We start from the raw sequence: 115,343 nt of genomic DNA on the forward strand, positions 1-115,343 counted from the left end.
CTTTAAGTTCTCTACTTATTTAAAATCAATTGTTTTTCATTTTCTAAAAACTCTTCTACAAGTTCTTTCATTGTTTTTTGTGAATCATGGGGATAATAAAATGCGTCTGATACTTCTCTAAAAAAATCATACATATTTTCGGGCGTGTGAAAGACTGAGAAAATATGTTCAATTTCTTCAAAGATGGTATCATCAGTTGAGTGAGTATACGCTTCTTTCATAATACTATATAGCCACTTATGATATTCTCTCGTCATGTCTTCCGAAGAATTATCAGAGATTATGCTTTCAAGTATATCATCTACCTTTACTTCTTCTTGTTCCCACGCTAATTCAAGAATGAGCTCGTTATCATCATGAGGGTTATTTTCTAGATATTCCACTGCATAGTTTGTTACTTCTAAGGCAGGAATTAAATTATACTGTCTACCAACAAACAACGTAGCCCAATTACATTCAAATCCACTTTTCTTGATTATTTCAATTTTATACAATTTTTTATTTCCCCCATTGATTTATTTTTCCTGTAACTTTGCCGTCAGGTATAAAAGTTCTATGGGTTACTTTGTTAGTTGTTGGATCTACAACCCATTCAAACACGCCATTTCTTATCTCTTTCGACTGTATCATTTCAGGTGCATTATTCTTAATTTTTACAAACTTTGTCTCATACTTAACCATTGATCCCTCAATTTGATACAACGAATCCATATGTCCTCTTCTATTCGGCAAATCAAATCTTTTTGAATGAACTGCATAGTTGTCAATAATATCATTAAATCTATGATAAAAATCATCTTTTAATGCACTACCTACTCTTGGATTATCTAAAACCGGATGCTTAAGTTCACTCGTACTCTTAATCCCCATCTTCCCACGAAACCCTTTCGCCCCAAATGGCAAAAGCATCCCCAGCGCCGCATTCATACTAGCTTCTTGTTGTTCTTTCGAGACTTTATTTCCAAACATATCTCGACCCGTAATCGCTTCGCTGAAGCCGTTGGTCGCGGTGAGTCCATATAAGCCTTTTTGTGATGTTTTCAACGCATCGAAAGACTTCTGTGATGTCTTGTAAATGTCGACTGCTCTGACTGCGGCAGACGTGGCTTGAGTCGTTTTATAGACGGCTTTTCCGCCTTTGAAAATACGTCCTGCCCATCCGACGATCGGGATATATCCTGCGGCTGCCATGCCGCCTGCGGCGACTCGCTGGCCTGCGGTGAGTTCTTCACCTGTGATCGGATCGACACCTGTTGCGGCACGTTTTGCATCGTTCACGCCTGTCAGTTCATTGACGATATTTCCTCCGTAATCAAGAGCTTTTTCATACCACGGACGGTTGGCTAGCGCTTCTTGTTCCTTTGCAATCTTGCGGGCTTCTTCTTGATCTTTTTTGATTTTTAGATATTCAGAAGTTTGCTTCTCAATATCGCTTTTTGCCTTGTAGATTTCGCTATTTTGATACGCTTTCTTGTCAAAATTCATAGGCGAAATGGATTTTCCGTCATTTGTGGCATTGATCATTTCTGCGTACAATGCCATTGTAGCCTTCTCCTCAGTCTCTGACAAAGCATATTCATCTTTTAGATTTTGATCAAGTTCTATTAAATCTTTAACCGTTTTCTTCCGTTCATCTTCCGCATCTGCAATCTTTTCGTCAAAGGTTTTACTATCAAATACTTCCAGAGAAATGAGGTCATCAATATCTTGAAAAATCGTTTTGAGTGCCTTTTTTTGATCCTTCACGATGCTTTTGGCATTCTTGATTCCCATATGTACAGCGTTGTCTAAAAAGTGTTCTTCTACAAAGGTGTCGCCGCCAAAGTTTGTATCATCAAGTGTTCCAGAAACACCTTCATGAAAGGCTTTTTGTTTATCAATGAAGCTAATAAACATGTCCACATTTCCGGCGAGTTCTTTGTAGAAGCTTTTAATGTTATCGGCACCTTTTCCAGTGAAGTCGTCACCGAGATTGGCAACACCTTGTAATGCCTTTTTTAAATCTATCATTTGTTCGCGGAGTTCCTGATAGTGTTTTGCCCTTGTATCCATGGCACTGGTTAGTGCTTTTGCATCAAGTATCTTGCCCAGATTAAGCCACTCCCTCCATTATTGATCATAAAGTCTATTTTACCTTTCTCACCGAATTGGAAAAATAGGCTTTAAGTTGCAAAAAATCCAGTCTGTATATTTTTATACAGAAGAAAACAAGTGACAATTGAAATGATTTTACCTATTCAACAAAAAAAGTCAGTCTTCTAATTAGAAGACCGACTACCTGCTGTTTAGAAAAAGCGTTTAAGGCTTTTCTTGAGTGGAGGGATATCCAGCTCACCTTTTTCAAAGAATTTTTTCAATAAATATTTACTAAAGCCTGCTGCTTGTGTGTACGTGATTTTACCAGGTAACGGTGGTTCATTGGTCACCGCAACATCAATGATCACAGGTTTCTCAGCTTGAAGTGCTTGATCAAAGGCTGGTGCTAGTTCTTCATGTGATGACACCGAGATTCCTTTACCACCGCACGCTTCTGCAAATTTTGCAAAATCAATATCTTCCAGCTCTATACCATAGTTGATGTTGCCTTTTACCTGTTGTTCATATTCAATCATACCAAGGTTGTTGTTGTTTAAGATCACAACGACAATTGGCAGTTTATATTTTACCGCCGTCACAAAATCTTGCATCACCATTGTGAAGCCTCCGTCACCACAGACAGCAATGGCTTGGCGGTTTGGTTCGTTTAATTTAGCTGATATTGCGCCAGGTAACCCACAGCCCATTGTGGCAAGCCAGCTGGAAATAATGAAATCCTGCTGCTTCATTTCGAAATGACGTGCCATCCATACCGTCACATTACCGACATCAACTGAAAGAATGGCATCATCATCTACCGCTTCTTCTAATCTAGCGATGACTTGCTGCGGTTTAAGCGGTGATGTGGCAATAGATTTTTCCTTATCCATTTCTTCTCGCCACTTCATCATATGCTCTGTGCAAGCTTCAAGGAAACCGCGCTGCTCTTTATATTCAATATAAGAGGTTAGTTCATGAAGACCAGTCTTACTGTCACTTACAATCCCCACTTCTACTGGATATCTTTTACCGATCTGATCCGGTTTAATATCCAATTGAATGGCAGGTGTGTCTTCCGGTAAGTAATCCCTATATGGGAAGGAGGTTCCAAGCATGATTAATAAATCGCACTCTTCCATCGCTTCATATGCAGGCTTCGTCCCGATCTGACCTAGGTTCCCTAAAAAGTATGGATGCCTGTCTGGAACAACACCTTTTGCAGGAAGTGTAATGACGATCGGTGCAGCTGCCTTTTCTGCAAACGAAAGAAGTTCTTCTTTAGCATTTCTTAATCCTTTTCCTGCTAAGATGACTGGCTTCTTCGCATTGTTAATGAGTTGAGCAGCCTTTAGCAGTTGATCTTTCTTCGGCCGCACATCTCCCTCTACATAAAGAGGTGATGTATAAACGGGACTCCGCTTAATTTTCTGAGAAAATAAATCATCTGAGACAGCGAGAACCGCCACCCCTTTATGGGTATAGGCAGCTTTGATGGCTTGATTCAATAAGTCAGGCAGAGCTTCTGCTGTTTGTACTTGCTGATTAAAGACAGCAACATCGTCAAACATCCGCTCTAATTTGATTTCTTGAAATGCATCTCTGCCTACTTCAGTTGAGGCAACCTGCCCTGCTATCGCTAATACAGGTGCACCGTCCGCTTTTGCATCGTATAGTCCATTTAATAAGTGGACAGCACCTGGCCCAGCAATTGATAAACAAACACCAAGTTTGCCTGTTAGTTTCGCATCAGCTGCTGCTGAAAGTGCTGCCACTTCTTCATGTCTTGTTTGTATAAATTGAATTTTGCTTGATTCATGCCTTAGTTCTTCGATTAATTCGTTAATACTGTCGCCGGGCATTCCATAAATATGTTTCACGCCCCACTCTTCCAGTAGCGCTGTTACTTCTTTTCCTGCGGTTCTTTGCGGCATGTGAGAAAACTCCTTTTTTCTTACTCCATACCACCGCACCCTTTTGATCAAACGTTTCAACTTGCTCTTGTTACTTTTTAAAGTGATATGGAAGAGTGGCGACAACAATATCCCGTTTCCATAATAAACGGAACCTTAATAAGAAAGCAGATTGATTATGCAAAATGGTGTGCCATCTTTTTTTCGGAATAAATTGAGGGACGAGTACCATCACTCTATATTGATGCGCATTTGCTTTCGCTTCAATCGTTTCAAGAAACTTATCAAGCGGGTGAATGAGACTTCGATAAGACGAATGTAAAATCACAAGACGCACATCACTATTCAGCTTTTCCCAATCAGCTTCAATTTTCTTGTCTTTCTCTTTATCAAACGATACATGAACCGCTATGACCTGGTCTGATAAGGATTTTGCATATTGCACAGATTGTTCGACGACACGTGTGACACCTGCTATTGGGACGATGACCACATTTCCTTTGATTTCGACAGGCTCGGTTTCATTCAATAAACGTAATTGTTCTCCAACAGACAGATAATGTTTCTTAATAGAATGAAAAATAAATAGAACAATTGGCATGAAAACAAATACTGGCCATACAAGATGGAACTTGGTCAAAATGAGAATCATGAAAACCGTAAATGAAATAAGTGCTCCCACGATATTGATAGGCATTTTCACTTTCCATCCCTGTGGTTTTTCACGAATCCACTTTACACACATACCTGTCTGAGACAAGGTAAATGGAATAAACACACCGACAGCATAAAGTGGAATGAGGTGTTCCGTTTTCCCATCAAATAACCAAATAAGCAGCATAGAAGCTACACCTAAAAAGATAATACCATTGGAATAACCGAGCCGATCTCCTCTCACTGTAAACATGCGTGGCATATATTTATCCTTTGCTAAGTTGACAGCCAATAATGGAAAAGCTGAAAAACCTGTGTTTGCCGCTAATATTAAAATTAAAGCTGTGACAGCTTGAATGACATAGTAGAAAAATGTCCGTCCAAATGTGTCTGATGCAATCTGTGACACAACCGTTTCTTCTGGCTTTGGCGAGATGCCAAAACCAAACGCAAGCAATGTCACTCCTACAAATAGAACGGCCAGTAATCCCCCCATCATCAATAAAGTTCTCGCTGCATTTTGTGCAGCTGGTTTTTTAAAGGATGGAATTGTATTAGAAATCGCTTCAACACCAGTTAAAGCAGAACAGCCAGACGAAAATGCCTTTAATAAAAGAAATAACGTGATGCCTGATACATGTGTGCCAAATGCTGTATGTTCAGGTGCTGGCGGCACTTGCCCAGTTAATAGTTTAAACCCGCCCACTCCAATTAAAATGAGCAATGAAAAGACAAATAAGTACACAGGATAAGCCAAAATAGATGCCGACTCTGTCAGTCCACGAAGGTTTAACACCATAATCACTAGGACTAATACGATTGAGATCATGACATGATATGGATATAGAGCTGGAAAAGCCGATGTAATCGCATCGGTCCCAGCAGAAATACTCACTGCTACGGTTAAAATGTAATCGACGAGTAATGATCCACCAGCAACCAGCCCTGGTTTTTCACCTAAGTTTCTGCTGGAGACGACATACGCCCCGCCGCCTTCTGGATAAGCATAAATAATCTGGCGGTAAGATAGAATTAACGCCATTAAAAGGATTAATACACAACCTGCAATCGGGAGTGAGTACCAAAACGCTGCCGCACTGACAACTGATAGAACAATTAAGATTTGTTCTGTACCGTATGCGACTGAAGACAATGCGTCTGATGACAATAATGCCAAAGCTTTGATCTTTGATAGTTTTTGTTCTCCTGCTGCCTGTGATTTTAATGGTTTACCAATTAAAATACGCTTCATCAAACTGTACATGTGATGCCCGCTCCTTTAGTGTCAAACGATTTGAGTTACAAAATTTGGATCGCCAAAAAGACACAGAGGCAATAGAATGCCCCTGTGCCTATTGTTTAGATCACAGGTTGGTCTTTGCTCTCTTTAACGCTTACGAGGTTAGCTGACGGATTCGGGCGCATGAGATTTTGCCCTACCTTAAAAGGATTCACCCCACGTGGTGTTTTATACCACCACAATTGGTTCCCCCGCTCATCGAAATGATTCAGCGATTGGTCTTTTATAAAAGAGATCATACTCCCGTTTGACACCAAAGTAAAGAGATTTTTTCAAGGTCTTTTGATCGTTTAGAACTCAGTCTTTTTACGATTTTTTCGTACGAAATAGACAATCATTAAAAGCACAAAAAGGATGAGTGCAGCGATACACACAAAGTAAATCCAAGACTCGCTACTGCTTTGTTTTTCACTTGTTTTCAGACTGCTCGATGTGCTACTGACGGATTGATGATTAGTAAACACACCTTTGTTTTTACTCTCTATTGCAACTGTTGCTTTTTCTGTATTTGTTTGAAGAAATTGCATTACTTCATTTGACACGTTAGCTTCAGCTGCAGTCATTCCTGAAAAGACTGTCATTGTCTGTTCTTTATTCCAAACAGATGGCTGCGTCCATACAATTCGAGCCGTTGTTTCGTTGATCATGCCGAAAGAAGATACATCATACTGATCCTTTTTCACCGGAACAACGAGATCGGCTGCTTTTTCTTTCAGAAGAGAGAATGTTTGAATGCCTCCGATGAAAATGAGAGGGTGATTTTTCAATTGTTCATTTGTCACTTGAGAAGCTTTTATTAAATGATATTGAGCTACTTCTGGCTGACTAAAGGATTCCGTCAACATGGCCATTTGATTGATTGTTTCACGTTTGATTTGATCTGGTATGATGATCAATGTATTTTTCGAAGTGAACGGGAGCGGCCATGCGGCTAAATCTGGCTTTTCACTCGTTGTTCCTTCTGGTATTTGTAAAGAGCTATTTTTGTCAATGAATATCCAGCCTTCTTCATCCGTATGTCTGCAAGATTCCATGTTTTTAAAACCACTTGTGACAAATTGCAAATCAATATATTCATTTTTTTGAAGTATGTTTGAATCTACTGGAATCGAGACATGATAGAATCCATTCGCATCTTTGCTGCCTAGTTTTGTTAATGGTACGTCGTGCGGTTCGTCATTGATCATAACAGTTAACCGTTCTGTTTTGCTTGCCGCTGTATCAGATTTTTTGAATGAAAGATTGAGCTTTGCACCTGATTTTTGGTTAGCCAGTAGCGCTTTCGGATAATAGTAGTGGTCGGATGCTGTCTTGTTGGTCCCAACCGTGACATCATCTCCGCCAAAATCTTTCAAACGAATCTTGTGAGATGGTTTAGACGTTTGAGCTGCAGCCTTTTGAAGCACTAGGTCTGTTCCAGTCAGTTGATCCGTTAATTCTGACTGAGTCAGAACATTGATTTTATCAGCGATTGTCACAGGCTTTTCCGCTGTCACAAATAAAATGGGCTGTCTTGTTTTCTTTGCTGTCAAAGTTCTCATCGCTAACGTAAGATGACTGCTTTTCGTTTTAATTCCTGCAGCTTGTTCAATCGTTTTCATCCGTCCATCCCAGCTTCCTTTAGCTCCCACAGCAATCGTTGGGTGCGCCACTTGCTTGATGTCCTTTTCTTGGATCAGTTTGATCTCTTTTTGGCGATCTTTGTTTTTCAACGTACGGTATACTTTGATGGCTGCTTCTAATTCAGTTGCATCCGGTGAATTAGGAATGACAATGTCTGTCTGTTCTTTCTGATCACCTGTTTGAATAAAAGGTGATGGAAAGCTATCTAATGTGAAATCTTTTGTCTGGATTCCTTTGAATGTAAGTTCACTTTCAGGATACACTTTTAGCCAATTAGCAGGTGTCTCTTGGTTGATACACACGCCTTCTTTTAAAACACCATAAAATGTGACCTGAATGCGGTGAGTACCTTTTTTCAATTGTGCTTTGTTCAACTTGATTTGAATCGACTTTTTCTGGTTTTTCCCTGATACAGGGATGGTCTTTTCGATCTCTCCATCAATCATAACAGTGAATGAGGAAGGTGAAATCAATAATGGTGAAGCCTCTATATTGAACGTCAATGTGCTTGACTCTGTTTTTTCCTGATCCACTTGATAGGTAAATTCAGTGCGGTCTTCTTGCCCATATAAGGTCACTACGTCTTCTGATAGATGCTGCGTTTTTGTTTTGCTTTCTTTTGAAGATTGAACCCAATCATCTTTGACTTGAACTCGGTTGGATTGCGCCATTGCTTGACCTGCCATGAAAAAAGGCTGGATCGCTAAGGATAATCCTAATATATAAATCAACCATTTTAACGATTTCAATATGTCACCCGCTTTTCTTTTGTTGTTGATTGTAACGCTCGGTTTTGTACCATTTCACTTCTTGTTTCAATAATCGGCTTTTCGCCTCTACACATAAGGAGTACACAACAAGCGCAATCCATACTTGGGAATAGGTAAAGTACATGAGAACGACAATGAGAATATTTTGTTTGGTCAGCTCTGTTTTCTCTATGCTTAACGTAATCATCACTTCTGTTAAAAAGAGGAAGAAGGCTAATCCCCATAGGATGAGTGCCACAGCTCCCACAGATAAGTGAAGATCAACGAATAAGTTTACGATAAAAATGCCGTTGGAGAGCAGTACACCAAAGAAAAATAGGAAATACGTAAAGAAAAAATAAAATAAATCGAAAATCATTCGTTTTCGTTTTAATTTCATAAACTGCCTTAAAAATTTGAGCACAACATATTGGTTGCCTCTAGCCCAGCGTGTTCGTTGCCGCCACCAGACTTTCCATGTTTCAGGCTCTTGTTCCCATGTAATCGCAGCAGGAAAGAACCGAATCACATAGCCCAGATTATACACACGAATCGTTAGTTCAGTGTCTTCAGCTAGTGCATGGACATCCCAGCCGCCAAGCTCTTCTAAAATGTGCCGACGGATCGCAAAGTTGGTGCCTGGTATTGTCGCAATGCCAAACCATTTCCATCTCCCGCCTTGCGCCATCCACTGGAAGCAGATCGTTTCTATGTTAATGAATTTTGTCAGGAGGTTTTTGGCTGCATTGATGACCCTGAATTTCCCGACAACAGCACCTGCTTTAGGATCATTCAATAATCCAAGAACCAAATGGTAGACGGCTTTCTTTTCAGGCATATTATCTGCATCGTATACACAAATAACGTCTCCTGTCGAAGCCTTCAAGCCTTCATTCAGTGCAGTAGATTTCCCCTTCCCTGCAAATGGCGGCTTTGTTTCAATCATATGAACATGATCGTATTGCTCACTAAATGATTGCACAATCTCCCCTGTACGATCAGAGGAATTGTCATTAATCACAATGACTTCAAGAAGGTGTTTGGGATAGGATAACTGGACCATGGCTTTTAGCGTCTGCCGAATGACCACTTCTTCATTATGTGCTGGAATGAGAATGCTGACGGTCGGCAGATCTTTCCCTTGTTTCGTCCATTTAGGCAGCACTTTTTCGTAAGTTAAATAGTGCTGAAAGCCTCCCTGCATCAGAAACATATGATATAGGAGCATGATCCAAATCAGTATTAATGATAGGTAAAATAAGATATCAGCCACCTGATTTTCTCTCCTTAAAGATCCGTTTTTTCATCGTCAGCCTTAAATACAATGTGTAAAAAGCAAATGCCACAATAAAGAGCAGCACCACCATTGTGAGTATTCGAAGCATATTTTCCATCCCGCTTCGTTTGTTTGTTTTTGGTTCAGCTATATTGGATTGCTCTATTTGAATCTGTCCATTTCCTGTTGTTTTGATCTGGACATTCTGAGTTTGAACAGTCTGTTTTGTTTTCTTTAAATCTAGCCATTCACTAGAAGGGATCGCATCCATTTGTGTGATTACATCTTGCAGCCCATCTTTCCCCGCTTCCACATCATAGGACAGCCCAATGGCGGCGGATTGGATATGCTGCAAGGATTGAATTGTTTGCTCAGTCAGTATGTTTGCACCTTCTTGGTCAGACGCTGTATCTATAGACTGTTCAGGATATAAAGTCATGCCATGAAGCATGGCGGGTGTCGACAAAAACGGTGATGCACTTCTTGTTTTCCATGTACGGTCTGAGAGCTGCACCTGCCCAAATAGACTGGACATATGGCGGGAAATCACTTCATAGCCTTGCAGGGAAATGGCGTCATTTGGCACTTCAAATGCAAGCGGATATAACCCCTGCTGCGCCAGCAGTTCAATGCCTTTTGTCAGCTTTTCTTCTGTATAGATGGCTTCTTGATGTTGATTGGATGTGATATACGCATTAAAATCTTTTTCATTCGGAAAAAAGCTTTTGTTCAGCTGCTGATTAGCTTTCTCTGGTTCATTTGACGTAACGGGCTGATCGTACTTTACATCCCAGAATTCAAAGCCTTTACCCGACTCCTCCGTTCGATACGTACGGCTAAACCCGTGAAGAACGACACTAGCTCCATTGCTTTGCAATTGTGTTAACACGCGGACAAGTTTAGGCCGGTCACTGAGCGTCACTTCATCCCCTGTTGCTGGATCAATCCATATAGGGGTCACCGCCAGCAGAAAAGGGATATGGCGAGCTGTTACGTATCGTCCAAGTTCAAGTAACTGCTTCTCATCCGTGACGGGGTTAATCTTCCCAATCTGTAAGTACTTTGTCGTCGTTTGATTAGAAGCCGGCAGGAGACTTTCCAGCACCTCTGCAAGTAGCTTGTCGTGCTGAAGGATATTTAGCATTCCGACATATGCCGCACCTTCTTTTGTTTGAATCACAAATGGCTGTTCAGCTTTATTTTTCTTCAATAAGAATTTACGTTGCAGATCTGTCCCTTGAACCGTCTGAGCTGTGATTCCTCTCTCTAGCTGACGGTATTCTTGATCATCAGTATTTTTGATTTGACTGATGTGATCTTGTTTGTGAAAAGTAAGCGTGGAGAATGGACGAAGCTGTTCCGCATTGTATCCTATTGCGATTAAGCGTTTTGATTCGTTTATGAGACGAATGGTTTGTGCTTTCAACGTTCTCTTTTCTTCACCTATATAGATAACTTGCTGAAAGTCATTGAGGTTCTTTTCAGTGATTTGTTCATCAGATAAAATGGTCGTTCGTGTGGAAAAATGACCCACAAGTACATCAAGCATATGAACAGTTGGCGTTGTCTCACCTGATTGTGTGGAATAGACGATGAGGGTCCTGGACTCTTTCTCAAGTGCACCGGCTGATGTACTGTCTTTGATCGAAAGCATAGAGAAAAGAACGATTAACAAACAACATTTCGTCAAAACATTAAAGTTCATTCATCATCATCTCGTTTTCTAGTTCTTCTAAAAATTGCTCTGGTGTCCGATAATCCGAGCTGCTTGTTAAATGACAGACATGAAAAGTTAAAGTCACTTCACGACCATTTAGCAGGACATGCGTTTGCAGTTTATCCTTTAGCTTTTCAAGAACGATCGAGACGTTTTCTGCAGGTGTGTGAGTGAGCAGCAGCCCGATTCGTTCTTCGGATAATCGAAATTTCTTATCGGTTTCTCTCACACTTTCGCGAATCTTCATACTGAGTTGCTGGAAAAGATGCTGCATTTCTTTTTCTCCATATAATGTTTTGAATTCCGCTGAGTAGTGCATATGAAGAAGGATAAAGACGAATGGCTGTTTGTATCGTTCTGCTCGTTTCATTTCCTCAGACAATTCGAGCCTCATCCGCTCTGCATTGTCAAAGCCTGTGGTTGAGTCAATCGCTACAAATTGTTTGATGGCCCTCTTTTGTTGGTCAATGGTGTGACGCATCGTTTTTATTTGCTCATGCACGTTTCCAGCAGAAATAGCAAAAAAGAGAAGCGCCACGCCCCATATCACGACATCTTGCAACGTTTGATGAGAAAAGAGTGAATTTGTGTGACCAAGCTCTGTAAAGAACATCCCGCTTCCTATAAAGAACAAAATCAACAAAGTAAAAACCAATGCTGGCAAAATACCAAATAAAATGCCGCATCCTATCACGACAAATGTGAGTGTGATGATCATGACACTCTCCGCATCACGTCCATTCAAGTAGCCCATAAATAAAATGAGTCCCGCAAACGTGAGGAGCACCGTATAATACGTGCGATAGGTGTTACTGAATAACCTTTTCATTTAGAAGCTCCCTTTCTGCAATTAGAGGCAATAAATTATCAAATGAGTGTGTATCTTTTTCGTTCATGTAGCCTCCGTAATAAGGCTTGAGAGGATCTTGGATTTGCAGCTCTTTCATTCGGTGATAGACGTCTTTTGCAAAATCATCTTCTCCCTGTTTGAGTGCATATAAGATCACCAGTGCATAGACTGAAGGCGATTCATACGTCACTGCTGGCTGTAATGTGCTCAGTTTATATCGTCCATACAGTTTTCCTTCCTTTTGGAAGTTGGTTTTCAGCCATTTCATGATGACTGTTGTATCAACCTGTGCACGTTCGGCATAAAGAGCCGTATAAAGCTGGTCGATCAAGTTGATTTCCTGATCAAATGAGTAGACTTTCTTCGCTATGTCATAGGATTTTGGAAAAAATCCTTTTTGTCTCGGTGCATTTTTTAGAATGGCCAATTGGTTGTTCATCATTTGTTCTGTGAATAGGTGGAGGGATACTAGTTCTTTGATTGCTTTTGGGTCAAGATATGAAAGTGTGATTGTATGTGAAGTTTGCTTTGTCGATGCATCATAATAGTCGGTCAACATACCCTTGAACATGTTTTTGTCTTTTAACGCTTTTGCGATTTTTTTGGCTGTGGTTTGATATACTGACTTCTGCCACAATTGATCTGCTTTTTGAAGTGCTGTTACTACACGTAAGTCATCAACTAAAGCATTGACTTTGCTTTTTTGATGAGATTCGATTTGCCAGCTAAGAAGATTATGTTCCAGTAAAAATTGAGTGCGCAGGACGTCTACCTGTTGATCAAAAGATGTTTGATCTTTTTTTCTAACAAGATAATCCATCCAAAGTCCGAGCGATTCTGATAAGTAGGTAGGCTGCTCCGCAAGCGAGGTCCGGATCATGCCTTGATCTGTCATTAAGTGGTGAGTCATAAAGTACTCTCCTGACAATACTGGCTTTGCAGGTTCTGGTTGAGCTGAATGTTGCTGCTGTTTCCAGGTACATCCGCCTAGTAGAATGACAATGAGTATAGCGATAGACGTACGATATATGGGCGTGTCCATTCGTGTCCCCTTTCAATCCTTGTTCTCTCTAAGCATCTAACGATTTATTATAGAGCGTTTCTGTTTAAATGAAAATAAATATTTTATACCAAATTACGAGTCTTTTCGCTTACATATTCCCATTTACAGAAAAACAACATGTCAAAATACTCGAACAAACAAAAAACCCATGCGAATTCACATGGGTTTTTACACAACTATTGATCTAATTTTAGTTTCTTCAATTGTTCTGCAAGTGCGTTATTGATTGGTTCTTCCACTTTCTTTTGTTTCTTCATATATTTGGACACATCGTGCTTACTGGCTCGTTTTTGATTGGATTGTGATTTGCGTTTTTCGAAAACAGACAGTTTCTCTCTATGACCACAAACACAGGCAAATATTTTGCCATCGCCTTCTCCGCGCAGCTCAAGCTTTTTATGACAGTTCGGGCAGCGTGCATTTGTTTTCTTTGCCACATTTTTTCGATGTCCGCATTCTCTATCCTGACAAACAAGCATGGTGCCGTTTTTCCCGTTCACTTTTAACATGAGTTTTCCGCAGTCAGGGCAATGTGTGCCTGTCATGTTGTCATGCTTAAAGGTTTGGTTCGTTTGTTTGATTTCAGATACGGCTTGTTTTGCATATGACTTCATTTCACTCATGAATTGAGAAGCTTTCAATTGGCCTTTCGCAATTTTAGAAAGCTTTTGTTCCCATTCCGCTGTTAACGCAGGTGACTTTAAATCTTCAGGTACTAAAGAAAGTAGCTGCTTCCCTTTCGATGTGATGAAGATGTCTTTTCCCTTTTTTTCAATTAAGAAGCTGTTAAATAGTTTCTCAATGATATCGGCTCTTGTTGCCACTGTCCCCAATCCACCTGTTTCACCAAGGGTTTTCACTAAGTCTTTTTCCTTGTTCTCCATAAATGCAGACGGGTTCTCCATGGCAGATAAAAGGGTCGCTTCGTTAAAACGAGCAGGAGGTTTCGTTTCGCCTTTTGTCTCTTTTAATTGGCGTACTTCAAGTGACTGCCCCTCTGTTAATGCCGGCAAGTGCTGATCTGCTTCGGCTGATTCCTCGTCTTCATAGGAATCATCGTACACGGCTTTCCAGCCGGCTGATTGCACAATTTTTCCTTTCGCTGTGAATGTCTCACTGCCGATCTTGGCGATCACTGTTGTTTCCTCATATTCAAAAGGGGTCATCAGTACAGCGAGGAATCGCTTGGCAATCAGGTCATATAATTTACGCTCTTTATCGCTTAAAGCACCTGGATACAGCTCTTCCTCGGTTGGAATGATCGCATGGTGATCTGACACTTTGGCATCGTTGACAAAACCTTTATTTGCTTTAATGCCTGATTGTAGAATGCGATTCACATGCTGAGCGTAAGGTCTAACGTTCATTCCTTTGAGTCGATCTTTTAATGTAGGCACGATATCTGCCGAAATGAAACGTGAATCCGTACGTGGGTACGTGACGAGCTTATGCTGCTCATACAGACGCTGAAGTGTAGACAGTGTTTCTTTTGCTGAAAAACCGTAGCGTTTATGGGCATCACGCTGCAATTCTGTCAGGTCATACAACCCTGGAGCAAAGGATTTTTTCGCTGTTTTTTTCAGTGCATCAATCACTGCAGATTTTCCTTTACAGGCTGCCAAGCGCTCCTTCACTACATCCTCTTGGAATGTACGGTTTTGTTTTGTCTTTGCATCCTGCCAAGTCAGCGTCAGTCCGTCTACTTGTGCAGTCAGCCCAAAGAACGGCTTCGGCTGGAATTGCTGAATGTCTTCCTCTCGCTTGGCGATCATAGCAATCGTTGGCGTTTGCACACGTCCACAGGATAACTGCGCATTGAACTTCGTTGTCAGCGCTCTTGTTGCGTTGATCCCTACAATCCAGTCTGCCTCTGCACGCGCCACCGCAGAGCGGTACAAGTTGTCATACTCTCTGCCGTCTTTTAATCGCTTGAACCCTTCTTGAATGGCTTTGTCTGTAACAGACGAAATCCATAAACGTTTTAGAGGCTTTTTCACATGTGCTTTTTCAAGAATCCACCTTGCCACAAGCTCCCCTTCACGTCCAGCATCTGTTGCGATGACAATGTCTTTTACATCTTTTCTCGCCAGCTGCGCTTTGACCGCTTGGAACTGCTTCCCTGTCTTTTTCATCACGACAAGCTTGAGTGGTTCTGGAATAATGGGTAAATCCTCTAGGCGCCAGGATTGAAATTCTTTCCCGTAGCCTTCTGGATCAGCCAGTGTCACCAAGTGGCCCAGCGCCCACGTGACAATGTATTGATCTCCTTCTAAGAAACCATTTCCTTTTTTATGACACTTCAGCACACGCGCTAAGTCACGTCCTACTGAAGGTTTCTCTGCTAATACAACTGTTTTTGACACGAAATTTCACATCTCTTTCTTCTATCCATCCTTTTATTATAGCAGACGTGGAGATGCGGTTCTAATGACTGAAAAATTCAATGATCTTCTAGAGAATAAATTCGGATAATGTTATATTTAATTAAATTATTTTACAAATTAGGGGGAATTTATGAAAACATTTAATAATTACATCCACAACGTATCTTTTTTTGATCTCTGCTCGACATCTCTTCTTTATTTTATTACTACTATAATATTATTTTCTGAAAATGAATATTTATTACTTATCTCTATACTACTAATCCCTTTTACATGGATATTAAAAATAGTTAGTATAATTAATTCATTCAAGAATTTCAAAAATATAGACATTAGTGAATCAGGGTTTAAATCAGATCGTGTAGCTAGAGGGAACACCTATATATACATTTCTATATTGACTTTGATTTTAGGATTTATAACATTTAGATATCTCGGATATCATTATTTTAGCAATTTTCATACAATTTCTTTCTTATGCTTTATTATATGTTTATTTTTTAGTGGACTTGCAATAAGTAAAAATAGTTATATTTTCAGATTCTGTTGTATTATTAGTGTAACATTTTTAGGATTATTCACATTGTTTTTAATTATTGTATCTTTTATATCTATGATATCTTTACTTTTGAGTTTTTTACCAATAGAAGCTAGTAATATTAGACAAGAATTTTTTGTACAACTTTATAACGTATTTTCGCTAAAAACTTTAATTAGTCTTTCCTATGTAATTGAAAGCCACTCATACGAGTTTATAACACTATCTATCTACTCAACTGTATTTTTATGCATAACTGTAATTATCCATCCAGCATATCAACTTGAGCAATTAAGTACTGCTTTTAAAATAAGCAATATCACTTTAACATTAAGCTCATTAGCCATATTTTTCTTTGTAAGTACAAGTTTTACATCAATTTCTTTAAATGAACTTAAAAATTGGGAATACTACAAGGATATTGATATCGCAGAGATTCAGAATAATTTCTCTAACTTTAAAACATATTTAAGTAATTTCTCCAAAGCAAATATTATAAGTGTTGGTACTATTTTTTTTGCACCTTATGTAGTGGGAATTTTAATTACATCTTTTTTACTCGACCTTAGGTTAAAACAAACAAAAAAAGTTTCTGCAGATATCTTAGAAAAATCCATGTTATTAAATCTTTCTTATAAAAACGAACACTTCATATCAAAAAAATATTTTTACTACAATGGCGATAAAAATCTATGGAAAATGCATAATGACTTAAACACTTTAAAGAAGAAAAATTCTGAATAAATTAAGTATAAAAAAGACATTTTTTAAAAATAACATGAACATATTTTGAATTTTTCGTAGATTTCCGCATGTCCAGACGATCTTTCGTTTATATTAGAAGATGAGAAACTAGCTTTTATACAGGAGGATTTGTATATGCATACAAGTATTAGCCGTCTTCGACAGGCGGGTTTTATTGAGGGTATGTCTCTTTTAACCCTTCTTTTAATTGCCATGCCTCTAAAATATTTTGCGGATATTCCGATGGCGGTCACCATTGTGGGCTCTCTTCATGGCGCATTGTTTGTGATCTATATGCTCATTTTGGCATATGTGACATTTAAAGTTCGCTGGCATTTGAAATGGTCCATCGCCGGATTCTTTGCGGCATTCATTCCTTTCGGCAACTTCGCCTATGATAAGGTGCTTCGCCAGTATGATACAAAAGCTTAATCAAAAGGGCTAAAACGAAATTCGTTTTAGCCCTTTTTCTACACGCTGACGTATTTTTTAAATCGATGCATATTTCACAATGGCTGCTTGACGTGTCATTTCGTGATATGCCACCCATAATTCATCACCTGGCAGTACGCTAGTGATCGGATCGATTGGCTGTTTCACTTCATACATCACGCCATCTCTCTCAATCTGAATGATCGCTAACGGCTGGTTGCCGATGACACCGGAAAATGTGACATGGGTCACTTTTGCACTTCCTTGTTTCTCTTGCATAAGACTGATTTCTTTATCCAGCTCTTCTTGTTTTGTCTGCATCGTGATTTGAGTTCCTGGCGCGACCTCCATATGGTCAGGGATGAATTGACTGACCGTTTTTGCGATGGATTGACCTCCGCTAGAAACCGTCACATCCAGCATAGTAGGCTTCTGATCATGAATTGTGACTGGATATTGCTTCACCCGTTGGATCGTTCCTGTTAATGTCACGTCTTTCCCCGCACGATTCCGCACTTCATGCCCATAGGCTGCCATTTTCAACTGACCGCTGATGTCAACGAGATCAGCTTTTTCTCCTGTTCTAAACTCAAAACCAGCGGCTTGAATCATCGGAATGGTATACCTTTTCTGATCTGCTTCAAATGTAAGCGATAAGACGGTGCCTCGTCCTACGGTTCCATATGATTCTATGTTTCTTAAAATAGCGCCTTTGATGAACTTTGGCTCGCTCGGCTGCGAGAAGTCACCCTCTTTTAAGAGCATCGCTTTTTTCTTTTTCGGATTGTAGAGAATGGCGATACGCTGACCCGGTTGCGGTATCTGAGTATAGGATACAACCGTTTTAACCGCCTTCTCGATATTTTCCCCATCATATTGAAATTGAAGCTGCATGTTGACCAGCGGCTGTTCATTGATGTAGGTACCCGTTTCTTTGACAGATACAATATTGGCTTCTAATGTGACACTGTCTTTTATCTTGTTCTTTCTCACCAGTCTCAAAATCGGCGGCAGGAAGATCGCTAGCACAAATAACAGCAGTGGGATAAAGAGCCATATCGCCCAGTTGAGAATGAGTGGTCCGCCCTTCATGACATATTGTATAAAGGTGTCAACAGACGTTTGGTGGGCTGGACTGGCATTTTCGATTGAGATGACCTTTTGCAAAGGGAATTCCTTTAGCTTTTTGCTTTTCGCCTCAAATGCCCCCGTTAATTGGTTGCCAAGTGAATAATAGAGCCAATCGCTCTTCACATTTTTATGAAAAGAGAGATCTTCTTTTTGTAAAGATTCATATGACAACGACTGAAAAAGCTTGCTGGCAGACGTCGCCTTATTTGTGCGATGATTATAAATATAACCAGTCAGCTTGCCTTTTGCTTCGTCCTTTGCTGTAGAGCCTGCAAGAAGAACTTCTTCTTCATTCAGCTGGTAGATAAAGGTTTGGTAAATCGGTTTTGGTGTTGGGACGACTTCCCCAAGCCTTCCCTCTGCATCCACTTTCCTTGGTCTTTTTGGATAGGTGGATTCGACAGCGACAGCAACGTTTTGTGATGATCCGATCGTTTTTTGCAGCTGCTGCACGACTTTATCTTCAATGAGGCTAAACGGTTCAGCACTTTTGGAGACATAGACCCCAAGCTGATGTTTCTCGTTTGAGATTCCGCTGACATATGCCTTCTGGTCATTTTTCAAAGTCAATTCAAACATGGGGAATGGGGTCTGCCCTCTAAAAGAATTCATGACGACATCGATGGAAACAGGTCTTGCTGGCAGTTTTAGCTCGTTGAGATTGTGCACATGAAACTGACCATTCTTTAGCTCACCGAGGACCGCAGCAGCGCCTTCCTTTTCTCCTGTAAACAAGAGTCGTCCATTCCATTGATATGTATTCGTTTTTAAAAACGAGGGTATCTGTAGATTTTGCTTAACGAGCTCTTTCTTTTCCCCGCTCGGCGTTAGTTTCTCGATCAACAGCTGCCCCTCTTTATTTTTTAAAGCAAGTAAGAGGTTGTTACCTTGAGTGGATGGCAGCATTTCATTAAACGTATCGCTTTCCGTGGTCCATTCACTGATTCTTTTTCCTGATTGAGGATCATACATTGCAAAATGGAGCTGCTGGTTTTTTGATACAGCACTCACCACTCGTTTTCCTTCATCGAATGTAAATATTTGTTTGACGTCATATTGCGTCGCTTTCCCTGCTGACAAATCATCTTGGTAATGGTTCCACACCAAGACACTAAGAATGATTGCTGGAATAAAGAAGACAATATACCTGAGGAAAATCACTGGTATTCTTTTCACTTGATCGCTTCCTTTCATGGAGTTCCTTTTTCTTATACGTCAGTGCAGCGAGAATGTTTCATGCTAGAAGAATACCATTCCAACTTTCTAAATCCATATTTTACATATTTGATTGTTTACGATAAAATCCAATCAGATTCAAAAAAAGGATGTTATCTCAATGGATAAGCTATCATCGATCATTCTAGCGGCTTGGCTGCGTGTTCCCCGTTGGTTCAAGCAAGGGGTGCTCGTATCTATTACCATTTTCTTTTTTTATATGTGCTTTGTAAAGGGGCTGACTAGCTGGCACACCTTGCCGCCTGTCACTTTGCTCGCATGCGCCATTTGTTCCTTCTTCATCTGGTTGGTGTGGCTAAACAGTCAAAAAAATAAGTAAAAAGGAGAATTTCATGAAAGAATCCATCTTTTATTTTGCTATCTCTTTTGTTCTTCAATGGGTTTGGTTTGGGGTTGTGCATCCAGATAGAGGCGTGACACTGCTGGACATGTTGATCTTCTCTATTTTGTTTACGGTGATGTTCTTTTTTATTGGCCGGATTTGGAGGTATCAGAAGAAAGGGCGAAGGGAGTGATAATGAAGCATTTCCTCTTTCTGTCGATGAGTGTTCGTTGTTCTATTGTTAGCGGCGAATCTTTTTGAAGGGGATGTCATGCGGATGGTGTCCGCTTTTTTTCTTCCTTTTTCCTATTTTATTGTTTAAAACGTAAAAAGGCTGCCAAATAGATGGCAGCCCGTTTCTTACTCTTTTCATGCAAATAAATAATCAATGTTTAATCTCCGTCACGGAGTGTATGAATTAAGATTCGATCATATCAGTGTGTCATATGTGTTCCGAGTGAACCTACGTTTGAAAGTAAACGCCATGGAAGTTCTGGATAACAAGACAACGAAAGCCCTACCTCTCATTCGTCCTTACGGCTCCGAAGCCGTGCCAGTGTGAATTGTAAATCAAAACGTCTTTTTTCCATTCTTCCGCTTTTATAGGGGGCGGTTGCAGAAGGAAAAGAATAAGTTTGTTCGCTTTGACAGCGTCTCGTTCTTATCAAGTAGAAGCTCTATTGCTTCTCATTATGTCATAGAAAAAAGAAAGTTTACTTTCTTTATTTATTTGCTATTTCAACACTTAATATAAAACTATAACACATTCCCCCAACTTACGCAAGTGTTAAAGTGATAATTCTGCTGGTGTCCGGTTTCCTTCGTTCATATAACGAATGGAGGTTGGGTCAATCTTAAGGATCACTAGGTTTGGATCATCTTTTCCTTTAAACCATTTCTCCATCTCATCAGACCAAAGGCGGTCGATCAGTTCTGGATCATCAGTTAATGTGGCTTTACCTGCGATTTCTGCATATGTGTCCCCAAATCCTTCACCTGAATAACCAATGAGAATATGAACATTCGGATTTTTTTCAATCTCATCAGCTTTATGTGTTTCTTTGCTTGTTGGTGTATATAATGTCAGCCCTTCATGAAAAAAAGTCATATAGCGGGTATGCGGCTTATCTTGTTCAACAGTCGCCAATGTTCCCACTTTTTGTTCGTCTAATAAGTTCATTACCTTTTGCTTTAACTCTTCTTGTGACATGTATCTTCACTCCTTCAAAATGTCATCCGTACTCTTAGGTTTCCACGACAATCCATTCATTAAACAAAGAAATGTGTTTTTCATAAAAAGACATCTTCTAGCTGATGCTATAAAAAACGGATACATTGAAGGGGGAAGTTGAATATGCATCATGAAACGATGTTCCATTTGAGTTCACTTGTTATTGCAGCGGTTGTTGTGGGCATTATCATATGGTCTGTCTCATCTGTACAGAAGAACCGGAAGAAATACTAAACACACCGCCCAATCAAATCTGGGCGGCGTGCTATTGATCATGTATTCATAAAGGAACCGCCGTTGACATGAAGTGTCTGTCCCGTCATATAAGACGATTCGTCCGAAGCAAGCAGTACATAGCAGCCTACATGCTCCACAGGCTGTCCTGGTCTTCCCATTGGCGTCTCGGCACCGAAACTTTCGACACTGTCTTCATCAAATGTAGATGGAATGAGCGGCGTCCAAATTGGACCGGGTGCTACACCGTTTACCCGAATTCCATCTTTCACAAGCGACTGTGCCATAGAACGAGTAAAGCCGTTAATGGCCCCTTTTGTCGCTGTATAATCAATCAGTACCTTGTTGCCTCGATACGGGTTAATAGATGTTGTATTAATAATGGAACTTCCCGGTTTTAAGTAATCGAGTGCCTTCTTCGTAAAATAAAAATAAGAATAGAAATTGGTTCTAAAGGTTTGGTGAAGCTGTTCACTAGAAATATCTTGAATACGTTCTTTCGGATGCTGTTCGGCCGCATTATTGACTAAGATGTCCAGCTGTCCAAAGGCTTCAACTGTCTTTTCTACCGCTTTCTCACAAAAGGCTTCGTCCCCGACATCCCCTGCAATTGTTAAACATTTGACGCCTTCCTGTTCTACACGTTTTTGCGTATCCTCTGCATCCTCATGTTCATTTAAGTATACGATCGCGACATGAGCTCCTTCTTTGGCATACGCAACAGAAACGGCACGTCCAATTCCGCTGTCTCCCCCTGTAATCAGCGCTACTTTTCCTTTTAGCTTACCAGACCCTTTATACGATTCATCCTCATAGATCGGCGCAGGATTCATTTCTCTTTCACTGCCTGGCTGCTGATCCTGCGTTTGGCGCGGAATGCCATTTGTTAAGTATTCACGTAAATCCATGTGTAAGCTCCTCCTTGATTTGTTGATGTATCCTTTCATTACCACTTCATTTTTTCACTCAAACATCCCTATGCGTCATCGATGCGTTTTGAAAACTGACAGGTTTCAGGATGGGAAAAATCGGTTACATAAACATAAAAAAGGAGCGTTCTCACATGCTGTCAACCATTTCTAAAACCTTTAGCAGACCAAAAGGCTGGCTCGGAAGCATCGCAGGTTTTATTATGGCAAATGAAAATAAGGCACTGAATCAATGGGCGATCCAGCATTTAGATTTATCAGATGGTGAAAACATATTGGAAATAGGCTATGGCCCTGGCTATAGCATCAAACATATGCTCAAGCATTTTGACGATCTTCACATTGATGGACTAGATGCTTCTTCAACTATGAAGGAACAGGCGCATTCGCGTATAAAGAAACGATCCAAAGAGAAGCATGTCCGGCTGTATGTCGGGAAAATTGAAAAAACGCGCCTGCCGGCGGATCAGTATGACAAAGTACTTTCTGTTAACAATTATACGATTTGGGATGACCCAAAGGCTGGCGCACTCAACCTTTATCACACCTTGAAGCCGGGCGGAACACTCGTCATTGTGATGCAACCAAGAGAAAAAGGAGCGGACGCCAATCGAACAAAAGAAATGAGCGAAAGCATCCTCAATGATTTAGAATTTGCTGGATTTGATCAGTTTTCTGTTGAATATGAGGAGATTCGTCCCACCCTCGCTGTCTGTGTCACAGCAAAAAAGCCGAGAAGCGAATAAGCTCTCGGCTTTTTTCTTACCATTTTGCCTCTTTGACAAATTGATAAAAAAGTTGATGTAATTTCTGTTCAATCTCTTCCTTTGTTCCTTGTCCATAAAGCGCCATGCTTTCTTCGCTTTCAATGATGGATGAACTGATCAGGCTAAACATTTCAGACCCTTCTTTGCCAAGCTCTAGCGGCGCTAGCATGAGGAGCATTCTGGACATAAGCTGCTGCCCGCCATCCATGCTTTTGATCTCGTATGCCTCATCAAGATCATAGATATGAAAGACCGGTTTTTTAATGAGATCATGCTTTAAGTGAAAAAGAGCAAACTCGGTTCCTGGAATGCCTAAACCACCTTGCTGCTCACGCTCAAGCAAACCGGCTGTCACTTCGTCTGCACGTTCTAAATAGCCTTGACTTTCAACCTGACGCATCAGCTCTCTCATTGTTGACTCATGCTGCTCCGTCGTCTTCTTTTTTTCGATTGTAAAATGGGACAAGATGCTGCGAATCACTGACATATAATTCGTGATTTGCTCTGCCATCCCTATCATATCAACCGTTTCCTCCACCGATTCTTTTGCAGATTCCTGCGCTCTTTTTTTCTCAATCAGATAAGGAATTTTTCGTTTAATATGAGACTTGACCCGCACCGCGTCATCCTCGTTTAAGAGCGGGCTGACCATAATGTAATCAATATGCTCGTAGGGGATCGGCACGGTTGATACGATCATGTCATAGCTTGTAGCGTCGATTTCCTTTAGCTCCATTAAGGAAGATAGATCGAATTTGGCGATCTCAGGCAATTCTTTTTTTAATCGTGATGCGAGCATTTTTGACGAACCGATACCGCTTGAGCAAACGACCAATGCATGAATCTTGGTTTCTTCTTTTTTAATTTCAAGCACCGAACCAAAATGAAGCACGATAAAGGCAATTTCATCCTCAGGAAATTCGATCTCAGGAAAGAAGCGTTCCACACCTTCTTCAATCGCCATGAACAGCAAGAAGTAGTCTTTTTTTATTTGTTGTGTGAGCGGATTGTAAATCCGCATCTTTTCTTTTAATCGGTTCATAGCTGGTTCAAGATGAGACACGAGTCCCTCATACAATGAATCGTTTTCATTTAAATGATAGCCTGTTTTATGAGAAATAAAGTCAATGAGTTTCTTCGTTCTCAGCGCGATATCTAACTCAATCTCATCAATGCGGTATTCTGCCGTAAAGCTTCGATTTGCACTGCGCAAATGGATGGTCATGTAGCCAACTTCAGCTTCAGGAATCTCTACATTAAACATGCGTTCTAATGCTCGTGCGATTCTGAGTGAAGATTCAAATTCCTTCGTCCGCTTTAATTCAAGCAATTCTTCCTCTTCCATCCGAATGGTTTCACCGATTTGAATGCGTTCAATGGCATAGGTTAAGTGAACGACAAGTGCAATATAGGCACTATCTGACAACGAGAGAGAGAGTCTGTTTTTCAAATGAAAGAGCAGCCTTTCTACCTTGAGCAGCTGTCCTCGACTGACTACCCCAAACACCTTTTCAGTCGCTTTCGTTCGATGTTTAATATTCATCTCAATCGTTTCGAGAAATAATTGAATGTCGAGACGGTCAACGATCAGGTTCCCGACAATTTTTCGTTTGGCTTCCTCCGGCCCTTTTAATTCAATGCCGTACCCACGCTTGCGGATAAGCAGTAAACCGTAAGGAGCGATCCAGTCCGTCAGTTCATCTAAGTCGTAGCTGATGGTCGCATTTGTGACCTGCAAGTCGGCTGCAAGTGTATATAATTTCACCGGTTCTTTTGCTTCAAGCAGGGCACACAGGATTAAGAGCTTCCGTTCATCAGAACTATATTCAATTTGATCTTCATTTGAAATATGAGACAGAAGCCGCTGTTTGTCTTCCTGTTCACCGACCGCCTTCAAGCCCTTCCCCGGCTGTTTATCAAGTGATAGGTTGTAATTCTTTAAAATAGGTTTAATGGATTTAAGTTCTCTATGAATCGTTCTTGTACTTACCTGAACAGAATCGGCGATCTCACGAATGGTGACATAACGATTTTGCTGAATCATATATTTGATCACTTTCTGTTCTCGTGCCGTTATGTACATGAAATGCCTCCTTCTGCTTAAATAGGTCTATTGTCACACCTTAATATAAAACGCTTTCACTGATCGATGCAACCTGAAGTTGATCTAAATTTGGCGCACAGGCTGTGACAAAATGAAAGACTCACACGTTTCTCCAAAAGGAAGGTCCATAATCCTTTTGATGAAATTGAATCGTTTGTTCATGAAATGGCAGTGTGCCCCCGACTTTTAATGAATAGGTAGGATTATAGACGGGAGAGCCAAAGCAATACTCCATCGTCCCTTCCTCCGGCCGAAACATGACGGTTCGCATCGTCCCAAACAGCTCTTCATAATTGTGCACAGTCAGACCAGCAGGGTATTCTGTCTGAAATAGTTCCGTAAGAGACTCGCTTGACGGCTGTTCTTCTAAAGCTTGAATTAACATGTCGTACCTGACAACAGAATGATGTTTCGTCAACCCTTTTGCCGTGTGATCAGCGAGCGGATGGTTCGTAGCCGCAATAAATCCACGCTCCGGCCTTCTCACCTTTTTTTGCCCATCAATCATTTCAATCACAGCCGCCTCTCCCTTCCGGTCAGCAAGCATGAGGTGAACATTAGACGCGACGGGCATTTCCTGTACCAAACGGAGGGCATCCTCCACCGTTTTACAGGACTCTAGCACAGCACGAATGACATGATATACTTGCAAGCCAGCAACAGCCGGCGGCTTTAAGCCTGGTTCGTTGCCAACAGGCGGACCGCATGCAGAAAATGTTACCGATAGACCATGCTCATTCATCCCATCCGATCGACCAAATAAGATTAATGATGAGCCTGTATGGACTGCTGAGCCCTTCACATGCGTAGATACAAGACGCATATCATCAAACAGCGGAGAAAAATCATAGTTGCGCAGCATCACCGTCTGTTGATTGGCAGCCTCATTCCCCTGCATCACACAATGGGAACAGCCTGGCTGAAGATGCGAAGAATAGAAAAAGGTCAAATCGCTTTCATCTATTTGCATTTCATCACAAAATCCCGAGAGCTCTTCTTCTAACTGAGGAAGAAACGGTCGAATCAGCTGCTTTGTTTCCTTCACAGCCTCTTTTGATAACGGTTCTGATTGAATGTATTGTTTCTTAAGCAAAGGGCGTTCCTTCAGCCAAATAGCCTGCTGCTTTCCTACCTCATAAGCTGTTCCTTTCAATTCATGAAAATACGCACTCATCTCCTGCATGCATCCACCTCTTTTGTCTTTGTTTCTTTTATCATATCGAAACAGCCCTTCATTTAAAAGAATGAAAAAAACTGTAATCCCGCGGGATCACAGTTGCTTAGCGGATTTTTGAAACAGCGCTTCTGCCATTGCTTCATATCCTTTGTGGTTCGGATGAAATTGATCAATCGATAAGTATGCGCTTTGATGACCTTCAAATACACCGTAAATATCCACCACTTCTACATGTGGATTCGTAGCAAGCTGGCGAAGGTGATGGTTGTATTGCTTCAGCCATCTCTCGGCGATCGGAATCTCAGGAAAAGGATTATATAAATTCAATAAATATACGCAGTATGGTTGATGCTGCCCTCTTTTTATCAGAGCGATTTCTTGAACCATTTTGCTAAAATTCGCCTGACAATGCATAGACGCTTGCAGCAGTTTCTTTTCATCTTCACCTTTTTCATACTGCAGAACAGCTTGAACAAGATCATTCCCGCAGCCTGTGATGGTGATGATGTCAGCATGAGCAATCGCCCGTCTTACATCAGACCGCTGAAAAAGCTGCAAGATCTCTTCCGTTGTTAACCCTGATTTCGCAAATACGGACAGTTTCACCGGTATATGCAGCTTCTTTTCAAGCTTCGCCGCATATCGCTCCGTAAAACCGCCGCCAAATAAACGTGCCCCCACCCCAACCGTTAAAGAATCTCCAATCGCAACATAGGATCGTCCCACTCTTATCCCTCACTCTCTCCTGCCTTCTCTTATATATACGAAAAAGAAGAAGAAATGCTTGTAGCAGATGGCTTAAAGGCATCCACCTTTTTTTTCAAAGACGCAGGATGAGCGCATTTACAAACACTTTACTTGCGATATCGATCCATTTTTTGTTCAATGGAAGTAGGGTTTTTTGCTTAAATCGCGGACTTGAAGCGTTTCAGAAAAATTTACAAACTTTTTATCTTGATTTCAAGACTTTATACCTTGACTTCAAACTATATAGTGATTACAATGAAAATATCAGTTTTTATGTAACTGTGCTTGTTACATCTTTTTCATAGCATTCCAATATGATTAAAGATGCCACATATTCAGTGTATCTTTGGGATACGCTAAAAAAATCATTGAAACAGGAAGGATTGAATGAACATGGCAAAAGTTTTATACATCACTGCACATCCGCATGATGAAACAGTTTCTTACAGTATGGCTACTGCTAAAGCATTTATCGAATCTTATAAGGAAGCAAATCCAAGTGACGAGGTTGTACATATCGATTTGTACAAAGAAAACATTCCTCACATTGATGCAGATGTATTCGCTGGATGGGGCAAGCTTCAATCTGGTGCTGGCTTCGATACACTTTCAGCTGAAGAGCAAGCGAAAGTTGCTCGCCTAAACGAATTAAGCGATCAATTCGTTTCTGCTGACAAATACGTATTTGTTTCACCACTTTGGAACTTCTCATTCCCACCAGTTCTTAAAGCATACATCGACTCTGTTGCTGTAGCTGGTAAAACATTCAAATACACTGAGCAAGGTCCTGTTGGATTACTAACAGACAAAAAAGCGCTACACATCCAAGCACGTGGCGGATACTACACTGAAGGTCCTGCTGCTGAACTAGAAGCAGGTCACCGTTACCTTGGAACAATTGCAAACTTCTTCGGTATTCCTTCTTTCGAAGGTCTTATTGTTGAAGGTCACAATGCTGAGCCTGCAAAAGCAGAACAAATTAAAGCAGATGCGATCGAACGTGCAAAAGCTTTAGGTAAAACTTTCTAATCATGAACACGCAAAAAGCCAATGATCTTAACGATCATTGGCTTTTTATTTGTTCAGTTGTAAAACCTAATTCTTTTGAAATGCCGCTGGCCGCTTTTTTGACCTGCTCAATTAAATAAGGAAGCCGTTCCTTTTGATAGCCAGCTTCAAACCCTGCAATACTAATGCCTGCTGCCACTTCTCCGTGATGATTGAAAATGGGCGCTCCAATAGCCGCAGTATAGTTTTCAAGCTCTGAATAGCTTAACGTATATCCACGCCTGTTTGATTCTTCGATCATGTTTCGCAGGACATCTTTATCGGTAATAGTTCCGATCCCGATTTTCCCGAGCTCTACCGAATCAATATAGGCAAGTCTCTCTTCCTCTGGCAAAAAGGAGAGAATACTTCTCGCACAAGCTCCCGCATATAATGGGGATCTTCTTCCGACAGCGGTATAGAGCCGGACGGGCTGCGTTCCTTCCATTTTCTCCACATAAATGGCTTCATCTCCTTCACGAATAATGAGCTGAACAGCCTCACCTACCTCATCACGCAAGTTTTCCATAAAGGGCCTTGCAATTCTACGGATATCGAGGCGGTCTGCGACAAGCTGACCGTATTCAAGGAACATCAATCCTAATCGGTAAACACCTGAAGGATGCTTTTCTAATAACCCCATATCGGCTAACGAGTTGGCCATTCGGTGTACAGATGTTTTGGGCATGCTCGAGAGCTCAATCATGTCATTTAACGTTAATTGTTCGTGTGTGATAAAAAGCCGTAATATCTCCATTGATTTCACAACGGTTTTATTTGTGTTCTGCATGTTCCTCACCTTTTCTAAAACGAAAATGCTTCGAGTTTTAATCTTGCCGTCAGGTCCTTCATCTCTGCTTCTTGTGTGAATAAGGCTTGCTCTGCTTCTTGGCGGCCAATTTGTTGAAACGTGAGATTCGCTCCAGGCATCGCCTGCGCAATGAGCGGCAAATCGACTGTTGCCACCTCACCAATACGGGGATATCCACCTGTCGTTTGACGATCTGCGAGCAGAATAATCGGCTGGCCGTCAGGAGGAATTTGAATAGAGCCAAAAGCAACCGCTTCTGAAATCAATTCAAGTTTTTGCTTTAAACGAATCGGTTCCCCTTTCAATCTGCATCCCATACGATCAGATTGGGGAGTGACCTGATAAGACCGTTCGAAAAAAGCTTGCTGCGATTCTTCCTGAAAATGAGCTAAATGTCTGCCTGCCAGCACCCGAATGACTGGTGATTTCCCGAGAGGCAAAAAATGCGCATGATTGACTGTCCAGTCTGGCGCAATTTCCCCTTTGCTTTTTAACATGTGAACGAGGCGCTCCGCCAGTGGTGACGGTTCTCCCATTGGCAGGACGTCTCCTTTTTCTAGCGGACGCCCTTCTATCCCGCCTATCTTCGCTCTGACATACGTACTTTTACTTTTCATCACCGGCTCAACATCAAATCCACCGGCTACAGCGAGGTAGGAGCGGCATCCCCTCTTACAAGGGCCAAAGGTGATCGTGCTTCCTGCTCGAATGAAGAGTGGTTTCCATAGAGGCGCTCGTTCCCCGTCAATCTCAATCTCCACATCAGCACCGGTCAAGGCAATCAGCTGATCCTTCTGACATGTCAACACTGGGCCGGGCCCCATTAAAGTGATTTCCAGTACCGCTTCGTTTTCTTGATTCCCGGTGAGGATGTTGGCGATTCGGAGCGAGAGCGGGTCCATGCCGCCGCTCGTTAACACACCGTACTTCTGATAGCCTATTCTCCCTTTATCTTGAATGGTGGTGAACATTCCTGGTTTGATGACATGCATACTCAACGATCTTCCTCCTTCATGCTGAAAAATTCCTTTTCAGACAGTTGAACAAATCGAACCTCGTCCCCTGCCTTTAGTAGACTAGGTCTCTCAGCATTCGGCCGAAATAAGGACAAAGGGGTTTGTCCAATGAGCTGCCAGCCTCCGGGTGTAGATATCGGATAAACCCCTGTCTGCTTCCCCGCAATACCCACAGATCCTTTTGGAATCGACATTCTTGGTGTTTGTCTGCGCGGAGCTGCAATTTTTTCAGAAAGTCCGCCTAAAAACGGGAACCCAGGAGCAAACCCAATCATATAGACAAGATACGTCCCGGATGTGTGAATGCGTACAACTTCTTCAGGCGTCAAATCATTGATATGGGCGACTTCTTCTAAGTCAGGACCGAGCTCTCCTCCATAACATACAGGAATGTCGACGATCCGGCGCTTTGCCTGATTCCCCTCCTGCCAGTTGTCTTCAAGGAGGTTTTCAATATAGTCTTTGACCCATTCATACGGAGAGATCGCACGTTGCTTAAGCTGAGCAGATTGATACACCTTATAGGGCTCATAAAAGACGGTCACGTTTGTAAAAGCTTGAACAGCTTCCACATATCCTTCAAATGGATGCTGTTCAATACATGAAAACAGCTGCTTCACACGCTCATGAATGTCTTCACTTATATCAGTCCCGGCTTGGATGACAATGGCTGCGTCTCCTAGCGGGTGGAACGTGATCGTATCTTTTATCGTTGAAAATGCCACTCTTATGACACCTCTCTTTCTACAGGACACCGAGCTTTTGATCTCTTACATCTGTTATAAACATATGACCGGGTGCATGGGTGATCGCAATGTCTGGCTTAGTGTGCATGACGATGGCTTGCGGCGTCACACCACATGCCCAAAACACCGGAACTTCCCCTTCTTTGATCACAGATGGTTCTCCAAAGTCTGGTTGATCTACATGTTCAATGCCAATCACAGCTGGATCACCTATATGGATAGGACCGCCATGTACCGATGGGAATCTAGACGTCACCTGAACACTTCTTGTGACTTGATGCGCTGGGATCGGCCTCATGCTGACAACCATCGGACCATGGAATACACCTGCCCTTTCACAGGGAATGTTCGTTTGATACATTGGGACATTATGTCCATCTTCAATATGGCGGACAGGAATGTCATTCAGCATGAGTGCATGCTCAAACGTAAAGCTGCATCCGATGAGAAAGGCGACCATATCATCCTCCCAATAGGAAGAAATATCTGTTACCTCTTCTTGAAGAACCCCTTTTTTGTAAACACGGTATTTAGGGAAATCCGTTCGAATATCGGCATCAGGTGCTGAACGCCTTGGCACTGGATCACCTGGGTCGAGCACATCAAGCAAAGGACACGAAGCCGGATTCCGCTGACAAAATAAAAGAAAATCGAAGGCCAGCTCTTTTTTGACGATCATTAAGTTGGCTTGAGCAAATCCCTCAGCAAAGCCAGCCGTTGGTCCTGTGATCTTCTGCTTACGAATCAATTCCCTTATTTGTGACGGCTTATAGGTTTGATATGCTTTCATGTGATCAGCTCCATAGTTTTGGAATTTCATTCATGATGGTATATCCGCCCATGATTGCCATGATGACAACAACAAACGCACCTGTTGCGGTCAAAAAGAATGGATGGCGATAATCACCGACAATTTCTTTTTTATAGGCAGCAATCAGCAATGTTCCGAGTGCAAGCGGCAAGATCAATGCATTGATGGCCCCAACCAAAATCAATATGTTCACAGGTCTCCCAATCGTTATAAAACAAATGGTCGAGAGCGCAATGAATCCAACGATAATGCCTCGTTGATTTTTCTCGATTTTTGGTGAGAAGGTTTTAAAGAAGGAAACGGAGGTGTATGCCGCTCCAATGACTGAGGTAATGGCAGCAGCCCACATAATAATCCCGAACATTTTATATCCAACATTTCCAGATGCTAATTGAAAAACAGACGCAGGCGGGTTCGACGGATCAATCTGTAAGCCTTTTGAGACAACTCCTAGAACGGCTAAAAATAAAGCCACACGCATTACGGATGTGATCAAAATACCGAAAATGGAACTTTTCGTCACTTGCGGCAATGCTTCCTTCCCCTTAATGCCAGCATCCAGCAGACGATGACCACCAGCAAAAACGATATAGCCACCAACTGTCCCGCCGACAAGTGTGACAATCGATAACATGTCAATTTTCTCTGGCACAAAAGTTCTCATGACCGCTTCTCCAACTGGCGGTGCTGTGGAAATAGCCACATACAGCATCAGACCAATCATGACAAAACCAGCGATTTGTGTGAATCGGTCCATCGCTTTTCCTGCCTCTTTGATGACAAAAATGAGAATGGCAATGACTGCACTGACCCCAGCCCCTATGCGGGGATCGACGCCGAATATGACCTGAAAACCGAGACCCGCACCAGCGATATTTCCAATATTAAAGGCAAGACCCCCAATGACAATCAAACAGGCTAACACATATCCGAGCCCCGGCAGAACCATATTGGCAATGTCCTGTCCTCTTTTTTCCGAGACGGCAATGATACGCCATACATTTGTTTGCGCAAAAATGTCTAGCAAAATGGAAATCAAGATGACAAACCCAAAGCTAGCTGCGAGCTGCTGTGTGAACACCGTTGTTTGTGTTAAAAATCCCGGTCCAATGGCGGACGTTGCCATTAAAAAGGCTGCGCCCATCAGCATAGAACGGTTCCCTTTTGGAGCTTTCATCTGTTTGGCTTTCTCTCTTTTCATGCTGTTTCCCCCTTTGATGACGATTTATCGAAAGGCCTTGAGTTGAATAGTGGCTTCTTTTAGCTTCGCTGTAATGGTTTTTGCAAATTGAAGCGCGTGACTGCCATCCCCGTGGATGCATACCGTATCTGCTTTGAGCTGAACATCTTCCCCTTGCACTGTCTTCACTTTTCCCTCTCTTACCATACGGATGACCTGCTGAACCGCCCTTTCATCCTCTTCAATAAGTGCATGAGGTTCACGGCGGGATGTCAGTGTCCCGTCTGGTTGATACGTGCGATCAGAAAAAACTTCATGTGCCACTTGAAGACCGATTCTTTCCCCTGCTGACGCAAGTTCACTGCCTGACAGCGCAAATAACACAAGGTTAGGATCAATATCATACACAGCCTTCGCGATCGATTCAGATAATTCAGTATTTTTAGCCGCCATGTTGTAAAGGGCGCCATGTGGTTTGACGTGCTGCATCATGCCGCCTTCTGCTTTCAGAAAAGCTGATAGTGCACCAATTTGATAGATCACAAGATCATAGGCTTCCTCTGCTGAAATAGCGATTGGACGTCTGCCAAAACCGACTAAATCTTGCAGACCTGGATGTGCACCAATTTGAACCCCTTTATCCAGTGCCATTTTAACCGTCTTTCTCATCACAGTTGGATCTCCCGCATGAAAACCGCATGCAATATTGGCTGAGGTAACATATTCAAGAATTTGTTCATCTGAACCGATGGTGTATTGACCAAAACTTTCTCCCAAATCACAGTTAATATCCACTTGATACATAGGACCCCTCCTTGTCGTTCCGAATTGCGGAATAGAAAGTCCGAATATTCGAATTTATATTGATTATACCAACTTTGAATAGACTGCACATGAAATTGTCAGAAAATATAACAATAGAACTAGGAGAAAACAAAAAAAGTGAGAGGTCATGTCCTCTCACTTTTTCTACTCATTTATTTAGACAGCACCCAATGTTGGATGGCTTTTGCTACCCCGTGCTCTGTATTAGGAGCCGTAATCCAATCAGCCGCTTCTTTCACAACTTCTTGTGCATTGCCCATTGCAATGCCTAATCCGGCTTCTTGAATCATCGCCATATCATTCAGACTGTCGCCAAGTGACATGACGTTGTCCATTGTGCAGCCAATGCGTTCTGCTACTTTTGCAAGAGCTGCCGCTTTGTTAATGCCTGCTGCATTGACTTCAATATTGGTTGGACTGGAATTCGTGATTTCTAGCTGTCCATTTGTTTTCAATGTATGGAGGACTTCCTCACGAACAGCATCGTCATGAATATCAAAACCAAATTTCAACCATTCGTGGTCATGAATGCGTTCTGGGAATTCTCCTCTCCACACTTTATCCACAGTAGATGCCCAGTAATCGGTTTCGTATCTGTTTTTTAGATCCCACATCATCTGAACGTGATCGGGATGCAGCAGTTCCCGTTCAATCAACTGGAAGTTTGAATCCCAAATTTCACTTCCGTTCGCTGTGACAAGATAAGAAGAGAGTTTCAGCGGCTCGACCAGCTCTCGGCATGTCATCAGCGTACGTCCTGTACTAATCACCACATGGACCCCTTTGGCTTCTGCTTCTTTAATGGCTTGTTTATTTTCCTCAGGAATGACGTGCTCACTGTTTAACAGCGTGCCATCCATATCAATGGCAATCAATCGGATGTCTTTCTTATCAGCTTGTGTTGACAAATTGAGTACCCCACTTTGTATCATTTTTTGAATCTATCTTTATTTTAATATAAAGATGAAGATGGCACAAAGGGACGAGTTTGATCCCAAAGAAAAAAGACCTTGTGACAGGTCTTTTTTCTTCTTCTTAACGTTCACATGCGATGCCGTCTTTATCACGGTCAAGGTGTGTATTTTTTAAGTAGAGTGCTTTTGATACATAAGGCTTGTACTTCGTTTTTCCACCTTTGTTTTTCGTATTTTTGCTTTTTGCCACGCCGCCTTTATACACTTTGTTGAGTGCTTTGCAGTTTTTGTACTTGACTGTCTTTGCATCCGCTGTGTGAGTGTCAACTTGTGTAAAACTAAGTAAAAGACCGAAAGATATGACAGCCACCATGATTTTTTTCAACATGTAAGTTCCCTCCTATTTTTTCTCATTTTACATTTTTATCATATGTCACCACATTTTGTTTTTCAAGACGATTGAGGTAGGAATATTGGTTTTTTTGGAATTAAATGAATCTTATTGCCTATGTGGTAAAATGAGTGGGAAACCTTTCCGGTTTTGACACGTATATGAAGAGAGGAGCTTTCCACATGAAAATGAAATATACCATTCTATATGTAAACGATGTTGAAGCAAGTATTCAGTTCTACCATCATATCCTCGGTTTCCCGATTAAATTAAGAGTTGAATCCTATGTTGAGTTTGATACAGGAGAAGTGACTTTATCGATTAATTCACGCCAAGATGTGAAAGAGTCACTTGGTCTGCCTGTTCCAGAGGCAGTTAGCTCGTCACAAACGTTTGAGATTGGCTTTGTTGTGGATGATGTGAATGAAACAATTTCATCCTTGAAGGAAAAAGGAGTACCTGTCATCAAGGAACCTGCCAAGAAGCCGTGGGGACAAACGGTCAGTTATGTGTCTGATCCTGATGGACATTTCATTGAAATATGTGATGCGGTCTCCTACTAGCTGTCTGAAGGAGTGAAGCATAATGAGAAAGAAACATGCTTTTTTTGCTGGTGTTTGCTCCATGCTGTTGATTTGCAGTGCGGCGCTCATATTACAGCACCATGAATGGATTGGATTCGTCAGTGGTGGAATCTCTATTATTGCGTTCGTTGCATCTGGATTTCTTATGGGTGCATGGACCAACGGGGAAGAGGCACGAGCGGCCTATCACTCTGAAACAAAAGAACACCGGATGTTTCGTCTTGATACGGCTTTTCTTTTCATCATCTTTGCCCTTCCGCATATGGGTGCAGCACTGTTATATGTTTTTATGTAAATAGTTAATTTGGTTCAAAGGAGTAATTAACATGGCTGTTTTTGTCTTATTCGTTGTATTTGGTTTCCCTATGATCTCTGTGCTGATTGGTATTTTCGGCACATTGTTTTTAAAGAACATTTGGTTTCCTACCTTGATTGTGCTGGTTGCGAGTGTGATTCTGATGTTCACCTCTATTGGTGGAAATGAATCTTTTCTCATTTGGGTCATCGTCTACACAGTCTGTGCATTTCTCGGTGCATTCATTACAAAGCGATTCCAAGCTGTTTCATAAATACTCATCAAAAAAAAAGAACAGTTTGCACTGTTCTCAGGCTGTCGAGAAAATCTCGACAGCTTTATTTTTTTCCTTAAAATTTACATCTCCTCATTTTATAATAGAGAAAAGCCCACTAAAGGAAGGTGTTTTTCTCATGTTCCACACTAGAAATTCTTCTCAGCACGAAGCTGAATTTGTATTGCTAGATCAACTGGTCGAAGAGGATCACCTGCTTCGTAAAATTGATCAGTACATTGATTTTTCATTTATCGTAGATAAAGTAAGACCGTATTATAGCGAGAATAAAGGTCGTCCTTCTCTTGATCCACTTATTTTGTTCAAAATGATGTTTATCGGATACCTGTACGGTATCCGTTCTGAAAGACAACTTGAAAAAGAAATTTACTATAACATGGCGTATAGATGGTTTTTAGGTTTGAACATCAATGACCCCGTTCCTCATCACTCGACCATTAGCTGGAATCGTCGTACTCGATTCAAAGATACAACGATTTTTCAAGACATTTTCGACGAGATCGTGCTTCAAGCTATCAATCATGATATGGTAGGAGGCCGCGTTCTTTTTACTGACTCCACTCATCTTAAAGCCAATGCCAATAAACATAAATATATGAGAAAAACGATTGAGCAGGATACCCAGAACTATATAAATGATTTAGAAGAAGCGATCCAAGAAGATCGGGTGGCACACGGAAAAAAGCCCTTAAAGGTAAAAGAGGAGGTGAAAACGGAAAAAGACATTCGTCAAAGTACGACTGATCCTGAAAGTGGCTATCTTTATCGTGAAAACAAGCCAGAAGGCTTTTTCTACCTAGACCACCGTACAACGGATATGAAGTACAATATCATCACGGATGCCCACATCACGCCCGGTAATGTCCATGATTCTGTTCCGTATCTTGATCGGTTGGATCACCAAATCGCACGATTTGGTTTTCAAGTAGAAGCTGTTGCCCTTGATTCTGGTTATTTGACAACCCCAATCTGTAAAGGTTTATCAGATCGCCGTATTTTTGGTGTCATCGCACATAGACGCTTTCATCCAACAAGAGGTTTATTTGAGAAGTGGAAATTCAAGTATGACTCTGAACATGATCATTACATATGCCCAAATGGTGAGAAGCTATTATATACAACAACTGATCGAAAAGGTTATAGGTTCTACAAATCAGATCCTAAAAAATGTACATCGTGTCCTTTCCTTGAAAGATGCACAAGGTCGAAAAATCATCAAAAAGTCATCTCAAGACACATATGGGAAGAACATAAAGAAAGGATCAGACAAAATCGTCTATCTGTCTCTGGAAAAGAGCTATATAAAAAAAGAAAAGAAAAAATAGAGCGAAGCTTTGCAGATTCAAAACAACTGCACGGGCTTCGCTACTGCCGGTTGAGGGGAAAACAAAATGTGAGTGAGCAAGTTCTTCTCACAGCTGCCTGTCAGAACATGAAGAAGATTGCCACACATCTAGCGAAGCTAGGTTAGGTGTGTGGGAGGCCTTTTTCAATCAATCTCATCCATCATCATTACGATGAAAATAAAAAAGATTGTAGAAAAACATGAGTTTCTCTACAATCTGAGAACAGTTTGCACTGTTCTTTTTTTGATTAAATATCGGCACACCATAGCTCTATTTCGATTTTCAGCTCTGGCCACCCTAATGCAGTCACATAGGCAACGGTCATTGATGGATATGCCGTTTTGAAGATTGCATCCCACTGTGGATATAGATGATCCCAATCAATTTCTTCTGTTGCCCAAATATTGACTTTGATGACGTGTTCTTCATTTAACCCTTCTGATGCAAGGATTCTCTTTATATTTTCAAACGTATTGGTGACTTGGTCGTTTAAGCTTGATGGGATCTGTCCATCCGCTCCTGTCCCTACTTGACCTGATGTCACAAATAACCCTGCACCCTTTGGCACCCTTGTGATATGACTGTAGTTGCCAACGGGTTTCGGCATACTTTCTGGATTTTTTCTCGTAATTTTCTCCATGTAAATCCCTCACTCACTATGATTTTTCTGCGTGTTTTTCTTCCTGTAGACAGACTTCACCAATTTTTGTCTATCCTAAAAGAAAACAGCAGTGGAGTATCCGTAGCCACAAGGTAAGAACATCAATATTTTCTTTTTCATGGACGAAACACTCCTTTTTGATTGCGTGAGCAAGGTTTAGATTCATTTCATCCTACCTGATAAATGAACCACAGTCAAAAATAAATGATAAACGATAACGTGCAATATCTTGATTCTTATTGCCTATTATCTAAAATCGTTCTTTTCTTGTTCATGGTTTGTTCAAATTTCTTCTATATAGTAGATCGTAATAGGAGGTAGGATACATCATGGCAAAAATAAATAAGAAAATGATTAGTCTTTGCACCGCAGCTATCAGCAGCTTATACATCACTGGTTATGCAACTACCCATCATGCGCAAGCCGTTCAGACAGCACAATCAAATACACAAACAGACGCTTCTAATCATACATCTGTCACATCAGATACTACCGCCACTCAAACAGAAGATACCACTTCAGAAACTGAACTCAAGGATGGTACTTTCTCTGGTACTGGATCAAATGAGATTGGCTCTATTAGTGTATCTGTTACCATCAAACAAGGAAATATCACTTCTGTCGAGATTACGAGTGATAACACTAGATATGGACAAAGCTCCATTTCCTCATTACCCAATGAAGTGGTCATCAGACAAAGTGCTGATGTAGATACGGTGAGCGGTGCAACATTAAGTACACAGGATTTTGAAACAGCTGTTGCTCAGGCTTTAGAGCAGGCAAAGGCATAGAGAGGAGACACCATGATGAAATGGTTAGGACAACAAAAACTCATTACTTTTCAAAAATCCATGCTGGCTATGGGAACTGTTATCAATATTCAAGTGGTTGCCTATGAAGAAGATCGACGGGCTGTTTTAGAAGACATCAACCGTGCCTTTTCCATTTTTTACGATATCGAGCATCGTTTTAGCCGTTTCCGCTCTGATTCTGAAGTCATGAAGTTAGCCAATCGTTCAAAGCAAGAGGTATTAGTCAGTGAAATGCTTTTCGATTTAACAGCCTATGCGCTAGAGTTAGCCGAGTTAACAAATGGCAAGTATGATCCAACCATCGGAAAAATCATGGAACAAAAAGGATTCGATCGTTTATATACGACAGGACAAACTTTTTCATCACATGACGTACCACATACAGCTGTTCATTACCGTGACGTCCAGTTAAACGAGACGAATCGGACGATTTATTTGAACAAACCGCTGATTTTGGATTTCGGTTCTATTGCAAAGGGATTTGCGTGCGATCTTGCCGCAAAAGAGCTTGAAGCATGGGAAGGCTTTATGATGAATGCTGGTGGGGATGTGTTGGTATCTGGATTTAACGAACAACAAGAAGAGTGGACAATTGGGATTCGGCATCCCATCCACAAACAGACCAACATCTCGGTCATTCAAACCACCAATTGTGCGATTTGTACATCTGGAAGCTATGAACGGATCAGTCGTTATGATCCTCATACGCACCATTTGATACACCCTCAAACGAAACAGTCTGAACAAAGTTTGTTAAGCTGTACCGTCATTGCACCACTTGGTATGCTCGCAGATAGTCTATCCACAGCTGCTTTTTTATTAGGTCGAGAAGGAGGTTATTCTTTTTTAGCCGAACATGAAATACCTGCCGTGATGGTAGATCAAACCGCTGATATGATCGTAACACCGGAGATGAAGGAGGTTCACTCATGGAATCACAACCAGCACCTATCACAAACCAAACATTTTTGAAACCATCACCCTCACTAAAAGCCTACATTCGGACACCAAAACGGTATGTCATCGCCATTCTTTTGGTCCTTTTAGCCGCCGGGAGTCTGCACGCTGGTTTTCTTAGTGGTCTCGCTACAGTTGCTACCAGCATCGGGACAGCACTAATTCTTGACTCTTTCATCTCAAGAGTGATTTGGAAAAACAATAAACACACATTCCCTGATGGAGCTCTTCTCACAGGGCTGATTATTGGCATTGTTCTAAGTCCAGCTACTTCTTTTGCTGTTTCTGTTTTCACAGCCGCAGCAGCCATTTTATCTAAGCATGTCATCACTTATCAAAAGAAACCGATTTTGAATCCAGCTGCGTTTGGTTTATGGCTCTCAGTCATTTTATTTTCTTCCAATCAAAGCTGGTGGGGCGGTATGTCTCTTCTACCTTGGTGGACCCTATTCCTTGTGGTGGTCGGCGGTTATTTGGTGACCAGCCGCGTACAAAAATTCCCGCAAGTTTTCGCCTTTCTAGCAGCATACGGCCTGATCCACCTCATATTGGGATTCATTGGCTTAACGGATGCATCATCTGCTTTTATTACGCCCTACTTGAATGCTGTCTTGTTTCTTGCGTTCTTTATGTTGACTGATCCACCTACTTCACCAGCAAAGAATCGTGATCAAATCATCTTTGGTATCCTCTGTGCTGTCGTTTCGTGTGTGGACTTCTATTTATTTAACAGCTTATCTTACTTACTCACAGGGCTTTTATGTGCCAATGCTTGGAAAGCCTATCGAACGTACCAAACAAATCAAAAGCGACGGGTAATAAGCACGAAAGTCGTCTAAATAAAAAAACGGACATCGACTTCTCGACGTCCGTTTGACCATACATTATAAACGATAACGTGCAATATCTTGATTCAATCGCATGCTTAGCTCATTGAGCCTTTCTGCTGCCTTCGCAACATTGGAGATGGCGGTGACTTGTTCGTCTGTAGATGCAGTGATTTCTTCAATCGCTGCGGCATTTTCTTGAGAAATATGGGCTGCACCATGCATCGCTTTTGTGATGAGGTCGTTTTGTTCCAGTAATGTGTTCAGCTCTTTTGCCATCGCATTTGTTTCAACGATGGTTTGTGAAATTGATGTAGAGATGGAATTGAATTCTTTTTCTGTTGCGTGAACCGCTTCATCAAGCTCGGCAAAACGATCCATTGTTTTGGACATCATGCCAGCTGTAGCCGTCGTTTCTTCTTTAATGCCTTGAATCATCTGCTGGATTTGAACGGCTGATTGCTTTGTCTGTTCAGCTAAATTCCGCACTTCACTCGCCACAACCGAGAATCCTTTGCCATGCTCTCCTGCACGAGCTGCTTCAATGCTCGCATTCAGGGCCAGTAAGTTCGTTTCATTTGAAATGCTTTCAATGGTATCTGTGATTTGAGAAATATCTTGTACTTTTGTACTTAACTGCTCGATCCCTGATCGAATGCCTTGAGATGCCTGAATGGATTGCTCATTTGATTGTTTTAATTGCTGGACAATTTGCTGACCCTGCTGGGAAGATTGATTCGACTGGTCTGAAATTCGTTTGATCTGGTCGCTTTGTTCTTTGACGTTTTCAATGGATTGATTGAACTGAGTCATTTGTTGATTGGCTACCTCAAGGTCTGATGCTTGATGAAGGGTCCCTGTTGAGATATCTCCAATTGCTCGGCCAATTTCTTCACTGCTGGCAGATGTTTCTTCAGAGATGGCGGATAGATCTGTCGCAGATTCGACGAGCTGGCTGCTCGTTTCCTGCAAACCGCTCACAAGTGCTCTAAGCTCTCCTGACATATGATTAAAACCTTTTGCCAGCTGCCCAATTTCATCCGAGGTTTCTTTTAAGCTGGTGCGTTCAATATTGCCCGCCGCAATTTCTTTTGAAGCAGCCGTAACTTGCTTGAGCAGTCTCACTTTTCCTCGGGCTGCCAAATAAAAGACACCCATACTTAAAAGAGCGACACCTGCTGTAATGAGAATAATATAGAGCTTCATCTGCTCTAGTTCTTTATAAAATTCATCCTGAAATACGGCGATTCCTATACTCCAATTCCACGGTGTAAACTGGTTCATATAAGCGAGTTTTTGCTTTTCTTCCCCCGTGGCATCGTCTTTATCCATATAGGTGATATAGTGTGCATCCTCGCCTTTTGCTGTGGCGCCAGCGACCATTTTTTGACGATTTGTCGTGTTATCTGGGATGACGCCGATGTCGTTAACCGGATGAACCTGTGATGAATAATCGGCTCCATATGCGACAAGGTAGCCTTTATTTTTATAGATGAAATCTGATTTTTGAAATTGGTACCCTTTGCCGTCGTCATTCTTCGGCCCACTCAAGTATATACGGGCTTGTTCCTGCGCCTGTTCAAGCGTCAGTTCTTTGTTCTCCACACGGTCGTTCAATTGTTCAAGAGTGGCCATCGCTCCATTTACGATGTGTTTTAAATCTGCTTTCCCTGCATCAATTAAGACATTTTTCGCTAAAAAATACCCCGTTGTTCCTACAAGTCCGCCTGTTAAAATTGTAATAACGATAATGGCTGACATCAATTGAAAAAAGACACTCCTTGAAGCAAACGCTTTCTTTTTCATGTTCTAATTCCCCCTTACTACATATATCGTCATGCAGGGGAAAGTATTAAAAAAGTCATAGAAAAAATCCCTTTCACGTTAGAAAGGGATCTCAGATTGTTGACAAAGGGCTAAAATGAACTTGATTTTAGCCCTTTGTCTTCTTTTCAGCGTGATAGAAAACCTTTGCAGTCTAGGAAGGACGAGTATCGGAGCGGAGCGAATGAGAGATTCGTGAGCACCGACACACAGGACTGACACCGAATGCGGGGGGTTGTCTATACGCTGAAAATCCCTTTCACGTTAGAAAGGGATTTTTTGATTATCGCTCGGTTTCTTTGAGGATGGCTTGATAGAGATCGTCTTCAGGTTTGAGTCCACATACCTCTTGAAGCACACCTTCAATTCCTTTTTCTTTCCTTAATGCCTGCAAGCGAACCGCTTCTTCGTCTTCTGCAAAGTCGTAAGCCAAAGCAGCAGCGATCCCTTTGATTAAGTACACTGGCTGCTTGATCTTTTTCGCTGGACCGATTAAACGGTCATCTGCTCCCAGCTTTCTAAGAGGAGAGCGTGCGACACGAGTCACTTCATCGGAGATAAAGGCATTTTCAAATCGTTTGATGATTTTTTGAATGTACGCATCATGTTCTTCTTTTTGGAAGCCATACGCGTCAATTAAATAACTGCCCGTTTCATGAAGGGCACCTTCGACAACTTGACGAATGTCTTGTGTATCAACAGCTTCTTTAATGGTTTTTACGCCTTGCTGATACCCGACATAAGCCGCTAGTGCATGTCCTGTATTGACGGTGAAAAGCTTCCGTTCAATATACGGCGTCAAATCTTGGACAAAGGTCGCTCCGTCAATTTGAGGAACATCTCCAATAAAGCCCGTCTCATCAATAACCCACTCGAAAAATGGTTCAACCGACACTTTGAGAATGTCCTCATGGTGCTGAATCGGAACAATGCGGTCAACCGCAGCGTTTGGAAAACCCACGGTTTGTGATATCGCTGCTTGCTCATCTGCTGTTAAATGAGAGAACACCGCTTCTTTTAAATGAGCACTTCCCCCAATCATATTTTCACATGCCACGATGTTGATGATATGGTCAGGCTTTTTTTGTTTTAATCCTTCAGCAATTGATGAGGCAATGATCTTCAATACGGCTGGTCCAACCGCTGTTGTAATCAAATTGGCTGTGGCAACCGCCTCTGTTAATGCTGCTGGATTTTGCGAAGAATTGATCGCTGATACGGGCCCGACTACTTCTTGCTTCTGCCCTGGTGCTGCGAGTTCAACCGTGTATTCTCCTCTTTCATTCAGCTCATTGATGACCGCTTCATTCACATCGGTAAAGACAAGTTCAAAGCCTGATGTCTTTAACAAAGAACCGATAAACCCTCTGCCAATATTCCCTGCTCCAAAATGAAGTGCTTTCATGTTAGTTCACCTCGTTAAAGATGGCGATCAGTTCATCCTGATCCTTTGCATGAATGATCCGTTCTACATTTTCTTCTTCTGAACAGACAATCGCAATTTGAGACAGAATATCAAGATGCTCGTTGTTTTTCCCGGCGATCCCAAAGACGACTTTCGCCACATTTCCTTCACCATATTCAACACCATCTGGAATTTGGATAATCGAAATCCCTGAATGAAGGACAGCCGCTTTCGCATCCTCTGTTCCATGAGGGATTGCAATGCCGTTCCCCATAAATGTAGAAGAAATCTCTTCTCTTTCAAACATTTTGTCGACATAATCACTTGTGACATAGCCGTTTGCTACGAGGACTTCGCCTGCTTTTTTGATGGCTTCTTCTTTAGAACCTGCTTGTTCGTTTAGAAAAATATTGTCTTTAGAAAGTACTTGTTTCATACATGATCACACACCTTTTTTAGAATAAAAATCAGGAAAACAACCAAAACGGGGAGTTCAATTAGGAAAAATTGGACTCAACCCGTTTCGTCATGTTATTTTTTCAATTTCTCAATCAGCTCGTCATATTTCGGGCTGTTTAAGAAATTATCCACTGAGATATGCACAGCGCCTGGCAGCTTTGCCTTGGCTCTGTCTGTTAAATCTTTATGAGTAAAGACCACATCCGCATCGTCTGGGATGTTGCTGATAGATGTGTTTGTCACATCGATATCAAGCTCTGCCTTTTTCACTTTGTTTTTCAGAATGGACGCACCCATTGCACTTGAACCCATCCCTGCATCGCAGGCAAAGATGATTTTGTTCACGTCATCTGGATTGACATCACTAGGAGATGCTGCTTGCTCGTTTGCTTGAGCGTCTTCTTTTTGTGCCGTAAGAGCAGCGGCCGCTGCACTTTTCTTGCCTTTCATGTCCTGCATCTTTTCTGTTGCTGCTGTTAAATCTTCGTCAACTTCTTTAGATGCTTTCAAAATGACCGATGCGACAAGGAACGATACGATAGCTGCTACGACAACACCTGCTAAAACGGCAAGGTGACCGCCTTTTGGAGACATCAGCATAAGCGCAATAATACTTCCTGGTGACGGCACTGCTTTTAATCCTGCATTTAATAATGTGAACGTCAGGACACCACTTGCTCCCCCTGCAATGACAGCCAAAATGAGTTTTGGTTTCATTAAGATGTACGGGAAGTAAATTTCATGGATTCCTCCTAAAAACTGAATGACAATGGCACCTGGTGCAGACTGTTTCGCATTTCCTCTTCCAAAGAACATATACGCAAGAAGAACACCTAAGCCTGGACCTGGGTTTGTTTCAAGCAAGAACAGAACAGATTGCCCTGTCTTCGCTGCTTGCTCGACCCCTAATGGACCTAAAATACCTTGGTTAATCGCGTTGTTTAAGAATAATACTTTTGCAGGTTCAATGAAGATACTTGCTAGTGGCAGTAAATGAGCATTGACAATGATATCTACACCTGCCGCAAGGGCTTTATTCAGACCTAGTACCACTGGGCCGATAGCATAGAATGCAATGGCAACAAGAATGGCACCGAGGATACCTGCCGTAAAGTTATTCACAAGCATTTCAAAACCTGATCTGATTCGATCTTTAAACAGCTGGTCGATTTTCTTAATAAGATAACCGCCCAGCGGCCCCATGATCATGGCACCTAAAAACATTGGAATGTCTGAGCCAACAATGACCCCAATCGTAGCTGTAGCACCAAGCACTCCGCCTCGATGGTCATAGACGAGTTTACCGCCTGTGTAACCAATTAAGAGCGGCAGTAAGTAGTTAATCATCGGTCCAACGAGTGTAGCTAATTGCTCATTCGGAAGATAACCACTTGGAATGAACAAAGCTGTAATGAGTCCCCATGCAATAAATGCACCAATATTCGGCATAATCATGCCGCTTAAATAGCTTCCAAAGCGCTGTACTTTCACGCGGAATCCGCTTTTTTCCTGCATCTGTGAAAACCCCTTTCTTCTCTCCCTTTATTTCGGGCTTTATAGGTCAAAAGATATAAGAACAAGAGTCAGTGAAGCCCTTATACCTATCGTAAAACGCTTTCACTTTCCCTTCAATTGAAACTAAATGTCACTTTGTCACTTAGTGTGTGACAAAATTGAAAAATGATGTGAATTCTCTTTCAGATCATAGAAGATAGTGGCTGAAAAGGTGAATCAGCCGGCATTTTCTCGAAAATTCATTGGAATTTCACAACTTTCAAATGGTCACTTCTTGTTTCCTCTACTTAAATCGAATAGGCTTATATTGATCAAACATTCAAGAAACGTCTGCGCAGACAAGACATGACACAGAAAAAGTGAACCATCTTGCTATTTGTTTCGTTTACCTTTTAGAGTGGGCGGTACAATAGAAAGAGCGGTTTTTCTGTGACTCACAGTTTACTGCCGCTTTCTTTCTGATACATGAGACATTTTCATAGGTAGAAAGGCGGTTATTCACATTGTTGAAATATAGTAAGTGGCTTTTGCTGCTCATCTTCATGTTCTCCTTCTTCATGCCAAAAGAGGCATTTGCTCATGCATATGTAGTGAGCTCAAATCCAGTGGCAAATGAAGAGCTGGATCAGCAGCCTCCTGCAGTCTCGATCACCTTTAGTGAAGGAATCGAAAGTGGATTTCATGCCATTAAGGTGTTCAATGCAAAAGGGGATCGTGTCGATCAAGGAGATACGGTCATCAAAGAGCAAAAGATCATGGAAGCAGCTTTAAAAAAGAATTTACCTAAAGGAATTTACACCATTCAATGGAATGCGGTATCAGCCGATGGACACTCTGTGTCTGGCATGATTCCTTTTAGTATCGGAAAAGCGGATGGAGGATTTGATCAATTAGATCAAGGACAGTCGAGTGAATCCATCGATATGGCTTCAACCATTGACAAAGCCTTTCTGTATACGTCATTTAGCTTATTTCTTGGAACCATTTTATTTGGGCTTCTATGGTTTAAAGCGGCCATAACAGATGTTTTAGCCCGGCGAATGAAGCGACTCTTAACTGTTTCACTGATCATGATGGGCGGAGCACTCTTGTTCCAGCTGCCGATTCAAACTAAATCAGCGGCAGACGTGTCCTTTTTAGGGGCATTTCAACCATCGCTTTTACAAGAAACCATTGCGTCGACTTCGGGCGGAAGTCTGTGGATGATGCTAATGGCGTCATTTGTTCTACTGACGATCTGGACAATTGTGGCGATGAAAAAAGGAAACTTCACTTCCTTCCGGGTATGGCTGTTTCCACTGCTCATTTTCATCGTGCTCCTTTGGCTAAAAGCACAAATCGGTCATCCAGCCGCAACAGATAATAAAATACTGACAACGTCACTTGACTTCATTCATCTCATTTCTGCATCTATTTGGGTCGGCGGCTTAACAGCCATTGTCCTTCTTTTGATGAAGAAACTGCCGAATGAAGATCAACCGCTCATACGTAGCACCCTGACAGCTTTTCATCCGTGGGCACTGCTCTCAGTTGGGCTCATTGTGTTTTCAGGATTTGTGAATGCGATTTTTATTCTGCAATCATTTGATGCCCTTTTCCAATCAGCTTATGGACGCACCTTCTTAATCAAACTTGGTTTATTTATCATCATGGGTCTCCTTGGGCTCGTCCATTATTTGATGCTGAGATTGGAAAAGAAGCAGAAACGAAACGTATCTTTACGAGCAGAGTGGATCATTGGGATCGCTATTTTACTATTAACAGCCGTATTCACCAATATCCCAAGTCCTCCACCGCCTGCACCAGAGCCATTCTTTGCAGCCAATCAGGTGGAGCATCGTGACCTTGTGTCTTTGAGCATTACCCCGAATGCTCCTGGTAAAAACACGTTCGAGGTGGCATTTACGAAGAAGGATGGACAAACGATCACAGACATTCAATCTGTGACAGCTAAGATCCACAAAGTCTCCTTGTTCGGTGATGAAACGCCTAACGAGTTTCAGCTGAAACGATTAAAGAATGGACACTTCTCGGCTGAAAACCTCTTACTAAATGAAAAAGGCACTTGGAAAATTAACATTCATGCGTTAACTGGTTCTTTTGACAACATCGATACGACATTCATTAGAAGAAACTAAAAGGAGTTTATATGATATGAAAAAATACGTTAAAGCTTTATTACCAATGCTTCTCGCTTCATTTTTACTGGCGATTCCTGTAAGTGCACACGTGACAGTCAAACCTGATACATCTGCAACTAATGCTTGGGAAACCTATACGTTAAAAGTACCTTCTGAAAGCGACAGTCCGACAACAAAGGTTGTCATCACGATGCCTAAAGGCGTAGAATTCCAGCAATACGAGCCAGTGCCTGGCTGGAAAACAACAACTGAAGAGAAAAACGGAAAAGTCACAAGAGTCACTTGGGAAGCAACTGGCGATGGTGTCCTTGCTGGGCAGTTCCAGCAATTCGTGTTTGTTGCAAAAAACCCTGAAAAAGCCGGCGAAGCGGCATGGGATGCGTATCAATATTATAAGGATGGATCAGTAGTTGAATGGACTGGCGACAAGGACGCTGATAAGCCTCATTCGATCACAAATATTGTTGCGTCTAATACCGTAACGGATTCACATGGTCAAGAAAAACCAAAAGAAGAAAAGGCATCTGAAACAGCCTCTGCTTCTTCTTCACCACTTGTTCTTGGTCTGTCCATTGCAGCCTTAGTTGTGGCATTGATTGCACTTGGGCTTGCTTTTAGAAAGAAATAAACCTTACATGAGCGATCGTTTTTTCAAGCGGTCGCTTTTTATTTTCCCAACCTATCATTTCCAATATAGGATTGAATAGGATACTCGTGCATGCCATAATGAGACACATGACCACCTAGGAGGCTATGAGATGAACCATCTAATCATATTTGCTCATCCCCAGCAAAGCTTAAATCAAACCCTATTAGATCTTGTTGTAAGCACTCTTTTGAACAATGGTCATGATGTGACAGTTCGTGATGTGTATGCCATTGGCTTTCCGCCAGAGCTGACAACAGCAGAAAAGGCTGCCATGAAAAATGGGCATGTGCCGATACCGGTTCAAAGAGAGCAGAAGCTGATTCAGCAAGCCGATGTCCTCACATTTATCTTTCCAATATGGTGGACAGGCTTGCCAGCGATGCTAAAGGGTTATGTGGAGCGCGTTTTTTCAGAGGGATTTGCATATGAGATCAATGAAAACGGAGTGGTGAAAAATCTGCTTCGAGACAAAAAAGGGGTCATTATTAATACGCATGATGCACCGAGGACCTTTCTTGATTCAAATATGATCATCACCCCCAGCCATCAGATGACGACAGATACAGCCGCCTTCGATCTGATCGGCGTTGAGCCAGTCGAACGGCTCTTGTTCAGCAGCATGGAACAAGCATCTGCAGACGACATCCACGAGATTCTCAAAGAAACAAAAGAAACGGTGGATCAACTTTTCCCACCGGCTGTTTAACATAAAAAAGACTGCCGAGACTTCTCGGACAGTCACAGATTGTTGACAAAGGGCTAAAATGCACTTGATTTTAGCCCTTTGTCTTCTTTTCAGCGTGATAGAAAACCTTTGCAGTCTAGGAAGGACGAGTACTGGCGCGGAGCGAATTTCACATTCGTGAGCACCAGCACGCAGGACTGACAAAGAATGCGAGGGTTTGTCTACATGCTGAGACTGCCGAGACTTCTCGGACAGTCTTTTTCACATGTTATTCATCTAAACCAATTGACACATACTTCGTTTCTAAATAAGGTTCGATGCCTTCGATGCCGCCTTCACGGCCAATACCGCTCTCTTTCATACCGCCGAAAGGTGCCTGCACAGCGGATGGTCCCCCGTCATTCCAGCCAATAATCCCGTAATCTAGATTCTCAGATATATAGAGGCCATTGCGGTAATTCTCTGTAAAGAAATAAGCCGCAAGTCCAAAAGGTGTATCGTTCGCTAATTCAATGGCTTCATCTAAAGTGCTAAATGTCGTAATTGGTGCAACTGGACCAAACGTCTCTTCATGCATAATGTTCATTGAAGGGTCGACATGAGTTAGCACCGTCGGCTGAACAAAATAATACGACTTCTCCTCGTCAAAATGGGTATCGCCGCCGACAAGAACTTCCGCCCCTTTATCCACGGCATCTTGAATTTGGTCGACAATTTTATCGAAGCCTCGCTTATTGATAATCGGTCCGATGGACGTGCCTTCTTCAAAACCATTTCCTACTTTCAGCTTTTCCACTTCTTTGCTGAAGCTTTGCGCAAATGCTTCATGAATTTCTTCATGGACGATTAAGCGATTGGCACAAACACACGTCTGGCCTGCATTACGGAATTTAGATGCCACTGCTTGTTTCACAGCCAATTCAAGGTTGGCGTCCTTATCTACGATCAGCGGGGCATGACCGCCAAGTTCCATAGAAACGTGTTTAACCGTGCTCGCACTGTTTTTGATGAGATGTTTTCCAACTGGTGTTGAGCCAGTAAACGTGATCTTGCGAATCAATGGACTATCTGTGAAAATTTCCCCCACTTCTTTTCCATCTCCAATCACCCATTGCAAGGCATCCTCTGGAATTCCGGCTTCATGGCCTAATTTCACAAGCTCAATGGCCGTAAGCGGCGTGTCTTCAGCAGGTTTCACGATAAACGTACAGCCCGCCGCAAGCGCTGGTGCCGCCTTCCTTGTAATCATCGCCGCAGGGAAATTCCATGGTGTAATGGCGGCAACAGGACCGACTGGCTGTTTTGTGACAAATAGGCGTTTGTTTGTCGTATGAGACGGGATCGTTCTGCCGTAAATCCGCTTTGCTTCCTCTGCGTACCACTCAATATATCCAGCGGCATAGACGATTTCCCCTAATGCTTCTTGATACGGCTTCCCGTTTTCTTCTGTGATGATTTTTGCAAGCCTTTCTTTATGCTCGATCATGAGATCAAACCATTTGCGAATGATATTTGCACGTTCATGGGCTGACGTTTTTGCCCATGTTTTGAATGCTTTGTGTGAGCGAGTGATCGCATCTTCAATCTGTTCTTTTGTATGCTGAGCAACTGAGGCAATTTCTTCTCCGGTTGCAGGATTATACACTTTGAGTTCGTTTGTCATGCTCTATCTTCTCCTTCGTTCTTGGATTCATTACATATAGTATATACCCAATGAGTGCCCAACCTAAAAGCAAAATCCATTCAGCTGGCCATGACAAGGAAGCCGGCATCCCTGGAAAATAAAATGAAAGAAAAAGGAGACTGAGTCCAATGGCAAAAACGCCGGTCGTCCGCCAATATTTAATGCGGTATGGACGCTCAAGCTCAGGTTCTGTCTTGCGAAGTCTCATAAAGGCAATGGACACAATCAAATACCCAACGATGATGCCCACACCCCCTGCATTGACAATCCACACGAGGGCAGGTCGGCCTAGTAATGGTGCAAAAAAGGCCAATGCACCTAAGAACAAAATGGCATTTGTCGGAGTTTTATACTTCGGATGAATATACGCAAACCATTTGGAAATCATGCCTCTTTCCGCCATTGCGTAGAGGATACGGCTTGCACCAATGATAAATGCATTCCAGCTTGTCACAATGCCTGCTACACCACCAATGACAAGCACAGTCCCAAACGCTTGATGACCAAGAAGCTGTACCATGGCATCTGCTGTTGCTAGTGATGAAGCCTCAAGCTGACCTTTTGACAATCCTGCCGCTACTCCAAAGACAATGAGTAGATAAAATACAACCGCACTCACAATGGAGATAATCAAAATTCTCCCAATGATTTTCTTCGGTGCGTTAATCTCCGCCGCTACCTGCGGGATGACATCAAACCCAACGAATAAAAAGGGAATCATCACTAACACAGCCATCAGACCGCCAACCCCGCCTTGAAACATCGGCTCAAGGTTTGCAAAATCTCCATTAAATGTAGCTCCGCCTAATAGAAGAAAACCTGTCAGGATAATGGCCACTGTGAACACCGATTGAAAAATGGCAGCAGGCTTTGCGCCAATGTAGTTCAGAGCTGTTAAAAACAGCGCACCACCTGATCCAATCAATACCCATGTAAAGTAAACATCCCATCCTCCTATATTCCATAGGAAACCAACATGCTGTGTTGGAATGACATAGTCAATGACTGTCGGAAGTGCGACCGCTTCAAACGTAATCACGGACACATAACCGAACAATACGCCCCATGCGGAGACAAACGCTGATTTGATCCCAAATGCCCGCTGGACAAAGACGAGTCCTCCGCCTGTTTCTGGAATCGCAGAGGAAAGCTCTGCATACGTTAGTCCAATAAAGATGACGAGAATGCCCCCTATGACAAAGGCAATCACACTTCCTAAAAATCCAGCTGTTAAAATCCAATCTCCCGAAAGTACAACCCAGCCCCAGCCAAGCATTGCACCAATGGATAAAAACAGTACGTCTGACTGCGACATGGTTTTAGCCATTTGTTGTTTTTGCATACAACCATCCCCCTTTGTTGTTTAGCGTGCTGTGAAGGCGTCTTCGATAATCCCTAGTCCTTCTTGCAGCAGCTCATCTGTGATGACAAGTGGTGTTAAAAAGCGAATAATATTCCCATTGATCCCTGCCGTTAATAAGAGTAGTCCTTGCTTGTTTGCATAAGCTGCAATCGTTGCGGCTGTCTTCTTATCTGGTGTACGCGTTTTTTGATCTTCCACAATTTCAATGGCCGCCATTGCCCCTAATCGCCGGACTTCCCCGATGAATGAATACTTACTTCTCCACTCATTCGCTTTGTCCTCAATGACTTGTCCAATGTGTTCAGATCGTTCATTCAGTTGTTCTGTTTCAATAATATCAAGTACAGCCAATGCCGCCACACAGCCTAATGGACTGCCAGCATACGTCCCCCCTAGCTCCCCTGGGTCCGCTGCATCAAGTAATTCTTTTCTGCCAACGACACCGCTCAGCGGCAGGCCAGCTGCAAGTGATTTTGACACAGTGATTAAGTCTGGCACCACATCGTAGTGTTCAATCGCAAAGTATTTCCCTGTTCTTGCGAATCCTGTTTGGATTTCATCTGCCACGAATACGATGCCATGCTGCTGACAGAATGAAGCGACGTGCTGGACAAAACGCTTCGATGGTACAATGAATCCGCCCTCCCCTTGGACTGGCTCCATCACCACACAAGCGACTGTTTCTGGTGCAACGGTTGCGACAAAGAATTGATTGAACTGATCAATGATGTATTCGTCGTAGGCTGCATCGCTTAATCCTTCAGGTTTTTGATAATAATAAGGATACGGCGCTTGATACACCTCTGACGCAAATGGGCCGAATCCAAATTTATAAGGCTTGACCTTGCTTGTCATGCTCATCGTCATATTCGTTCTTCCGTGGAACCCTCTTGTAAAAGAGACAACCGCTTGTCTTTTCGTATATTTACGGGCAATTTTCACTGCGTTTTCAACTGCTTCTGCACCTGAATTTAAGAAAATGGCTTTTTTGTCGTGGTCGCCTGGTGTGAGGTGGCATAGTTTTTCTGCCAATTCGATATAGGATTCGTACATCATGACATTAAATCCTGGGTGAATCAGGCTATCTGCCTGTGCTTTGACTGCTTCCACAACCTTTGGATGGGAGTGTCCTACATTTAATGTACCGATGGCGCCTGCAAAATCGATAAAACGATTGCCATCAATATCGAAAAGCTCGGCTCCCTTCCCTTTTGCTGCAAGATGACGGTTGCCATTACTTACGCCTCTTGCGACGTATTGATCTCTTTTCCCCTGCCATTCCTCTGTTGAAAAACGGTTTGTTGTCGTTTGACTCATTGTCATCCATCCCCTTTATGTCTTTTTTATTATTCTGAATATTTTTTGGTATGATAGAAAGTACCAATATCATTTTTTTCATGGTACCAGAGAGGATGGAATGACGAGATGCTGACAATTCAACTAGATCAAACAGGGGAAAACGGGTTTATTTATCATCAAATTTACACGAAAATTAAAGAGGAAATTTTAAACCGCAACCTGCAACCACACGATCAATTACCGTCTAAACGAGAGTTAGCAGATACTTTAAACGTCAGCGTCAATTCAGTGAATGGCGCCTATCAGCAGCTGCTTGCCGAGGGATATTTATATTCAGTTGAACGGAAAGGCTTTTTTGTGGAATCACTGGAAACATTTCATGAATCAGGTCAACTGAAACCCTCTTCCCTTCCAGCTGATTTAAAAGAGAATCCGATTGAGCGAGATGACTGGTATTCCTTTTCTCATATTTCTGTTGATACAGCCAATTTTCCTTTTAAAAGCTGGCTGAAAAGTGAGCAAAAAGCGATTCATCTCCACCAAGAAGCCTTTGGTGAGCTGCCGCACCCACAAGGCGTCTATGAACTACGGGAAACGATTGCCCGGCTGATTGGACTTGCACGAGGGGTCAAATGCTACCCCGAACAGCTCATTTTAAGTGCGGGTACACAGTCACTCATTCATTCATTATCTAGCATCCTTCCAGCTGATCAAATATATGGATTAGAAAACCCCGGCTATCGCAGACTGTATCAAATGCTGAAAAACAATCATCACCGGATTGAAACGATTGGCATTGATCGAAAAGGGGTGCGGATGAGCGATATTCAGAAGAAAGAGCCAAATGTCTTGATCATTACGCCTTCTCATCAGTTCCCAACAGGGGTGATCATGCCGATTTCCCGGCGGATACAGCTGTTAAACTGGGCGGCTGATCAGCCAGACCGCTATATCATTGAGGACGATTATGACAGTGAATTTAAGTACGGTACAGACAGCATACCGGCGCTGCAGAGCCTTGATCGCTATGACAAAGTCATTTATATGGGGACCTTTTCGAAATCATTGCTGCCCGGCTTGAGGATCAGCTACATGGTGCTGCCGCAGCATTTATTAAGACGCTATAAAGAAGAACAGCACTTTTTTATTCAAACGGCTAACCTTTTTACACAATACACCCTTCTTTATTTTATAAAAGATGGCGCCTATCAGCGGCATATTAAAAGAATGAATGGGCTATATGAGGAAAAACGAAAACAGCTCATTGGAGAGCTCGACACTGTCTTTCGTGACAACGTAAGGATTATCGGGGAAAATGCAGGGCTTCATTTTATCGCAGAGTTCCGTTCAAACCGCACGCAGCATGAGATTTTACAACGTGCCAAAGATCGAAAGCTAAAAATGTACGGGATGGACCGTTTTACCCTTGATGAGCATGTGCCTGGTCACAAAGAAGGCTTTGTCCCGCTCGTCCTCGGCTTTTCGCACATGCGGCCAGAGGATATTAAGCCAGCGGTGAAACGCCTGTATGACTCGATTTATGGGAAATGAAACAGCTCATGTAGATGAATCGTGGCGCTCCTTTGACGGGACTAAACCCATAGAGGAGTGTTACGATCACATTCTTTCATAAACGTAATAGTTGATGTGAATATTTTTTTCTAGCAATTTCACGAGTGTTTGAATGCTTTTTAAGTTGGTTGGAAGTAACGCAATACCATCTCCCTGTTCAACGATTTTGATCATTCCTTCAAACGAATCTAACTCAAATAGGGTTCGATCACCCAGCATACGTCTGGCCTCATGTCTTAATGGGCAAAGCTGATCACGATTCACGACCAATGAGATATCATCATCGTATATTTCTTTAGATTTTCCATACACGTTCAATGCCAAGCTCTTTACCTCTTTTAATTGATATTCCGCTTTTTCCATTTGATTAAAAGAAATAATTTGATCATACACATCCTCTGTTAACTTTTTGTTGATCGTATTTGATGAAGCAATGATAAAATCAGTGGCTTGAATATCCTCTAAAACTCGTTGCTCGTATAAAACGTTAAATAGAAGTTCAGAGCATAAAACGGTCTTTTTCTTTGAAGTCAATTTTTGTTGAATGTCCTTCGTTTCTTTTACGATTTTTTGAGCGTATTGATAAAATAAATCCCCCTGACCTGTTGAACTGATTCCATGATGATGCCGGATAAAAAATGTTGCATCATATAAAGTTTCAAGCGCTTTGATTCTTTGTGAAATATTGGATTGCGCATACCCTAAAGCTTTAGCCGCTTGATTAATCGATTCTTTTTGATACACCTCTATAAAAATAATCAAATCATTTATATTCATCATGATCACCTATCACTTTTTGTGATAACAATAACACAAATATGTATTATTCAACTGGTTTGAAGTCGATTATGATGGCTATTGAAAGGGAGTGTTTCTATGCATGCCATGCAATATCATGTGGATCTGCCTGCGGATTATGATATGAATATCATTAGAAAAAGAGTACTGAACAATGGATGGAAAACAGATGGATATCAGGATTTATTATTTAAAGCTTATTTGATCACTGAAAAAGACAAACATAGGAGTTTACACAATGGCTATTGCCCATTGTATATTTGGAAACAATCTGAGGGCATGACGGATTTTGTGTTTAAGGGGTCATTTGATCAGATTTTACGTTCTTTTGGCTGGAAACAAATCAATATTGGCATCACGTATTCCGTTCATTTAACAGATGATTTTCATCGTAGCACATTCGTTCTTGAAGAGTATGTGACGATTCATCCTACTGATTGTCTGGAAAACCTAGATATCGCTCATCTCTTTTCCCATTTTAACGACAATAAGGGTGAAGTCATCGTATATAACCCCGATAAATGGAAATGCGTCAAATATTCTTTTCTAGACTCATTGCCAGTGAATATAGAGAAGCAAATTCACACTTATGAGATTATCCATCTGTCTATGGATCATTCAATGGCCTAATTCCCTTTTACACGAGACGCATCACAAATCCCCAAGGTCACAATGCCTTGGGGATTTGTCATTTATTGATGCAAAATTCTCTTACCACCGCTCCTTGTCTACAGCTAATACGGATGACAAGAGGCCTGGAAAAGCGGTATCAATGTCGTCCTTTCTGAGAGAGTAGTAACGGTGCTTCCCGTCAATTCTCACTTTCACGATGCCTGCTTCTCTTAGTACTTTAAAGTGATGCGACAGTGTGGACTTGGCAATGTTCATATGATACGTACCGCATGTTCTCTCACCCGCTTCTGCTAAGCAGCGGACAATCTCCAGCCGAACAGGGTCAGCCAATGCTTGCAGCACAGAAATGAGTCTCATGTTTTCTTGGGTTGGATGATTTGGATTATTCATACGATAAATGTATCGTATTTTGTTCTAACATACAATCTCGTTACTCGCCTATGACATTGTAACGCGACAACCTTTGGAAACGACTATGACTCATAGACACTATTTTGAAGGGAAGAACCTTATTTGACACGTACAATATGGACTTGCTTATTCATGCTCTTATTGGCAACGAGCTTATGCGCCTGCCAATCTGTTCAGCAATTTGAGTCAAAACCACCTAGTGCAGAAGAGTTATTAGCTCTCGATCCACAGGCAGATTTATTTCAATGGGAAGAAACGATCTATGAAACAAACATAGATTGGACAAAATCATTAAATGTAACAAAACATCAGCAAGTAGGTGTCATTCAGAGAACAGCTACCACACATTTTGAACATGGAACAGCTTCTCGGTTGAAAAAAGGAACACCTATTTACTCTGTCAAGGAGCGAGAAGACCTTTTAATCGCCGAACGTAACGGACAAATCCACATATATGCCGCACATGCGGAAGGATAAAATACCTGTCATCAGATAGGTATTTTTTTAAGTTCATTTTCTTGTCATGTGCCATTGGTTTTGTTATCATAGCAAAAGTGACCACTCGGTTTCCATTGTGACCATATGGTTTTGCCGATTCGGAAAGGACTTATGAAGATGAACGAAAAGCAAGAAGAGATTTTGCGGGTATCGAAGAAATTATTTTCTCAAAAAGGCTATATGAGTGTCTCCATGCAGTCAATTGCTGATGCCTGTAAAATATCAAAAGCGTCTATTTATAAACTGTTTGATTCAAAGGAAGCTCTTCTATTGGAACTGATTAAATACAATCAGCGCAAAATGAGAGAGATTTCTCAGATCATTCATTCCGAAACGACGCTGTCCAAAAAGGAAAAATTCACAAAAAAGATTAAGCTTGAGCTTGAAGAGTTTAAAGAGAATCATAAATTTTTGAATATGCTGTCCTTTGAAGCTTTTTCACAGCATTCGCCCATCGTCATTAAGCATTTACGTGAGACACGCTCCATTATCATGCAGCGGCACAGAGACATCATTTTAAGCACATATGGTGAATCTGTTGCGCCTTATGTGTGGGATCTTGTGATTGTCCTCAACGGATTAATGAGAGAATTCATCTTGATGTTGGCGATTGAGCACAAGAACATCCAATTAGAAAATGCCGCCGAAATGATCATCGGTGTGATGGACCGTGTATCAATAAAGCCTTGCTCCATTGAGCCTGTGCTAACAGATCAGCTGATGGACTCTTATTTGCTTTCCACACAGGAAGAATATGATGAAGAAAAGCTTGTCATCTCGTACTTAACAAAAATAAAACAAGAGCTTCACACACTATCAAACGGAGAAGAAAAGGACGATCTCCTCTCTGCGTTTGAGCTGCTGAGTCAAGAACTGTCAAAGGACCAACCGAGAACCTTTTTAATCAGCTCATTGCTTGATTATTTAGGCAAACACAGCGTTTTATCTCAAAACGTGTCACAGCTGAAAAGCATTATTTTATAGATAAAGAAGGGATAATATGAACCAATCAACAACATCGTATAACCGGTCTGTGATTGTTGGGATTTTCCTCGTTGGGGCGTTCGTTGCGATCTTAAACCAAACGCTTCTCATTCCAGCGATCCCGCATATCATGGAAGAGTTCAATATTGATGTCAGTAAAGGCCAATGGCTGACCACAGCCTTTATGCTGACAAACGGGATTCTCATCCCAATTACGGCCTTTTTAATTGAGAAATTTTCAAGCCGTTCCTTAGTCTTAACGGCTCTTAGCATTTTTACAGCAGGTACCATTCTTGCTTCGTTCGCCACGAATTTCCCGGTGCTACTTGCAGCACGTATCGTGCAGGCAGCTGGCGCAGGGATTTTGATGCCGCTCATGCAAACGATCTTTTTAACCATTTTCCCAAAAGAAAAACGCGGGCAAGCCATGGGTATGGTCGGACTAGTGATTTCATTCGCACCGGCGCTTGGACCAACACTTGGCGGCTGGATTGTCGATTCCTTTAGCTGGAAGTTCTTATTCTATATTGTTCTTCCAATCGGTATTATTGATCTCATTCTTGCTTTCTTCTTAATGAAAAATGTCACACAGCAAAGAGACACTCGTATCGATGTCTTATCGGTGATCCTGTCTTCCTTCGGATTTGGCGGACTGCTGTACGGATTTTCAAGTGTCGGAACGTATGGCTGGACGAGTGCGACCGTTCTGATTTCACTCATTGTCGGTGCTGTGAGCTTGTTCTTCTTTATCCTGCGTCAGTCGAATTTGAAAAGACCGATGCTTGAGTTTGGCGTCTTTAAGTTTGCGATCTTTAGCTTAACGACCTTCCTCGGTATGCTCGTCTTTGCTTTACTGATTGGAACAGAGACGATTCTGCCGCTCTATACGCAGAATGTCAGAGGGTTATCTGCCCTTGATACAGGGCTGATCTTATTGCCAGGGGCTCTCTTTATGGGGTTCCTATCACCAATTATCGGACGAATTTTTGACAAAGTAGGCGGTAAAGGGCTGGCTCTAGGCGGGTTTACGATATTAGCTGTCACTTCCCTGCCATTTATGATGCTGAACCTTGATTCATCGATTACCCTCATTACAGTGGCCTACACGCTCCGCTTAATCGGGGTTGGGATGATCATGATGCCGCTGACAACAGCAGGTATTAACTCGTTACCACCGCATTTGATTCCGCACGGGACAGCAATGAATAATACGATGAGACAAATGGGCGGCTCTATCGGGACGGCTGTGCTTGTCTCCATTATGAGCAGCTCTGCTGCCAATGCAGCATTATCCGATCCAATGAAGTCAGCCGTTCATGGTATGAATACGTCATTTATCGTGTCTGGTGCTATTGCGGTCATTGGACTCGTTCTCTCGTTCTTCTTAAAAGAAAAACGTAAAAACAAAGTGATGAAGCAGGAGCTATCTTCTTCGTCCTCTTCTTCATAAAGACAAAGAGCTCGGCATATCGCCGGCTCTTTTTTCATCTATTCACACATAACGTCCTCCCCAAAAATACATTTGTTCATTCAGAGAAGAAAAACCTTGATAATTTGAAGAAAAGAGTTGATAATAGAAACTATTCAATTTGTGAGAAAATTTTTACTATAGGAGATGTATGCATTGAAGGTCGTTAAATTTGGTGGCAGTTCTCTTGCTTCTGGCAAGCAGCTGCAAAAGGTATTTGACATTGTCACAGCAGATCCAGCTCGAAAAGCAGTCGTTGTTTCCGCACCAGGAAAACGGCATTCAACGGATACGAAGGTCACCGATCTATTAATTAGTTGCGGTGAACAATATTTACGTTTAGGTGAAGCAAACGATTTACAAGAAGCTGTCATCGAGCGATATGCCTCGATTGCGGATGAGCTGGGATTAGGTCAAGACATTATTGACACCATCCGGCAAGATGTAAACACGTTATTACAGGCTGATTCTTCTCATCCTGAGCGTTATCTTGATGCGATTAAAGCAAGCGGTGAAGATAATAACGCAAAGCTGATTGCAGCCTACTTTCAGCATCAAGGCGTCGAAGCGCACTATGTGAATCCAAAAGAAGCCGGTCTATTTGTCAGCGACGAGCCTGGTCAAGCGCAAGTCCTTCCAGAATCGTATGATCATTTGTACAAATTAAGAGAACGCTCTGGCATTATTGTGTTCCCTGGCTTTTTCGGTTTTAGTCTAGCGGGTGATATCGTCACTTTTTCCCGTAGTGGATCAGACATTACCGGTTCCATTTTGGCAAATGGACTGAAGGCAGATGTGTATGAAAACTTTACGGATGTGGATGCAGTCTACGCCGTCAATCCAACGATCGTTCATGAACCAAAGGAAATCACAGAGCTGACTTATCGTGAAATGCGTGAATTGTCCTATGCGGGTTTTTCTGTATTTCATGATGAGGCACTTATTCCAGCCTTTCGGGCAGGCATTCCTGTTCAGATTAAGAACACCAATAATCCAACGGCCAAAGGCACAAAAATTGTAAATCAACGGGATCATACGAATGGCCCTGTTGTGGGAATCGCGTCAGACAATGGATTTTGCAGTATTTATATCTCTAAGTATTTGATGAACCGAGAAGTGGGCTTTGGACGTAAGGTGTTGCAAACGTTAGAGGAATATGGACTTACGTATGAACACGTGCCTTCTGGCATTGATGATATGACCATTATTTTAAGGCAGGATCAGCTGGAGGAGCAACAGATTGAACAAGAGCTTTTAGACCGATTAAAGCTTGTGCTTGATGCAGATGAAGTGGTTTTAGAGCGGAACCTCTCGCTTATTATGGTCGTAGGAGAAGCGATGCGTCATAATGTTGGTACAACAGCAAGAGCGGCAAAAGCACTGTCAAAAGCCAAAGTGAATATTGAAATGATCAACCAAGGCTCTTCAGAGGTGAGCATGATGTTTGGCGTCAAAGCGGCTCAAGAAAAAGAAGCCGTTCAAGCCTTATATGAGGAATTTTTCTCTATGTCCACGGTGCCTGTCTCCATTTAATCAGCAGACTGTCAGATCTCCGGATCGGCAGTCTTTTTGATCTCACACGATTTGCGCATTAAAGTATATCTATTTCTCGTTTGATTTTGTATGATAGAGACAAATCAACTATTGTTCCGGCCATTGATCGGAGCTACAAGGAGTCCTAATCCATGCCTCGTCAACAACTATTAAAACAGTTTCGCAATTTTCATGATGCTTCTACAAGTATTTTAAACATGATGAGTCAATTCATTCATATGAATACACTGTTTATTGCTAAAAATGATCAAAACACCAATCAGATTGTGAAGGTGCTAAATCATGACGAGCAGCTTCTTGAAGAAGGGGAAGAAAATCCTTACGAGAAGACATTTTGCAAGCTGGCGGTCGATCATCGCGATACGCTGTTGATCCCTGATATCCGCTTGGACGAGCGTTCAAAAAACTTAGACGTCACGAAACAGCTGCAAGGCGGCTCATTTATTGGGGTTCCCATCGATTTTACTGATGGTACGAACTACGGAACCATTTGTGGACTTGACCTAAGGCCGCAGCAATTTACAGAAGAGCATGTTCATATGTTTGAAACGATGGCATCTTTGTTGAGTTACGTCTTAGAACTCGACCAGGCCAATCGGCAGATTCAGCAATTATCTGTACCGATCGTACCTGTTGTTGACGGTGTCGCCGTGCTCCCTCTTCTTGGTGATATCGAAGAGACACGTGCGCAGCATATTTTAGAAACCATTTTACAGGAAAGTTACAGGCTGTCGCTCTCTCATTTGGTCATTGATGTTTCAGGGACAAAACGACTCAATGAACAAAGCATTCAATACTTGGTCAGCTATGCACAAACGTTAAGACTGTTAGGCATTTCAGCTGTTTTAACAGGAATTAAGCAAGACCTTGCGCTGAGTGCGATTCAATCGAATATTTCATTTAAAGACATCACCATTCGTAAGGATTTACCGCAGGCACTTGCTCATATCGGCCTAACGTTCTCCAAAACAGAATGATGAAGATACACCAAAAAGGGCTAAACGGAGTTTAGCCCTTTTTCTTCTTTTCAGCGTGATAGAAAACCTTTGCAGTCTAGGAAAGACGAGTACCGGCGCGGAGCGAATTTCACCGGCACGCAGGACTGACACCGAATGCGAGGGTTTGTCTACACGCTGAGGCTAAACAGAGTTTAGCCCTTTTCCTGTGGAAGCGGTAAACGAATGATAAATGTTGTTCCCTTATGTTTTTCACTTTTTAAATCAATCTGTCCGTCGTGCAAGTCCACAAGCTGCTTGACAATCGACAGGCCAAGTCCGTATTCTCCATATGGTGTATTCGTTCTCGAAATATCCGCTTTATAAAAACGTTCCCAAATGTGTTTGACTTCTTCGGGTGCAATGCCGATTCCCGTGTCTTCTACTTCAATGATCGTTTCCCCATTCTCTTCTTTCCCTCTCAAAGAAATACGGCCGCCTTCTGTAAATTGGATGGCGTTCTTTGTGATGTTGACGAGGATTTGAATGAGCCGGTCATAATCTGCGTATACCTTTTGTTCAGGGTGAACCTCTACCATGAGCTGATTGTTTTTCTCTTCAGCCATTCGGCTCAGCTGCTCCTTAATCACTTCAAACGTATCAATGAGTGGATAGTGAAATTTTTGAAGGGTGATTTGATTCGACCTGATTTTCTCATAATCCATATTTTCATTGACGAGACGCAGCATTCGTTTTGTCTCATCAGTGATGAGCGCATAGCATTTCTCTTTCTCTTCTGCCGGCACATCCGCAGTATTCAGCCATTCGACCAATCCTCGAATGGTCGTCAGCGGTGTTTTCAATTCGTGAGACACATCCGCAATGAATTGGCGTCTCCGTTTTTCAAGCCGGTCAATTTCCTCTCTTGACCGTTGAAGACGATTGGCCATCATATTAAAATCCTCACCTAGTGTGCCAATTTCATCAAGGTGTTTGTTTTCAAGATGAATGTTGTAGTCACCATGCGCAATTTTCTCAGTTGCCTCTCTCAGTTTTTTGATACGATTCACATGGAACTTCGACAGAAACAGGCTGAGAATAAAGGTAATCGTCAATGCCACAAACACGATGATATATAAATACCGGTTCATTTGAGCAATCAGCTCTTCTGCTCCTTGAATAGGAGCTATGAGCACCACCCCGCCCTTCAGCTTTCCGTCTTCCATGACAGGAAGTGCCACAAGTGATGCTTCTTGATCAAGCCGGCGCGAATCACTTCGCTTGACAATGATTTCTTCTCCTTTTGCAAGCTTGGCCCACAAATCTTTTGTGAGTAACGCTTCATGCGGTGGCATCTCTTGCTGCTGAGACAACACAGTCCCTTTTTCATCAAAGACGAAAAAACGGATTTGTCTTGTCGAAAGAATGTCTTCAAATGGACGCAAACGGAAGTTCATCTCGGCTTTCGACAGTTGTTTAAAATTCTCCAAAATTTCATTCCCATACGAACTCATTTCGTCTACCCTATTTTGATAGGCAATATCTTTTACAAAATGAGACATGAGGGTGCTGATAATAATGATGGCAATGAGCAATAACCCAAGGTGACTAATCAGCAACTGGTAAAAATATTTAATCTTCATCGAACTTATACCCTACGCCCCATACCGTATACAGAAAGGGCTTAGGTCCGTCTCCGATTTTTTGGCGCAATCGTTTAATATGAACATCAACTGTTCGTTCATCACCATAAAATTGGTATCCCCAAATTTGCTCCAGCAATTGTTCTCGTGAAAATACTTGCCGAGGATGCTGAATAAAAAAGCACAGCAGATCGTATTCCTTTGGCGTTAAATTTTCGATCCGTTTCCCCTCTAGAAACACTTCTCTCGTTTTTTTATCTAACTGAAAATGTTCGGTCTCTAGCCGTTCATCCTCTTTCGCTCCTTCTTCAGTAGATGTTGTTTGAGCAAAACGTCGTTTCACTGCTTTGATTCTTGCCATTAAGGTGAGCGGACTAAAGGGTTTTGTCACATAATCATCTGCCCCAAGATCGAAGCCCAGCACCTGATCAGATTCCGTTTCCTTTGCTGTCAGCATAATAATCGGAACATCACTGATCTGGCGTACTTTTTGACAAATGGTCAGACCATCCATTGAAGGAAGCATGACATCTAAGATGAGCAGATCCCAATCCTCCTCTTGCTTAAATCGATTCAATCCTTCTAATCCATCATGGACGAATTCCGCTTGAAACCCTTCTCGTTGAAAAAACATATCCGTCATTGTACAAACACTCTGGTTATCTTCAATCATTAATATTTTCATCATCAGCCTCCGCTGTTGCCTTTGTTTTTCTTTATGTAGCTTTATTTTACATGTTCCTTCTCAAATCTCAATTGGATTGATACGATTTCATGAACTTATCATGCTTTGGTCATCTTTTATTCATACTTTTTGATGGAGTTGACATTTTGGGGAATCACATTGTTCTTTTTTAATATCGTAGAATGGAAAAATGAAGGAATTGTAGAGGATAGTCTAAGATGAGGACAGTGTCATTTACGTTCTTTGAGAAGAAGAAGTCTCCCATGAAGTAAAAGAATGAAATGACACGCTTCCTGATCATTATAAATGGTCTATATAAAACAGTTTGGAACTGGTCATGCATATCGAGGGCGGTATGTCCTAACGAAGCTAATTGTGATTTTCTATAAGGCACCCCATTTCGATGCGAATTTCCTTTTTCTTTATATCTTCATTTGAATAAGAGTTGACATTTAATCCAATCAGTTGAAAGCCATTTTTCAAATAAAACTGGATAGCTGGAAAATTGGATGATTGGGTTTCTAATACAATCATTCTAACTCTCAATTCACGAGCGCGTTTTTTTGCCATTTTAATGAAAGTGCTGCCAATACCTTTTCTTTTAAATTGTTTATCCACATATAAATCATGAATGAGTAATGTATTATTCCATTTCATGTGTTGAATGACTATAATTCCAGTTTCTTCACCATTCATCTCTGACACGTAAACCTCTGAACCCTCTTTATATGGATCGAAAATCTCCTCTTTTAAATTTTTTTTAACTGGCGCTTCAAATACTTCTTCTGTAAGGGAGATGTTCCAACCATTGTGACTGGTTTCCATATGAATATCATAGTATTTTTCAGATGTATATTGATAATATACTTGTTTTCCTTTAGGATAATTTTTTTGATAGATACGACGAATCGTTAACATTTCATACTCCCTTCATTTCAATGATTTAAATCTTTAATCGTACTACTAAATTCGTCGATTTGCGATTTGATACCTTTAAAAATACACCTAAAAGATAAAACTCGTTTTGCCTCTGTCATAGAATAGGATCGTTTTTAAATGTGATTGTTGTAGATCAAGATCAATTGTTACCTGACGAAGAGAATATCTTCTTTGACGTCATAAGTGTATTCACTCTTATAAGAATAAGGACATTTAAAAAGCTCATCTCCAAAGATGAGCTTTTTTCATATCACACGAGCAACTTCAGATAAGCAGCGTCATTCCCCTCTTCAACCGCCTGTAAAAGCTGCTTTGCCTGTGATGTGCTGGTGACGCTGCTTAACTTTTGTATGATGTCTTCTGTCGATAACGCACAGCCTGGTGCTCCCCGAGGGATATCGACCCGTTTGCTGATGGTGGTGCCGTCAGATAAGGTGAGCTTTACAATCGTAAATCGTCCTTTTGGCACTGCGTCTGGATGGGGTTCTATCGTTTGATCATATACTCTATTTACCCGCTTCATCCATGTCCGCAGCTCTGGTGAAATGGCTTTTTTCGTAAAAGCATCCAGTGATAAAGGTTGTCCAAACACCGCTAGTGCGATGACATACTCGACACTAAATCGTCCCTCTTCTCCCGTCAAAGGTGTCCGCTCCGTGAGTGCGGCATCTCCGCCAGGCGGAAACATGATGTCGACCTGTTCGATCTTCCCCTGTAAGGAAGAGTGTTCTTGTACCAATGACTCGATCGCATCAGCTGCATGATGCGCCGCTGAACAGAACGGATACACTTTAAACCATAGGCCTGGCGACACGATACGCCACGCAGTGCCATAGTCGTCTAGCAGACGTCTTTCCGCTAGTTTCTGATCCCCATAGAGAGAAAAGAAGCCCAGCTCTCCATCCAGAAGCGATTCACTCCCGCCAAAACCTGAACAAGCTAAATCCATGGACCATACGGCTGTTTTAGCGGCGAGGCCAGCTTGTAATGGTTTCATATCAGTCCCAAACTGCTTTCGCATTCCAGCTGATTGCGCACCTGCAAAGCCGATCGCTTTCGCCAGCTCTTTCTGTGAAACTTGTTTCAAATAACCAATCGCACAGACTGCTGCAATGGCTCCGAGAGTTCCCGTATTATGCCAGCCCCGCTCATAGTGCGACTTGCCGATGGATTCACCTAGCCTTGCCATTACTTCGACGCCAGTAATGTAGGCTGCTAGAAATCGATCACTGTACGCCTCCCCGTTGGTCAGCTGGGAAAGCAAGGCCGGGATGATGACCGCACTTGGGTGTCCTCTCACATCAGAATGCACATCATCATAATCAAGGGCGTGAATCAGGTAGCCATTTAGCATGGCCGCGGATTGACGGCTGACCTTCTTCCCTTGTCCAATGACAGGAATTTGAGCCGCGCCGCCTTCTTGTTCCACCAGCGCCATGAGCTTCTGAATCCCTTCATCCTCTTTTGCAGCAAGCGCTGCTGCCGCAGCGTCTAACAAACCGTTTCGAGCCATTTGAACGGCCTGTTGATCTTGCAGCGGATCAGCAGAGAGCACTGCCTCTGCGAGCTGTTTCGTTAGTTCCATGATCTTGACTCCAATGCCCGAACCGCAAGCTCGGTAAAGAAGGCAGCGGCAACAGGGAGTGCGTCTTCATTTAACGTAAAGGCAGGGTGATGCCATTCCTCGGTACCGCTCGTCCCCATCCAGACGAAAAAGCCTGGAATGTGCTCTTGGTAAAGGGCAAAGTCTTCTCCGCCTGGTGACTGTTCTGCCTCCACTACTGCGAGATCAAGCGCTCCTGCCGTTTCTTCCACAACCTTTGTCAAACGCTCGTCATTCATCACAGAAGGTAAATACGGATGCCATTTCACTTCTGCCTTTGCGCCAAATCCTTCTGCGATACCGCTCACGATCTGTTTCATGAGATCTGGAATCATCGCTCTCACTTCAGGTTCAAACGTCCGAACGGTCCCTTCCATCTCGACGCGATCAGGTATCACATTCCATGATGTGCCGCCTTGAATACGTGTGATGCTGACAACAGCATGATGTAAAGAACTAATGCGGCGGCTGACAATTTGCTGTAGGGCGCTTGTGATCTGACCGCTGATGGCAATCGGATCAATTGTGTGATTTGGAATTCCAGCATGACCACCCGTTCCTTGAATGTCAATTTCAAAGCGATCGACACTCGCCATTAATGCTTTTTCTCTTATCCCGATGGTGCCAACTGGCAGGTTAGGTTTATTGTGCATACCAAATATCGCATCCACTCCATTTAAGACGCCTGCCTCTATGACGTGTTTCGCTCCTTGCGCCACTTCCTCAGCCGGCTGGAACAAAATGCGGACTGTTCCCTTGAGCTCATGTTTCCGTTCGTTTAATAGGACGGCCGCACCAAAAATCGAAGCGGTATGGAAATCATGGCCGCATGCATGCATTTTCCCTTGTATCTTTGAAGAAAATGGTTCGCCAGATGCTTCTTCAATTGGAAGTGCGTCAATATCGGCTCTCAGAGCAATCGTTGGTCCCTCTTGTTCTCCTTTGATTTCACAAACGACCCCTGTTTGAAGGTCTGGGAAATCGAGCACTGTGATCCCTTCCTCTTCTAACCAGCCTCGTAGTTTTTTTGTCGTTTCATACTCTTCAAATGCTAGCTCTGGATGCTCATGAAGCGCTCGGCGTATGTTAATTAAACGTTTGTTTAAAGCTTCATTTTCTATTGATTTCACTGATACTCACCCCTCTAAAGAGTAAAAAGCAGCTTATGCTTCTTCAGCCGCTGCTTCTTTTTGGATAAATCGTTTTGTTCGTTCATTCTTCGTTTCGTCAAATAGTTCGGTTGGCGTTCCCTGCTCAATGATATGACCATCTGCCATAAAAATCACATGATCTGCTACTTCTCTTGCAAACGCCATTTCATGTGTCACGATGATCATCGTTGTTTCTTGAATGGCAATGGATTTAATGACTTGAAGCACACCTGAGACAAGTTCTGGATCGAGTGCTGATGTTGGTTCATCCAGCAAAATCGCATGTGGATCAACCGCTAAGGCTCGGGCAATCCCGATTCGCTGCTGCTGACCGCCGGATAGTGTGACCGGGTAGCTGTCAGCTTTTTGTTCTAGCCCTACTTGTTTCAATAGCTTCATACCGATCTCATTTGCCTGCTGTTTTGTCATTTTTTTCGTCACAAGCAGTGACTCTGTAATGTTTTGCAGGGCTGTTTTGTTTTTGAATAAATTATAGTTTTGAAACACCATGGCCGTTTGCTGACGCAGGTGATGGGCTTCTTTACGTGTATATTTAGACGCATTCAGCTTCGCATCGCCAATTTCAATCGTACCTTCATCTGGCGTTTCTAATAGATTTAGACAGCGCAGCAATGTTGATTTACCGGAGCCAGAAGGTCCGATAATGGCCACAACCTGCCCTTTTTGCACGTCAAGATTAATTCCGTCTAAGACGACAAGGTCGCCGAATGATTTTTTCAAATTGGTGAGCTTGATCATGTCCACACCTCCTTAATTCCGGTAAGGTTTGCTGATTTTTCGTTCAAATAGGTCTTGTAGGAAACTATAAATGATGGTGAGTACCCAATACACAATGCCAACCGCTAAATACGTTTCAAAGTACTTATAGTTGGCCGATGCAATCATTTTCCCTTGCGCAAACATTTCTGCCACCCCAATGGTAAAGGCAAGCGATGTTTCTTTTAAAAGTCCAATAAAGGTATTCCCCGTCGCTGGAATGGCATTTCTGACGGCCTGCGGGAAAATAATTCTGACGTAAGACTGCCATCTTGTCATGCCGACAGATAAACAGGCCTCAAGCTGCCCTTCATCCACTGAATTAAGAGCCGCTCTAAAAATTTCTGCTAAGTACGCTGAGTTTTTAATACTTAAACCGATAATGACCGCTGTTAAGGCATCCATTGAGGTCATCGCAGGGAATAGCTGCGGAAGACCAAAATAAATGAGAAAGAGCTGAACCAAAGTTGGAACCGCTCTGAAAAAAGAAATATACAGCTTGGCAAATTGGTATAAGACAGGTATCCGGTTTTTCGTTATAAGCGCGAATACCACACCAATGATAATGGCAAATACCATGGAGACAATCGCCATGAAGATCGTTATCGGCAAGTATTGAATCAAGGTTGGAAAAACCGTCACCATATACTGCCAATCAATGTGATTCATGTCTGCTTTTCACCGCCGCTGTTGTTATTTTTTAATTGGAACTGTGACATCATCTTTGAAATATTTCTCAGACAATTTCTTCAGTGTTCCGTCTTCTCTTAATTCTTTGATCGCTTGATTGAATTCTTCTCTTAGCTTGTCGTGCTTTTCATCTTTGGCAAATGGGTAGCCGACTTCTTCATATACGATTGGGTTGCCGACGATTTTGAGTGGAAGTCCTGTTTTTTCAATTTGAGCTAACAAGACACTGCGTCCGTTGACGTAAGCATCTACACGGCCATTTGCGACTTCATTTAAGACACCGTCTTGTGTTTCATATGTTTTAATGTTGATTTTCTTGTCTGGGTCTTTGCTCTCTAGGTTTTTGGCATGGTTTGAGCCAAGAACAGCCGCCACCGTTTTTCCTTTTAAGTCGTCAAGTCCTTTAATGTCCTTGTTGTCCTTCTTGACAATGATTTGTGTTCCTGCGTATGCATACGTATCTGTAAAGTTGAACGTTTGTTTACGCTCATCTGTAATCGCAACTTGGTTTGATACGGTATCCAGCTTACCAGATGTCAGCTGGCCCATCAGTCCGCTGAATTCACTCAGCTGCCAGTCTAGTTTGTAACCTAGCTTTTTCGCAATGGCTTCTGTGACCTCGACATCAAATCCTACTAGTTTGCCGTTTTCTTTATAAGCAAATGGATAGCTTTGGCCTGTAGCGCCCACTTTAAGCACTTTCTCGTCTTTGCCTTCACTCTGATTGCCCCCGCCGCATGCCGCTAACACCGCAAGCATTGCCGCAAATAAAACAACTAGCCACTTTTTGTTTTTCATGTTCGTACACCCTTCTTTCCTCTTATGGTTGTGTAATATCTGATCTTAATTGTTTTTTAAAATAAATGGTGATATGGCCTTTGCCTAGATCCTTTTCACCTGCTCTGATATAGCCTTTACGCTCATACATGTCCATGAGCCACGGATGCTTATCAGCTGTCCCAAGAGAGACAAACGGTACCTTTAGTGTGTCCCTTAGCACTTCAGTTTCAACCCACTCAAGCAAGGCTGAGCCTGTGCCTTTTTTTGCCGCTGGTTCTGAAGCAAACCACCATATATGCGGAACGCCGAATGGTCCTGGCTGTTCTCCCCAAGGCATACGGAGTGATAAGGTGGAGAGAAGCTCTCCGTTTTCTTCCATTACATAGCAAAGGTTCTTTTGTACATTTTTCTGAACGAGGGCGACATCTGCATGTGCTGCTTGGAACTGGATGCCGAGCTCACGAATCGGTTCATAGGCTCTTGTTGTCAGTTCAAGCAGCGCTTCTATATCATCCTCAGTTGCCAGACGAAACGTATATCCCAACGTTAGTCACCTCACCTTTATGTCGTGTAGCGATTTTTTGGCTGTTTTAATCCGAGATTTTCTCGTAAAGTTTTTCCTGTGTATTCTGTTTTGAACAGGCCTCTTTCCTGAAGGATCGGAACGACGCGGTCTACGAAGGCATCAAGTCCTTCTGGCAATAATGGCGGCATCACGTTAAAACCGTCAGCTGCTTCCTCAACGAGCCATGTCTCCATCACATCTGCTAGCTGCTCTGGTGTTCCAATGAAGATATGGTGCCCACGGGACCCTGCAACAGATTGGTAGAGCTGGCGAATGGTCAGGTTGTCCTTTCTCGCCATATTCATCACAAGGTCAAAGCGGCTTTTCACGGCATTTGACGCGCTTGGATCAATCTCTGGAAGCGGTCCGTCTAGTGGATACTGCGAAAGATCAATACCCCCTAAGTAGTTTTGTAAAATGCTAAGGCCGATTTCTGGAACAATCAGCTCTTGTAATTCTTCATACTTCGCTTTTGCCTCTTCTACTGTATCGGCAATGATTGGGAAGATGCCCGGCATGATGCTGACATCCTCTCTAGCTCGTCCAGCAGCCTCTACTTTTCCCTTCAAGCTTTGGTAAAATTCCTTCGCTTTGTCGAGATCGTTTTGTGCCGTAAAAATAAGCTCAGCCGTTTTAGCCGCAAGCTTTTGACCATCTTCAGAAGACCCTGCTTGAATGATCACTGGCTGTCCTTGAGGGGTGCGTGATACATTAAGCGGACCCCGTACGGAGAAGAATTCACCTTTGTGCTGCAGCTCATGAAGCTTACTAGGCTCAAAGAATTCTCCTGTTTCTTGGTTTCTGATAAGTGCGTCCTCTTCCCAAGAATCCCACAAACCTTTGACGACATCGACGAATTCTTCAGCTCGTTCGTATCGTTTGTGGTGTGCTAAATGCTCTTCTCCGCTAAAATTTTTCGCTGTTTCTTCAATAGAAGATGTGACCACATTCCATGCTGCTCGTCCGCCTGATAAATGATCGAGTGAGGCAAACTGTCTTGCAATATGGAATGGCTCACTGTATGTAGTTGATGCTGTTGCTGCTAAACCAATTGTTGAGGTAGACTCTGCAATCGAAGAAAGCAGGGTGAGCGGTTCAAATCTCGTTAATACATTTGGATGAGATGTATGATTAATTGATAAGCTGTCGGCTAAAAAGAGCAAATCCAGCTTCCCTTCCTCGGCCTTTTTCGCTAATTGTTTAAAGTAATCAAGATTCATGGCTGCGTCTGGTACTGCTTTCGGATGTCTCCAAGAGGCGACATGATGTCCAGTTCCCGCGATGAATACGCCTAGCTTGAGCTTCCGTTTCGGCTGTGACACTTGTTCTTCATCCTTTCTATATCTTCCTTGTATCAAGTGATTATTTTACAAGATACATTTTTCTGATTGAATTAATCGGTTTTATCCATAAAAAAAGGGCAAATGTTGTGAAAAATGAAAAATAATTATTACTATATGCCCTTTTTACATGATTGTCAACCGCCTTCTGAACCTCCAAAAAAAGGGATTCACAGGCGTTTACGGTGGATCAATTTCAATATTTCCGATGAGCCGGTCCGTGGAGTGTGTCATCAATTGACTGCGCTCTAGTACGTTATGGGCAATCACCGAATGAGTGGAAGATGTGGTGCGGACGGCAATCGCTTTTTGAGGAGAGAGATTAATGATGTTATTCCGCAGCACACGTGCTGAGACAACTTCATCAAGAAAAACGGCTGTCGGCTGTCCGATTGAACGATTTAAATAAAAGCGGTTATCACCAATTTGGGGTGAGCCATTTTTAATATACATCACCACATATAAGGACGTTTCTTCAAAGGAATTGTCTTTAATCTCTAAAGGAGCGGTCGTATTGCTGTAAACGGCGTAGTTTTGAAAGTGCTTAAAACGATTCTGCCATATGAAAGCCTTTGCATTTCCTGTCACGCTGATCGTATACGAAGATGCGAGCTGTGAATGTCCTTCTTGAATAAAGTGATTGCCGTTGATCCCCGCTTCTCCCTCCTGCACCCATATCCCTCGACTGAATTCCTTGAATTGATTATGCTGAATTAAGATATTCGTTCCTCTGACCATCGCCGCATCGATGACAGAGTAGACGGTATTGTTTGAAAAAACAATGCTGTCTGATTGATAAATACGCAGCGATGTACTTCTAAGCCGTGTGTTCGTCCCTGACTCAATATGGTTTCCTTCTATTAAAATACGATTGGCCATATAGACAGACACAGCCGCATCTTCAAAAAGACTGATTTTATTACCTGTGATGTGCACGCTGTCTCCCCTCACATCAATACCCTTTTCAAATCCTTCAATCATATTGCCAATAATGATCACATTGTTTTCCGATTGATCAAGCGGCACGCCTAAGCTCGTAATCCCTGCTTTTGTCACGCCCCCTCCCACTGCACGAATCAAATTATTCGCAATGATCATTTCAGTGGCGAAGCCATAGGAGATACTGCTGTCCGTTTGATTGCCTTCAATGATCACACCATAGCCGTTGAAATTATAGATAGAGCTGGCTGCGCCGCCTCTGACTATGTTGTTTCGAATTTGAATATTCAGCGGTTCCTCCAAGTTGGTCGCATTTTCTCCGTATCCTTCAATATCAATGCCCATTTTTGGCTCGACCCCGTTTACCCCTGCCCTTTCAAGCAAACAGTCTTCCACAATGACACCATCACAGCCTGTAATAGAAATATTGTTTCGCCTTGAATCAGTGATGGTGCAGCCAGAAATATGAATTGACGAAGCAGGCGAGTACGATTCGATATGGGTCAATAAACCGTGCGGACTGACAATGATACCGTCTCCCGTACAATTGTTGATTTGAACACGATCGATATTCACATGGGAAGCACCTTCAATACACACCCCGAAGCCCCATTCATGTGTTTTTCTTTCTGGCGGGAGCGCCTTGTACACATGCTCATCACGGTCGCCTTCAATCCGCCCGCCCCGAATGGTCACATGCTCTACCTCTCCTATATAAAAGGCTGCATATCCCCACGAATCATTTGGTTTCACTTTGATGACGGCATCTGATGCCATCTCAATACAAATATGACTTGGCACTCGTATGCCGGCATGACGAAAAGGAAAAAATTGATCCCCCCTGTACACCGCATCTATTAGATACGTTCCACTCGGCAACCAGACGTGGGAGTAGCCCTGTGCTTTTGTCCATTCCAGGCATTCGTTCAGTTTCGCTGTACAGTCCGTTTTCCCGTCAGCAATCACGCCAAAGTCTAATACATTGACAATGGGTTTCTTCAGATCAGATTCATTTACATCCCCCAATGAAAACCCCTCCTTTTTACACATGTCCTCTTGTCATCCTATGCATGTGGGAAAGGTTTGCTTGTACGATATTTCAAATTTTATATAAATTCTTCTGGAATAACTTTCCGATGATTTTCACTTGAGCGAATTTTTCATCTTTTTGAGTCTTTACGCCTATTGAACTAACATTTTCCTGTTTTAGAATAGTTTTATATTGACACAAGAACTATACAAGAATATCATTTTTCTCATATCTCTTTTTTTAAGAAAGGATCTATGCCATGTCTACAATTGACCACGATAAAATTGTTAAAAGTGTTCCTCAAAAAGGGTTTTTTGGACATCCTAAAGGACTTTACACACTGTTTTTCACTGAATTTTGGGAGCGTTTTTCTTATTATGGCATGCGTGCACTGCTTATTTATTATATGTACACAGAGGTGACAAAAGGCGGTCTTGGCTTCGACCAGACAACCGCTAATTCGATCATGTCTGTCTATGGTGCGCTTGTCTACATGTCAGGCATTATTGGCGGATGGCTTGCCGACCGGGTATTTGGTTCGTCCAGTACGGTCTTTTATGGCGGGGTATTCATTATGCTTGGTCATGTCATTTTGGCACTGCCTAGCGGAGCAACAGCGCTCTTTATTAGTATGGGGCTGATTATTATTGGAACAGGTCTCCTAAAGCCGAACGTATCAAACATAGTCGGTGACCTGTATACAAAAACAGACCCCCGCAGGGATTCTGGATTCAGTATTTTCTATATGGGGATCAACATGGGTGGTTTTATCGCCCCATTAATTGTCGGAACACTCGGTCAAAAAGTGAATTTCCACCTTGGTTTCTCACTCGCTGCCGTTGGTATGCTTGTTGGACTGATTACGTTTGTCATCACGAAAAAGCCGAATCTTGGACTTGCCGGCACTTATGTCACAAATCCACTATCAGCTGCTGAACGCAAGAACTTCAAAATTTTCGGTACATTGATCGTGATTGTACTTGCTGTTTTTGCTGTCATCGGTATTCAAACAGGAGCGCTCACGATTAATCTATTCACTTGGTTTGTCAGTGTCCTTGGTGTGCTGATTCCAATTGTTTATTTTATTGTGATGTATTTTAGTAAAAAAACGAGTGCAGTGGAGCAGTCGAGGGTACTCGCTTATATTCCATTGTTCCTAGCTGCGGTGATGTTCTGGGCCATTCAAGAACAAGGCTCAAATATTTTAGCCACATATGCAGATCAGCGAACAAACTTGAATTTCCTTGGCATGACATTAGCCTCTTCTTGGTTCCAATCATTGAACCCAATCTTTATTGTGCTCCTGTCACCAGTATTTGCTTGGTTATGGGTCAGACTCGGTAAGAAACAGCCGTCTACCCCGATTAAATTCTCACTTGGCCTTCTGTTCGCAGGATTATCCTTTATCATCATGATCATTCCTGCCTACATGTCTGGACCACATACACTTGTAAGCCCACTATGGCTCGTTCTAAGCTTCTTCCTTGTCGTCATCGGAGAGCTTTGCTTATCACCAGTTGGGCTGTCAGCCACAACAAAACTGGCACCTGCTGCCTTCTCAGCGCAAACGATGAGCCTTTGGTTCCTTTCAAATGCAATGGCACAGGCCATCAATGCGCAAGTGGTCAAGCTATTTGATAAAGTGCCAGAAACCGTCTATTTCGGGATCATCGGCATGCTCGCCATCATTTTATGTGGCGCTATGCTCCTGCTTACACCGGTGATTAAGAAAGCGATGAAGGGCGTGCATTAAATTGAAAAAGAAGCCTCCCAAATGGGAAGGCTTCTTTTTTTGAATTAAAACCGAATCTCATCATCTCCGTGGATTTGCAGCTGGAGCGGTTCACTTTTCACCTGATGTTTTTTCACATAGCGGTGATAGACAACATATCCAATGATCATGAGCGGTACGCCGACATACAGCCCAATCCGCTGCTCCGCATCAAAGGCAAGACTGATTAGCACAATCGAGTTCAGCGTGATCGCAATAATCGGCAGTGCCGGATAAAGAGGGGTTTTAAATTTTAGGTTTTCCAGCTTTCCGCCTGCTTTCAAATATCTTCTGCGGAAAAGCAGCTGTGATAATGTAATCGTAATCCAGCCGGTTTGGGCACTCATGCCCGCAATAGACACGATCCAAGCAAAAACGGTTTTCTCTGCAAAGAATCCTGATAATAACGAAATACCTGTAAACAGGAAAGTGAGCAGTAAGGCATTCATCGGGATCCCCCGCTGATTGACTCGTCTAAACGCCTTCCCTGCCATTCCTTCCTTCGACAAAGAGTACAGCATTCTCGTAGAGGCATATAGGCCAGAGTTCGCCACAGATAATAAAGCAATGATAATGACAAAGTTCATGATATCTGCCGCATAAGGAATGCCCGTTCTCTCAAACACAGTGACAAATGGGCTTTGCAGCACACTCGCTTCTTTCCAAGGCACCATACCCGCTAAGACAAAAATAGATAAAACGAAAAAGACAAGGGTGCGCCAAACCGTCTGATGAATCGAGCGAGGTACGGTTTTCTCCGGATTTTCACTTTCTCCTGCCGCAATCCCGATCAGCTCCGTCCCTTGAAACGAAAAATTCACCGTGATCATCGTGACGACAACGGCCAGCAAGCCATTCGGAAACAGGCCGTCACTCACAAAATGACTAAAGTAAGGAGCTGGTTCCCCGCTCGTCGTTTGAATAAAACCAAACATCGCCGCTCCACCTACGCCAATAAATAGTAAGATGGCAACAATCTTAATGGTTGAGAAGAAAAACTCCGACTCCCCGAACGCTTTCGCTGATCTGGCATTTAATAAGAACAAACACAGCCCAAATATGAGACACCAAATCCACACATCCACTTGTGGAAGCCAGCGTCTCATCAGCTGCCCTGCTGATAAAAATTCCAGCGCCACGGTGGCTGCCCAGCCAAGCCAATAAATCCAGCCAACAGCAAATCCTGCTGCAGGACTCACAAATTTCGTCGCATACGTATGAAACGACCCCGACACAGGAAGCGCGACTGACAGCTCTCCAAGACACAGCATGGTTAAATACATAATCAATCCGCCCACTATATAGGAAAGAACAGCTCCAACTGGCCCTGCTTGTCCAATCGTATAGCCTGTTCCAAGGAAAAAGCCTGTCCCAATGACACCGCCAAGAGAAATCATAAATAAATGGCGGGAGGTCATCGCCCTTTTCAATTGTTCGGGCTGATTTTGTCCAACATCCACAATGATGCCCTCCTTCTTCTAAGATGTTCTGTTATCAAAACATGTCTCCATGTGATTATTCCATTTTCAAAACAACCTACTAATTATACATCTTTTATAATAAATATGCTTCCTTCTATCGTCACTGTTACAAAGTCTTTATTTTAGTAATGTTCGCACAACTATACGGTGATTCTGATCATTTGATAGGATGCCTTATATCCAAAAGAATTGCACGAAAAAACCAGCATGCAAACTTACATGACACACTGGTTTCATTTCCCTCTATTCGAGTCTCATTTCAAACAGTCATGAGTCATTTTTCTTTTGTAGATACTCTTTGATAAAAACATCTATTTCTTGAAAGCAGCGATTTTTAGATTCAGCGTGAAAAGTCGTAGAATCTGGATTGGCGAACCCATGCTGCCCCTTTACTATTTTCACGCAAAGCTTTTCCTTTTTCTCCAAAACATTCGCAACTTCCCGAGGGTTAAAAGATACTTCAACTTCCGGGAAAAATAACAGTGTATTGCAGGCAGGCGTCATATCGAGAAAATCTCTTATCCGTGAACCATAAAATCCAATGACTCCGGTAAACAACTGATCATATTGGCTGCATTGCCAAGCAATTGTTGCCCCCACACTAAAACCTATCAGACATATGTCTCTCTCTGCATTTTTCGTTTTTAACTCTTTTGCCACATTCAATACGATCGTTACCGATTCATCAAAACCAACTTTATTCATAAAGTAGTCATATGCCTCATTCTCACTGGCATGAGGGAAGTGTTTAGCCTGTCCTAATAAATGAGGACAATAAACCTCAAAACCAGCTTTGTCAAAATGATCGATCATACTCTTCATATGATCATTTATTCCGTATATTTCGTGTACTAAAATCATGACAGGTTTTTGTTTCGATGTATGCAAATGATCACACTTCCCTTTTATTCCGTTTGTTCACTGGAGAATCGTGTACTTTAAAAAGTCATTTAAGTCGACTGATCAACACCCACATAAACTTCTTTTGATGTGAAAATCATAGCATATTTTACCATTAAGTAGTCTATCTCACATTCTCATCAATCGAACTCTCTTCATCATCGTTTGAGAATGCGTTTGGTTTTATCCACCTTTTGTTTTGGGTATAGTTCTATCGTTTATCCGTTCAACCAGTTCAAGGCATAAAGTTGGTGAGATTCGCTCAAGCTAGTTTCAAATGCTTTACTTTTAGGTTGCTTCTCTGTAAGATCATATGTTGTAAATACCAACAAGAAAAGTGGGGAATAAAATGAAAAAAATGTTCTTTGCCATTATTTTAGGCGCTTGTGTTGCATTGATCACAGCATGTGGATCAGCTGCAAACGACAGCGCAAATAAACAATCTGGGTCTAAGGAATCAGGTGACCTTTGGAAGTCCATTCAGGATAAAGGCGTATTAACCATCGGTACAGAAGGTACATATGCTCCTTTCACCTTCCATGACAAAAAGACAGATAAATTAACTGGCTATGATGTCGAGGTCATCACAGAAGTCGCAAAACGTCTTGACTTAAAACCAGAATTCAAAGAAACACAATGGGACAGCATGTTTGCTGGTCTGAATTCAAAACGTTTTGATGTGGTAGCGAACCAAGTTGGTAAAACTGGACGTGAAAATCAATATGATTTCTCTGATAAATACACAACATCTCAAGCCATTGTTGTGACAAAATCAGATAACAATGACATCAAGAAACTTTCTGATGTGAAAGGCAAAAAAGCAGCACAATCATTAACAAGTAACTATAACAAATTAGCTACAGATGCTGGCGCTAAAATTGAAGGGGTTGAAGGTCTTGCACAATCCATTCAATTGATTCAGCAAGGGCGTGCTGATTTGACGTTCAATGACAAATTGGCTGTCTTGAATTACTTGAAAACAAGCGGTAACAAAAACCTAAAAGTTGCATTTGAAACAGGAGATCCACAAGAAACGTATTTTGCCTTCAGAAAAGGCAGCGGCGAAGTCGTTGACAAAGTGAATGGCGCACTAAAAGAAATGAAGAAAGATGGTACACTCGCTAAGATTTCTAAGAAATGGTTTGGTGAAGATGTTACAAAATAATATCCTCGGAGTCGTCATTCCGTGGGATCTTCTTCAGCAATCTTTTTGGCCAATGGTGATGCAGGGAATTTATTATACAATTCCCCTCGCCATCATTGCTTTTATCATTGGTCTTTTTATCGCGCTTGTGACAGCTCTTGCTAGAATGTCTAAAATCAAAGCGCTCAGATGGATTTTTTCTATCTATGTGTCGGCTGTTCGCGGAACGCCGCTTTTTGTGCAATTGTTTATTATTTTCTATTTCTTTCCGACATTTAATATCACACTTGATCCATATCCAAGTGCTATCATCGCTTTTTCTTTAAACGTAGGTGCGTATGCTTCGGAAATTATTCGTGCATCCGTCCTATCTGTTCCAAAAGGACAATGGGAAGCGGGGTATTCGATTGGGATGACCCATCGCAAAACGCTCGTCCGCGTGATTTTACCGCAGGCAGTGCGTGTATCGATTCCGCCGCTGTCTAATTCATTCATTAGTTTGGTGAAAGATACATCGCTTGCCTCCCAAATCCTCGTGGCAGAGATGTTCCGTAAATCACAGGAAATTGCTGCGGCGAACTTGGATCAAATTTTATTTATTTATATGGAAGCAGCCCTGATTTATTGGGTATTCTGCTTCATTCTATCGCTCGTTCAACACCAAATTGAAAAACGACTTGATCGATATGTCGCAAGGTAAGGAGGGAACGACATGCTAACAGTCAAAGGCTTAAACAAATCCTTTGGTGAAAATGAGATTTTAAAGTCGATTGATTTTACGATCAACAAAGGGCAGGTTGTGGCGATTCTTGGTCCATCAGGTTCAGGAAAAACAACGATGCTTCGCTGTTTAAATGCACTTGAAATTCCAAATGCCGGCTCCTTTACCTTCGATGATTTCTCGATTGATTTTTCTAAAAAAAATAAACAAGCTGATTTGCTCAAGCTTCGCCGGAAGTCAGGCATGGTGTTTCAAGATTATCATCTGTTCCCACATCGCACTGTTCTTGAGAATGTGATGGAAGGTCCAGTCCAAGTCCAGCGCCGTCCGAAAGAAGCGGTGCGAAAAGAAGCGATTCAGCTCCTGCAAAAGGTAGGACTTGAGGATAAAAAAGATTTGTATCCCTTCCAGCTGTCAGGTGGTCAAAAGCAGCGTGTCGGCATTGCCCGTGCACTTGCCATTCAGCCAGAGCTTATGCTTTTTGATGAACCAACCTCTGCGCTTGATCCTGAGCTTGTCGGAGAAGTCTTAAAGGTCATGAAAGATTTAGCGAAAGAAGGCTGGACGATGGCGGTTGTCACACATGAAATCAAGTTTGCCCAAGAAGTGGCGGACGAAGTGATTTTTATTGATGGCGGCGTGATCGTCGAACAAGGTCCTCCTGAAGAAATCTTCAAACGACCAAAGGAAGAACGAACAAAACAATTCTTAAATCGGATTTTGAATCCAGTATGATCAAAAAGGCTGTTCTCATCATGTGAGAACAGCCTTTTTTTATATCTCTTTTTGCAGCCGCAGCGCTAGTAAATCTTGCAGGAGCAGTCTCGCTCCCTCTGGGCTGACAACTACACCGCCTGACAGCGCCTTATTGGAACAGGTGACTTGCCCTGTAACGATACAAGGTTTATCCTGCCAATAAGGCTTTATCACAATGTGACTTTCTTCTTGATAGATTTCAATAAAATCTTGTGGATGAATTTTCAACCGTTTTCTTATATCTGTCGGCAGGACAATTCTTCCAACGTTATCTATATACTTTACATCTTCTTTATTTAACAAATTGACCCCCCCTGCATCTCTAGATATGATATAGAAGATTCCCTGTTTATCAAGGGATTAAGCGCTCTAATCGGTTAATGAAAAGAATGAGCTGCAGGCTGCTCCAGTGGCTAAACACGCTTCCCATATATAATATATCTGTTTGGCGCAGGCCCAATGAAAGAAAAAGGATAACATGTGGTGAGGACAAGTTCTTCCTTTTCCTGTTGTAGTGTAATAATACTTTGATCATCTTTTTTCACAATCTTTGTTTTCTCAATTTCATAGGTAAACCGACCGTATGAAAGCTCTATGACAAGTTGATCCCCTTTCACAAGTTCTCCTGTTCGTCTAAACACAGTATCACGATGCCCAGATAAAACGATTTGTCCCTGTTCGTTAGGAAAATAGCTCTCGTGATAATGACCCACTCCCTTTGCCAAATCCTCCGCCGCTGTTCCTTCTACAATTGGTAACTCAGCGTTTAACTTTGGAATGTGCAAGAGCCCAATGGTTTCACCAGCCTCCGGCACAAAAGAGGAATCCATTTTCCCCTTTTGCTGGATGGCTGCTTGCGCTGACTGGAATGATTGATCTACTTGTCTTTGTCCATCAACGATTTTCATATATCCTACAATCACAAGACAAATACCTGCTGTAATCAATAGAGCTGAGATGATTTTTTGAAACATGGACGATTATCCGTTTCTTTTTCTTCTTTTCCATACAATAAGGGATGCACCTATTAGTACAAGTGCAAATCCTGCTAGTAAAAGGTTGTACATCTCTGTTGCAGTGTTCGGAAGATGATGACCAGGTGTATCCGGTTCTGAATGAGAAGGCTGCTCTGGATTTGCTGGCACCTCTGGCACATGCGGCGGTACTACCGTTGTTGAGTTTTCAGGTTTGTCTGGTTCGTCAACATTATCACCCTTCACAACTGCGATATTTTGAATGGTTTTACCTTCAGTTCCTTTCGCGACCTTCGCTTCAAAAGTCACCGTATGCCAGTCCGTATCTTTGATATCGCCAAATTGACCGGTCACTGTGCCTTTTGTGTAGTCTCCGTTGTCGTCATCTTTTGCATCTGTGACGGCTTGGTCATCTACTTTTAATGATCCTTCGACATATTCAAGACCTTCTGGCAGTTGATCTGCGATCACTAAATCTTTGATGATACTGTCTTCTACACTATTTTTTGTTTTGATGGTGTAAAGGAGAGTGTCGCCTACTTGTACTTCTTTTTCATTTGTATTGCCTTCTGCTTTTTGAGAGATCTCAGATGTTTTTTCTGATTCAAGCTTTGGATCTCTTGGATCAATGTTTGTTTCGGTTGTCGGCTCATCTGGCGGTGTGTTTTCGCCTGTTACTTTTGCTGTGTTTTGAATGGTTTTACCTTCAGATCCTTTCGCGACCTTTGCTTCGAAAGTAACCGTATGCCAGTCCGTATCTTTGATATCGCCAAATTGACCGGTCACTGTGCCTTTTGTGTAGTCTCCGTTGTCGTCATCTTTTGCATCTGTAACGGCTTGGTCATCTACTTTTAGTGACCCTTCGACGTATTCAAGACCTTTTGGCAGTTGATCTGCGATGACTAAATCTTTGATGACACTGTCTTCTACACTATTTTTTGTTTTGATGGTGTAAAGAAGAGTGTCGCCTACTTGTACTTCTTTTTCATTTGTATTGCCTTCTGCTTTTTGAGCAATCTCAGATGTTTTTTCTGATTCAAGCTTTGGATCTCTTGGATCAATGTTTGTTTCGGTTGTCGGCTCATCTGGCGGTGTGTTTTCGCCTGTTACTTTTGCTGTATTTTGAATGGTTTTCCCTGATTGTCCTTTGGCTACTTTCGCCTCAAACGTCACAGTATGCCAGTCCGTGTCTTTGATATCACCAAATTGTCCGGTGACTGCGCCTTTTGTGTAATCTCCGTTGTCGTCATCTTTTGCGTCTGTGACGGCTTGGTCATCTACTTTTAATGATCCTTCGACATATTCAAGACCTTTTGGCAGTTGATCTGAAATCACGAGATTTTCGACGATGCTGTCCTCTTCAAGGTTCTTTGTTTTGATCGTATACAGAAGGGTATCTCCTACCTGTGGTGTTTTTTCATCTGTGTTCCCTTCTGCTTTTTTCTGAATGCTCGCTGTCTTTTCTGATGCTAGTTTTGGTTCACGAGGATAAATTTCTGTATTCGTTGTTGGATCATCTGGCGGTGTGTTTTCACCTGTTACTTCGGCAGTGTTTTGAATGTCTTGACCAGCCTGTCCCTTTTCAACTGTGACTTCAAACGTCACGGTATGCCAGTCTGTGTCCTTCACATTACCAAAATAACCTGTGACCTTTCCATCTGTGTAGTCTCCGCTATCGTCGTCTTTCACATCTGTGACAGATTCTCCATCAATTTCAAGAGACCCAGCGACATACGTCAGCCCTTTTGGTAATTGATCTGAGATCACTAGATTTTCCACAAGGCTGTCTTCTATCGTGTTCTTTGTTTTAATTGTATAAAGCAGGGTATCTCCTACTTCTGGATGCTTCTCATCTTTGTTACCTTCAGCTTTTTTCTGCAAGACCGCTGATTTTTCTGATTCCAGCTTTGGATCACGAGGATAGATTTCTGTTTTTGTTGTCGGATCGTCTGGTGGTGTGTTTTCACCTGTGACACTCGCTGTATTTTGAATGTCTTTGCCAGATTGTCCTTTTTCAACCGTCACTTCAAATGTCACGGTATGCCAATCTGTATCTTGAATGTCACCAAATTGTCCTGAAATGGTACCATCTGTGAAGTCTCCGTTATCGTCATCCTTTGCGTCAGTGACTGCCTCTCCATCCACTTGAAGTGAATCCGGCACATACGCTAATCCTTCCGGCAGTTCGTCTGAGATCACTAAATTTTCAACGAGACTGTCTTCTATCGTATTCTTTGTTTTAATCGTATAAAGAAGTGTATCACCGACCTCTGGATGCTTATCATCTGTATTGCCATCTGCTTTTTTCTGCAAGACCGCTGATTTTTCTGATTCAAGCTTTGGGTCACGAGGATAGATCTCTACATTCGTTGTCGGCTCGTCTGGCGGTGTGTTGCCGGTTGTGACATTCGCTGTATTTTGAATATCTTTGCCTGCCTGGCCTTTTTCAACTGTGACTTCAAACGTCACGGTATGCCATTTCGTATCTTTCACTTCACCGAACGTTCCAGTGACAGTTCCATCTGTCATATCACCGTTGTCGTCATCTTTTACATCTGTGACTGGATTTCCATCTACCTGAAGTGAATTTGGTACATAAGATAATCCTTGAGGTAACTTGTCAGAAATGACAAGGTCTTCTATTACACTATCTTCAACAGCGTTACGGGCTTGAATGGTATACAGCAATGTGTCCCCTACTTCTGGGTGCTTCTCATCTGTATTCCCATCTGCTTTTTTCTGTAAGACCGCTGATTTTTCTGATTCAAGCTTCGGATCACGAGGATAAATTTCTATGTTTGTTGTTGGATTGTCTGGCGGTGTGTTTTCCCCTTTGACATTCGCTGTATTTTGAATATCCTTGCCAGCTTGCCCTTTTGCTACTTTCGCTTCAAATGTCAAGGTGTGCCAATCGGTGTCTTTCACATCACCTATTTGACCTGTCACAGTACCGTTTGTAAAATCACCTTTGTCTTGATCCTTTGCATCTGTTACGCTTGTGCCATCTACCTTAAGAGATCCAGAAACATAGGTTAAGCTGCTCGGAAGATTATCTGATATGATCAGGTTTTTAAGAATGCCGAATTGCACCGTATTTTTTGCTCTAATTGTATAAAGCAAAGTGTCGCCTACTTCTGGATGCTTTTCATCTGTGTTGCCTTCTGCTTTTTTCTGTAAAGCAACAGATTTTTCTGATTCAAGGTTAGGGGGATATGGATCAAATTCAGGCTTCACCCTTGAAGCTAAGTCGTAAGATAACGAATCACCTACAGTGCCCATATATGTTGTACTTAATGTTTTCGCATCAAGTGTAAAAAGAGTAGAATGACCAATAGAGTCATCTTTTCCTGATTGTAATAGCATTTGTCCATTTGGCAAAAAGCTAATTCCTCGTACTCCTCCCTCAATCGGTTTACCATCTGCATTTGTGATTGGAATCACTCGAATGACTTCAGCTGTTTCAGGATTCATTTGCGCAATAGATCCACTGGTATTAGATGCGAACCAAAGATAGCCATCCTTATCGACGACAAGGTCTCCGCCAATGTCTCCGCCAATGCCAGGGCCAACGTCATAACCGACAATTTTCTTGGACGTTTTTTGACCAGTTGCTAAGTCGTACGTTGCAAGGTAGGGTTCTCCATCAACCGCATACGAATGAATATATTTACCGTTATAAACAACGGCATTAGGCGCTCTTCCGCCTAAAACACCTACACGCTCTGCTTGTCCAGTGGTCGCATTTATTTTATAAAGAACTGGCTCTCCACTTGCTGTCGTAGTTGCATACACAGTGTTTTCTTGATCATTCACAGCAACACCGTTCACTACAGTCGAATTAATTCCCTTCACCTGTACACTAGCCTTTACGTTTGTTGGATTTTGCCCATCAAGCTGATAAAGAACTAACTTCCCATTTCCAATCATGTAGGAATCTGCGTTATTGACAACCACTGTCCCAGCGGCTTTCGTAACAGGTGGCGAAACTGTTAATAAATTCCCAGCAATCAGCACCAATATTAGAAATAATTGACTCGTTCTTTTTAATATGTTCATTTTTTGACATCCCCTTTTCCCTGCTCTAAATCATAATGGTATGTACCAGTTCACCTCCCACACTTTGGTAAAGAATATCAGTAACATTTCAGAACCCTCAACATGACTAAAAGACTATTTTCGACAAAAATAGCCCTTTTGTCATATACAGCTTTCGACATCTGATCCATCTATGTTTTTTCCAATAAAACAAGTTTTTTTATCGTGTATCAAATATTTTATCTATCAATAAAAACAGGCCTAACGGCGCAATTTACATACAATCTATTCTAATTTATCTTGAATATTCTTTAATTGGATAAAGGTTGTTTTTTTGTCATTTTATATTGAATTTTTTTCTTATTTTCTTAAAAATTGTTAATTATTGGTTCACTTTGTTAAAAAAAACAAGGCAAAAGTCTTGCTCCAAAATTTGATGTTTTCTGCTCTTTTTATGGAAAAAATTCTTTTTATCGAGTAAGCGATTACAATTGAGCAAAGCCATTTAAAGGGGCGTGCGAGTATGTTACGATTGAAATCGAGTGTTTAAGAAAGAAGGGAAAGCTTTTGAAGCGGGAACATCTTTTACGTTGGTTTTTTTATTTTGTTGGATTGATTGTACTTGCTTTTGGACTATCGCTGACAGTGAAGGGAAAGATCCTTGGCATTGGTCCGTGGGACGCTTTTCATTATGGACTGTTTCAGCATTTTGGTTTAACCATTGGACAATGGTCGATCATTATTGGTGCACTGATTGTGACACTGACATCTGTTTTCACGAAATCTTTTCCAAAGATCGGCGCCCTTCTCAATATGGTGCTGATTGGCGTGTTTATTGATTTCTTTAATGCAGTATTACCTGCACCACATGGGTATTTACCTGCTTTATATGTATTTATTACGGGCGTGATTGTGTCTGGGTATGGCGTTGGCATTTATGTCTCAGCTAATCTTGGCGCCGGGCCAAGGGATTCATTAATGCTGCTCATCTCAGCAAAAACAGGGCTGAACGTACAGTGGGTTCGAAATGGTATTGAGTTAACCGTGCTTCTATTTGCATGGATGCTCGGCGGCCCGATTGGCATTGGAACGATTCTGACGGCCATCTTTACTGGACTCGTCCTTCGCTTTTCATTGCCACAATCGACACGGCTCTTGCAGCTGCTCATTACAAAAACAGCGGAGAAACCTGTTCAAACCCTTACCCGATAAGAACAAGCCATTCTACTAAAAGAATGGCTTGTTTTGTGCTAAACTAAATAGACGCAATATTCTTAAAACAGGAGATGATCCTCTGATGCAGCTTTTCCATTATCATTACTGGACACCATTTGTTGAGGAGACGGAGCAGGCGTACACTTCATTAGGCTTTGAAGTAAAGGGTCGTTTCGCAAAGGAAGGTTCCTTTCCTCCTCCGCAGACATGGGATTATTTTAGAGAGAAGAAGCCCTCTTTCCGAATCATTGAGATGAGAAAGGGACAGATCAATATCACATTTGGTTATAGTAAAAAAGTCCTTTTTGATCACATCGGCTTTCTAGTGACTGATGATGAATATGATCAGTTGCTGGTACAAGCGCAAAAGAGAAACTGGGCAATCCAGACCGGGGAGCGAAGAACGTTTCTTTCTACACCAATGCGCTTAAGGCTTGAATTGCAGCGGCGGACAGATGTGATTGAAACTGGTGAAGAAGCAATTGCCGAGATGACGATCGCAGTGCCTGATTTGACTCATACACCTGCGGTCGATCAGTTGCTGGACGGTTTGACACAACCTATTCATTGGAAAAAGGGAGAACGTCTCTCTTTACTTGAAGTGAAGATGATGGATTCTCATGGGATGAATACGACCGATCCAAACGGTGTTCACGTCTTCAAACAAGGATAAAAAGCAGCGAGATACGCTGCCTTTTTTATGATTGTTTACGGATTGGAATCCAAATCAATGTCACATGATCTGGAGAATGTATCTCTCCATCTAAAGGGTACGTTTCCATCTCCATTCCCCCAGCATGCTCATATCCTGAGGCAGGAAACCATTCTGTGAAAATACGTGTCCATGTTGAATGCACAGCGGTTTCGACAGGCCCCTTTGCCTGAAATACAGCCCACGTACTGGCCGGAATCTGCTCGACTGTCATGGTCGAATCTGGTTGTTCCTCACCTTGCTCAATCCCAATGATATAGTCAAATGTTTCAAGCGTTTCATCAAAATGCGCACATACACCGATATATCCGAGTTCTCCAGCTGCATGAGCCAGTGAATCCGTCCATCCTTCTTGATTGACACGCTTCCAAAAGGCGGGAATATCCTGTTTGTTTTGGCTATTCTTTGTTGTTGTCTTTAGTCTTCTGCCCATGATTGAAAATGAATCCTTTTCCACAATTCGATAATGCATCGGTTCGACTCCTTTTATTTGAAGTTCGAAGGAGAGACGGGGATAGGCTTTCACTGTATACTCGCCTGTTTTCACTGCTGCCGGTGTATATCCGTGATGCCGCTTGAAGGCTTTCGCAAACGACTCTGGGGTTTCATAGCCATACTTCACCGCCGCATCAATGACTTTCACTTGCTTGGTCATGAATTCTTCTGCCGCAAGGGTTAATCGTCTTTTGCGAATATATTCTGCTACTGCAATTCCCGTCAGCATATGGAATAGCCGCTGATAATGAAATTTAGACATACAGGCGGCCTCTGCCACTTCTTCGATCTGCAAAGGCTGATCCAGCCTCTCTTCCATATAATTGATACTATCCATGATTAAGTGAATCATTTTTCCCTCTCCTTCCTTTTCCACTATATCGAGAACTGCCCGCACCTTCCTGTCATTTTGTGCTTTCATTGAACAGGATGTCTGTTTCTCTTTTGCAGAGGTTCATCCAATGGTACAATAAATGTAAAAAATTGAGGTCCGTTATGAAGATTTTCGCTATTCAACTACAACCTTTAGATGATAAAAATGCACGAAACCAAATAGAACAGCTGAAGCCTTTTGTGTCACTTGAAAAACGCGCCGCCGCTGAGCGCTTTCGTTTTTTGATCGATGCAAGAAGAACGCTTTTAGGTGAGGTCCTGATTCGTCACATCATTCATGAGATGTACGCACTGCCTATGGAACAGATCATTTTTGAAACAGAAGGGAATGGAAAGCCTGTTGTCCGGCAAATTCCTTCTTTTCATTTTAATCTTTCTCACTCTGGTGATTGGGTCGTGGGCGCAGTAGATGATGCGCCTGTTGGCATTGATATTGAAGAGATTAAACCGATTGATTTCGCCATTGCCAAACGATTTTTTTCAGCTGACGAATATCAAGATTTACTCTCACAGCCGGCAGAACGGCAGGAAGCCTATTTCTTTCATTTATGGTCCATGAAGGAGGCTTTTATCAAGCTGACAGGGAAGGGAATATCCTATGGTCTTTCATCCTTTACCGCTCGCTTGTCAGAGGATGGACAGGCTACTTTGAGATTACCTGATCACGAAGCCCCTTGCGTTGTCCAAACATATTCACTTGATCCTGCCTACCAAATGGCGGTTTGTACAAGAAAACCTGCTGCGGCTGAGCACGTCGAGATACTCACTTGTGAGAACATGCTATCTCGCCTTAATAACGTGTGATTTGTTGAAGTGATGACTTTAGCAAATCGACGCCTCGTGCGATTTCCTCTTCTTTTACATGCCAAATGTTCAGTTGAAGTATAGGCTCCTTTTGATAAGTAGAAATAAAATGGCGGTCGATCGGCTGAACCATCACAGAAGCCTTTTTTAGCTGCTGAATGAGCTGATTCATCGGAATGGACCGGTCGACACGAACGTGGGTATGGGTAGCTGGCTCCTCTTCTCCCAGCGCATAAGCGCCTTGATCATTTTTCAAACAGGCCACAAGTTGTTTGGATCGAGCTCTATAGGTCGCCTGCATCCTTTCTCTATGACGCTCAAACATCCCGCTTTTCAAATAAATTTCTAAAGCAGCCTGCGAGAGCATCGAGCTGTCGATATCAATAAGCCGTTTATGTTCACTAAAGGGGCCAATCAGCTCGTTTGGTAAGACGACAGCACCTGTTCTAAGCCCCGGAAAAATGATTTTTGAGAAGCTTTTTAAATAAATGACCTTCCCCGCCTGATCATATGAATAGATCGGGTCTCTTTTTGTATCGAATTCTAAATCAGCCAAATAATCGTCTTCAACGATGTAGACATCATATGCTTCGGCAAGGGCTGCAATCGCTATTTTTTCTTGTTTCGACAGACTCGTTCCAAGCGGGTTTTGAAACCTTGGCATCGTATAGAAAAAGCGAATATCCTCCTCTCGGAAGATACGCTCCAATTCCTGAAGATCGAGTCCTTTTTCCGTCCGCTGAATCCCCCGGACAGGCAGCTGGTTTTTCTCTAAGTATTGGAGGAATAGGTGATAGCCTGGCTGTTCGACCAATATGGTCTGTTTTCCATTTGGAAACGGGATGGTGCTTAAAATCGATAAAGCCAGCTGAATACCAGAAGTCATGACGATCTGTTCTGGAGAGGCAAACACTTGATAATCCGTTAAACGCTTTGAAATGATTGGCAGTAAAGATGGTAATCCATTGGTGGTGCCATAAATAAATAAATCATTTTGATACAGATCAATCGCTTGATTGATGCAGTGCTGAAAATCGACATACGGAAACACAATGGGATCAGGCGCAGAGGAAGCAAAATCAATCCATGTGCTGCCCTTCTTAACGGCTGACTGATTGGTTTTCACGACAAAATAGCCACTTCTTTCTACAGAGTACAGCAAGTGTTCACGCTCTAATGTGTCTAGTGCTTTTATGACAGTGCTTTTGCTCACAGCATATTGAGCCGCTAAGTGACGAATGGATGGAATTTTCATTCCAGCATTGTATTCACCGCTCTCGATTTTGTTTTTTATATTCAACACAAGCTGATCATATTTTCTCACAGTACTACCCTCCTTGTACCGGTACAGATATGAATAACTCTTATTGTACACTTTACTTGATCCGTTTACGATAAAAAGACAGAACCGGTCAATTCAACTGAAGCATGCATGCTCGTGTAAGGAGAATTCTGATGGATATGTCAAAACAAAAAGCGTATGCTGCTTCGATCGCATACGCCTGTATTATTGGTTTTTCATTCTTGTTTGTCAAAGTGGCCTTAGCATCAGCGAATCCAATTGATGTATTAGCACACCGATTTACTGTTTCTTTCGCAGCCGCTCTTTTGTTATTTCCATTTTTACGAAAAAAGTACCGTTTTTCCATTCAATGGCGTGATCTCATTTACATTGTGCCATTTTCCTTGCTTTATCCTGTGTTGTTTTTTGCATTTCAAGTGTGGGGGCTGATGTTTACCTCTTCATCAGAGGCCGGCATTATTCAGGCGACCATCCCTATTTTGACAATGGTGCTTGCAGCATGGTGTTTAAAGGAACGCCCTACCTCGATTCAGGTGCTGTTTACCATTCTTTCTGTGTCCGGGGTGATGCTCCTCTTTGTGGTGAAGGGAATTGATGTGAAACATTCTCATCTCATTGGTTATGTGCTGATCTTACTTTCAGCCTTATCATCCAGTGCCTATAGCGTATTTGCCAGGGTGATGACACGGCGATTCCATGTCATTGAACTGACTTTCGTGATGACATTCTTTGGATTTGTCTTCTTTAATGCTGCTGCTCTCATTCGGCACTCGGTAAATGCTACACTACCGCAGTTTTTCAGTCCGTTTACGCAGCCATCCTTTGTATGGTCTATGCTCTTTTTAGGCATTCTCTCTTCACTGCTCACAGCGTATTTATCAAACTATGCTCTTTCCCACCTTGAAGCAGCAAAGGTGAGTATCTTTAACAATCTTTCTGCTTTCATTACCATTGCCGCTGGCGTCCTTATTTTACATGAAACGATTGATATGGTTCACCTCATCGGGGCTGTGCTCGTTATTGGCGGAGTGATTGGCGGGAATGTGGTGAGGAAGGGGAATTCATAAAGAAAACGGCCCTCGTTTGACGGGGCCGTTGTTTTCTTTTATTGGCTGATGAATTGCCTTTTTGTTGTCTGCTCAATGACATGCCTCATATGTTCTGCGAACTGCTCGAGGTGTGTGTTGATATACATGTGGCCTCCTTCGAAATCAGTGCGTTCGATGGCGTTTGCCCATGTTAGCCAGCCGTCTGCGTCTTCAATACATTTCTTATCTTGCTTTCCGTTCAATAAATAAACGGGTGATTCAATGATTGTTTTGTCTGTGTGCTGGAAGGATTCTAATGCTTGATAGTCGGCACGTAAGGATGGTGTAAAGTAATCCATCATTGGCTTGTTCTCTAACAATTCTTTTGGAATCCCGCCCATTTCAGCAATATGCTGAACAAATGCTTCATTCGATAAATGGGTCAATATTTGTCTTTTGGTTTGCGGCGGCTGAATGGCAGAAATGACAACTGCTGCCGGATCGATGCCTTCCCTTTCTAGCAACTGAGTCAGCCTGTACACCACAAGTCCGCCCATGGAATGTCCGAACAAAATAAATGGACGGTTTAATTTGCCTGTCAGTCCTTCTTTATACAATTCAGCCAGCCGGTCAATGCTTGTTTCAAGCGGCATGAGGTTCGTTCCATGACCCGGAGGTTCTGCTGCTGTCACTTCGGCCGTGTCCTTCAGCTGTTCAAAGAGCGGACGGTAAGAGGCGGAATATCCGCCTGCAAAAGGAAAACAAATAAGCTGAATGAGATCTGATTTTTTTTCAAAGGTTTTAAATAATTGGTTCATACGTCCTTACCCCTTTACGATCGTTTCAAGAATCTGCGCAAGTTGATCTGCCTGCGGTCTTTTCATCATGGTCACATGGTCGCCTTTTATTTGATAATACGAGCACGTTTCTCTCGTGTAAGCTTCCCAATCGGCAAATTTCTTCTGGAAATCTGTGGCGTGATCGCTGCTTTGTATAATATAAAACGGCACAGAGAATGGGTCTTTTTCTAATTCAATGGCTTGTGACATGATGGTGTTATGAGTCTGCATTTGCAAGTATTTATCTAAATAGTGATCATTCATAAATTGATGAACGACTTCATCCTTTTCTGCTTCTTTGAGAATTTTCTGCTTCACTTCTTGGAAGCTGAGCCCTTGTAATGCTTCTGGTTTGATGCCGACGAGGTTCCCCATACCTAGGACGAGGGCCAGCATTTTCACTTCTTCTTCGTTCATATCGGCATGAAGCGCTTGATCTGCCTCATCTCTTAATACCGGAACCGTATCTAAAATGATCAATCCTTTTGGCGCTTTTCCTGCATGACAGAGTCTCTGATTCATTCCGTAAGCAAGATGTCCGCCCATGGAATGCCCTGCCAAATAATCAATGCCTGGTCGATAGAATGTTTCAATGGCTTCAATAAAAATGGTGACAAGCTCTGTATAATGAAGGAATTGTGGTTCTTCATCCTCATACAAGCCTGGAGACTGCAAGGCGTAAACAGCTCCTTCATGTGTCATGAGCTTGGCCACATCGATATACCCCATCACCGTTCCACCAGCAGGCGGTGCAAAGAAAATTCTCGGTTCAGCCAGATCCCCTTTTTTCAACTCGATCACATAGTCTTTCGGCGCTCTTTCGACAGGCTCGCCTGTTTCTGGCACTGTGTCCAAATATGCCGCTAACTGCGCTGGCTCTGGGTGCATGAAAATCCATTTCGGATCAACACGGTCACCCTTTTCTTTTAATTTGGCAACGGCTTGAATACTCATAATGGAATCTCCACCTAAATCAAAGAATGAATCATGAATTCCTACTCGTTTGACACCAAGCACTTCACTGAAAGCTGTCACAATCAGCTGCTGTGTTTCTGTTGCCGGTTGATCGTCTTCATGTGAGGAAGAGACTGCGTCTGTCGGCTCCGGCAATGCTTTTTGATCGACCTTCCCATTTGTTGTGACAGGAATTGCGTCAAGTACGATAAAGTAACTTGGAATCATATAGCCTGGCAGGCTTTCCTGTAAAAATGCTTTCCATCCGGGAACAGGCTCTCCCCCATCTGTGACAAGGTAGGCTGCCAGCCGTTTTGAGCTGCCGTACGTTTTAGCAATGACGGTACATTCTTTTACTTGTGGGTGTTTGAGCAGGGCTGTCTCAATTTCTCCACATTCAATTCGGTAGCCTCTAATTTTGACCAAGTTGTCTTTTCGGCCAAGGTATTCAATACTGCCATCAGACCGCCATTTCCCTAGGTCACCGGAACGATACAGTTTGTCCCCTTTTAATGCCGGGAATGGATTGTCAATAAACCGCTCCTGCGTGCGCTCTGGGTCATGCAGATATCCTTTTGCCAGCCCTGTTCCGCCGATATAGATTTCTCCTTTGACGCCTGTAGGTACTGGATTGAGATGATCATCTAGTATGACAACCGTTGAGTTGGCGACTGGCACACCGATTGGCACTGATCTTGCATCCTCGGGTACGTGTGTGACTTGATAAGTGGTCGCTAATGTTGTGTTTTCTGTTGGACCGTAAGCATTGATCAGCACACCCTTCATATGTGGCAATGCCTTTCGTGCATGCTCACTAGACATGGCTTCTCCGCCAACGAGTAATGTACGGTATCCAGCCACACTTTTTGGATCATGCTCAATCAGCCGGTTGAATAATGCAGTTGGCAAACAGTTGGCTGTGACTTGATGCGTTTTGATTAAACGAGTTAATTCGTCCATATTCAGAGCAGCATATTTCGGGATCAGAACCAGCTGACCGCCATTGAGCAGCATTCCCCATAATTCAAAGGTAAAGGCATCAAATGCATAGTTAGACAGCTGAAGCATTTTATCTTCTGAACCAAGCTCAATATAGTTTGTTTCTTTCACTAAGCGGACCACACCTGCATGAGGAAGCATCACGCCTTTTGGTGTGCCTGTTGAGCCTGAAGTGTAGTTAACATAGGCAAGCTGGTCTTCTCCTACAATCGATTTTTCCCTTTGATACACTGCGTCTGTTTCTGGTAACGGCTTGTCCATTTCAATCTTTGTGCCGCTCAGATCGTCTAAACGATTGATCAGATGCGACTGGGTTAAGATGATATCGCTTTGTGTATCGCGAACGATCAGACCGATGCGGGCATCTGGATACTCAGGTGACATCGGTACATAAGCAGCACCCGACTTGACGATCCCTAGAACTGAGACCATCATGTCAAACGAACGATCAAACAGCATCGGGACAAGTGAACCTGGTCCAACGCCCTTTGACTGTAAATAGGCAGCCAGTTTTGTCGCTTTCTCGTCTAAATCTTGATACGTCATATGCTCTTCCATATAAGATACAGCAATCCGGTGCGGGTCACGCTGCACTTGTTCTTCAAATAATTCTTGCAGCGTACGCTTTGGATAAGGCGTGTCAGTTTGATTTTTCCCTATGATCATGGCATTCTGTTCTGTTTTGTCCATGACGCAAAAGTCAGCAAATGTCCGTTCAGGCTGAGCCGTCATGCCATCTAACAGATTGAGATAATAATTCATCATACGGTGGATCGTTTCTTGCTCAAATAAATCCGTATTATATTCCACATGGATAGACAGCTTGTCCTCCTGCTCAAATACATGCAAGGTGAGATCAAATTTAGAGACGGTATGATGGACCATCACTTGTTCCGATGTCAGTCCTTTTAGGTTGATATCCAGCGAATCAGTGACATACCCCATGGCGACTTGGAAAATTGGTGAACGACTTAGGTCTCTATCCATTGAAAGGTCATCCACAAGCTTGTCGAATGGATAATGCTGATGCTCAAAGGCTTTTAACGTCATTTCTTTCACCTTTGCCAGTAAATCGGCAAAGGTATCGGCTTTTGAAACGTCCTGTCTCAGCGCCAATGTATTGACAAACATGCCGACCAGCTTCTCTGATTGTTCGACATCACGCCCAGCGATAGGCGATCCAACAATGACATCTGTTTGTCCAGACAACTTGTGAAGCAGGACATAATAGGCTGACAACATCGTCATAAATAGTGTTGTCCCCTGCTGCCTCGACAAGGCATGTAAACGACGAACAAGCGGTTCATCTATCACGATTTGTTCTGTAGCCCCATTAAATGTTTGAACCGGCGGACGAGGACGGTCAAACGGGAGCTCTAATACCGGCAACTCTCCTTGTAACGTTTCTAGCCAATAGCTCTGAGCCTCATGGTGGTTCTTTAATTGCTCATTCTCCCAATGAACATAATCGGTCCATTCAATCTCAAGTGCAGGTAGCTCAGGCGTTTTCTCTAATAATAGCGCACCATACACGACTTCTAATTCTTGAATAAGCAGGCTGAGCGACCATGCATCGGAAATGATATGATGCTGCGCACAAAGCAAGTAATATTCCTCTTTCCCCATATCAACAATTGTCCATTGTGCAAGCGGTCCCCGTTCTAAGTCATAGATGCGGTTCGCCTCTTGCTGGATCAGCTGTTCCAATCTTCTCGCTCTTGTTTTTTCATTAAATAATGAGAAGTTCGCAACGGTTACTGATGGCGGAAGATCTTCACGGATGACTTGAACCGGCTTGCCGCCAATGGTTTGAAATGTTGCGCGCAGTGCTTCATGACGTTTTGTTAAGAGACCGATCGCCTTTGTTAACGTTTGGATGTGTAATTGGCCCATCAGCTTCCAAGCACCTAATATATTGTAATGATGGCTCTTTTCTAATGTAGATAAGAACCAAATTCGCTTTTGAGCGTGTGACAGTTCATAGCTTGTTCGTTTTTCCAGCTTTGGAATGCTGGCTTCCTGAATAGCTGGTGCTCCATTGATGTCATCGACCATTTGTGCCAAGTGTGCCAGATTCTTGCTTTCAAATAATATTTTTAGCGGTGCCTTTATTGAAAACTCATGATTAATACGAGAAATCGTTTGAGTGGCCTTTAATGAATGTCCACCAAGGTCAAAGAATTGATCCTCTTTGTACACACGATCGACTTCTAAAATATCCTCCCAGATGGCCGCAAGCACCTGCTCTGTCTTCGTTTCTGGCAATTGCTTTTCAAACGGCTGTGCGTGTTTGTGATGGAACTGTTTGAGGGCTTCGTGATCAATAGAGCCATCTTGTTTTTTCGGTATATCTTCCACTTGCCTGATGTCCCATTTCCCCTCTATGATTCCTGTGATCTTGTCAGCATCCACTTCTTTGCCTGATTGCACCGTATAGTACAGTTTCTTTTCAAAATGTGGTATCGGTGCTGGTTGAAGATGTTCAGCGATTTCTTGATTCGCCCCATCTAGGCCAATAAATAGATGCGCTTCATTCAGCCGAACACCTAGACATAATGAATGGAGTCCTTGTTTTTTTCCAATCAATTGAAAGCCCTTGCGAACGGTTAACGCAGCCCCAGTATGTCCCTTAGACAAACCAAGATTATCCCACATGCTGAAATTCAACGAAATCGCTCTTCTTCCCTCATGATAGGTAAGAGTATGTGCGAGTCCATCTAAAAAGCTGTTCGCCGCAGAATATGCGCCAAATGTGGTGCCGCCAAAAAAGCCATTTACTGATCCAAAAAAGACGAGTGGAACTGACGGATCATGCTTGAAGGCTTCTTGCAGCACCCAAGCACCATCTGCCTTCCCTGAAAGTTCTTTGACGAAATCTTCTTCTGTTGTATGAGCCAGTGTGTACGTATCCACATGCTGAAAGTGCTCAGATACATTGCCAGCACCGGCTAAATGAAGCGCTCCTCGGATCGACTGTCCGAAATGCTTTTCTGCTTCATAAATCGCCCGCTCGACGTCACATAAATTCGTCACATCGGCTTGTACATAAAGAACGTCTCCCTGATCTTTCAGTTGTGAGAATGACGCCTCTTTTTCTCTGTCTTCTTCAAGGGATGTTCGTCCAATTAACACGAGCTTCAAGCCAAATTGGAGCATTTGCTTAGACAGTTCAAATCCAATACCGCCAAGCCCGCCAGTCAGCAAGTACAAGCCTTCATATTCTAAAAACCCTTCTGTCTGAGGTGCCGTCATCATATTCACTTTTTCCAGCTTTGGTACGAGGCGCTGGTCATGCCGGTAAGACACTTCTGCTTTCAAATGAATCGCACCTAGTTCGTCCGTAATATGCTTGGCATCCTGTTCCACATTCTCCGCTTCAATATCAAGGTGAGACACTTCTGCCCCTTCCCATTCTTGCGGGATGGTTTTTAATAATCCGGCAAGAGACGTTTTCTCCACATGAAGCTCATCTTGCGGTTTTACAAATTGACCACCTTTTGTGACAACAACGAGACGCATCGGCTCTTTATTTGCTTGTCTCAATGCTTGATACAAATACAAAATGGATTGGCTAGTGCTTGCATTCAGTTCTTTGAACTGCGCAGGGCTCGCAATCATCTCCCTGTCTGATACATTCCACAAGTGGAGCATACGGTCAATTTTTAATTCATCGGCTTCAAGCGCCGCCACAAGCCTGACGTAATCCCCCTTGATTCGAGGGTTCATCTGATACATCCCTTTTGACAGGCGTAAAAATTCATAACCCTTTTTCACAGAAACATAAGGCAGGTTCATTTGTTCAAATTGTGTATAAAGCGATTGATAAAGCCCTTTTTCATCCTCAAATACGAGTACATGATCAGTGGATACTGGCTGAGATGGACCGATATTCTCTTTTACCCAAATACGTTTAAAGAACCAATCTGGGAGGGTTTGTTCATTTTCCGAAGCAAGATCAAGTGCACGTTCAATGTCATGAAATACCCCATCTTTCAGTGCCGCACCTAGTTGGGCACGTTGGATTTTTCCGCTTTCTGTTTTCGGAAATTGGTCTTTTTTCACCGGAATGATATGGTCAGGTTCGATTCCCATTTTGCGAATGATGCTCTCTCTAATCTGCTGAATCATTGTGATTTGATCCTCTATCGAATCCTTCTGCGTGACAAAAAAGATGGCGAGTGTGTCATTACTTGATTCGGGATTGTAAATGCCGTAAGCAGCGGCAAAGGTGACTTCAACCCCCTCAACTTCTTCCACAACGGCTTCAATTTCGTAATTCAAATAGTTCGCTCCGTTGATGACGATGATATCCTTTTCCCGTCCTGTGAGGACTAGGCGCCCTTCATGAATAAATCCTAAATCTCCTGTATGAAACCAGCCGTTTTCCGCAAATACTTCTTCATTGGCTTCCTCATTTTGATAGTAGCCCATCATAATCGTTGGACTCTTCACCTGCAAGCGGCCGACTTGATCTTCTGGCAGCACTTGGTGATGCTCATCGACAATCCGAATCCATACAGAAGGGATGGGTGCACCGACTTCTGTAAAAGTCATCTTGTGCGGATGATCGTGCGTCACATATTGAATCTCACTTGTTAATGAGGTCTGATCAATGGTCAGTTGTCCACCCTGATCATCATGACGCATGAATTCTTTTGACTGGACAATGGCTGATGATGTTTCTGACATGCCATAAGCCGGCACCATCGCATGGCGGCTTAATCCGTGCTCACCCATGATGTGCATGAAACGCTGCGTCACTTTAGGAACAACTGCTTCGGCGGCGTTCATGATATAGGTCAAGGTGGAGAGATCCCAGCTCCCTTTGAGAATGTCGTCTTCATATTCATTCATCATCGCAAAGGCAAAGTTTGGCGCCCACGTCCTTGTGACACCGTATCTTTCTACCCAATCCAGCCACACCATCGGCCGTTCGATAAATTGATCAATGGATGGACTAATTTGCTGGCAGCCGAGGTAGACATCATGGACATGAAACATGACAATGCCACCTACATGATCAAGCGGCATCCAGTTCATTGATACATCCTCATGCGTGAAACCATTTGCCTGCTCAAAGGAAATGATTCTAGATAAAATGCTTTGATGGTTGTGCCGGATACACTTTGGCACACCCGTACTTCCTGAGGACAGCAGCTGAAGCACAGGCTCATCCGGCTCTGGTTCATAATGCTGTTCATCTGGGTCACAGGCAAGTAATGTTTCGATTGTTAAAATCGGAATCGCTTTTGCTTCAAACGTTTCTCGCAGCCCTGCAATGTCCTCAGCACTCGCTTCATTTGTAATAATGAATGGCTCATTTTGAAGCTGAAATACGCCCTTGAGCTTGTTCACACCTTGATTCATTTCATCATACACAGGTGGTACAGAGACTGGGGTTGGAATGATTCCACCGAGAATACAGCCCCAGAATACCGTGATAAAATCTTGATGGTCTTTCAATTGAAGCAGCACTTGATCGCCGTTTGAAAGTCCGGCTGCCCTTAATCCAGATAGGACACGTTCCGCTCCTGTGAGTAATTCCGGGTAAGTCTGGATCACCTCATGACCGCCTTCTTTGAGATACGTGACTCCGCGATTTGGTGACATAAAGGCGGCTCGGATCAATACCTCTGTCAATGTGACTGGTGTACCTGGTTTTCTGATCACATCACCTCCATAAACAAGAGCTGGTGGTTTTTCTTGTACGGAGGATTGTATGGTTTGACTGACTTCATCTTTTGAAAACGATTCGTTTCCATTTGTACGCTGTCTATCTGGGAAGAGGTCATCTAAATGATAGGGTGTTTGTTTTTCTGTCTGTCTCTCTATCAAAACGGCTGCTTCCTCTACTCCATCTATGGCTTTCGTGCGCTCTTCTATCTTTCTTCGTTCCTCTTCATCTAGTACGTTAATGGCAGGCAGCGCCTCGGTATCGACCGCTCCACTTTCTTTTCGCGGCAAGGAAGGGACGAGGACGAGTGCGGCTGGCACTTCATCAGGATGAAGTGGTCCTTTCATCAAATCCTCTCTTGTCAGCGAAGGGTCCTTCGCCTGTGCAAACAGCACAAGCGATAGGCCTCCTTCTTGATTTTTCTTCGGGATGAGCGCACATTCCTTTAGTGGAAAGTGAAGCATGAAGACTTTCTCTAATGCTTTGAGATCGATTCGTTTTCCATTGATCCTGACAATATGATTTGCTGCATTTCCTTTTCGTCTTCTAACTAGCATTCTTCTTCTCCTCCTACATCCAATCCAAAATCTGAATCTTGCTTTCTTCCGTCCAAACGCCGACATCCCCTGTCGGATAAAGGTATTCGCCTGTTTGATGTTTGAATGGATGCGGAATTTTATGCGCCTCCATCCAATCGGCTAGCTCTCCAAAAAGTGCTTTGATCTCTTTGGCGCCGATAAAAATATCTCCAGGAAATCCAATCGGCATGAGCTGATGTTCTTCATTCAGGACATATATTTCCGTTTCATAGGCAGGATCATGTACGCCTGCATAAACTTCTTCTTGGTCTGGGTATAGCACGCTGACATGTGCGTTTTTCGCCCAATCACTGATCATCCGCTCTTTTTCCTCATTTGTCACAAGTGTGAAGGAAGATAGCGGTGTATCCACTTGTTCTGTCATGGCTTCAAGTGTGTGAATCAGCTGCTGCATCAGCGTTTGTATTTGCTTTTCTGTATATTGATTTAAGTTGTATGTGATCCGAAGCTCCAGCGTATCTCCCGGCACTGCGACAAGGGTTAAGTCATAATTTGTTTCTTCATGACTGGCGATGTCTAAAATGCGTACGCCATACGCCTCAATGGACTCAATCGGATAGTTTTCAAACACGACAATGCTGTGAAACAATGCCTCTCCATTTGGTATTTCCGTCATCTGCTGAATATCTGGCAATACGGTATACTCGTATTCTCTCATCTGAAAAACGGTTTCCTGTGTATGGGCGAGCAATCGCGCAATCGTCCAGTCCGAATGGATCGGTAGACGAAGCGGCAATGTGTTAATAAAGAGCCCTGTCATGCTTTCCACTTCTGGTAAGTCGGCTGGCCGGCCAGATACGGTCACCCCAAATATGACATCCTCTGCGCCCGAATGAAGGTGCAAAAGCAGTCCCCACGCTGATTGAATCAGTGTGCTCATCGTGACCTTCTGCTTGCCAGTCAACTTCTCCAGCTTCTGCTGCATCTCTGGCGTCAATTTGACGCTGGACTGCGCCATGCTTGCTTCTTGGTCTGAAGCATGTTCTTCGCCGTCTCCTGGAAGCGGTGTCGCTTCCTCTACGCCTGACATATAACGCTGCCAGAATTCTTGCGCCTTCTCTTGATCCTGCTTTTGCAGCCATTCGATAAAATCTTTATATGGACGGACTGTAGAAAGACTGATCTCTCGTTCATCCACAAGAGAGCGATACAGCGCAAAAGATTCCTGAATAAAACTGAACAAACTCCAGCCATCGATTAAAATGTGATGAAAACTAAAGACAAACGTGCATCTTTCCTCATCACAACGGAATAAAGCAATCCGAATCAGCGGTTCATCTATATGGTCTAAATTGAAATCCTTTGAACGATCAGATACTAAAAAGTGTTCGATTGTCTCTTCTTGCTCCGCATCACTCAGGTGGCGCACATCGTGCTGAGTGAGGTGGATGCTTCCTTCTGATTGAATGAACTGAACAGGCTCCTTCAGCCCTTCCCAAGCGAATTTTGTTCTCAAAATCGAATGACGTTCTACAAGAAGGTTCCAAGCTTGTTCATAGGCATCACCGTTTGTTAAGCCTTGGAGCGTCATATGCACCTGACCAAAATAAGCTTGTGTGGCTTGATCTAGCAGTGCATGAAACAGCATTCCTTGCTGCATTGGAGACAGCGGATACACATCGACTACATTGTCTGGAAGTTCATCTATTTGCTTTTGCGTGAGCTGAACCATTGGAAAATCAGATGGTGTAAAGCCGCCGCTCGTTTCAACACAATGCGTCAAGATGATCTCCATTTTTTCTTTAAAACGTTCAGGTAACAACCGCACCTCTTGATCTTGCAGCAGTTCCCGATTGATCATAAAGTTCATCTGCAACTGACCATCTGTCACATATCCATACACATCGATCAAATGCTGTCTTTCTGCTTTCGGATCGTGAACATGTCCATTTCGTTCGTCTGCTATATAAAGCTTGGCTTCGCCATCTGCCTGATCTAACTGACCGAGGTAATTGAAACTCATCTGCGGCGTTACCGTTTTGAGTAAACGAGATTCTGTCATGTATTGAAGCAAACCATAGCCGATTCCCTTTTGCGGCACAGCTCGTAAGGTTTCTTTGACGTCTTTGATTTGTCTTGCAACATCGGTTTGTATAAAAGGAATAAAAATAGGATAAGAGCTTGTAAACCAGCCGACTGTCCGTGACAAATCCATCTGTTCAAATAAATCCTCGCGTCCATGCCCTTCTAACGTGATGAGCATTGGCTTTCCAATGGCTTGCGTGAGTCCTGATAACAGTAAATCGTTAATCTCTGTTCGGTATGCTTGTGAGGCCTGTCTAAGTAACATATCTGTTTGTTCCTTTGTGAGCTGAACCGACAGGATCTCTGCATGTTCTTCTATATTAGAAAGCGCAGGCAGTTGGAAAGGAGAACCTTCTTCCTCTTGATCCTTGATTTTTTGCCAAAAAGAGGCCTGCGCTTGTAATTGATCTGTTTGTGCATATTCATATAAGGCATCTGCCCACTGCTTATAGGAGGCGGTTTTCTTTGCAAGTACGACGTCCTGCCCAGCAGCAAGCTGTTTCAATCCATTTAGTACATCTTCTTGTATCATGCGCCATGATATGCCATCCATGACGAGATGGTGTGCAGCAATAAAGAGCTCAGACGTGTCTTCACCTGTATGAAAAAGAATCGCTTTGATCACTTCTCCGCGCTCTAATGACAATGTTCCTTGACAGGCACTTGTCTCCAAGCGGATTTGTTCCCGTGCTTCCTCCTGAGATACATCCGTCACATCAAAGAATGTGACACATGGTGTGACACCAGGCTCACGAATGGTTTGAATCCATGTGCCATCTGCCTCTTTTGTATAGATAGCTCTCAGCATATCGTGATGATCGACCAGTTTTGAAAGAACCTGTGTTAACTGTTCATGTGGAACAGATCGCTTCATTTCAATATGCGCCGATAGATTCCAATAATCTTGATTGGTCATCGATTGCTCAAAGAACCAAGATTGAATCGGGAGAAGACGAACCTCTCCTGTCACAGGTGATTGATCATAGACCATAGAGACCTCTGCCTTTCTCATCACTTGTGCGAGTTGTGAGATGGTCTGTTTTTCAAATACATCTCTCGGCTGGATGACGTAGCCTTCCTGTGCTAAGCGTGCCACCATTTGTATAACAATAATGGAATCTCCGCCAAGCTCAAAGTAGTTATCATGGACGCCAATAGAAGGAACGCCTAGCAGCTGAGACCACACTTTTTCTAACACACGTTCTTCCTCAGTAGCTGCTTTGTCAATGGCTGTTTCTACTTCTTCTTGTCTCCACTCTGGCGGCGGAAGACGCTTTTGGTCTACCTTGCCATTTGGCGTGAGCGGTAATTCATCCAGCTCTATTAATAGGCTTGGTACCATATAATCTGGCAGAATGTCTTTTAAGTTTTGGCGAATGTCTTGCGTGGTCATGCCGCCTTTTTGGACAAAATAACCGATCAATCGCTTATGACCACTCTCATGCTGATGCGGGATAACAGCACATTCTGTGATGTCATCAAATGTCAGCATAGCGGCTTCAATTTCTCCGCATTCCACGCGGTGTCCACGAATTTTCACTTGATGATCGATTCTTCCAAGACAGTCAATGATGCCATTTGACAGCCAACGGCCCATATCGCCAGTTTTATATAAACGCGCTCCTTCTTGGAAAGGATGCGGGATAAATGATGATGCTGTTTTTTCTTCATCTCCAAGGTAACCAAGTGCTAGCCCTGTGCCGCCAACATAAATTTCGCCGATGACGCCTTGCGGAACTGGCTGCATTTGGTCATCTAATACATAAGCTTGTGAATAAGCAATAGGCTGTCCAATCGGGACCGTCGCCTGATCTTCTTCCAGTGCCCGAATGTGATGCACACAGGAGAATGTTGTATTCTCTGTTGGTCCATAACCATTTAAAAGCCCTTCAGGCAAATATGGTAGTGCTTTTCGGATATGAGCGGCTGATAAGGCATCTCCGCCGACCAATAATGCATGAAGTCCAGATAAAGCTTCTGGATGCTCTTCTGTTAAACGGTTGAACAGCGGCACAGTCAAGAACCCTGTTGTAATCTGATGAGTTTTTAGTGCTTCCGCTAATGTATCCATTGATAAAATGGTATTTCGATCCGTCAGTATGAGCCTTCCCCCGTTTAAAAGGGCTCCCCATATTTCATACGTAAATGCATCAAAAGAGAAGCTGGCGATTTGTAAAATGCGCGTTTGTTCATCAAGGGTGACATAGTCTGTTTCACACACAAGCCGGACGACCGCTTGATGCGGGATCAGTACTCCTTTTGGCTGTCCAGTTGACCCCGATGTGTAATTGATATAAGCAAGTCCATCAGGTCTTAGTGCAGCGGGCATGACCTCTGCTTCTGGTAAAAATTCTTCATACCCTTGATCAAGACAAATGAGTTCCGTTTGATGGATGGATACTTTTTTCAGCCATTCATTTTTTGTCAGTAAAAGCTGAATCCCTGTATCTCTCAGCATATAGTCAATGCGGGCGTCTGGATATTCAGGATCAATTGGCACATAAGCCCCGCCTGCTTTCACAATGGCCAGCACCCCAAGAATCATTTCAGGCGATCTGTCGATGAGCAGTCCAACTGGTTCATGCGGCGTCACGCCTCGCTGCTGCAAATAGGCTGCAAGACGATCGACTTTCTCATGTAACTCCTGGTACGTCCACTCATCTCCTTTGAACTCGAGCGCCACTGCATGAGGTGTTTTTTTCACTTGCGCTTCAAATCGTTCTGTCATAAGTAGCGGACCTTTTGGTTGATCAGTCTTGCCGCTCCATTCATAGAGCAATTGATGCTTTTCTTTCTCTGGCAGGAAATTCACTTGTCTGATCGGCTGCGCTGGATTTTCACAAATGCTTTCAAGCAGGTGCTCGTAGTATGCGAGGAATCGCTCCATCGTGTCATCAGAAAATAAATCCGCATGATACTCCAGTTTTAACTGAAGGCCTTCAGCCCCTTCAAACACAAACAGGGAGAGATCAAATTTCGCTGTATCATTATCTTCAATGGTTAAAACCGACGTCGCCTCCCCCATTGGAGATGCTTCCAGCGGTAAGTTTTGCAGAACAAACATGACCTGAAACAGCGGCTGCTTACTGGCATCACGCACAATATTCAATTCATCGACCACCATCTCAAACGGCACATCCTGGTGTGCATAAGCACCGACGGTTGTCTCCTTCACTCGCTCTAATAATTCCGTAAAGGCTGGATTCCCGCTATGGTCGATCCGAAGCGCCAATGTATTCACGAAAAATCCGATTAAATGCTCCATTTCCGTTCGATTTCTCCCAGCAATGACCGAGCCAATGACAAACTCATCCTGTGAAGACAATCGATGTAAAAGGGTAGAGAAAGCCGACAGCAAGGTCATATACAGTGTGCTGTCTGTTTTCTTAGATAGCTCATCAATCTTTTCAGACAGTGACTTCGACAGTTGATATGTTTTCGTCTTCCCTTTGTAGGATTGAACGGCCGGCCGCGGATGATCATACGGCAATACCAAATCTTCAACAGGCGCCGCAAATTGCTCCTTCCAATAGGCAAGCTGCTTACGCAATGGTTCTCCTGTCAAATACTCCTTCTGCCACAGTGCGTAATCCGCATATTGAATAGGCAGTGCCGGCAAGTGAGGCTCCCGCCCTTCGATCGCCGCTGTATACCACTCAGATAATTCTCTTGCAACAATGCCAATCGACCAGCCATCTGACACGATGTGGTGAATGGACATAAGCAAGATATGCTCTGCGGATGAAAGTCGAATCAGCTTCACTCGAAAGAGCGCTTCGTGTTCTAATTGAAAAGGTGTGGATGCCTCTTCTTTCGCCCATTCAGACGCTTTTTGTTCTTTCTCTTCCTGTGACGCTATGCCTGAAAGGTCCATCACCTCAAGCTCTGGCAGGGCCATCTGTTCATGAATGACCTGTACCGGTTCATCCCCGCTCATCGTAAAGGACGTTCTGAGCGATTCATGTCTTTCCACCATATGATGCAGACTTTCCAGAAGCACCTTGATATCTAAAGGCCCATTCATCCGAAACGAAATCGTATTATTGTAAAATGGCAGATCCGGTTCTAATTGATAGAGGAACCACTGTCTTTGCTGGGCATAAGACATCGGAATTTCCTGACCCTTCTCCATTTTTCTCATCGGAATCACTTCATCTGCTTTGGCATTTGAATCGATCCAGTCTGCTAATTCTCCGAGTCTCGTATGTTCAAACAACACAGCAAGCGGCACGTCAAACCCTGTTTTTTGCCTAACCGCAGACAGCATTTGCGTCGCCTTCAGCGAATGACCTCCTAGTAGAAAGAAATGATCACCGCAATTGACATCTGAGACACCGAGCAGCTCTGACCAAATGTGTGCGAGCAGTTTCTCCGTTTCTGTGTGAGGTGCTCTGTTGTCTGCATCCATTCCGCTTTCCTCTATTAATTCATGAAAATATGCCTCGTCTGGCGATCCATCTTCTGTTTCTTTCCAATATTCCTCAGGAAACAAATGCACGGCATATTCACCAGATAGACGGGACTGTAAACATGTATGAATCGATTGATACAGCCGCTCTTCCACCGCCTTTGTTTGATCCGTTTTGAAAAAGACGTAAAAGGTCTGCTCTGTTTGCATCTCCGCATCCGCATGGATCATCTCGTGAATCTCTTTCTTCGATCGATCCAATCCCGCATAAATGAGCGGAGCATCTGTCATCAGACATGCGAGCATCGTTTGGAAGCCTGCCTGCTTTGAAATTGGAAGATAACCTCTTTCTTTTAAAATGCCTTTTATCATGGAGCCTTCACTCATGCCAATCTCGTCCCACATGCTGAAACTAAAGCAATATGGCTTCACTGTAGATGTCAGCTTCTGATAATGAGCAAATTGTTCCACGAACTCATTGGCAGCGCAATAGGCGCCGACAGTCATACCGCCCTTTAGCGTTCGGGCTGACGAGCTGGAAAGAAATAAAACATTCCTGCGTTTGGAGGCAGCTTCATGAAGCGCAATCGTTCCATATACCTTCGCTTCGTACATGTCATTCAGAGACACAGATGTCATATCAGCAAGTAGTTCTTCTTGAATGATACCTGCGAAATGAATGATGCCATCCAGCCTTTGATTACCAGCGACCTCATGTCTAGAGATGATCGCTTCCACCTCTTTTTCAGCCGTGATGTCTGTTTTCTCATAAAGAACCTTGCCGCCATGCACTTTTGCCTGCTTTTCTAGCAAAGACAATGTCTCTTGCTGGTCACTAGAAAGTGCCTTTCTCTCTTTCCTTCCAAGCAACACGAGATGTGCTTGATAAGATGTCAGTAGGTGTTCACTGACTAAACGTCCAATTCCGCCCAGCCCGCCTGTTATGACATAAAGCCCAGATGATTCAAATGGCGGCTCTTTCCTTTTCTGTTCCTTTTCCAAATGAAGAGGTGCTAAAAAGGGAATATAACGAACACCTTGACGATAAGCAGCGACATGACGGTCTTGGTCATGTGTGAGTTCTGCCATAATCGCCATTGCATGGGAATGACTAGATACCGATTCTGCTAGTGAAAAATCAAGACATTGCACCTTGATAAACGGCCATTCATGCTGAACTGCTGTCATCAGTCCGGCTGTCGTTGCTTTTTCTACATCGTGGATATGATCCTCCGGCACATTCATCGCATGGGCTGAGACAAAAGTGATGGCCACCTGCTCCTCATAGACGGAAATGGCTTTTGTTAAAAATAATGCACTCATGCTGCCCATTTTCTGCGCTTGTTTCGCCTTGGCCACATAAAGCTTGTCTTCTTGGTTTGTATAGTTCCAAAGGTGAATGATGTGTTTCACCGAAACGCCATACGAACGGAGCGTCTCAAAGAGTTGTTCGTAGTCAGACGGCCGATTCGGGTGGATGATGAAGTGAGTGTGTGTGAGTTGTTTGAACGCTTGACCCGGTTCAACCGTAATGTATGTTTGTTCACTGTTTGCAAAAGATTTCAATTGATCTGCCAGTCCTAATGGATCTGCAAAGATCACAACGTCCCCTATGATCTGCTTGTCAGCTGCATCAAGTGGAGCAGGTATCCACTTCTTTTGATAACTCCAATCAGGCAAGGTATGTTCATTTTCAAGTCTCATATCCATTTCCATGATCATTTCATCAAATTCGCCTTCTTGCCATCTTGTCTTGAGCTGTGCCCTTTCTATTTTTCCAGAGCTGGTTTTGGGAAATGCATGCTTCTGGACAGGAATGATGCGAGATGCAGACAAGCCCATTTTTGTTGCAATATGGGATTTAATGTGCTGACTTGCCCTCATAATATAAGCCGGCTCATACAGCTTCGGTGTAAAAAAGAGAATCAGTTCATCGGATGCAGAAGCCTCCATTCGGACGGAACAAGCAGCCACAAAGCTCGTTTCTATTCCCGGTACTTCCTCTGCTATGGCTTCAATTTCATAGTTGTGATAGTTTTTCCCGTTGATGATAATCATGTCTTTTTCTCTACCGGTTAGTGTCAGCCTTCCTTCGTGCAGGAAACCTAAATCACCCGTGTGAAACCAGCCATCCGCTTGAAATACTTCTTGATTCGCTTCGTCATTCCGGTAATAGCCCTTCATGGTGGTTGGGCCTTTTATTTGCACACGGCCAATATGATCTTCTGGAAGAAGCTCATGCTGATGATTGACGATGCGTATCGTGATACCTGGAATCGGTTTGCCCAACTCTGTAAAGCTGACGGTTCCTGTCTCACGTGCTTCTGCTGGTCTTAGCTGCTCTGTCAGCGACGTTTCCTCAAAGGTCAGAACCCCGCTGTTTTCATCTCCACGCTCAATCGCAAAGGAAAAAACAACCGCTGATGAGATTTCAGACATGCCGAAAGCCGGTCTAATCACATCTCCCTTTAAGCCGTGCGGAGCAAGCAGGTGTAGAAATCGGTGGATGGTTTTTGGAACGACCGCCTCTGCCCCATTGATCATGCAGGTCATCGCCGACAGATCCCAAGACCCTGATGAAATCTCTTTCTCATAATCGTTGATCATCGCAAATGCAAAGTTAGGTGCCCACGTCTTCGTTGCACGGTAGCGGTCCATCCAGTCAAGCCACCGCAGCGGCTGAGCGATAAAGTCATCTGTTCTTGCCCGAATCTGCTCGCAGCCTGTGTACACATTGACAAGATGGAACATCACAATGCCACCAATATGATCTAAAGGCATCCAGTCTAACGAGACATCCTCTTGTGTAAATTGATTCGCTGCTACTGTTCCTTTGACGTTCGCCAGCACACTTCTATGGGAATGCTCTACACACTTTGGCATCCCTGTACTTCCAGACGTTAAGATAAAGAAGACGGAATCATCCGGCGCGGCAGGATGAGCAGCTGTATCTCTTTCTAATGTCAGCATCGGCTCAACTGCTGCGACACGTAATTGGTCTGTATGCCACAATAAGGCTAACCCTTGCACCTCCTCGATCAGTGAGTCATCTGTTAGGATGAGCGGATGCTCGAGCAGCTTCCAAGCATGATGAAGCTTCTTCACTGCAGCATTCATCTCCCGATAGGTTGGGGCAGCTGACACAAGCGTTGGAACAAATCCGCCTAATACACATGCCCAAAAGGCAGTGACCATGGCATGATTCGATGAGAATTGAAAGAAAACAGGATCGCCTGCCTTAAGCCCCAGTGCCCTTAAACCAGTCAGAACCCTCTCGGCGTCTCCTTGTAACTGTGCATAAGATTGTGTGAGTTCGTTCTTGCTATTCACGATATACGTAAGCCCATTTGTCGTTTTTGCAGCCTCTGTTAAGACTTCCTGTAAGGTCTGTGCGCCTTGTGTGACGTCGAGATCCCCTCCATAAGAAAGAGCGGGTGGCATGTCGGCCAAAGCAGGTACAGCCGTTTGCGTCTGTATCGCTTCCGCTGCGGCCTCCTGCTCAATGTGCTTGTCGAGAAATAAATGAGAGAGGTGATACGGCCGCGGTCGAATGGTTTTTTCACGTGAAAAAACAGCGAAGCGTTCGATTTCGTTGGTTTGTAAAATGGTTGTCTTTACATCTTGTAAAATCGCATCCATTGATTCATGTATACTCGTTTGGTTAATGGTTGATGGTTTCATATGAGTTCCTTTCCTTTTTTGTTAGGCAGGACTGCAAGGCTGCATCCTGCCTAATCTAAAGTTTACAAGACTCGTTCTCTATTTGTTTGATTGACAATATGTTTGATCAGCTTTGCATTTTGAGCTGCACATTCTTTATGTTTAAACATATCAGCATGCCGGCCATAGCCTTGGTATTGGGTAAAAGATCCGGCCGTTGCCTGTGTCCACTCTTCCATCCAGTCCGGGATCGCTATTTGTTCTTCAGATTGGATGAACGTAATATCTGCCTGTATTTTGCCTTGATTCACCCCCTTAACAAACGTTTCATAGTAGGCGCGCGTCTTTTGGGCAAGCGCTTCTTGAACGATCTCTCCTTGAGCAAGTTCGCTTTGTTTCGTTTGATGAACAATCGCTTCAATATCATCATCAATGGATCGCCCTTCTAAATCACTTTCTCCAATTTTCTTATAGGAATCGATCATGATGACCTTCTCGACTGTCCGCCCTCCTTGTTCAAGCGCTTGAACAAGCTCAAAGGCGAGGTAACACCCGCCTGAGTACCCCATCAACGTCAGCGGCCCTTTTGGCTGAAGGTGCTGAATATGCTGAACGTACTGCGCCATTCGGTTATTCGTTTCAATAAAATCAAAGGCGATCAACCGGACATCATCAAGCGTTTTTGCTGCTTCCTGATAGATAAAGCCGTAGCCTGGTAACGGCGGAAGAGCAAAGACTGTTGATGTTTGAGATTCATTGAATACAAGATAGCCAGCGGTTTCCCCGTCCTGATGCTGAATATAATGACTAAGCGCTTCAATCGTCGGGGTCTCAAACAACAAATGGATCGGCACCTGAACCTCAAACTCTTTTGATACTTTGGACAAAAGAGACATCGCTTTTAAAGAATGTCCGCCAAGCTCAAAGAAATGGTCATCTGTGCTAATATCTTCTCGTTCAAGTACTTCCCGCCACATCACCAACAGCTTTTGTTCCACTTCATTTGCGGGCAGTTTCACACGGCGGTTTCCTTGCGGCGCCTCTGGTTTTGGTAGCTGGCGTTTATCAACCTTCCCATTTGGCGTAAGTGGGAGGTTCTCCAGTTCAATCAGCTCATGAGGCAGCATATAAGCTGGAAGACGCTCTTTCAGCCTTGATTTGATGTCATCGAGTTTGCCTTTCCATGCATCATCACACGTGATATAGGCAAGCAGCCTTGTATGATTGGTTTCATCATGATCCGCTAGGAGTACAGCTTGTTTTACACCTGGGTGCATGAGAAGGTTGGCTTCAATTTCGGTCAGTTCAATTCGGTGTCCTCGAATTTTTACCTGATCATCAATTCTGCCTGCATACTCAATCAGACCGTCTTCTCGAAAGTAAGCTAAATCCCCTGTGCGATACAGGCGCTCACCCGAAGCGAAAGGATGAGGAATAAACACTTGTTTTGTCAGATCAGGACGATTCAAATATCCTTTTGCCAGTCCTTTGCCGCTCAGACAAAGCTCTCCAACCATTCCAATCGGCTGAAGCTGCCTGTGCTCACTCAATATATAAGCGCCCGTCTGGTTGAGCGGCTTCCCAATTGGAATAGAATGTGACTCTAAAGGGATCGCTTCATCTATCGGATAATACGTGGCAAAAACCGTTGATTCGGTTGGTCCGTATACATTCAACAATCTGCCTTTTCCCATCACATCAAAGGCTTTTCTCACATGCTGAACCGATGCCCTCTCTCCCCCAAACAGCACCTTACGCACACCGCGCATCCAATCTGTTCCTTCATCAACGAGAAGATGGAATAAAGCGGTTGGAACAAACATGACAGAAATATGCTCACCTTTTATCAGCTCAGTGAGCTTCTCCATATCTAAAATGGTTTCTTTTTGCGGCAGGACAAGCTTTGCTCCGTTTAAAAGCGCACCATATACATCAAATGTAAAGCCATCAAATACACTATTTGATAACGACAGCAATGTATCTGTTTCTAAAATAGTTAAGTAATTCGTATTTTTGACCACCCGGGCAATATTGGAATGGGTCGTCATGATGCCTTTTGGCTGTCCGGTTGTTCCTGATGTATACATGATGTATGCCGTATCATCTAAACCAGCTTCAAGTGGCAGATTCTCTGAGCTCATCAGTAAAATTTCTTGGTCATCTGCAAAAAGATACGTGCCATCAAATGCGAGTGACCTCGTCTGACTGATAAAGGATGAATGAGTCAGAAGATGCGTCGCTCCGCTGTCTTTCAGCATATATTGGATACGGCTTTCTGGATAATCTGGATCAATCGACACATAGGTGGCACCTGCTTTTAAGACAGCGAGTAAGCTGACAATGAGTTCAGGTGTCCGCTCTGCTAAAATGGCGGTCACCGTTTGATGATTGACCCCATTTTTTTGCAAATGCCTTGCCAGTCGATTGGCTTGTTCGTTCAGCTCCGCATATGTCATCGTGTGATCACCTGCTGATAATGCCACTGCATTCGGCTGTTTTCGGACATTATGTTCAAACCACTTTGTCAAATAAAGCTGATCATGCTCCAGCTCAGGTGCATTCCATTCCTCTAACATTCGCTGCTTTTCCTGCTTAGTCACAAGTGTCAGTGTATGAACTGACTGATCTGGATGTTTGATGGTCCCTTTGATCAAAAGGGTCAGCTGATCCTTTAATTTATGGACAAATGCAGGATCAAATGCACGCTGATTAAAGGCCAGCTTCAGCTGCAATCGTTCCCCAGGTGATGCAAGTAAATTGAGATCATAGTTCGATTTTTCATAGACATTCATGTCTTCTACTGTAAAGCCAAGCAGTGACTCCTGCTCGTCTTTCTTTGCAGCAGGGACATTCTCAAACACCACAATATGATCAATGAGCTGCTGCTGACCTGCTTTAGCCTGAATATCATAAATCGGGATATATTGGTGCGGTTCAGCCGCTAAAGACTGCTGCTGCGTTTCTGATAATAGAGAACGGAACGTCATTTGGTCTGTCAGCTGAATTCGTCTTGGAATGACATTGATGAACAATCCCACCATCCGGTCCACACCAGCCAAATCTGCCGGACGTCCTGACACAACCGTTCCAAACAACACATCGTTTGAGCGCTGATACCTGCTGAGTAAGATAGACCAAACCGATTGAAGCGCACTGCTTAACGTGGCATTCTGCTGCAAGGCTAACTCTGATAAAGCAGCTGTTTCTTCTTTACTCATGGCCCATTCGATTTCGCCTAATTCATGCTCATTTGTTTGCTTTCGTTGTTCTTTAAAAGTCGATTGCCCCTCAAAGCCCGCCAAAGATTGCGTCCAATATTCAAGTGAGGCTTGTTTATCTTGTTTTTCCAGCCATTGAATATATTCTTTATATGGCTTGACTGGCTCCAGCCTGTAAGGGATGTCATGCAAAAGTGCATGATAAATCGCAAACAATTCCTGTACAACTAGGCCAAAACACCAGCCATCTAGAAGGATATGGTGATAGCTCCATATCCAGCGATAGCTTGAAGGACCCGTTTGAAAAACAGAGGCCCGCATGAGCAGATCCTTCGAGAGATCAAATCCTCTTAGCTGATCCTTTTGTTTAAAACGATCGATACGTTCAAGCTGTTCACTTTCAGAAAGATCCTGTATGTCCACAATATCAAGCTGGAAAGGTCGATTCTTTAATACAACTTGGACAGGACGCTTCACTTTTTCGTGGAGGAACACGGTACGAAA

Annotated in this window: 87 protein-coding genes and 1 riboswitch (1 of these 88 running past the window's edge); of the genes, 31 read left to right on the forward strand and 56 right to left on the reverse strand. The window is 42.8% G+C overall.

Translation table 11 applies throughout. The features are described 5' to 3' along the window. Positions 1 to 11: 11 nt before the first annotated feature. The 10 genes from MHH23_RS18990 to MHH23_RS19035 all read right to left on the reverse strand — a co-directional run bounded on the left by MHH23_RS18990 (position 12) and on the right by MHH23_RS19035 (position 15,581). Entirely contained in the window at positions 12 to 494 is a 483-nt protein-coding gene (locus tag MHH23_RS18990) for a DUF2247 family protein (RefSeq protein WP_024720474.1), read from the reverse strand. Between the two features lie 4 nt (positions 495 to 498). Continuing rightward, positions 499 to 2,091: a ribonuclease YeeF family protein gene (locus MHH23_RS18995; RefSeq protein ID WP_272953194.1), complete on the reverse strand. Its 1,593-nt coding sequence runs from the start codon at positions 2,089 to 2,091 to the stop codon at positions 499 to 501. A 194-nt stretch (positions 2,092 to 2,285) separates the two neighbouring features. Further along, a complete protein-coding gene (locus MHH23_RS19000) occupies positions 2,286 to 4,007 on the reverse strand; it encodes a pyruvate oxidase (RefSeq protein WP_340960057.1) in 1,722 nt (573 codons plus the stop codon). Between the two features lie 70 nt (positions 4,008 to 4,077). Beyond that, positions 4,078 to 5,904 carry an APC family permease gene (locus MHH23_RS19005; protein WP_007498061.1) on the reverse strand — a complete coding sequence of 609 codons (1,827 nt, stop codon included), beginning with the start codon at positions 5,902 to 5,904 and terminating at the stop codon, positions 4,078 to 4,080. Positions 5,905 to 6,016: 112 nt separating this feature from the next. After that, positions 6,017 to 6,164: riboswitch (cyclic di-AMP (ydaO/yuaA leader) on the reverse strand. Between the two features lie 66 nt (positions 6,165 to 6,230). Next, positions 6,231 to 8,312 (reverse strand): cellulose biosynthesis cyclic di-GMP-binding regulatory protein BcsB, encoded by a 2,082-nt coding sequence (locus MHH23_RS19010; RefSeq protein WP_340960058.1) that lies wholly within the window; start codon positions 8,310 to 8,312, stop codon positions 6,231 to 6,233. A gap of 4 nt (positions 8,313 to 8,316) precedes the next feature. Continuing rightward, the gene (locus tag MHH23_RS19015) at positions 8,317 to 9,540 is read right to left on the reverse strand and encodes a glycosyltransferase family 2 protein (protein WP_283938929.1); all 1,224 of its coding nucleotides are present in this window, start codon (positions 9,538 to 9,540) and stop codon (positions 8,317 to 8,319) included. A gap of 37 nt (positions 9,541 to 9,577) precedes the next feature. Further along, complete coding sequence (locus MHH23_RS19020) at positions 9,578 to 11,293, reverse strand: DUF2334 domain-containing protein (protein ID WP_340960059.1); 1,716 nt, start codon at positions 11,291 to 11,293, stop codon at positions 9,578 to 9,580. Beyond that, a complete protein-coding gene (locus MHH23_RS19025; protein ID WP_138278128.1) occupies positions 11,283 to 12,134 on the reverse strand; it encodes a GGDEF domain-containing protein in 852 nt (283 codons plus the stop codon). Before MHH23_RS19025 ends, MHH23_RS19020 begins: the two co-directional genes overlap by 11 nt. Continuing rightward, positions 12,115 to 13,197 (reverse strand): glycosyl hydrolase family 8, encoded by a 1,083-nt coding sequence (locus MHH23_RS19030; RefSeq protein ID WP_251211000.1) that lies wholly within the window; start codon positions 13,195 to 13,197, stop codon positions 12,115 to 12,117. The genes MHH23_RS19025 and MHH23_RS19030 overlap by 20 nt, the downstream gene beginning before the upstream one ends. Before the next feature lie 197 nt (positions 13,198 to 13,394). Further along, a complete protein-coding gene (locus tag MHH23_RS19035; RefSeq protein ID WP_340960061.1) occupies positions 13,395 to 15,581 on the reverse strand; it encodes a DNA topoisomerase III in 2,187 nt (728 codons plus the stop codon). 604 nt (positions 15,582 to 16,185) lie between these two features. On the opposite strand from MHH23_RS19035, the gene MHH23_RS19040 reads away from it, so the two are divergent. Together MHH23_RS19040 and MHH23_RS19045 are read left to right on the forward strand one after the other, a co-directional pair. Beyond that, entirely contained in the window at positions 16,186 to 16,884 is a 699-nt protein-coding gene (locus MHH23_RS19040) for a hypothetical protein (RefSeq protein WP_340960063.1), read from the forward strand. Between the two features lie 135 nt (positions 16,885 to 17,019). Beyond that, positions 17,020 to 17,316 carry a DUF3817 domain-containing protein gene (locus tag MHH23_RS19045; protein ID WP_008347156.1) on the forward strand — a complete coding sequence of 99 codons (297 nt, stop codon included), beginning with the start codon at positions 17,020 to 17,022 and terminating at the stop codon, positions 17,314 to 17,316. Positions 17,317 to 17,373: 57 nt separating this feature from the next. Here the strand turns inward: MHH23_RS19045 and MHH23_RS19050 are convergent, their stop codons facing one another. Then, a complete protein-coding gene (locus tag MHH23_RS19050; protein ID WP_340960064.1) occupies positions 17,374 to 19,641 on the reverse strand; it encodes a hypothetical protein in 2,268 nt (755 codons plus the stop codon). A gap of 142 nt (positions 19,642 to 19,783) precedes the next feature. Here MHH23_RS19050 and MHH23_RS19055 point away from each other — a divergent pair, with 142 nt between their 5' ends. After that, positions 19,784 to 20,002 (forward strand): hypothetical protein, encoded by a 219-nt coding sequence (locus tag MHH23_RS19055; protein ID WP_144668130.1) that lies wholly within the window; start codon positions 19,784 to 19,786, stop codon positions 20,000 to 20,002. Between the two features lie 13 nt (positions 20,003 to 20,015). Then, the gene (locus MHH23_RS19060) at positions 20,016 to 20,198 is read left to right on the forward strand and encodes a hypothetical protein (RefSeq protein ID WP_041091160.1); all 183 of its coding nucleotides are present in this window, start codon (positions 20,016 to 20,018) and stop codon (positions 20,196 to 20,198) included. Positions 20,199 to 20,792: 594 nt separating this feature from the next. Here the strand turns inward: MHH23_RS19060 and MHH23_RS19065 are convergent. Continuing rightward, positions 20,793 to 21,215, reverse strand: coding sequence for a pyridoxamine 5'-phosphate oxidase family protein (locus MHH23_RS19065; RefSeq protein WP_008347166.1), 423 nt, complete (start codon positions 21,213 to 21,215; stop codon positions 20,793 to 20,795). A gap of 293 nt (positions 21,216 to 21,508) precedes the next feature. Beyond that, entirely contained in the window at positions 21,509 to 22,378 is an 870-nt protein-coding gene (locus MHH23_RS19070) for an SDR family oxidoreductase (RefSeq protein ID WP_024720227.1), read from the reverse strand. A gap of 155 nt (positions 22,379 to 22,533) precedes the next feature. Here MHH23_RS19070 and MHH23_RS19075 point away from each other — a divergent pair, with 155 nt between their 5' ends. Then, entirely contained in the window at positions 22,534 to 23,145 is a 612-nt protein-coding gene (locus tag MHH23_RS19075) for a class I SAM-dependent methyltransferase (protein ID WP_340960066.1), read from the forward strand. Between the two features lie 16 nt (positions 23,146 to 23,161). Here the strand turns inward: MHH23_RS19075 and MHH23_RS19080 are convergent, their stop codons facing one another. From MHH23_RS19080 to MHH23_RS19090, 3 genes are all read right to left on the reverse strand, one after another. Further along, a complete protein-coding gene (locus tag MHH23_RS19080; RefSeq protein WP_039166154.1) occupies positions 23,162 to 25,249 on the reverse strand; it encodes a BglG family transcription antiterminator in 2,088 nt (695 codons plus the stop codon). Positions 25,250 to 25,370: 121 nt separating this feature from the next. Further along, a complete protein-coding gene (locus MHH23_RS19085; RefSeq protein WP_335364453.1) occupies positions 25,371 to 26,453 on the reverse strand; it encodes a C45 family peptidase in 1,083 nt (360 codons plus the stop codon). Between the two features lie 87 nt (positions 26,454 to 26,540). Continuing rightward, entirely contained in the window at positions 26,541 to 27,173 is a 633-nt protein-coding gene (locus MHH23_RS19090) for a GDSL-type esterase/lipase family protein (RefSeq protein WP_041508281.1), read from the reverse strand. Positions 27,174 to 27,587: 414 nt separating this feature from the next. On the opposite strand from MHH23_RS19090, the gene MHH23_RS19095 reads away from it, so the two are divergent. Beyond that, entirely contained in the window at positions 27,588 to 28,223 is a 636-nt protein-coding gene (locus tag MHH23_RS19095) for an FMN-dependent NADH-azoreductase (protein ID WP_024720223.1), read from the forward strand. Between the two features lie 34 nt (positions 28,224 to 28,257). On the opposite strand, the gene MHH23_RS19100 is transcribed toward MHH23_RS19095, so the two are convergent. From MHH23_RS19100 to MHH23_RS19135, 8 genes are all read right to left on the reverse strand, one after another. After that, the gene (locus MHH23_RS19100; protein WP_268430341.1) at positions 28,258 to 29,031 is read right to left on the reverse strand and encodes an IclR family transcriptional regulator; all 774 of its coding nucleotides are present in this window, start codon (positions 29,029 to 29,031) and stop codon (positions 28,258 to 28,260) included. A 14-nt stretch (positions 29,032 to 29,045) separates the two neighbouring features. Beyond that, a complete protein-coding gene (locus tag MHH23_RS19105; RefSeq protein ID WP_335364454.1) occupies positions 29,046 to 30,050 on the reverse strand; it encodes a 5-oxoprolinase subunit C family protein in 1,005 nt (334 codons plus the stop codon). Continuing rightward, on the reverse strand, positions 30,047 to 30,793 hold the full coding sequence (gene pxpB / locus MHH23_RS19110; RefSeq protein WP_284724834.1) for a 5-oxoprolinase subunit PxpB: 747 nt from the start codon (positions 30,791 to 30,793) through the stop codon (positions 30,047 to 30,049). The genes MHH23_RS19105 and pxpB overlap by 4 nt, the downstream gene beginning before the upstream one ends. Positions 30,794 to 30,812: 19 nt before the next feature. Further along, complete coding sequence (locus tag MHH23_RS19115; RefSeq protein ID WP_025206766.1) at positions 30,813 to 31,604, reverse strand: putative hydro-lyase; 792 nt, start codon at positions 31,602 to 31,604, stop codon at positions 30,813 to 30,815. A 4-nt stretch (positions 31,605 to 31,608) separates the two neighbouring features. Continuing rightward, entirely contained in the window at positions 31,609 to 32,826 is a 1,218-nt protein-coding gene (locus MHH23_RS19120; RefSeq protein ID WP_007498097.1) for an NRAMP family divalent metal transporter, read from the reverse strand. Between the two features lie 24 nt (positions 32,827 to 32,850). Continuing rightward, positions 32,851 to 33,609: a LamB/YcsF family protein gene (locus MHH23_RS19125; RefSeq protein ID WP_058336797.1), complete on the reverse strand. Its 759-nt coding sequence runs from the start codon at positions 33,607 to 33,609 to the stop codon at positions 32,851 to 32,853. A gap of 173 nt (positions 33,610 to 33,782) precedes the next feature. Continuing rightward, positions 33,783 to 34,562, reverse strand: a complete 780-nt coding sequence (locus tag MHH23_RS19130; protein WP_370539173.1) for a Cof-type HAD-IIB family hydrolase — start codon at positions 34,560 to 34,562, stop codon at positions 33,783 to 33,785. Positions 34,563 to 34,665: 103 nt separating this feature from the next. Then, positions 34,666 to 34,929: an excalibur calcium-binding domain-containing protein gene (locus MHH23_RS19135; RefSeq protein WP_024720214.1), complete on the reverse strand. Its 264-nt coding sequence runs from the start codon at positions 34,927 to 34,929 to the stop codon at positions 34,666 to 34,668. A 188-nt stretch (positions 34,930 to 35,117) separates the two neighbouring features. Here MHH23_RS19135 and MHH23_RS19140 point away from each other — a divergent pair, with 188 nt between their 5' ends. The 4 genes from MHH23_RS19140 (at position 35,118) to MHH23_RS19155 (ending at position 37,580) form a co-directional block, all read left to right on the forward strand. Further along, positions 35,118 to 35,498, forward strand: coding sequence for a VOC family protein (locus tag MHH23_RS19140; protein ID WP_268383591.1), 381 nt, complete (start codon positions 35,118 to 35,120; stop codon positions 35,496 to 35,498). 22 nt (positions 35,499 to 35,520) lie between these two features. Further along, a complete protein-coding gene (locus MHH23_RS19145; protein WP_017358499.1) occupies positions 35,521 to 35,814 on the forward strand; it encodes a DUF5316 family protein in 294 nt (97 codons plus the stop codon). Positions 35,815 to 35,845: 31 nt separating this feature from the next. Next, a complete protein-coding gene (locus MHH23_RS19150; RefSeq protein WP_056408094.1) occupies positions 35,846 to 36,088 on the forward strand; it encodes a DUF2651 family protein in 243 nt (80 codons plus the stop codon). A 139-nt stretch (positions 36,089 to 36,227) separates the two neighbouring features. Further along, positions 36,228 to 37,580 carry an IS1182 family transposase gene (locus tag MHH23_RS19155; protein WP_340960069.1) on the forward strand — a complete coding sequence of 451 codons (1,353 nt, stop codon included), beginning with the start codon at positions 36,228 to 36,230 and terminating at the stop codon, positions 37,578 to 37,580. A gap of 122 nt (positions 37,581 to 37,702) precedes the next feature. Here the strand turns inward: MHH23_RS19155 and MHH23_RS19160 are convergent, their stop codons facing one another. Then, a complete protein-coding gene (locus MHH23_RS19160; protein ID WP_007498112.1) occupies positions 37,703 to 38,095 on the reverse strand; it encodes a RidA family protein in 393 nt (130 codons plus the stop codon). A gap of 350 nt (positions 38,096 to 38,445) precedes the next feature. On the opposite strand from MHH23_RS19160, the gene MHH23_RS19165 reads away from it, so the two are divergent. Genes MHH23_RS19165 through MHH23_RS19175 form a run of 3 tightly spaced genes read left to right on the forward strand, consistent with a single transcriptional unit; the run spans position 38,446 to position 40,724 of the window. Continuing rightward, positions 38,446 to 38,907 carry an FMN-binding protein gene (locus MHH23_RS19165; RefSeq protein WP_340960071.1) on the forward strand — a complete coding sequence of 154 codons (462 nt, stop codon included), beginning with the start codon at positions 38,446 to 38,448 and terminating at the stop codon, positions 38,905 to 38,907. Between the two features lie 15 nt (positions 38,908 to 38,922). Further along, positions 38,923 to 39,900, forward strand: a complete 978-nt coding sequence (locus MHH23_RS19170; protein ID WP_144679594.1) for an FAD:protein FMN transferase — start codon at positions 38,923 to 38,925, stop codon at positions 39,898 to 39,900. Continuing rightward, a complete protein-coding gene (locus tag MHH23_RS19175; RefSeq protein ID WP_340960074.1) occupies positions 39,858 to 40,724 on the forward strand; it encodes an RnfABCDGE type electron transport complex subunit D in 867 nt (288 codons plus the stop codon). Before MHH23_RS19170 ends, MHH23_RS19175 begins: the two co-directional genes overlap by 43 nt. Before the next feature lie 45 nt (positions 40,725 to 40,769). On the opposite strand, the gene MHH23_RS19180 is transcribed toward MHH23_RS19175, so the two are convergent. The 4 genes from MHH23_RS19180 to MHH23_RS19195 all read right to left on the reverse strand — a co-directional run bounded on the left by MHH23_RS19180 (position 40,770) and on the right by MHH23_RS19195 (position 45,915). Continuing rightward, on the reverse strand, positions 40,770 to 42,518 hold the full coding sequence (locus tag MHH23_RS19180; RefSeq protein WP_340960075.1) for a methyl-accepting chemotaxis protein: 1,749 nt from the start codon (positions 42,516 to 42,518) through the stop codon (positions 40,770 to 40,772). 301 nt (positions 42,519 to 42,819) lie between these two features. Continuing rightward, a complete protein-coding gene (locus tag MHH23_RS19185; RefSeq protein WP_340960077.1) occupies positions 42,820 to 43,941 on the reverse strand; it encodes a mannitol-1-phosphate 5-dehydrogenase in 1,122 nt (373 codons plus the stop codon). Position 43,942: 1 nt separating this feature from the next. Then, complete coding sequence (locus tag MHH23_RS19190; protein WP_019743148.1) at positions 43,943 to 44,377, reverse strand: PTS sugar transporter subunit IIA; 435 nt, start codon at positions 44,375 to 44,377, stop codon at positions 43,943 to 43,945. A 95-nt stretch (positions 44,378 to 44,472) separates the two neighbouring features. Next, positions 44,473 to 45,915, reverse strand: coding sequence for a PTS mannitol transporter subunit IICB (locus MHH23_RS19195; protein WP_041091126.1), 1,443 nt, complete (start codon positions 45,913 to 45,915; stop codon positions 44,473 to 44,475). Positions 45,916 to 46,418: 503 nt separating this feature from the next. Here MHH23_RS19195 and MHH23_RS19200 point away from each other — a divergent pair. The 3 genes from MHH23_RS19200 (at position 46,419) to MHH23_RS19210 (ending at position 49,411) form a co-directional block, all read left to right on the forward strand. Then, complete coding sequence (locus tag MHH23_RS19200; protein ID WP_285529137.1) at positions 46,419 to 48,053, forward strand: copper resistance CopC/CopD family protein; 1,635 nt, start codon at positions 46,419 to 46,421, stop codon at positions 48,051 to 48,053. Between the two features lie 16 nt (positions 48,054 to 48,069). Continuing rightward, positions 48,070 to 48,684, forward strand: coding sequence for a YcnI family copper-binding membrane protein (locus MHH23_RS19205; RefSeq protein ID WP_019743151.1), 615 nt, complete (start codon positions 48,070 to 48,072; stop codon positions 48,682 to 48,684). Positions 48,685 to 48,814: 130 nt separating this feature from the next. Beyond that, on the forward strand, positions 48,815 to 49,411 hold the full coding sequence (locus tag MHH23_RS19210) for an NAD(P)H-dependent oxidoreductase (protein WP_058336806.1): 597 nt from the start codon (positions 48,815 to 48,817) through the stop codon (positions 49,409 to 49,411). A 247-nt stretch (positions 49,412 to 49,658) separates the two neighbouring features. Here the strand turns inward: MHH23_RS19210 and MHH23_RS19215 are convergent, their stop codons facing one another. Genes MHH23_RS19215 through gabT form a run of 3 tightly spaced genes read right to left on the reverse strand, consistent with a single transcriptional unit; the run spans position 49,659 to position 53,754 of the window. Then, positions 49,659 to 51,053, reverse strand: a complete 1,395-nt coding sequence (locus tag MHH23_RS19215; protein ID WP_203144100.1) for an NAD-dependent succinate-semialdehyde dehydrogenase — start codon at positions 51,051 to 51,053, stop codon at positions 49,659 to 49,661. Beyond that, positions 51,028 to 52,416 (reverse strand): APC family permease, encoded by a 1,389-nt coding sequence (locus MHH23_RS19220; RefSeq protein ID WP_039166214.1) that lies wholly within the window; start codon positions 52,414 to 52,416, stop codon positions 51,028 to 51,030. Before MHH23_RS19220 ends, MHH23_RS19215 begins: the two co-directional genes overlap by 26 nt. Positions 52,417 to 52,437: 21 nt before the next feature. Beyond that, positions 52,438 to 53,754: a 4-aminobutyrate--2-oxoglutarate transaminase gene (gene gabT, locus MHH23_RS19225; protein WP_340960080.1), complete on the reverse strand. Its 1,317-nt coding sequence runs from the start codon at positions 53,752 to 53,754 to the stop codon at positions 52,438 to 52,440. Between the two features lie 108 nt (positions 53,755 to 53,862). Between gabT and gabR the strand changes: the two genes are divergently transcribed. Continuing rightward, complete coding sequence (gene gabR, locus MHH23_RS19230) at positions 53,863 to 55,287, forward strand: MocR-like transcriptional regulator GabR (RefSeq protein WP_159145403.1); 1,425 nt, start codon at positions 53,863 to 53,865, stop codon at positions 55,285 to 55,287. Positions 55,288 to 55,353: 66 nt separating this feature from the next. On the opposite strand, the gene MHH23_RS19235 is transcribed toward gabR, so the two are convergent. After that, positions 55,354 to 56,088, reverse strand: a complete 735-nt coding sequence (locus tag MHH23_RS19235; RefSeq protein ID WP_340960081.1) for a LysR family transcriptional regulator — start codon at positions 56,086 to 56,088, stop codon at positions 55,354 to 55,356. A 96-nt stretch (positions 56,089 to 56,184) separates the two neighbouring features. On the opposite strand from MHH23_RS19235, the gene MHH23_RS19240 reads away from it, so the two are divergent. Continuing rightward, complete coding sequence (locus MHH23_RS19240) at positions 56,185 to 56,736, forward strand: DUF4865 family protein (RefSeq protein WP_212361743.1); 552 nt, start codon at positions 56,185 to 56,187, stop codon at positions 56,734 to 56,736. An 81-nt stretch (positions 56,737 to 56,817) separates the two neighbouring features. Here the strand turns inward: MHH23_RS19240 and MHH23_RS19245 are convergent, their stop codons facing one another. Further along, a complete protein-coding gene (locus MHH23_RS19245) occupies positions 56,818 to 57,129 on the reverse strand; it encodes an ArsR/SmtB family transcription factor (protein ID WP_007498144.1) in 312 nt (103 codons plus the stop codon). A gap of 123 nt (positions 57,130 to 57,252) precedes the next feature. Here MHH23_RS19245 and MHH23_RS19250 point away from each other — a divergent pair, with 123 nt between their 5' ends. From MHH23_RS19250 to MHH23_RS19270, 5 genes are all read left to right on the forward strand, one after another. Continuing rightward, a complete protein-coding gene (locus MHH23_RS19250) occupies positions 57,253 to 57,627 on the forward strand; it encodes a hypothetical protein (RefSeq protein WP_340960083.1) in 375 nt (124 codons plus the stop codon). 138 nt (positions 57,628 to 57,765) lie between these two features. Beyond that, positions 57,766 to 58,632: a TetR/AcrR family transcriptional regulator gene (locus MHH23_RS19255; protein ID WP_008347242.1), complete on the forward strand. Its 867-nt coding sequence runs from the start codon at positions 57,766 to 57,768 to the stop codon at positions 58,630 to 58,632. Positions 58,633 to 58,648: 16 nt separating this feature from the next. Beyond that, entirely contained in the window at positions 58,649 to 60,082 is a 1,434-nt protein-coding gene (locus tag MHH23_RS19260) for an MDR family MFS transporter (protein ID WP_327855070.1), read from the forward strand. Positions 60,083 to 60,256: 174 nt separating this feature from the next. Continuing rightward, positions 60,257 to 61,633, forward strand: coding sequence for an aspartate kinase (locus MHH23_RS19265; RefSeq protein ID WP_224562804.1), 1,377 nt, complete (start codon positions 60,257 to 60,259; stop codon positions 61,631 to 61,633). Positions 61,634 to 61,785: 152 nt separating this feature from the next. Further along, complete coding sequence (locus MHH23_RS19270) at positions 61,786 to 62,631, forward strand: GAF domain-containing protein (RefSeq protein WP_024720194.1); 846 nt, start codon at positions 61,786 to 61,788, stop codon at positions 62,629 to 62,631. A gap of 173 nt (positions 62,632 to 62,804) precedes the next feature. Here the strand turns inward: MHH23_RS19270 and MHH23_RS19275 are convergent, their stop codons facing one another. The 11 genes from MHH23_RS19275 to MHH23_RS19325 all read right to left on the reverse strand — a co-directional run bounded on the left by MHH23_RS19275 (position 62,805) and on the right by MHH23_RS19325 (position 74,727). Then, positions 62,805 to 64,232, reverse strand: coding sequence for a sensor histidine kinase (locus tag MHH23_RS19275; RefSeq protein ID WP_007498154.1), 1,428 nt, complete (start codon positions 64,230 to 64,232; stop codon positions 62,805 to 62,807). Next, positions 64,222 to 64,917 carry a response regulator transcription factor gene (locus MHH23_RS19280; protein ID WP_046527591.1) on the reverse strand — a complete coding sequence of 232 codons (696 nt, stop codon included), beginning with the start codon at positions 64,915 to 64,917 and terminating at the stop codon, positions 64,222 to 64,224. Before MHH23_RS19280 ends, MHH23_RS19275 begins: the two co-directional genes overlap by 11 nt. A gap of 369 nt (positions 64,918 to 65,286) precedes the next feature. Continuing rightward, positions 65,287 to 65,835, reverse strand: a complete 549-nt coding sequence (locus MHH23_RS19285; RefSeq protein WP_327855069.1) for a GNAT family N-acetyltransferase — start codon at positions 65,833 to 65,835, stop codon at positions 65,287 to 65,289. Positions 65,836 to 66,106: 271 nt separating this feature from the next. Beyond that, entirely contained in the window at positions 66,107 to 67,441 is a 1,335-nt protein-coding gene (locus MHH23_RS19290) for an MmgE/PrpD family protein (RefSeq protein WP_024720191.1), read from the reverse strand. Continuing rightward, entirely contained in the window at positions 67,432 to 68,589 is a 1,158-nt protein-coding gene (locus MHH23_RS19295; RefSeq protein ID WP_340960085.1) for an amidohydrolase, read from the reverse strand. The genes MHH23_RS19290 and MHH23_RS19295 overlap by 10 nt, the downstream gene beginning before the upstream one ends. Before the next feature lie 33 nt (positions 68,590 to 68,622). Continuing rightward, complete coding sequence (locus MHH23_RS19300; RefSeq protein ID WP_007498162.1) at positions 68,623 to 69,369, reverse strand: amino acid ABC transporter ATP-binding protein; 747 nt, start codon at positions 69,367 to 69,369, stop codon at positions 68,623 to 68,625. Positions 69,370 to 69,381: 12 nt separating this feature from the next. After that, positions 69,382 to 70,056: an amino acid ABC transporter permease gene (locus MHH23_RS19305; protein WP_007498163.1), complete on the reverse strand. Its 675-nt coding sequence runs from the start codon at positions 70,054 to 70,056 to the stop codon at positions 69,382 to 69,384. A gap of 24 nt (positions 70,057 to 70,080) precedes the next feature. Further along, positions 70,081 to 70,875, reverse strand: a complete 795-nt coding sequence (locus tag MHH23_RS19310; RefSeq protein WP_007498164.1) for an amino acid ABC transporter substrate-binding protein — start codon at positions 70,873 to 70,875, stop codon at positions 70,081 to 70,083. 22 nt (positions 70,876 to 70,897) lie between these two features. After that, on the reverse strand, positions 70,898 to 71,401 hold the full coding sequence (locus MHH23_RS19315; protein ID WP_340960087.1) for a GNAT family N-acetyltransferase: 504 nt from the start codon (positions 71,399 to 71,401) through the stop codon (positions 70,898 to 70,900). A 17-nt stretch (positions 71,402 to 71,418) separates the two neighbouring features. Further along, positions 71,419 to 72,744: an LLM class flavin-dependent oxidoreductase gene (locus MHH23_RS19320; protein WP_160758159.1), complete on the reverse strand. Its 1,326-nt coding sequence runs from the start codon at positions 72,742 to 72,744 to the stop codon at positions 71,419 to 71,421. A 198-nt stretch (positions 72,745 to 72,942) separates the two neighbouring features. Beyond that, complete coding sequence (locus MHH23_RS19325; RefSeq protein ID WP_340960088.1) at positions 72,943 to 74,727, reverse strand: right-handed parallel beta-helix repeat-containing protein; 1,785 nt, start codon at positions 74,725 to 74,727, stop codon at positions 72,943 to 72,945. A 263-nt stretch (positions 74,728 to 74,990) separates the two neighbouring features. Between MHH23_RS19325 and MHH23_RS19330 the strand changes: the two genes are divergently transcribed. Next, positions 74,991 to 76,484 (forward strand): peptide MFS transporter, encoded by a 1,494-nt coding sequence (locus tag MHH23_RS19330; RefSeq protein ID WP_136944919.1) that lies wholly within the window; start codon positions 74,991 to 74,993, stop codon positions 76,482 to 76,484. 44 nt (positions 76,485 to 76,528) lie between these two features. Here the strand turns inward: MHH23_RS19330 and MHH23_RS19335 are convergent, their stop codons facing one another. Both MHH23_RS19335 and MHH23_RS19340 read right to left on the reverse strand, forming a co-directional pair. Beyond that, positions 76,529 to 77,962, reverse strand: coding sequence for an amino acid permease (locus MHH23_RS19335; protein WP_041091095.1), 1,434 nt, complete (start codon positions 77,960 to 77,962; stop codon positions 76,529 to 76,531). A gap of 288 nt (positions 77,963 to 78,250) precedes the next feature. Then, positions 78,251 to 78,871, reverse strand: coding sequence for a dienelactone hydrolase family protein (locus tag MHH23_RS19340; RefSeq protein ID WP_268430324.1), 621 nt, complete (start codon positions 78,869 to 78,871; stop codon positions 78,251 to 78,253). A gap of 361 nt (positions 78,872 to 79,232) precedes the next feature. On the opposite strand from MHH23_RS19340, the gene tcyA reads away from it, so the two are divergent. Genes tcyA through MHH23_RS19355 form a run of 3 tightly spaced genes read left to right on the forward strand, consistent with a single transcriptional unit; the run spans position 79,233 to position 81,483 of the window. Then, positions 79,233 to 80,048 carry a cystine ABC transporter substrate-binding lipoprotein TcyA gene (gene tcyA / locus MHH23_RS19345; protein ID WP_007498178.1) on the forward strand — a complete coding sequence of 272 codons (816 nt, stop codon included), beginning with the start codon at positions 79,233 to 79,235 and terminating at the stop codon, positions 80,046 to 80,048. Continuing rightward, positions 80,035 to 80,727, forward strand: a complete 693-nt coding sequence (locus MHH23_RS19350; protein ID WP_008347286.1) for an amino acid ABC transporter permease — start codon at positions 80,035 to 80,037, stop codon at positions 80,725 to 80,727. Before tcyA ends, MHH23_RS19350 begins: the two co-directional genes overlap by 14 nt. Positions 80,728 to 80,739: 12 nt before the next feature. Beyond that, a complete protein-coding gene (locus MHH23_RS19355) occupies positions 80,740 to 81,483 on the forward strand; it encodes an amino acid ABC transporter ATP-binding protein (protein WP_007498183.1) in 744 nt (247 codons plus the stop codon). A 39-nt stretch (positions 81,484 to 81,522) separates the two neighbouring features. On the opposite strand, the gene MHH23_RS19360 is transcribed toward MHH23_RS19355, so the two are convergent. The 3 genes from MHH23_RS19360 to MHH23_RS19370 all read right to left on the reverse strand — a co-directional run bounded on the left by MHH23_RS19360 (position 81,523) and on the right by MHH23_RS19370 (position 86,534). Further along, a complete protein-coding gene (locus MHH23_RS19360; protein WP_041508244.1) occupies positions 81,523 to 81,807 on the reverse strand; it encodes an AbrB/MazE/SpoVT family DNA-binding domain-containing protein in 285 nt (94 codons plus the stop codon). 110 nt (positions 81,808 to 81,917) lie between these two features. Beyond that, positions 81,918 to 82,478 (reverse strand): class D sortase, encoded by a 561-nt coding sequence (locus MHH23_RS19365; RefSeq protein ID WP_039166256.1) that lies wholly within the window; start codon positions 82,476 to 82,478, stop codon positions 81,918 to 81,920. A gap of 6 nt (positions 82,479 to 82,484) precedes the next feature. Beyond that, positions 82,485 to 86,534 carry an isopeptide-forming domain-containing fimbrial protein gene (locus MHH23_RS19370; protein WP_340960090.1) on the reverse strand — a complete coding sequence of 1,350 codons (4,050 nt, stop codon included), beginning with the start codon at positions 86,532 to 86,534 and terminating at the stop codon, positions 82,485 to 82,487. 546 nt (positions 86,535 to 87,080) lie between these two features. Here MHH23_RS19370 and MHH23_RS19375 point away from each other — a divergent pair. Together MHH23_RS19375 and MHH23_RS19380 are read left to right on the forward strand one after the other, a co-directional pair. Beyond that, positions 87,081 to 87,725, forward strand: a complete 645-nt coding sequence (locus MHH23_RS19375; RefSeq protein WP_007498187.1) for a YczE/YyaS/YitT family protein — start codon at positions 87,081 to 87,083, stop codon at positions 87,723 to 87,725. Positions 87,726 to 87,810: 85 nt separating this feature from the next. After that, positions 87,811 to 88,401, forward strand: coding sequence for a hypothetical protein (locus tag MHH23_RS19380; protein ID WP_113767205.1), 591 nt, complete (start codon positions 87,811 to 87,813; stop codon positions 88,399 to 88,401). A gap of 25 nt (positions 88,402 to 88,426) precedes the next feature. On the opposite strand, the gene MHH23_RS19385 is transcribed toward MHH23_RS19380, so the two are convergent. Next, positions 88,427 to 89,272 (reverse strand): AraC family transcriptional regulator, encoded by an 846-nt coding sequence (locus MHH23_RS19385; RefSeq protein WP_285711907.1) that lies wholly within the window; start codon positions 89,270 to 89,272, stop codon positions 88,427 to 88,429. 158 nt (positions 89,273 to 89,430) lie between these two features. Between MHH23_RS19385 and MHH23_RS19390 the strand changes: the two genes are divergently transcribed. Next, positions 89,431 to 90,132: a 4'-phosphopantetheinyl transferase family protein gene (locus MHH23_RS19390; RefSeq protein WP_096880992.1), complete on the forward strand. Its 702-nt coding sequence runs from the start codon at positions 89,431 to 89,433 to the stop codon at positions 90,130 to 90,132. On the opposite strand, the gene MHH23_RS19395 is transcribed toward MHH23_RS19390, so the two are convergent. Beyond that, positions 90,119 to 91,456 carry an aminotransferase-like domain-containing protein gene (locus tag MHH23_RS19395; RefSeq protein ID WP_113767207.1) on the reverse strand — a complete coding sequence of 446 codons (1,338 nt, stop codon included), beginning with the start codon at positions 91,454 to 91,456 and terminating at the stop codon, positions 90,119 to 90,121. The two genes, MHH23_RS19390 and MHH23_RS19395, sit on opposite strands and share 14 nt — an antisense overlap. Positions 91,457 to 91,587: 131 nt before the next feature. On the opposite strand from MHH23_RS19395, the gene MHH23_RS19400 reads away from it, so the two are divergent. Further along, complete coding sequence (locus tag MHH23_RS19400; protein WP_024720178.1) at positions 91,588 to 92,502, forward strand: DMT family transporter; 915 nt, start codon at positions 91,588 to 91,590, stop codon at positions 92,500 to 92,502. Between the two features lie 38 nt (positions 92,503 to 92,540). Here MHH23_RS19400 and MHH23_RS19405 read toward each other — a convergent pair whose 3' ends face one another. From MHH23_RS19405 to MHH23_RS19420, 4 genes are all read right to left on the reverse strand, one after another. Further along, positions 92,541 to 93,281 (reverse strand): thioesterase II family protein, encoded by a 741-nt coding sequence (locus MHH23_RS19405; protein ID WP_160758155.1) that lies wholly within the window; start codon positions 93,279 to 93,281, stop codon positions 92,541 to 92,543. A 6-nt stretch (positions 93,282 to 93,287) separates the two neighbouring features. Next, the gene (locus MHH23_RS19410) at positions 93,288 to 101,486 is read right to left on the reverse strand and encodes an amino acid adenylation domain-containing protein (RefSeq protein ID WP_340960093.1); all 8,199 of its coding nucleotides are present in this window, start codon (positions 101,484 to 101,486) and stop codon (positions 93,288 to 93,290) included. A 13-nt stretch (positions 101,487 to 101,499) separates the two neighbouring features. Continuing rightward, the gene (locus MHH23_RS19415; protein ID WP_340960094.1) at positions 101,500 to 111,642 is read right to left on the reverse strand and encodes a non-ribosomal peptide synthetase; all 10,143 of its coding nucleotides are present in this window, start codon (positions 111,640 to 111,642) and stop codon (positions 101,500 to 101,502) included. A 62-nt stretch (positions 111,643 to 111,704) separates the two neighbouring features. Continuing rightward, positions 111,705 to 115,343, reverse strand: the 3' portion of a protein-coding gene (locus MHH23_RS19420) for a non-ribosomal peptide synthetase (protein ID WP_340960096.1). It continues 195 nt past the right edge of the window; 3,639 of the gene's 3,834 nt are visible here — the last part of the coding sequence; the start codon falls outside the window, past its right edge; it ends in the stop codon at positions 111,705 to 111,707.

Source organism: Bacillus sp. FSL K6-3458 (assembly GCF_038005045.1).
Taxonomy (GTDB): Bacteria; Bacillota; Bacilli; order Bacillales; family Bacillaceae; genus Bacillus; species Bacillus altitudinis.

Bases quoted from the DNA above. Each gene is read 5' to 3' on its own strand.
- MHH23_RS19000 (WP_340960057.1), bottom strand. From the start codon at position 4,007: ATGCCGCAAAGAACCGCAGGAAAAGAAGTAACAGCGCTACTGGAAGAG.
- MHH23_RS19005 (WP_007498061.1), bottom strand. From the start codon at position 5,904: ATGTACAGTTTGATGAAGCGTATTTTAATTGGTAAACCATTAAAATCA.
- MHH23_RS19015 (WP_283938929.1), bottom strand. From the start codon at position 9,540: ATGCTCCTATATCATATGTTTCTGATGCAGGGAGGCTTTCAGCACTAT.
- MHH23_RS19020 (WP_340960059.1), bottom strand. From the start codon at position 11,293: ATGAACTTTAATGTTTTGACGAAATGTTGTTTGTTAATCGTTCTTTTC.
- MHH23_RS19025 (WP_138278128.1), bottom strand. From the start codon at position 12,134: ATGAAAAGGTTATTCAGTAACACCTATCGCACGTATTATACGGTGCTC.
- MHH23_RS19030 (WP_251211000.1), bottom strand. From the start codon at position 13,197: ATGGACACGCCCATATATCGTACGTCTATCGCTATACTCATTGTCATT.
- MHH23_RS19045 (WP_008347156.1), top strand. From the start codon at position 17,020: ATGCATACAAGTATTAGCCGTCTTCGACAGGCGGGTTTTATTGAGGGT.
- MHH23_RS19050 (WP_340960064.1), bottom strand. From the start codon at position 19,641: ATGAAAGGAAGCGATCAAGTGAAAAGAATACCAGTGATTTTCCTCAGG.
- MHH23_RS19055 (WP_144668130.1), top strand. From the start codon at position 19,784: ATGGATAAGCTATCATCGATCATTCTAGCGGCTTGGCTGCGTGTTCCC.
- MHH23_RS19060 (WP_041091160.1), top strand. From the start codon at position 20,016: ATGAAAGAATCCATCTTTTATTTTGCTATCTCTTTTGTTCTTCAATGG.
- MHH23_RS19065 (WP_008347166.1), bottom strand. From the start codon at position 21,215: ATGTCACAAGAAGAGTTAAAGCAAAAGGTAATGAACTTATTAGACGAA.
- MHH23_RS19070 (WP_024720227.1), bottom strand. From the start codon at position 22,378: ATGGATTTACGTGAATACTTAACAAATGGCATTCCGCGCCAAACGCAG.
- MHH23_RS19075 (WP_340960066.1), top strand. From the start codon at position 22,534: ATGCTGTCAACCATTTCTAAAACCTTTAGCAGACCAAAAGGCTGGCTC.
- MHH23_RS19080 (WP_039166154.1), bottom strand. From the start codon at position 25,249: ATGTACATAACGGCACGAGAACAGAAAGTGATCAAATATATGATTCAG.
- MHH23_RS19085 (WP_335364453.1), bottom strand. From the start codon at position 26,453: ATGCAGGAGATGAGTGCGTATTTTCATGAATTGAAAGGAACAGCTTAT.
- MHH23_RS19095 (WP_024720223.1), top strand. From the start codon at position 27,588: ATGGCAAAAGTTTTATACATCACTGCACATCCGCATGATGAAACAGTT.
- MHH23_RS19100 (WP_268430341.1), bottom strand. From the start codon at position 29,031: ATGCAGAACACAAATAAAACCGTTGTGAAATCAATGGAGATATTACGG.
- MHH23_RS19115 (WP_025206766.1), bottom strand. From the start codon at position 31,604: ATGAAAGCATATCAAACCTATAAGCCGTCACAAATAAGGGAATTGATT.
- MHH23_RS19120 (WP_007498097.1), bottom strand. From the start codon at position 32,826: ATGAAAAGAGAGAAAGCCAAACAGATGAAAGCTCCAAAAGGGAACCGT.
- MHH23_RS19125 (WP_058336797.1), bottom strand. From the start codon at position 33,609: ATGTATCAAGTGGATATTAACTGTGATTTGGGAGAAAGTTTTGGTCAA.
- MHH23_RS19130 (WP_370539173.1), bottom strand. From the start codon at position 34,562: ATGATACAAAGTGGGGTACTCAATTTGTCAACACAAGCTGATAAGAAA.
- MHH23_RS19140 (WP_268383591.1), top strand. From the start codon at position 35,118: ATGAAAATGAAATATACCATTCTATATGTAAACGATGTTGAAGCAAGT.
- MHH23_RS19145 (WP_017358499.1), top strand. From the start codon at position 35,521: ATGAGAAAGAAACATGCTTTTTTTGCTGGTGTTTGCTCCATGCTGTTG.
- MHH23_RS19150 (WP_056408094.1), top strand. From the start codon at position 35,846: ATGGCTGTTTTTGTCTTATTCGTTGTATTTGGTTTCCCTATGATCTCT.
- MHH23_RS19155 (WP_340960069.1), top strand. From the start codon at position 36,228: ATGTTCCACACTAGAAATTCTTCTCAGCACGAAGCTGAATTTGTATTG.
- MHH23_RS19160 (WP_007498112.1), bottom strand. From the start codon at position 38,095: ATGGAGAAAATTACGAGAAAAAATCCAGAAAGTATGCCGAAACCCGTT.
- MHH23_RS19165 (WP_340960071.1), top strand. From the start codon at position 38,446: ATGGCAAAAATAAATAAGAAAATGATTAGTCTTTGCACCGCAGCTATC.
- MHH23_RS19170 (WP_144679594.1), top strand. From the start codon at position 38,923: ATGAAATGGTTAGGACAACAAAAACTCATTACTTTTCAAAAATCCATG.
- MHH23_RS19175 (WP_340960074.1), top strand. From the start codon at position 39,858: ATGGAATCACAACCAGCACCTATCACAAACCAAACATTTTTGAAACCA.
- MHH23_RS19180 (WP_340960075.1), bottom strand. From the start codon at position 42,518: ATGAAAAAGAAAGCGTTTGCTTCAAGGAGTGTCTTTTTTCAATTGATG.
- MHH23_RS19185 (WP_340960077.1), bottom strand. From the start codon at position 43,941: ATGAAAGCACTTCATTTTGGAGCAGGGAATATTGGCAGAGGGTTTATC.
- MHH23_RS19190 (WP_019743148.1), bottom strand. From the start codon at position 44,377: ATGAAACAAGTACTTTCTAAAGACAATATTTTTCTAAACGAACAAGCA.
- MHH23_RS19195 (WP_041091126.1), bottom strand. From the start codon at position 45,915: ATGCAGGAAAAAAGCGGATTCCGCGTGAAAGTACAGCGCTTTGGAAGC.
- MHH23_RS19205 (WP_019743151.1), top strand. From the start codon at position 48,070: ATGAAAAAATACGTTAAAGCTTTATTACCAATGCTTCTCGCTTCATTT.
- MHH23_RS19210 (WP_058336806.1), top strand. From the start codon at position 48,815: ATGAACCATCTAATCATATTTGCTCATCCCCAGCAAAGCTTAAATCAA.
- MHH23_RS19215 (WP_203144100.1), bottom strand. From the start codon at position 51,053: ATGACAAACGAACTCAAAGTGTATAATCCTGCAACCGGAGAAGAAATT.
- MHH23_RS19220 (WP_039166214.1), bottom strand. From the start codon at position 52,416: ATGCAAAAACAACAAATGGCTAAAACCATGTCGCAGTCAGACGTACTG.
- gabT (WP_340960080.1), bottom strand. From the start codon at position 53,754: ATGAGTCAAACGACAACAAACCGTTTTTCAACAGAGGAATGGCAGGGG.
- gabR (WP_159145403.1), top strand. From the start codon at position 53,863: ATGCTGACAATTCAACTAGATCAAACAGGGGAAAACGGGTTTATTTAT.
- MHH23_RS19235 (WP_340960081.1), bottom strand. From the start codon at position 56,088: ATGATGAATATAAATGATTTGATTATTTTTATAGAGGTGTATCAAAAA.
- MHH23_RS19240 (WP_212361743.1), top strand. From the start codon at position 56,185: ATGCATGCCATGCAATATCATGTGGATCTGCCTGCGGATTATGATATG.
- MHH23_RS19245 (WP_007498144.1), bottom strand. From the start codon at position 57,129: ATGAATAATCCAAATCATCCAACCCAAGAAAACATGAGACTCATTTCT.
- MHH23_RS19255 (WP_008347242.1), top strand. From the start codon at position 57,766: ATGAACGAAAAGCAAGAAGAGATTTTGCGGGTATCGAAGAAATTATTT.
- MHH23_RS19260 (WP_327855070.1), top strand. From the start codon at position 58,649: ATGAACCAATCAACAACATCGTATAACCGGTCTGTGATTGTTGGGATT.
- MHH23_RS19270 (WP_024720194.1), top strand. From the start codon at position 61,786: ATGCCTCGTCAACAACTATTAAAACAGTTTCGCAATTTTCATGATGCT.
- MHH23_RS19275 (WP_007498154.1), bottom strand. From the start codon at position 64,232: ATGAAGATTAAATATTTTTACCAGTTGCTGATTAGTCACCTTGGGTTA.
- MHH23_RS19280 (WP_046527591.1), bottom strand. From the start codon at position 64,917: ATGAAAATATTAATGATTGAAGATAACCAGAGTGTTTGTACAATGACG.
- MHH23_RS19285 (WP_327855069.1), bottom strand. From the start codon at position 65,835: ATGTTAACGATTCGTCGTATCTATCAAAAAAATTATCCTAAAGGAAAA.
- MHH23_RS19290 (WP_024720191.1), bottom strand. From the start codon at position 67,441: ATGGAACTAACGAAACAGCTCGCAGAGGCAGTGCTCTCTGCTGATCCG.
- MHH23_RS19300 (WP_007498162.1), bottom strand. From the start codon at position 69,369: ATGATCAAGCTCACCAATTTGAAAAAATCATTCGGCGACCTTGTCGTC.
- MHH23_RS19305 (WP_007498163.1), bottom strand. From the start codon at position 70,056: ATGAATCACATTGATTGGCAGTATATGGTGACGGTTTTTCCAACCTTG.
- MHH23_RS19310 (WP_007498164.1), bottom strand. From the start codon at position 70,875: ATGAAAAACAAAAAGTGGCTAGTTGTTTTATTTGCGGCAATGCTTGCG.
- MHH23_RS19330 (WP_136944919.1), top strand. From the start codon at position 74,991: ATGTCTACAATTGACCACGATAAAATTGTTAAAAGTGTTCCTCAAAAA.
- tcyA (WP_007498178.1), top strand. From the start codon at position 79,233: ATGAAAAAAATGTTCTTTGCCATTATTTTAGGCGCTTGTGTTGCATTG.
- MHH23_RS19350 (WP_008347286.1), top strand. From the start codon at position 80,035: ATGTTACAAAATAATATCCTCGGAGTCGTCATTCCGTGGGATCTTCTT.
- MHH23_RS19355 (WP_007498183.1), top strand. From the start codon at position 80,740: ATGCTAACAGTCAAAGGCTTAAACAAATCCTTTGGTGAAAATGAGATT.
- MHH23_RS19365 (WP_039166256.1), bottom strand. From the start codon at position 82,478: ATGTTTCAAAAAATCATCTCAGCTCTATTGATTACAGCAGGTATTTGT.
- MHH23_RS19370 (WP_340960090.1), bottom strand. From the start codon at position 86,534: ATGAACATATTAAAAAGAACGAGTCAATTATTTCTAATATTGGTGCTG.
- MHH23_RS19380 (WP_113767205.1), top strand. From the start codon at position 87,811: ATGCAGCTTTTCCATTATCATTACTGGACACCATTTGTTGAGGAGACG.
- MHH23_RS19385 (WP_285711907.1), bottom strand. From the start codon at position 89,272: ATGGATAGTATCAATTATATGGAAGAGAGGCTGGATCAGCCTTTGCAG.
- MHH23_RS19390 (WP_096880992.1), top strand. From the start codon at position 89,431: ATGAAGATTTTCGCTATTCAACTACAACCTTTAGATGATAAAAATGCA.
- MHH23_RS19400 (WP_024720178.1), top strand. From the start codon at position 91,588: ATGGATATGTCAAAACAAAAAGCGTATGCTGCTTCGATCGCATACGCC.
- MHH23_RS19405 (WP_160758155.1), bottom strand. From the start codon at position 93,281: ATGAACCAATTATTTAAAACCTTTGAAAAAAAATCAGATCTCATTCAG.
- MHH23_RS19410 (WP_340960093.1), bottom strand. From the start codon at position 101,486: ATGCTAGTTAGAAGACGAAAAGGAAATGCAGCAAATCATATTGTCAGG.
- MHH23_RS19415 (WP_340960094.1), bottom strand. From the start codon at position 111,642: ATGAAACCATCAACCATTAACCAAACGAGTATACATGAATCAATGGAT.